Source organism: Pseudomonas sp. PDM13 (genome assembly GCF_025685765.1).
Lineage (GTDB): Bacteria > Pseudomonadota > Gammaproteobacteria > Pseudomonadales > Pseudomonadaceae > Metapseudomonas > Metapseudomonas solani.
The window spans coordinates 1-114122 of record NZ_JAOTQU010000015.1 but is presented as its reverse complement, the minus strand read 5'-3'; the positions used below and the strand labels follow the sequence as shown (position 1 = coordinate 114122).

Annotated in this window: 98 protein-coding genes, 1 tRNA gene and 1 pseudogene (1 of these 100 running past the window's edge); 76 read left to right on the top strand and 24 right to left on the bottom strand. The window is 66.4% G+C overall.

The features are described from left to right. The 13 genes from OEJ36_RS16960 to OEJ36_RS16900 form a co-directional block, all read left to right on the top strand. On the top strand, positions 1-338 hold the final stretch of the coding sequence (locus tag OEJ36_RS16960; RefSeq protein ID WP_263402502.1) for a hypothetical protein. Its footprint begins 7045 nt before the window's first position; only the last 338 of its 7383 coding nucleotides appear in the window; the start codon falls outside the window, past its left edge; its stop codon occupies positions 336-338. A gap of 24 nt (positions 339-362) precedes the next feature. Continuing rightward, complete coding sequence (locus OEJ36_RS16955) at positions 363-6590, top strand: hypothetical protein (protein WP_263402501.1); 6228 nt, start codon at positions 363-365, stop codon at positions 6588-6590. Further along, positions 6587-7987 (top strand): hypothetical protein, encoded by a 1401-nt coding sequence (locus tag OEJ36_RS16950; RefSeq protein ID WP_263402500.1) that lies wholly within the window; start codon positions 6587-6589, stop codon positions 7985-7987. Before OEJ36_RS16955 ends, OEJ36_RS16950 begins: the two co-directional genes overlap by 4 nt. Positions 7988-8273: 286 nt before the next feature. Next, positions 8274-9791, top strand: coding sequence for a type II secretion system ATPase GspE (gene gspE, locus OEJ36_RS16945; RefSeq protein WP_263402499.1), 1518 nt, complete (start codon positions 8274-8276; stop codon positions 9789-9791). Then, a complete protein-coding gene (gene xcpS / locus OEJ36_RS16940; protein ID WP_263402498.1) occupies positions 9792-11006 on the top strand; it encodes a GspF family T2SS innner membrane protein variant XcpS in 1215 nt (404 codons plus the stop codon). A gap of 49 nt (positions 11007-11055) precedes the next feature. Beyond that, the gene (gene gspG / locus OEJ36_RS16935; protein WP_021220442.1) at positions 11056-11442 is read left to right on the top strand and encodes a type II secretion system major pseudopilin GspG; all 387 of its coding nucleotides are present in this window, start codon (positions 11056-11058) and stop codon (positions 11440-11442) included. Continuing rightward, a complete protein-coding gene (gene gspH, locus OEJ36_RS16930) occupies positions 11439-12005 on the top strand; it encodes a type II secretion system minor pseudopilin GspH (RefSeq protein WP_037021909.1) in 567 nt (188 codons plus the stop codon). The genes gspG and gspH overlap by 4 nt, the downstream gene beginning before the upstream one ends. 2 nt (positions 12006-12007) lie before the next feature. After that, positions 12008-12397: a type II secretion system minor pseudopilin GspI gene (gene gspI, locus OEJ36_RS16925; RefSeq protein ID WP_169708432.1), complete on the top strand. Its 390-nt coding sequence runs from the start codon at positions 12008-12010 to the stop codon at positions 12395-12397. Beyond that, positions 12394-13122, top strand: a complete 729-nt coding sequence (gene gspJ / locus OEJ36_RS16920) for a type II secretion system minor pseudopilin GspJ (RefSeq protein WP_263402497.1) — start codon at positions 12394-12396, stop codon at positions 13120-13122. The genes gspI and gspJ overlap by 4 nt, the downstream gene beginning before the upstream one ends. Further along, entirely contained in the window at positions 13119-14096 is a 978-nt protein-coding gene (gspK, locus tag OEJ36_RS16915) for a type II secretion system minor pseudopilin GspK (protein WP_263402496.1), read from the top strand. Before gspJ ends, gspK begins: the two co-directional genes overlap by 4 nt. Positions 14097-14098: 2 nt before the next feature. Then, positions 14099-15205, top strand: coding sequence for a type II secretion system protein GspL (gspL, locus tag OEJ36_RS16910; RefSeq protein ID WP_263402495.1), 1107 nt, complete (start codon positions 14099-14101; stop codon positions 15203-15205). Then, positions 15202-15735 (top strand): type II secretion system protein M, encoded by a 534-nt coding sequence (locus tag OEJ36_RS16905; protein WP_021220448.1) that lies wholly within the window; start codon positions 15202-15204, stop codon positions 15733-15735. The genes gspL and OEJ36_RS16905 overlap by 4 nt, the downstream gene beginning before the upstream one ends. Positions 15736-15847: 112 nt before the next feature. Next, on the top strand, positions 15848-16750 hold the full coding sequence (locus tag OEJ36_RS16900) for an alpha/beta hydrolase fold domain-containing protein (protein ID WP_263402494.1): 903 nt from the start codon (positions 15848-15850) through the stop codon (positions 16748-16750). Between the two features lie 6 nt (positions 16751-16756). Here OEJ36_RS16900 and OEJ36_RS16895 read toward each other — a convergent pair whose 3' ends face one another. Next, on the bottom strand, positions 16757-17512 hold the full coding sequence (locus OEJ36_RS16895; protein ID WP_263402493.1) for an SDR family NAD(P)-dependent oxidoreductase: 756 nt from the start codon (positions 17510-17512) through the stop codon (positions 16757-16759). A 32-nt stretch (positions 17513-17544) separates the two neighbouring features. Then, complete coding sequence (locus tag OEJ36_RS16890) at positions 17545-18321, bottom strand: SDR family NAD(P)-dependent oxidoreductase (protein ID WP_263402492.1); 777 nt, start codon at positions 18319-18321, stop codon at positions 17545-17547. Between the two features lie 91 nt (positions 18322-18412). Between OEJ36_RS16890 and OEJ36_RS16885 the strand changes: the two genes are divergently transcribed. After that, positions 18413-19303 carry a LysR family transcriptional regulator gene (locus OEJ36_RS16885; protein ID WP_263402491.1) on the top strand — a complete coding sequence of 297 codons (891 nt, stop codon included), beginning with the start codon at positions 18413-18415 and terminating at the stop codon, positions 19301-19303. Positions 19304-19407: 104 nt separating this feature from the next. Here OEJ36_RS16885 and OEJ36_RS16880 read toward each other — a convergent pair. Further along, positions 19408-19484 (bottom strand) — tRNA-Arg (locus OEJ36_RS16880). A 320-nt stretch (positions 19485-19804) separates the two neighbouring features. Here OEJ36_RS16880 and gabD point away from each other — a divergent pair. The 3 genes from gabD to OEJ36_RS16865 all read left to right on the top strand — a co-directional run bounded on the left by gabD (position 19805) and on the right by OEJ36_RS16865 (position 24140). Then, the gene (gabD, locus tag OEJ36_RS16875) at positions 19805-21256 is read left to right on the top strand and encodes an NADP-dependent succinate-semialdehyde dehydrogenase (RefSeq protein WP_263402490.1); all 1452 of its coding nucleotides are present in this window, start codon (positions 19805-19807) and stop codon (positions 21254-21256) included. 177 nt (positions 21257-21433) lie between these two features. Continuing rightward, positions 21434-22714 (top strand): 4-aminobutyrate--2-oxoglutarate transaminase, encoded by a 1281-nt coding sequence (gene gabT / locus OEJ36_RS16870; protein WP_263402489.1) that lies wholly within the window; start codon positions 21434-21436, stop codon positions 22712-22714. A 214-nt stretch (positions 22715-22928) separates the two neighbouring features. Next, entirely contained in the window at positions 22929-24140 is a 1212-nt protein-coding gene (locus OEJ36_RS16865) for a response regulator (protein WP_263402488.1), read from the top strand. A 3-nt stretch (positions 24141-24143) separates the two neighbouring features. Here the strand turns inward: OEJ36_RS16865 and OEJ36_RS16860 are convergent, their stop codons facing one another. Both OEJ36_RS16860 and OEJ36_RS16855 read right to left on the bottom strand, forming a co-directional pair. Then, positions 24144-24734 carry a 2-hydroxychromene-2-carboxylate isomerase gene (locus OEJ36_RS16860; protein WP_263402487.1) on the bottom strand — a complete coding sequence of 197 codons (591 nt, stop codon included), beginning with the start codon at positions 24732-24734 and terminating at the stop codon, positions 24144-24146. 155 nt (positions 24735-24889) lie between these two features. After that, positions 24890-25630: an SDR family oxidoreductase gene (locus tag OEJ36_RS16855; protein ID WP_263402486.1), complete on the bottom strand. Its 741-nt coding sequence runs from the start codon at positions 25628-25630 to the stop codon at positions 24890-24892. Positions 25631-25720: 90 nt separating this feature from the next. On the opposite strand from OEJ36_RS16855, the gene OEJ36_RS16850 reads away from it, so the two are divergent. Both OEJ36_RS16850 and OEJ36_RS16845 read left to right on the top strand, forming a co-directional pair. Further along, positions 25721-26287, top strand: coding sequence for a TetR/AcrR family transcriptional regulator (locus tag OEJ36_RS16850; RefSeq protein ID WP_021220458.1), 567 nt, complete (start codon positions 25721-25723; stop codon positions 26285-26287). 33 nt (positions 26288-26320) lie between these two features. Then, complete coding sequence (locus OEJ36_RS16845) at positions 26321-27229, top strand: autotransporter domain-containing protein (RefSeq protein WP_263402485.1); 909 nt, start codon at positions 26321-26323, stop codon at positions 27227-27229. 9 nt (positions 27230-27238) lie between these two features. Here OEJ36_RS16845 and OEJ36_RS16840 read toward each other — a convergent pair whose 3' ends face one another. Continuing rightward, a complete protein-coding gene (locus tag OEJ36_RS16840) occupies positions 27239-27403 on the bottom strand; it encodes a rubredoxin (protein ID WP_021220460.1) in 165 nt (54 codons plus the stop codon). 176 nt (positions 27404-27579) lie between these two features. Continuing rightward, a complete protein-coding gene (locus tag OEJ36_RS16835; RefSeq protein ID WP_263402484.1) occupies positions 27580-28647 on the bottom strand; it encodes a fatty acid desaturase in 1068 nt (355 codons plus the stop codon). Between the two features lie 99 nt (positions 28648-28746). Here OEJ36_RS16835 and OEJ36_RS16830 point away from each other — a divergent pair, with 99 nt between their 5' ends. Both OEJ36_RS16830 and OEJ36_RS30670 read left to right on the top strand, forming a co-directional pair. Beyond that, positions 28747-29757, top strand: a complete 1011-nt coding sequence (locus tag OEJ36_RS16830; protein ID WP_263402483.1) for an AraC family transcriptional regulator — start codon at positions 28747-28749, stop codon at positions 29755-29757. Between the two features lie 601 nt (positions 29758-30358). Beyond that, a pseudogene (locus tag OEJ36_RS30670) lies at positions 30359-30808 on the top strand (methyl-accepting chemotaxis protein); the annotation flags it as partial. Between the two features lie 4 nt (positions 30809-30812). Here the strand turns inward: OEJ36_RS30670 and OEJ36_RS16820 are convergent. Continuing rightward, a complete protein-coding gene (locus tag OEJ36_RS16820; protein ID WP_263402482.1) occupies positions 30813-31502 on the bottom strand; it encodes a Crp/Fnr family transcriptional regulator in 690 nt (229 codons plus the stop codon). Between the two features lie 91 nt (positions 31503-31593). Here OEJ36_RS16820 and OEJ36_RS16815 point away from each other — a divergent pair, with 91 nt between their 5' ends. Beyond that, positions 31594-32118 (top strand): DUF962 domain-containing protein, encoded by a 525-nt coding sequence (locus OEJ36_RS16815; RefSeq protein WP_263402481.1) that lies wholly within the window; start codon positions 31594-31596, stop codon positions 32116-32118. Between the two features lie 553 nt (positions 32119-32671). On the opposite strand, the gene OEJ36_RS16810 is transcribed toward OEJ36_RS16815, so the two are convergent. Beyond that, entirely contained in the window at positions 32672-33412 is a 741-nt protein-coding gene (locus tag OEJ36_RS16810; protein ID WP_263402480.1) for a hypothetical protein, read from the bottom strand. 141 nt (positions 33413-33553) lie between these two features. Continuing rightward, a complete protein-coding gene (locus OEJ36_RS16805; protein WP_263402479.1) occupies positions 33554-34342 on the bottom strand; it encodes a helix-turn-helix domain-containing protein in 789 nt (262 codons plus the stop codon). Positions 34343-34474: 132 nt separating this feature from the next. Here OEJ36_RS16805 and OEJ36_RS16800 point away from each other — a divergent pair, with 132 nt between their 5' ends. Further along, positions 34475-34879 carry a hypothetical protein gene (locus tag OEJ36_RS16800; RefSeq protein WP_263402478.1) on the top strand — a complete coding sequence of 135 codons (405 nt, stop codon included), beginning with the start codon at positions 34475-34477 and terminating at the stop codon, positions 34877-34879. 194 nt (positions 34880-35073) lie between these two features. Here the strand turns inward: OEJ36_RS16800 and OEJ36_RS16795 are convergent, their stop codons facing one another. From OEJ36_RS16795 to dibA, 6 genes are all read right to left on the bottom strand, one after another. Then, positions 35074-36063 carry a sulfate/molybdate ABC transporter ATP-binding protein gene (locus tag OEJ36_RS16795; protein WP_043245278.1) on the bottom strand — a complete coding sequence of 330 codons (990 nt, stop codon included), beginning with the start codon at positions 36061-36063 and terminating at the stop codon, positions 35074-35076. Between the two features lie 3 nt (positions 36064-36066). Further along, positions 36067-36939, bottom strand: a complete 873-nt coding sequence (gene cysW, locus OEJ36_RS16790) for a sulfate ABC transporter permease subunit CysW (RefSeq protein WP_263402477.1) — start codon at positions 36937-36939, stop codon at positions 36067-36069. A gap of 13 nt (positions 36940-36952) precedes the next feature. Beyond that, a complete protein-coding gene (gene cysT / locus OEJ36_RS16785; protein ID WP_263402476.1) occupies positions 36953-37771 on the bottom strand; it encodes a sulfate ABC transporter permease subunit CysT in 819 nt (272 codons plus the stop codon). 157 nt (positions 37772-37928) lie between these two features. Further along, complete coding sequence (locus tag OEJ36_RS16780; protein ID WP_184491841.1) at positions 37929-38939, bottom strand: sulfate ABC transporter substrate-binding protein; 1011 nt, start codon at positions 38937-38939, stop codon at positions 37929-37931. A gap of 141 nt (positions 38940-39080) precedes the next feature. Next, positions 39081-39263 (bottom strand): sulfur starvation response protein OscA, encoded by a 183-nt coding sequence (oscA, locus tag OEJ36_RS16775; protein ID WP_021217924.1) that lies wholly within the window; start codon positions 39261-39263, stop codon positions 39081-39083. 225 nt (positions 39264-39488) lie between these two features. Continuing rightward, the gene (gene dibA / locus OEJ36_RS16770) at positions 39489-41429 is read right to left on the bottom strand and encodes a phosphodiesterase DibA (protein ID WP_263402475.1); all 1941 of its coding nucleotides are present in this window, start codon (positions 41427-41429) and stop codon (positions 39489-39491) included. Between the two features lie 166 nt (positions 41430-41595). Between dibA and desA the strand changes: the two genes are divergently transcribed. After that, positions 41596-42783 (top strand): delta-9 fatty acid desaturase DesA, encoded by a 1188-nt coding sequence (gene desA / locus OEJ36_RS16765; RefSeq protein ID WP_263402474.1) that lies wholly within the window; start codon positions 41596-41598, stop codon positions 42781-42783. A 549-nt stretch (positions 42784-43332) separates the two neighbouring features. Here desA and OEJ36_RS16760 read toward each other — a convergent pair. Together OEJ36_RS16760 and OEJ36_RS16755 are read right to left on the bottom strand one after the other, a co-directional pair. Next, positions 43333-43530 carry a hypothetical protein gene (locus OEJ36_RS16760; protein ID WP_263402473.1) on the bottom strand — a complete coding sequence of 66 codons (198 nt, stop codon included), beginning with the start codon at positions 43528-43530 and terminating at the stop codon, positions 43333-43335. A gap of 96 nt (positions 43531-43626) precedes the next feature. Next, positions 43627-44583 carry a LysR family transcriptional regulator gene (locus tag OEJ36_RS16755; protein ID WP_263402472.1) on the bottom strand — a complete coding sequence of 319 codons (957 nt, stop codon included), beginning with the start codon at positions 44581-44583 and terminating at the stop codon, positions 43627-43629. Positions 44584-44751: 168 nt separating this feature from the next. Between OEJ36_RS16755 and OEJ36_RS16750 the strand changes: the two genes are divergently transcribed. The 3 genes from OEJ36_RS16750 (at position 44752) to OEJ36_RS16740 (ending at position 47882) form a co-directional block, all read left to right on the top strand. After that, positions 44752-45813: an HlyD family secretion protein gene (locus OEJ36_RS16750; RefSeq protein WP_263402471.1), complete on the top strand. Its 1062-nt coding sequence runs from the start codon at positions 44752-44754 to the stop codon at positions 45811-45813. Beyond that, positions 45813-46838, top strand: coding sequence for a DUF2955 domain-containing protein (locus OEJ36_RS16745; RefSeq protein WP_411861021.1), 1026 nt, complete (start codon positions 45813-45815; stop codon positions 46836-46838). The genes OEJ36_RS16750 and OEJ36_RS16745 overlap by 1 nt, the downstream gene beginning before the upstream one ends. Positions 46839-46913: 75 nt before the next feature. Next, entirely contained in the window at positions 46914-47882 is a 969-nt protein-coding gene (locus tag OEJ36_RS16740) for a GGDEF domain-containing protein (protein ID WP_263402509.1), read from the top strand. Between the two features lie 691 nt (positions 47883-48573). Here the strand turns inward: OEJ36_RS16740 and OEJ36_RS16735 are convergent. Genes OEJ36_RS16735 through OEJ36_RS16725 form a run of 3 tightly spaced genes read right to left on the bottom strand, consistent with a single transcriptional unit; the run spans position 48574 to position 52659 of the window. Next, entirely contained in the window at positions 48574-50181 is a 1608-nt protein-coding gene (locus tag OEJ36_RS16735; RefSeq protein WP_263402470.1) for an arylsulfatase, read from the bottom strand. 19 nt (positions 50182-50200) lie between these two features. Continuing rightward, positions 50201-51064, bottom strand: a complete 864-nt coding sequence (locus tag OEJ36_RS16730; RefSeq protein WP_263402469.1) for an ABC transporter ATP-binding protein — start codon at positions 51062-51064, stop codon at positions 50201-50203. Then, a complete protein-coding gene (locus OEJ36_RS16725; RefSeq protein ID WP_263402468.1) occupies positions 51061-52659 on the bottom strand; it encodes an ABC transporter permease in 1599 nt (532 codons plus the stop codon). Before OEJ36_RS16725 ends, OEJ36_RS16730 begins: the two co-directional genes overlap by 4 nt. A 284-nt stretch (positions 52660-52943) precedes the next feature. On the opposite strand from OEJ36_RS16725, the gene OEJ36_RS16720 reads away from it, so the two are divergent. Next, positions 52944-53993: an ABC transporter substrate-binding protein gene (locus tag OEJ36_RS16720; RefSeq protein WP_263402467.1), complete on the top strand. Its 1050-nt coding sequence runs from the start codon at positions 52944-52946 to the stop codon at positions 53991-53993. 246 nt (positions 53994-54239) lie between these two features. On the opposite strand, the gene OEJ36_RS16715 is transcribed toward OEJ36_RS16720, so the two are convergent. Next, positions 54240-55169: a LysR family transcriptional regulator gene (locus OEJ36_RS16715; protein ID WP_043245269.1), complete on the bottom strand. Its 930-nt coding sequence runs from the start codon at positions 55167-55169 to the stop codon at positions 54240-54242. Positions 55170-55536: 367 nt separating this feature from the next. On the opposite strand from OEJ36_RS16715, the gene OEJ36_RS16710 reads away from it, so the two are divergent. The 32 genes from OEJ36_RS16710 to OEJ36_RS16555 all read left to right on the top strand — a co-directional run bounded on the left by OEJ36_RS16710 (position 55537) and on the right by OEJ36_RS16555 (position 94865). Continuing rightward, on the top strand, positions 55537-57897 hold the full coding sequence (locus tag OEJ36_RS16710; protein ID WP_263402466.1) for a TonB-dependent receptor: 2361 nt from the start codon (positions 55537-55539) through the stop codon (positions 57895-57897). A 37-nt stretch (positions 57898-57934) separates the two neighbouring features. After that, a complete protein-coding gene (locus OEJ36_RS16705) occupies positions 57935-58840 on the top strand; it encodes a TauD/TfdA dioxygenase family protein (RefSeq protein ID WP_263402465.1) in 906 nt (301 codons plus the stop codon). 78 nt (positions 58841-58918) lie between these two features. Then, positions 58919-59824 (top strand): TauD/TfdA dioxygenase family protein, encoded by a 906-nt coding sequence (locus OEJ36_RS16700; protein ID WP_263402464.1) that lies wholly within the window; start codon positions 58919-58921, stop codon positions 59822-59824. A gap of 253 nt (positions 59825-60077) precedes the next feature. Further along, positions 60078-60251 carry a hypothetical protein gene (locus tag OEJ36_RS16695; RefSeq protein ID WP_263402463.1) on the top strand — a complete coding sequence of 58 codons (174 nt, stop codon included), beginning with the start codon at positions 60078-60080 and terminating at the stop codon, positions 60249-60251. A 163-nt stretch (positions 60252-60414) separates the two neighbouring features. Then, positions 60415-61224 carry an energy transducer TonB gene (locus OEJ36_RS16690; RefSeq protein WP_021217908.1) on the top strand — a complete coding sequence of 270 codons (810 nt, stop codon included), beginning with the start codon at positions 60415-60417 and terminating at the stop codon, positions 61222-61224. Between the two features lie 44 nt (positions 61225-61268). Then, entirely contained in the window at positions 61269-61985 is a 717-nt protein-coding gene (locus OEJ36_RS16685) for a MotA/TolQ/ExbB proton channel family protein (RefSeq protein WP_021217907.1), read from the top strand. 1 nt (position 61986) lies between these two features. Next, positions 61987-62388, top strand: coding sequence for an ExbD/TolR family protein (locus tag OEJ36_RS16680; protein ID WP_263402462.1), 402 nt, complete (start codon positions 61987-61989; stop codon positions 62386-62388). A gap of 496 nt (positions 62389-62884) precedes the next feature. Beyond that, positions 62885-63388 (top strand): type VI secretion system contractile sheath small subunit, encoded by a 504-nt coding sequence (gene tssB, locus OEJ36_RS16675; protein WP_263402461.1) that lies wholly within the window; start codon positions 62885-62887, stop codon positions 63386-63388. 29 nt (positions 63389-63417) lie between these two features. Beyond that, on the top strand, positions 63418-64953 hold the full coding sequence (gene tssC / locus OEJ36_RS16670) for a type VI secretion system contractile sheath large subunit (protein ID WP_263402460.1): 1536 nt from the start codon (positions 63418-63420) through the stop codon (positions 64951-64953). A gap of 23 nt (positions 64954-64976) precedes the next feature. Next, positions 64977-66320 carry a type VI secretion system baseplate subunit TssK gene (tssK, locus tag OEJ36_RS16665; RefSeq protein ID WP_263402459.1) on the top strand — a complete coding sequence of 448 codons (1344 nt, stop codon included), beginning with the start codon at positions 64977-64979 and terminating at the stop codon, positions 66318-66320. Further along, a complete protein-coding gene (tssL, locus tag OEJ36_RS16660; RefSeq protein WP_263402458.1) occupies positions 66317-66997 on the top strand; it encodes a type VI secretion system protein TssL, short form in 681 nt (226 codons plus the stop codon). Before tssK ends, tssL begins: the two co-directional genes overlap by 4 nt. Positions 66998-67007: 10 nt before the next feature. Continuing rightward, positions 67008-68729 (top strand): OmpA family protein, encoded by a 1722-nt coding sequence (locus OEJ36_RS16655; protein WP_263402457.1) that lies wholly within the window; start codon positions 67008-67010, stop codon positions 68727-68729. Positions 68730-68742: 13 nt separating this feature from the next. Continuing rightward, positions 68743-69234 carry an Hcp family type VI secretion system effector gene (locus OEJ36_RS16650; protein WP_263402456.1) on the top strand — a complete coding sequence of 164 codons (492 nt, stop codon included), beginning with the start codon at positions 68743-68745 and terminating at the stop codon, positions 69232-69234. A gap of 103 nt (positions 69235-69337) precedes the next feature. Next, positions 69338-72010: a type VI secretion system ATPase TssH gene (tssH, locus tag OEJ36_RS16645; protein WP_263402455.1), complete on the top strand. Its 2673-nt coding sequence runs from the start codon at positions 69338-69340 to the stop codon at positions 72008-72010. Positions 72011-72012: 2 nt separating this feature from the next. Beyond that, positions 72013-74409: a type VI secretion system Vgr family protein gene (locus OEJ36_RS16640; RefSeq protein ID WP_263402454.1), complete on the top strand. Its 2397-nt coding sequence runs from the start codon at positions 72013-72015 to the stop codon at positions 74407-74409. 10 nt (positions 74410-74419) lie between these two features. Next, positions 74420-75181 carry a DUF4123 domain-containing protein gene (locus OEJ36_RS16635; protein ID WP_263402453.1) on the top strand — a complete coding sequence of 254 codons (762 nt, stop codon included), beginning with the start codon at positions 74420-74422 and terminating at the stop codon, positions 75179-75181. A gap of 59 nt (positions 75182-75240) precedes the next feature. Continuing rightward, a complete protein-coding gene (locus OEJ36_RS16630) occupies positions 75241-75768 on the top strand; it encodes a DUF3304 domain-containing protein (protein WP_263402452.1) in 528 nt (175 codons plus the stop codon). Between the two features lie 94 nt (positions 75769-75862). Beyond that, the gene (locus OEJ36_RS16625) at positions 75863-76384 is read left to right on the top strand and encodes a DUF3304 domain-containing protein (protein WP_263402451.1); all 522 of its coding nucleotides are present in this window, start codon (positions 75863-75865) and stop codon (positions 76382-76384) included. A 94-nt stretch (positions 76385-76478) separates the two neighbouring features. Next, on the top strand, positions 76479-77006 hold the full coding sequence (locus tag OEJ36_RS16620; RefSeq protein ID WP_263402450.1) for a DUF3304 domain-containing protein: 528 nt from the start codon (positions 76479-76481) through the stop codon (positions 77004-77006). Beyond that, positions 76994-79315 (top strand): T6SS phospholipase effector Tle1-like catalytic domain-containing protein, encoded by a 2322-nt coding sequence (locus OEJ36_RS16615; RefSeq protein WP_263402449.1) that lies wholly within the window; start codon positions 76994-76996, stop codon positions 79313-79315. Before OEJ36_RS16620 ends, OEJ36_RS16615 begins: the two co-directional genes overlap by 13 nt. Next, positions 79312-79575, top strand: coding sequence for a PAAR domain-containing protein (locus OEJ36_RS16610; RefSeq protein WP_263402448.1), 264 nt, complete (start codon positions 79312-79314; stop codon positions 79573-79575). The genes OEJ36_RS16615 and OEJ36_RS16610 overlap by 4 nt, the downstream gene beginning before the upstream one ends. Further along, entirely contained in the window at positions 79512-80699 is a 1188-nt protein-coding gene (locus OEJ36_RS16605; protein ID WP_317891583.1) for a hypothetical protein, read from the top strand. Before OEJ36_RS16610 ends, OEJ36_RS16605 begins: the two co-directional genes overlap by 64 nt. A gap of 49 nt (positions 80700-80748) precedes the next feature. Continuing rightward, positions 80749-84057: an ImcF-related family protein gene (locus tag OEJ36_RS16600; protein ID WP_411861022.1), complete on the top strand. Its 3309-nt coding sequence runs from the start codon at positions 80749-80751 to the stop codon at positions 84055-84057. Beyond that, positions 84054-85634 carry a type VI secretion system protein TssA gene (tssA, locus tag OEJ36_RS16595; RefSeq protein WP_263402446.1) on the top strand — a complete coding sequence of 527 codons (1581 nt, stop codon included), beginning with the start codon at positions 84054-84056 and terminating at the stop codon, positions 85632-85634. The genes OEJ36_RS16600 and tssA overlap by 4 nt, the downstream gene beginning before the upstream one ends. A 27-nt stretch (positions 85635-85661) precedes the next feature. Next, complete coding sequence (tssF, locus tag OEJ36_RS16590; RefSeq protein WP_263402445.1) at positions 85662-87431, top strand: type VI secretion system baseplate subunit TssF; 1770 nt, start codon at positions 85662-85664, stop codon at positions 87429-87431. Then, a complete protein-coding gene (gene tssG / locus OEJ36_RS16585) occupies positions 87395-88486 on the top strand; it encodes a type VI secretion system baseplate subunit TssG (protein WP_263402444.1) in 1092 nt (363 codons plus the stop codon). The genes tssF and tssG overlap by 37 nt, the downstream gene beginning before the upstream one ends. Further along, positions 88467-89003 carry a type VI secretion system lipoprotein TssJ gene (gene tssJ, locus OEJ36_RS16580; protein WP_263402443.1) on the top strand — a complete coding sequence of 179 codons (537 nt, stop codon included), beginning with the start codon at positions 88467-88469 and terminating at the stop codon, positions 89001-89003. The genes tssG and tssJ overlap by 20 nt, the downstream gene beginning before the upstream one ends. Positions 89004-89006: 3 nt before the next feature. Continuing rightward, the gene (gene tssE, locus OEJ36_RS16575; protein ID WP_263402442.1) at positions 89007-89438 is read left to right on the top strand and encodes a type VI secretion system baseplate subunit TssE; all 432 of its coding nucleotides are present in this window, start codon (positions 89007-89009) and stop codon (positions 89436-89438) included. Positions 89439-89465: 27 nt separating this feature from the next. Further along, entirely contained in the window at positions 89466-90593 is a 1128-nt protein-coding gene (locus OEJ36_RS16570) for a type VI secretion system ImpA family N-terminal domain-containing protein (protein ID WP_263402441.1), read from the top strand. A 118-nt stretch (positions 90594-90711) separates the two neighbouring features. Beyond that, positions 90712-91293, top strand: coding sequence for an RNA polymerase sigma factor (locus tag OEJ36_RS16565; RefSeq protein ID WP_263402440.1), 582 nt, complete (start codon positions 90712-90714; stop codon positions 91291-91293). Beyond that, the gene (locus OEJ36_RS16560) at positions 91290-92288 is read left to right on the top strand and encodes a FecR family protein (protein WP_263402439.1); all 999 of its coding nucleotides are present in this window, start codon (positions 91290-91292) and stop codon (positions 92286-92288) included. Before OEJ36_RS16565 ends, OEJ36_RS16560 begins: the two co-directional genes overlap by 4 nt. A gap of 135 nt (positions 92289-92423) precedes the next feature. Next, positions 92424-94865, top strand: coding sequence for a TonB-dependent siderophore receptor (locus tag OEJ36_RS16555; RefSeq protein ID WP_263402438.1), 2442 nt, complete (start codon positions 92424-92426; stop codon positions 94863-94865). A gap of 200 nt (positions 94866-95065) precedes the next feature. Here OEJ36_RS16555 and OEJ36_RS16550 read toward each other — a convergent pair whose 3' ends face one another. Beyond that, the gene (locus OEJ36_RS16550) at positions 95066-96019 is read right to left on the bottom strand and encodes a LysR family transcriptional regulator (RefSeq protein ID WP_263402437.1); all 954 of its coding nucleotides are present in this window, start codon (positions 96017-96019) and stop codon (positions 95066-95068) included. A gap of 192 nt (positions 96020-96211) precedes the next feature. Between OEJ36_RS16550 and OEJ36_RS16545 the strand changes: the two genes are divergently transcribed. From OEJ36_RS16545 to OEJ36_RS16485, 13 genes are all read left to right on the top strand, one after another. Then, on the top strand, positions 96212-98581 hold the full coding sequence (locus tag OEJ36_RS16545; protein ID WP_263402436.1) for a TonB-dependent receptor: 2370 nt from the start codon (positions 96212-96214) through the stop codon (positions 98579-98581). A gap of 140 nt (positions 98582-98721) precedes the next feature. Beyond that, positions 98722-100056: an aryl-sulfate sulfotransferase gene (locus tag OEJ36_RS16540; RefSeq protein ID WP_263402435.1), complete on the top strand. Its 1335-nt coding sequence runs from the start codon at positions 98722-98724 to the stop codon at positions 100054-100056. Between the two features lie 69 nt (positions 100057-100125). Next, entirely contained in the window at positions 100126-101841 is a 1716-nt protein-coding gene (locus OEJ36_RS16535) for an aryl-sulfate sulfotransferase (RefSeq protein WP_263402434.1), read from the top strand. A gap of 300 nt (positions 101842-102141) precedes the next feature. After that, positions 102142-103806: a malonate decarboxylase subunit alpha gene (gene mdcA / locus OEJ36_RS16530; RefSeq protein WP_263402433.1), complete on the top strand. Its 1665-nt coding sequence runs from the start codon at positions 102142-102144 to the stop codon at positions 103804-103806. Beyond that, entirely contained in the window at positions 103806-104654 is an 849-nt protein-coding gene (locus tag OEJ36_RS16525; RefSeq protein ID WP_263402432.1) for a triphosphoribosyl-dephospho-CoA synthase, read from the top strand. The genes mdcA and OEJ36_RS16525 overlap by 1 nt, the downstream gene beginning before the upstream one ends. 2 nt (positions 104655-104656) lie before the next feature. Continuing rightward, entirely contained in the window at positions 104657-104956 is a 300-nt protein-coding gene (locus tag OEJ36_RS16520; protein WP_263402431.1) for a malonate decarboxylase subunit delta, read from the top strand. Beyond that, the gene (locus tag OEJ36_RS16515; protein ID WP_263402430.1) at positions 104949-105803 is read left to right on the top strand and encodes a biotin-independent malonate decarboxylase subunit beta; all 855 of its coding nucleotides are present in this window, start codon (positions 104949-104951) and stop codon (positions 105801-105803) included. The genes OEJ36_RS16520 and OEJ36_RS16515 overlap by 8 nt, the downstream gene beginning before the upstream one ends. Continuing rightward, positions 105800-106591: a biotin-independent malonate decarboxylase subunit gamma gene (gene mdcE, locus OEJ36_RS16510; RefSeq protein ID WP_263402429.1), complete on the top strand. Its 792-nt coding sequence runs from the start codon at positions 105800-105802 to the stop codon at positions 106589-106591. The genes OEJ36_RS16515 and mdcE overlap by 4 nt, the downstream gene beginning before the upstream one ends. Before the next feature lie 61 nt (positions 106592-106652). Then, positions 106653-107267 (top strand): malonate decarboxylase holo-ACP synthase, encoded by a 615-nt coding sequence (locus tag OEJ36_RS16505; protein WP_263402428.1) that lies wholly within the window; start codon positions 106653-106655, stop codon positions 107265-107267. Next, positions 107264-108184: a malonate decarboxylase subunit epsilon gene (gene mdcH / locus OEJ36_RS16500; protein ID WP_263402427.1), complete on the top strand. Its 921-nt coding sequence runs from the start codon at positions 107264-107266 to the stop codon at positions 108182-108184. Before OEJ36_RS16505 ends, mdcH begins: the two co-directional genes overlap by 4 nt. A 59-nt stretch (positions 108185-108243) precedes the next feature. Beyond that, positions 108244-108645, top strand: coding sequence for a malonate transporter subunit MadL (gene madL / locus OEJ36_RS16495; protein ID WP_263402426.1), 402 nt, complete (start codon positions 108244-108246; stop codon positions 108643-108645). A gap of 5 nt (positions 108646-108650) precedes the next feature. Next, positions 108651-109415, top strand: coding sequence for a malonate transporter subunit MadM (madM, locus tag OEJ36_RS16490; protein ID WP_263402425.1), 765 nt, complete (start codon positions 108651-108653; stop codon positions 109413-109415). Between the two features lie 110 nt (positions 109416-109525). Then, complete coding sequence (locus tag OEJ36_RS16485) at positions 109526-110929, top strand: sodium:proton antiporter (RefSeq protein WP_263402424.1); 1404 nt, start codon at positions 109526-109528, stop codon at positions 110927-110929. A 54-nt stretch (positions 110930-110983) separates the two neighbouring features. On the opposite strand, the gene OEJ36_RS16480 is transcribed toward OEJ36_RS16485, so the two are convergent. After that, on the bottom strand, positions 110984-111901 hold the full coding sequence (locus OEJ36_RS16480) for a LysR substrate-binding domain-containing protein (protein WP_263402423.1): 918 nt from the start codon (positions 111899-111901) through the stop codon (positions 110984-110986). Positions 111902-112086: 185 nt separating this feature from the next. Between OEJ36_RS16480 and OEJ36_RS16475 the strand changes: the two genes are divergently transcribed. The 3 genes from OEJ36_RS16475 to OEJ36_RS16465 are packed head-to-tail and all read left to right on the top strand — an operon-like array spanning position 112087 to position 113787. Next, the gene (locus OEJ36_RS16475) at positions 112087-112668 is read left to right on the top strand and encodes an RBBP9/YdeN family alpha/beta hydrolase (protein WP_263402422.1); all 582 of its coding nucleotides are present in this window, start codon (positions 112087-112089) and stop codon (positions 112666-112668) included. A 20-nt stretch (positions 112669-112688) separates the two neighbouring features. Further along, positions 112689-112823, top strand: coding sequence for a hypothetical protein (locus OEJ36_RS16470; protein ID WP_263402421.1), 135 nt, complete (start codon positions 112689-112691; stop codon positions 112821-112823). Between the two features lie 49 nt (positions 112824-112872). Beyond that, positions 112873-113787 (top strand): sigma-54-dependent transcriptional regulator, encoded by a 915-nt coding sequence (locus OEJ36_RS16465; protein WP_263402420.1) that lies wholly within the window; start codon positions 112873-112875, stop codon positions 113785-113787. Positions 113788-114122 lie beyond the last annotated feature (335 nt).

The window sequence follows — 114122 nt, the reverse complement described above, 5'->3', positions numbered from 1 at the left end:
CGCTGCAACCCGCCGGGGTCAGCGTCCAGGGCTCCATCGGCGTCGACCTCGCCGCCCTGCGCCTGGGCAATACCCTCGACTACCTGCCGCCGGACGGCTCCTACGTGGTGATGGTGGGCCTGGATCGCCAGGCCGCGAGCATCGTTCCGGTGGGCGTCGGCCTGATCGGCAATGGCCGCATCCGCAGCCAGGGTGTCCTGGCTCAGGACAACCTCGATCTCTTCGGCTTCGCCCTGGCCGGCCTCGAAGCGCAACCCGCGCTCAAGGCATACGCCAACGGCGAGCTCAACCTGCGTCAGCTGCAGGCCGAACTCTATCGCTTGAATAAAGGCCGCTGAGGCGGCCAAGGGAATCTCTGACAGATGGATATGTTGGTCATGCCTTCCGTATCGAAACGCCGCAGTCGCGCATGGCTGGGCCTGGCCCTGGGTGCACTGCTGGCCGGCTGGACCGCCACGGCCCAGGCGTTCTTCGGCTTCGGGCTGATCCCCGGTATCTACATCCCGCAGACCTACTACAAGTTCGGCGCCGTCTACACCCGTGCCGTCGTGCTCAGCCCCAACGGCAAGCCCATCTGGGTGGAGTACGGCAGCGACGGCAAGGAGGCCCGTGAGATAGGCGAGGCCACCGGGCCGCTGGAGCAGGCCCAGGTGATGTCCGGCGATATCTATCGCGCCTACCTGCAGCGCCTCAAGGATGCCCGCGAGCGTTATCCACAGAGCGAAGTGATGACGGCAGCCACCTATCGGGGCACGGCCTTCAAGACGATGGATGGCAAGACCATCGACAAGCCTACCCTGAGCCCCAGCAGCCTCACCGTGCTGGTGCGTGGCGAGAAAGAGCGGTTCAGCACCAAGGGCGATGAGTTATTGCTGCTGCAGATGCCCATCGACAGCAACGTCACCCCATCCACCAGCAGCAAGGCACTGCTGCTGTCCAAGGAAGGGCAAATCCTCCACCAGGGCACCAACAGCATCGGTTTCCGCGCGGGCTTCTTCGGCAAGGACGGTAAGGTCGACGACAAGAACACCCGTGACCGCGACGCGAAGATCTACGGCCCGCTACCGGGCGTGGGCGTCACCCTGGGCAGCCATGTTACCGGCGGCTATGCCCTGACGGACGACGACGGCAAGTACAGGATGAACTACTTCCTGCCGCCTTGCCCCGGGTTCTTCTTCGAATACACCACCTCGGCCTACCTGGAGCTCTACTACAAGCGCTTCAACCCCCGGGGCAGCTCCAACATGCCTTACTACCTGACCCGGCCGGACTACGACACCTGCAACGGCATGGGTTTGTGGAGCCTGGAGGCGGCGATGATCGTGCTGACCGCCGCGACGCCCATGAAACAGGCCATGGACTTCCCCATCGACCTGATGGTGCTGGATGGCTCGGCGCAGTTCGGTGGTGGTGTGAAACTCGGCGACAAGACCGCCTACAGCGACAAGACCGGAAAGCGTGACCACTACCTGCAAGAGAAGTACGACTTCGACGGCGATGGGAAGCCAGACTGGGTAGTCCCCGGTAAAAAGGTGACCAAGGAGATCGAGGGCAAGCCGAAGGAAGTTTTTGTCAGGGCTTCTCTGGAAGAGGCGCAACTTCAGGGTATCTACCTCTCCAGCCACTACGATGAAGTGCCTGCCAACACCGAAGCTGACGGGCCGGACTTCACTCGGCTTATCGATACATCTCCGGACTTCGTTGATCGTGGCTTGCTGGAAAGCATCAGCAAGGACGACCTGAAGGACACGGACATCTACGTGTTCCGCGAGTCCAACGGCCAGCTCGTTGCCGAGCGACGCGGCCTGCATGAGGATGAGCTGTACAAGAACTATTCCGGTGTTGATGAGAAGGCCGGCAGCTTCCGCTACACCATCCAGCTGCGCGGCTCGAAGGAAAACTACCTCGCCATGTCCGGCCGTACCGGCGAGGCGGCCTTCAGCAAATGGCAGAGCGCCGGCGGCTTCAAGGAAGAGTTCCAGAAGCGCGCGGCCAACCACCTCAAGGCCGGCGAGACGGTGCGCATCATCGCCATCAACCGTCCGACCGGCTACATGGGCAGCACCAAGGTTCAACTGCAATCGGCTATAGCCAGTGGCAACCTGCTGAATTTTGCCGGTCAACGTATCGAACTGGCTCCGCCAAACCTGAAGGTCTGGGCTGAGCGCAAGAACAAGATCGAACAGGGCATGACCCGCGGTGAGGTCAGGAAACAACTCATCAGCAACGAAGGTTCAGGGCTTGGCAGCGACATCAGTATCGCGATCTATACCGATTGGCGAGATACCGACGGCAGCGCCTTGCCTGAGGAGCTTTCCGATTATGGCTACACCGGTCGCCTGGCAAAGATCGTTGCAGCCAATCAACTGGCTCCGGTCGGGGCGAATAATCTTTCTCAGTTCAAAGTAAAACCGGGTCAGCAGGTTCAGGTCATTCAGTTACCCGAAAAGGTGCTGGCCAAGCAGCACCTCTATCTTCAAGTCACCGGTCAACCTGAAAACAGAAACCCGGATTTCTCATCGGGTGGTGAGGCAGCGGGGATCCTCAAATACAGGCCCAAACACTATGTGCCGGTTCGGGTGCCGCTGTTCGATGAGGAAAATAGCGAGCTGGCCCGCCAGGCTTATGTGAAGGCAAGTGCAGGGAAGAATGGCTCCAGCCTGAAGAAGCCCGACCCTATCTACAACTGGAACTACAGGCCCGAGCTGCAGTTCAGCCTGTATGACCTCACCATCAACTCCATAAAGAAGATTGAGTATGGCCGGACGGTTGCCAAGACCATCGACTTGAAGAAAAACGTCGTGGCGTCGAGTGACCGGCTTATAGAACTCGCCTACACACTTCTGCAAAGTGAAATAGCCCCACTGGAGGGCTATGAGGTCAATGGCAAGAAAGAAATGGTACTTGCCTTTGGCCAGGACGAAGCCCTGGTCACCATTGGCAAGGACAAGTCGATATCGTTCAACAATATCTCTCATCTTGCGGCCTTGACGGCTGAAGACTACCTGTCGCTGCGGCTCTACTCGAACAATGACGCCGGCAACGTACTGTGGGAGTGGGCCTTCGATCATATTCTGCTCCTGCCCGCGGTCACCAAGTCCAACGAAACCATCAAGGTGACTGCGGATCGGGCGTTTGAAACCCCTGAGTTGATCGAGGCGTTTGTTGTAAAGCCCGAGAAGAGCAAGACGCAGGACAAATACGCGCTGGATTGGCTGGTTCAGGGGAGCGCGACGCTTTCCAAGTCCTCCGACTCGAACACGACGGGCTACTTCCAGAACTCCTTGAAGATCGCGTCGGTGGCTGGCCAGAAGGTAACGGTCGTTGCCAATTTCAAAGAGCCATACTCGGTCCTGGCGTACTCCGCGACGTATGAAGTTGTGCCGGGAATACCTCGTTATGTGAGCTTCCACACCATCGGCAAAACCGTGGTCGGGGGGCTGGGCGGCATAACGCTTGAAGCCACGTTCCGTGATCGATTCGGGAATCTCGTGGCTGATGGAACCGTGATCGACATCAGCGCTGAAGACATGGTCGTGCGGGGTGAGCCGATAACGAAGGGCGGCAGTATCAACGTCACCCTGGTAGGCGAAAGTATCCCGGGTACCAAGGTCGTGAAGTTCGAATCCGGCCTGGCCAAGGACCAGACGACCGTTCTTGTTCATGACGTTGACCTGTCTGTCGAGGTCGATCCGATAGTCCGTATCGGCTCCTCAAGCGATGTAAAGGTCACGGCCAACTCCGGTTACGGGAATCTTTCCGGCCTCAAGGTGCAGGTCAACACGTTGCGCGGTGCCCTTAGCCAGCGCGATGTCGTAATCGGCTCGAACAACATCGCCAACACGCGACTCGATGCAGGGAATTTCCCCGGTGAAGGACAAGTTGTAGCCCGTTACAACGACAAGCTGGCAAGAGCTGACTTCCAGGTCGTCAGTGTGAATAACGGCCTCAGGGTCTCCAACCCGCTGATGGTGAGCAGTCGCCTCGGAGGTCCGGACCCCTCCCAGGCAGGGGCCAGTGCCAACACCGAGATCCAGGTGCCGGGAACGGTTGGAGAGATGGTCAGCCTGGATCTGCTCGATTACCTCAAGCCCAATCTTCTACCGGTAGCCTCCTGGGGGCTGCGCCAGCCGGAGATAAATGGGGTATTCCTGGATGAGGAATTTGGGGCGGCGCTTACGTCGAAGCGCGTTCAGGTCGAGAGTATCGGCTCGCTGCCTCAGGATAGCTTTGCCGTTCTCGAAGAGGACAGCAGTCTTACGCTTGCGTCCAAGGATCAGTTCGACTTCGAGTCCAACTTCGGTGTGGTGTTCTCGTTCTGGGCCGAGGCCACTTCAACCGGGAAGAAGATCTTCGATTTCCCCAATAGCGGAATAACAGGACGCCTATCTTCTGGAGGGCGGCTGGAGGTCGTGGCCAGTCTCTCCGATGGCTCCGAGGTGAAGCTGACAACCGGGACGGTGGCAAAAGAGACATGGCACAAGCTCGGTGTTCATATCGTCGGTGGGAAGCTGATCGTCCAACTCGATGATGAAATCCTCGAGGGGCAACTGGATGTCCCCTTGGCAACCGGCGGAAGCCAGACTGCGTTCGTCATGGGTAAAGGCTTCCAGGGGCGTGTGAATGGCCTTGCCCTTTATGACTGGACCCAGCCATTTGTCCTGAAGTTGGGCAATGGCCTGCAGAAAGCCGATGCGCAAGTGGAAAGCGATGGTTATGCCAGGTTCCACCTGGTTTCTAACTATGGCGATGTCATGGCGCTGCGTGAGAACGAAAACAGGGGGTTGCTGGCCAGCGTCAGCGCGATACTGATCGCCCATGCCGTGGCTGCCGATGGCAACGATCCATCCTGCAAGCCCGTCATGACGAGCGATCTGATCGGTAGCGCCGAGGCATTCCTCAAGTTCATCGTGGACTGCCAGTTGCAGAAGAAGATCCGGCAAGCCGAGATCAAGGTGAAAACCGCGAGTGGCTTCAAGCAGACCACGCTGGCCTACATGGAATACGGTGCCTATGTGGCACTGCAGACTCAGATCAATATCGCGGGTCACCAGATCATCTACCTGGCTCAGTGCCTGAAGGGCGTCGTTGCCGGGAGTACGGACAGCGGCATGGCGATGCTGTGCGACTTCGTGGCAAGCCTGCTTCTGGTCGGTGATATCAGGGACTTCGTCATCCATGGTTATTACTTGTTCACCGGACAGCTGGACAAGTTCGACCAGGCGACCTACGTGTTCGCCACGCTGGGGATACTGGGTACTTTTGCCGAGCTCACCGGTGTTGGTGTGACGCTGGACGCTGCCCTTGCGGGTGGCAAGACGGCTGCCAAGGTCATGAAAGGCAGCAAGGTACTGGCGAACCTGGTGGGATACCTCGACAAGAATGTGATCAAGGCAACCTCCGGCAAGCGGACCGAGGCATTGCTCAAGGTCCTTCCATTCATGGAAATCGTAGCCGTCATCGCCTATGAAGGCGGCAACATCAAAGACTTCATGGTTGCTGCCATCGACAGTGTCGATGATTTCGAGAACTGGGTTGAGTACAGCAAAAGGCTTATCGAGACCAAGTTTGCCAGTCCTGACAAGACGACGGCGCTGGAAAGAAAATTCGACTACGTCGTCGGTATCTTTGTTCCGGTCGCTAATGCAGCGGGAATTGATGTTGCAAGGAAGCCTGTTCGTGAGTTCGTAAACCTTCTGGAGGAGGTGCAGAAAGGAGCTGTAGGGTTCAAGGCGCGCGGCGATATAGCAAAACTATATACGAAGGTTATCAAGGACCTGCAGCATGGGACGGGTAATGGAAGTGATATGTCCAAGCTTTTGGGCGATGTCATACATAAAGACAAAGCTGTACTGGGGCTGATTGCAATTGTGTCACGTGCCGATGTCAACGGTTTGGCATTCTTCCGAAAAAGCCCCTGCACACCATCAGTCTGCAAAGGAATGGGCAAGAGTGTCGAAGAGTTCCTGGAGAAATTGCAGAAACTGGAAGCGCACTTTCCCGACAATGCGGCGGACCTGAAAAATTACGATGTTTTCATAAAGAATTTCGGCTCTAGCAGTGTGAATATGGCTCGCTCTGTCGCAGGCTCTGTTGACATGATTCTGCGCAGAGCGACCGAAATGGCGGCGAGCGGAAAGAAAATCGAGGTGCGTGGGTTCGAAGTACCGCATGGCAAGTACGGCAACCGAGAATATGACTTTGTCATTCGGGTTGACGGTGTAGACCATCCGTTCGAGGGCAAGACATGGGAGGATGTGGCCAAGGCAAAAGAATACCTGGCTGGCCAAGTCGCTACCGTAAGGGAGTCGAAGAGAACACCTGGCACACTCACGGAGCCAGGCCAGATTGTGGACGATATAATCAACAGCATTCTGGATGTTCAAAACAAACTACCGGGGCCGAAATGGGACTTCTCCGATAAGACCGTCCGGGACTCGCGAATGGATTTCGTGGGGCATGTCATGGAGGAATTGGAGAAGAACGCCTTGGCACAAAGGGTGATCATGCAACGGACTGGGATGACGGGTGGCTATAATGGGCAGATGGTAGAACAGGCTCTAATACGAATTTTCAAAGGTGAAATATGATATTTCCAACTCTTCTGTTCATATATCAGGCCGGTATTGAAAGAAGTGTATTTCTCTATGGGGAGGGGCTGGTAAACCGTTTCCATGAGGGCAAGTTGTCGATCGTTTCTGCCACGAATACATCTGTTGGATTGATTCATCGTGAAGGGGCCTCTCTCCAGGTCTCGCTTGCAGATACAGGGTACGGGGAGATGGAGCTTCAGCTGTCGTATGGCAGCGAGGCACTTGTATTTGAAAGCTGTGTCCTTGATCACTTCGGAGATGGCTGGTTAATCGTCAAGCGCATAGCCGGTGGTATTGCTGATGGCTTCACCGCCTATGACTATGTCAATGGACGGCACCTGGATTTCTCTCGTACGGAAGCCACCAAGCTTTATTGGGTGGGTGGTTTTTTCTTTGCCAGGACTCGCCGCGCATGGAGGGTCTTGGACGTCTCAGGGACTGAGATAGGCGCATTCGATATTGTCCCCGACGGTGATGGCCCCCTGTTTTCGCCGGACATTTACAGACTTGGCCAGCACGTCTTCATGAGTTCGGGTGGTGAGGCGGGAAACAGTTATTACGATGTGTTTTCCTTGCAGCAGGCTGCTGGTCAGGAGCGACGAACCCTGGCCGGGTATATATATGATTCGGCCGTGCTCAATGGGGATCACTATCTTCTTAAACAGGACGGCATCTATCGCGTTGCCTCGGATGACATTGCCTCAAGTAATCCAGTGGTTCATATCGACCCTTCCACTATCGGTGGGGGGGTGTGGCTCTGGAGCGATGGTACCCGTCTGTATCTGGCCTCCTCGGCGGAGCGCACTATTCGGGCCTATCTGCCAAGTGGAGAACTCGGTGGGGAGGTAAGGCTCCCGGATGATTGGCGTGTCGCCCACGTGAGACGGAGCGCGGTAGAGGAAACCGGGCACAACCTTGTTTTCCTGGGGCCGGCCGATTCCACGTACTGGGGATACAGCGGTGTTCTGACCTGGGCGGCTGATGAGGCGTTCGATTCCCATATCGTGGATAGGGAAAAATTAAGCTTCGAGTCTGTTGAGCAGCAGCCGGTTGGCGAGTTGCACGGTTATTCGATTTCCGTTGAGTCCGATGAGTTGGATGTACTCGCCAGGCAGGCTGCCTATCACCTGGCTCGTACGGTTAACCGTGTCGCACCTGGAACCATGAATCGGGGCCTGGAAACAAGCCAGGATTTCAATGGTGATATTGACGTTCACCTGATAACCCCGGGCCCGCTCGATAGCCAGTCAGCCAGTGTTCTTTATCTACTGGAGCTTTTCAGGCAAATGACCACGATTCCCCAGAGCTACAGGGCTGGCAACGGAAAAGACCCTCTTGTCTTGAAGATCTACTGGGGGGCGGATAGGAATGGGGCCCGTACGCTCATTGCCTAGTTGCCCGTGAGTCCAGAGTCAGGACTTGATCTGGAAAGGTACTGACTCTGTTTTGAAGGCTTGCCGGGTAGTCTCTATCCACGGACGGCCGAACCAGCTTGCCACTCGTCGTGGCCCACCGGAACCACCCCACATTCCTCGCTTTCCCGCCCATTCCCGGGCACTTCATCTGTGATTTAATTGCACCGTGCCATCGCTCCCCGCCCGGGTTGCGATGGCGCTCAAGGCTTTAGCAGGCCGGGACTCCGCCTGCTGTCCGTCGGCCTCCAACGCAATGGATTCTGCGATGCCCAGCGCCAGCCCTCTCGATTCCGTCGACTCCCCTGCCGAGGCCGTCAGCCTGCGTCGGTTGCCGTTCGCCTATGCCAAGCGCCACGGCGTGCTGGTCCAGGTCGGGGCGGATGGGGCGCGGCTGGTGTATCGGCCGGGCACGGCCCTGGCGGCGGTGGGGGAAGCGTTGCGTTTCGTGGGGCGGTCCCTGGCGTTCCAGGAGCTGGACGCGGCGACCTTCGATGCTGCGCTGAGCCTGGCCTACCAGCATGATTCCTCGGCCGCCATGCAGATGGTGGAGGGCCTGGGCGATGAGCTCGACCTCGCCAGCCTCGCCGAACGGGTGCCGGAGACCGAGGACCTGATGGAGCAGGAGGACGATGCGCCGATCATCCGCCTGATCAACGCCATCCTCGGTGAGGCCATCAAGGAGAACGCTTCCGACATCCATGTCGAGACCTTCGAGAAGCGCCTCGTGGTGCGCTTCCGCATCGACGGCATCCTCCGCGAGATGGTGCAGCCCCGGCGTGAACTGGCGGCGCTGCTGGTGTCGCGGATCAAGGTCATGGCCAAGCTGGATATCGCTGAAAAGCGCGTGCCCCAGGACGGCCGTATTTCCCTGCGTGTGGCCGGGCGTGAAGTGGACATCCGCGTCTCCACGCTGCCGTCGGCCAACGGCGAGCGCGTGGTGCTGCGTCTGCTGGACAAACAGGCCGGCCGCCTGACCCTGCAGCACCTGGGCATGAGCGCGCGCGACCGCTCGCAGATGGAGGAGACCGTGCGCAAGCCCCACGGCATCCTGCTGGTCACCGGCCCCACCGGCTCGGGCAAGACCACCACCCTCTACGCCAGCCTGGTGACGCTGAACAACGGCACCCGCAACATCCTCACGGTGGAAGACCCCATCGAGTACAACCTCGAAGGCATCGGTCAGACCCAGGTCAACGCCAAGGTCGACATGACCTTTGCCCGCGGCCTGCGTGCCATCCTCCGCCAGGACCCGGACGTGGTGATGGTCGGCGAGATCCGCGACCGCGAGACCGCCGAGATCGCCGTGCAGGCCTCGCTCACCGGCCACCTGGTGCTTTCCACCCTGCACACCAACAGTGCCATCGGCGCCATCACCCGCCTGGTGGACATGGGCGTCGAGCCCTTCCTGCTGTCGTCCTCCTTGCTCGGCGTGCTCGCCCAGCGCCTGGTGCGCGTGCTCTGTTCCCACTGCAAGGAGCCCTACCAGGCGGACGCCGCCGAGTGCGACGTGCTGGGGCTCGACCCGGCGCAGCCGCCGACGCTCCACTGCGCGCGGGGCTGCGCCGAATGCAACCAGTCCGGCTACCGCAGCCGCACCGGCATCTACGAACTGGTGGTCTTCGACGACCACATGCGCACCCTGGTCCACAACGGCGCCTCCGAACAGGAGATGACCCGCCACGCCCGCACCAGCGGCCCCAGCATCCGCGATGACGGCCGGCGCAAGATCCTCGAAGGCGTGACCACGGTGGAAGAAGTGCTGCGCGTGACCCGGGAAGAATAAATGGCCGCCTTCGAATACATCGCCCTGGACAGCCGGGGCCAGCAGAAGAAGGGCGTGATGGAGGGCGACAGCGCCCGCCAGGTGCGCCAGTTGCTGCGTGACCGCCAGCTCGCGCCGCTGGACGTGAAACCCACCCGCACCCGCCAGGAATCGGTGGGCAGCCGCTGGAGTTTCCAGCGCGGGCTCTCGGCCATGGAGCTGGCCCTGCTCACCCGGCAGATGGCCACCCTGGTGCAGGCCGCCATGCCCATCGAGGAGGCGCTCGGCGCCGTCGCTGCGCAAAGCGAGAGTGGCCGGGTCAAGGCCATGATGCTGGCGGTGCGCTCCAAGGTGCTCGAAGGCCACAGCTTGGCGGGCGCCCTCAAGGAATTCCCCAGTGCCTTCCCCGACCTGTACCGCGCCACAGTCGCCGCCGGTGAGCACGCCGGCCACCTCGGCCCGGTGCTGGAGCAGTTGGCCGACTACACCGAGCAGCGCCAGCAATCGCGGCAGAAGGTCCAGCTCGCGCTGCTCTACCCGGTGATCCTGATGTGCGCCTCCCTCGGCATCGTCGGCTTCCTGCTGGGCTACGTGGTGCCCGACGTGGTCAAGGTCTTCGTCAACACCGGGCAGGAGCTGCCGGCCCTGACCCGTGGCCTGATCGCCACCAGCGAGGTGGTCAAGCACTGGGGCTGGCTGATCCTGCTGCTGGCGGTGGCCGGCATCAGCGCGCTCAAGGCATCACTGCGTCGGGACGGCGCGCGCCTGCGCTTCCACATCATCCTGCTGCGCATCCCGCTGGTGGGGCGCCTGGTGCGCGCCACCGACACCGCGCGCTTCGCCTCCACCCTGGCGATTCTCGCCCGCAGCGGCGTACCGCTGGTGGAGGCACTGGGTATCGCCGCCCAGGTGGTGGCCAATCGGGCCATCCGTGCCAAGGTGGAAGTGGCGGCGCAGAAGGTGCGCGAAGGCAGCAGCCTGACCCGCGCCCTGGAGCAGAGCGGCGAGTTCCCCGCGATGATGCTGCACATGATCGCCAGCGGTGAAAAATCCGGTGAACTGGACCAGATGATGGCCCGCACCGCGCGCAACCAGGAGAACGACCTGGCCGCCCGCATCGCCATGCTGGTCGGGCTGTTCGAGCCCTTCATGCTGGTGTTCATGGGCGCGGTGGTGCTGGTCATCGTCCTCGCCATCCTCCTGCCCATCCTTTCCCTCAACCAGCTCGTGGGGTAACCGCGTGAAATCAGGCCGTACACAAGCAGGCTTCACCCTGATCGAAATCATGGTCGTGGTGGTCATCCTCGGCATCCTCGCCGCGCTGGTTGTACCCCAGGTGATGAACCGTCCGGACCAGGCCAAGGTCACGGTCGCCAAGGGCGACATCAAGGCCATCGGCGCCGCGCTGGACATGTACAAGCTCGACAACTTCGCCTACCCCAGCACCCAGCAGGGCCTGGAAGCGCTGGTGAAGAAGCCCAGCGGCAACCCGCAGCCGAAGAACTGGAACAAGGACGGCTATCTCAAGCGCCTGCCGGTCGATGCCTGGGGCAACCCCTACCAGTACCTGGCCCCCGGCACCAAGGGCGCCTACGACCTGTACTCCTTCGGCGCCGACGGCAAGGAAGGCGGCACCGACGCCGATGCCGACATCGGTAACTGGGAAAACTGATGGAGCGCGGGCGCGGCTTCACCCTGATCGAGTTGCTGGTGGTCCTGGTGATCATCGGCTGCCTGGTCAGCGTGGCCGTGCTCGCCAACGGCAATGCCAGCAGCGGCCGCGAGCTGCGCGACGAGGCCGAGCGCCTGGCCGCGACCATTGCCATCCTCGCCGACGAAGCGGTGCTGGACGGCCGCGAGTACGGCCTGCTGGTGACGGCCGAAAGCTACCGGGTGCTGGCCTACGACAACGCCTCCGGCACCTGGGCCGATGACGCCACCCGCCCGGAACGCCGCCCCGCCGCCTGGATGCGCCTGAGCCTGGAGCTGGAAGGCGAGGCCCTCAAGCTGCCCGAGCCCAAGGTGAAGGAAGAAAGCCGCCCCGGCCTGGCCAAGGACGAGCCGGAGAAGGACAAGCGCAAGGAAAAGCCCGTGCCCCAGGTGCTGATCCTCTCCAGCGGCGAGCTCACGCCCTTCAGCCTGCGCCTGGAAGAACGCCGCGCCGATGGCAACGCCTACGCCCTGGCCAGCGATGGCTACCAGTTGCCCAGCGCCGAGCAGGCCAAGGAGCGATGAGCATGCGCCGTGCCCGTGGCTTCACCTTGCTGGAGGTGCTGGTCGCCCTGGCCATCTTCGCCACGGTCGCCGCCTCGGTGCTGACCGCCGCCAGCCGCAGCCTGATCGTCGCCGGGCAACTGGAAGACAAGACCCTGGCCGGCTGGATCGCCGACAACCGCGTCACCGAACTGCAGATCAAGCAGCCCACCCCGGCGGAAGGCCGCGAGGACAAGGTGCTGGAGTACGGCGGCCGCCAGTGGGAGACCCACAGCGAGATCGAAGCCACCAGCGACAAGGGCCTGCGCCGCGTCACCGTCTGGGTGGCGCCCAAGCCCGAGCGCGGCGCCAGTGCGCCGATCAAGGAGCGCTCGGTGTTCAGCCTCACCGGCTTCCTGGCGGTGCGTGGATGAGCCGGCAGCGCGGCTTCACCCTGCTGGAAGTGATGATCGCCATCGGCATCTTCGCCCTGCTCGGCCTCGGCACCTACCGCATGCTGGAAACGGTGATGAAGGCCGACGAGGTGACCCGCGAGCATGAGAAATCCCTGCGCGAACTGGGCCGTGCCTTCGCCTCCATCGACCGTGACCTGGGCCAGGCACTGCCGCGCGTGGTGCGCGACGCCTACGGCGACGAACGCGGTGCCCTGGTCGGCGAGCTGGGTGCCACCGACGGCACCGCCGCCCTCGAATTCAGCCGCGCCGGCTGGCGCAACCCCCTGGGCAGCACCCGCTCCCAGTTGCAGCGGGTGCGCTGGCGCCTGGCCGGCTCGACCCTGGAGCGCGTGTACTGGTCCGTGCTCGACCAGGCGGTGGACAGCCCGCCCCGGGTGCAGAAGGTGCTCGAAGGCGTCAGCTCGGTGGAGCTGCGCTACCTCGACGACAAGGGCCAGTGGCAGGAACAGTGGCCGCCGAGCCTGGGCGACTCCGACTCAGCCAAGGCCCGTGGGCGCCTGCCGGTGGCGGTCGAGCTCAAGCTGGAGCACCGCCACTACGGCGGGCTGACCCGGCTCTACCGGCTGCCGGAGATGGGCATCGAAGAACAGCCCAGCGAAGGCGGCACCACGCCCGACGACGACAAGAAGCCGACCCCCGAGCCCGAACCCAAGCCCGACGATGGCAAGGAGAAGGGCGCATGACCCGCCAGCGGGGCGTCGCCCTGGTCACCGTGCTGCTGGTGGTCTCCATCGTCACTGTCATCTGCGCGGGGCTCATCCTCCGCCAGCAGCTGTCGATCCGTGGCGCCGCCAACCGCATCGCCATCCAGCAGGCCTGGCACTACGCCCTGGGCGGCGAGGCCCTGGGCCAGTCGGTGCTGCTGCGCGACCTGAAGAAACCGGGCAGCGACCCGCGCGCACCCATCGACCACCCCCTGGAGGACTGGGCCCGCCCGCTGCCGGTATTCCCCATCGACCAGGGCGAGATCGGCGTGCACATCGAAGACCTGGCCGGGCGCTTCAACCTCAACAGCCTGGTGCAGGGCGACAAGGTGGACAAGCTCTCCGTCGAGCGCTTCAACCGCCTGCTGCTGCGCCTGAAGATCGAGAAGCCCTACGCCGACCGCCTGGTGGACTGGCTGGACAAGGACCAGGAGCCCAGCGGCGAATACGGCGCCGAAGACAACCAGTACCTGCTGGCCCAACCCCCTTACCGCACCGCCGGCCGCGAGCTGCAGGACGTCTCCGAACTGCGCCTGCTGCTGGACATGAGCGAGGAGGATTACCGCCTGCTCGCGCCCTGGGTCTCTACGCTGCCGGCCAAGGTGCCGCTCAACGTCAACACCGCCAGCCCCATGGTGCTCTCCTGCCTCGCCGACAACCTCGACCCGGGCGCCGCCCAATCGCTGGTCAGCGGGCGCGGGCGTGAAGGCTACCCGGACATCCGCGCCTTCCTCGACCAACCGGCCATGGCCGGCACCGGCGTGCGCGCGGCGGGGCTGGGGGTGGGCAGCGCCTATTTCCAGGTGCGCAGCGAAGTGCGCCTGGGGGAGCGCAAGGTGGTATTGCTCAGCACCCTGCAACGCGACCCGAAAGGCGTGGTCCGCGTGCTCAAGCGTGATCTCGGGCAGCCGGGCTACCTGGCCCAGGCGCCCCTCGACCCACAGGAAGAATGACCATGGATTGCCTATTCATCCCGCCCGTCGGCGGGGCGGTCCTCGGCCCCGCCTGCCAGGTGCACTGGCAGGAAGCGACCGGCGAGGGCCGCAGCCTGCCGCTGGCCGAATGCGCTGCGCTGCTCCAGGGGCGGCCGGTGGCGCTGGTGCTGCCCATGGAAATGGCCAGTGCCTTCGTGGTTGGCCTGCCGACGCAGAAGGCGCGGCTGATGCACCAGGCGCTGCCCTATGCGGTGGAGGAAATGCTCGCCGAGGACGTCGAGCTGTTCCACCTGGCCCTGGGTGCCCAGTTGGCCGATGGCCGCTACCCGGTGCTGGTGCTGCGCCGCGCTCAATTGACCGGGTGGCTGGAAGAGCTGGAAGACTTCGGCATCAAGGTTGCCGCCATCCATGTGGACGCCGACCTGCTGCCCCGTGATGGCGAGCAGTTGCTGGTGATCGGCGAGCGGGCGCTGCTGGGCGGTGCCTGCGACACCCGCCTGGCCTTTCCCCTGGCCCACTGGCCATCCCTCGGTGCCCTGTGCGCCCCCGAGACCCAGCCACGGGAAGAGGCCGAGCCCTATCGCCTGCTGGCCGCCGGCCGTGCGGGCGCCATCGACCTGGCCCAGGGCGAGTTCGCCCCGCGCACCGAGAGCCGTGCTTGGGCGGCCTGGCGCCCCCTCGCCGCCCTCGCTGGCGTCAGCGTGGTGCTGTTCCTGGCCTTCAACCTGGTGCAGGCCTGGCTGCTAGAGCGCAGTGGCGATGCCTATGTCGAATCCAGCCACGCGCTCTATCGCCAGCTGTTCCCCGAGGACAAACGCATCGTCAACCTCAAGGCCCAGTTCGCCGAGCACCTCAGCCAGGGCACCCGCGCGCAGGGGGGCTTCATCAGCCTGCTGGACCAGGCCTCCAGTGCCATAGCCGAAGCCCAGGCGGCGCTGACGGTGACCAACGTCGACTACAGCCAGACCCGTGGCGACCTGGCGTTGCAGGTCCGTGCCAAGGATTTCGCCGACCTGGAGAAGCTGCGCAAGCGCCTGGTCAAGGCCGGCCTCAGCGTGCAGCTGGGTTCGGCCAGCCGTGAAGAAGGGGGCGTGACTGCCCGCGTGGTACTGGGAGGTGGCGCATGAACGCCCTGACGGACATCCGCACGCGCCTGCGCGAAGGGCTGGAGCAATCCCCCCTGTGGCAGCGCTGGCAGCACCTGCCACCGCGTGATCGCCTGGCCCTGCAACTGCTGGGCGGTTTCCTCGCCCTGGCGCTGTTCTACCTGGCGGTCTGGTCGCCGGTGGCCGCCCGGGTCGAGCGCGCCCGGGCCTACCAGCAACAGCAGCAGGCGCTGTTCACCTACATCCAGGCCAACGCCGGCCAGGCCCGCCGTCAGGCTGCCAGCGCCCAGGTGGAGCTGGCCCCCGAGCAACTCCAGGGCCTGGTCACCAGCACCGCGCAGAAGCAGGGGCTGACCCTGGAGCGCTTCGACAACGAAGGCAACGGCGGCCTGCTGGTCACCCTGACCCAGGCCTCGTTCGAGTCGATGCTGAAGTGGTTGGCCGAGCTGGATAAACGCGGCGTGACCCTCACCGAAGCCAGCCTCGACAAGGTGGCCACCGGCAAGGTCGACGCGCGGCTCACGCTGATGGTGGCGGGGCAGGGCGGCTGACGGTGGTCGTCAGGGAAGCGAGCGCGGCAGCGATTGTCGCGTAGCCGACAGCCGGCTCGGGCCAGGCGGCTTTAGGATGGATTTCCACACCAACCGGGAGTGCCGATCAGCCATGCCCAGCCTGCAAAGCCGTGCCCTCGTCGCGTTCCTGCGGCTCACCCGGCGCAAACGGATCTACAGCTCAGCCCAGGCCGTTGCCGAAGGCATCGCCCGGGTTCGCCAGCAGGGGCCGGCCAGGCCTTCGGCGGGGATGACGCGGCGCATCGGCGTCGAGCACCGGATGCTGGATGGCCTCGACGTCTATCGGCTGTCGCCCCGCATTCCCCAGGCCAGCGAACGGCACGTGCTCTATCTGCACGGCGGGGCCTATATCCGGCCCATCACCACCCATCACTGGCGCTTCCTCCAGGCGCTTGTCGAGCAGGCGGGCTGCACGATTACGGTGCCGCTGTACCCGCTGGCCCCGGAAGCGACCTGCGCGCAAACGGTCGAGGCGATGCTCGGGCTGTACGAACAAACCTGCGCCGAAGCCGGTACGGCCTCGCTCACCCTCCTCGGCGACTCGGCCGGTGGCGGCCTGGCCCTCGCCCTTTGCCATGCCCTGCGCGAACGCCATGCGCCAGCACCACGCAGCCTGGTGCTGATCTGTCCCTGGCTCGATGTGGCCATGACCCACCCGGCCATCGCGGCGCACGAGGAACACGATCCGATGCTGGCAAGCGTGGGGCTGCAAGAGGCCGGGCGCCTCTATGCGGGCGAGCTCGGCGTCGGGCATTGCCATGTCAGCCCGATCCACGGTGATCACGCGGGGCTGCCGCCCACCCTGTTGTTCGCCGGCACGCGGGATATCGCCCATTACGACGAGCTGCTGTTCGCCGACAAGGCCATCGAGGTCGGGGTGGAGCTTGAGCTGTGCGTGGGGCGGGAGATGGTCCACGTCTGGCCGATTCTGCCCATCCCCGAAGGCCGGGAAGCATTGGCCAGGATCGTCGCTCATCTGCGCGCCACGTCCTGAGGCGCGTCAGTTCCCGGCCGACACCCCACGGTCGATGGCCATGTCGGCGCCCGTTATCGAGGCGGCGGCCGGCTGGCAGAGGAAGTAGGCCAGCTCGGCCACTTCGGCGGGTTGCACGAAGCGCGCGCCGGCGCCTTGTGGGTACTTCGCCAGCAGCTCGCGGTAGTAGTCCTGTGGGTCGCCGTTGCCGTAGCGCTCCGCCTGGAACTTCAGCATCGGCGTTTCTATGTCGCCCGGTGAAATCGCGTTGCAGCGCACGCCATCGGGCGCGAGGTCCAGCGCCAGCGTCTTGGTCAGCAGCGTGACGCCGCCCTTGCTCGCGCAGTAGGCGGCCGCGTTGCGGTTGCCCTGGCGGCCGGCGTCGCTGGAGATGTTGACGATGCTGCCTTGGCGCTGGCGCAGCGGTGGGATGGCGGCTGCGCACATGAAGAAGGTGCCTTTCAGGTTGACGTCCAGGACGAGGTCGAAATCCTCTTCAGAACAGGATTCGACCGGCCCCTCTCGCCACACGCCTGCTGCATTTATCAGTGCGTCCAGCTGGCCGGTCGCCGCGATGACGGTCTCGACGGCCTCGCGGCAGGCGCCGGGCTGGCGGATGTCCACGGCCAGGTGGCCGGCCAGGGGCTGTTCGCTGGCCAGGGCCTGGAGTGAGGGCGCGTTCTGGTCGGTGGCGAACACGCGCCAGCCGCCCTGGATGAAGCGCTCCACCAGCGCGCGGCCGACGCCGCCCGCGGCACCGGTGATCAGGACTACAGGATTCATGGGCTGTTCTCTCGCATGGCTAAGGGCTGCGCTCAGGGCGCCTTGTTTTCCACGAGGCAGTTGCCGCCGTCGACCACCAGCACTTCGCCTGTGATGTAGCTGGCCTCGGGTGAGGCGAGGAAGGCCACGGCAGCGGCGATCTCCTCGGGGCGGCCGGCCCGGCCGATGGGGACGAACTGCGCCGCGTGCTGCTCCTCGGGCGTGCTTGAACCGGTCGCGATCCAGCCCGGGGCCACCGAGTTGACGGTGATGCCCTCCCGGGCGACCTCCAGCGCCAGCCCCATGTTCATCCCCAGCATCCCGGCCTTGGCCGCGCTGTAGGCGGCCTCACCCGGGTTGCTGCCCCGGGTTCCGGTGGTGGAGCTGATGTTGACGATGCGGCCGTAGCGACGGGCGCGCATGCCCGGCAGCACGCCCCGGGTCAGCAGGAAGGCGGTGGTGAGGTTGCGCGCAAGCGACAGGTTCCACATCTCCAGGCTCATGCCCGCGACCTCGGCGAAGGGTTCCGGGCTGCCCTGCATCGCCATGCCGGCGTTGTTCACCAGGATGTCGATGCGCCCCCATTGCGCCTGCGCCCAGGTGAGGAGCTCGTGCACGGCGGCTTCGTCGGTGAGGTCCGCTGCCTGCCCCTGTGCGTCGAACCCTTCCGCTCGCAGCTCGGCCACCCGGTCGGCGATTCGCGCGCTGCTCGCGGTGACGATCAGCTTCGCGCCGGCACGCCCCAGGCGGCGTGCGATGGCCATGCCGATCCCCGATTCGCTGCCGGCGCCGCTGACCAGGGCAACCTGGCCCATCATTGCTGGTTCCATGATTGTTTCCTCCGGGGCTGTATTGCGCTGGAGGCTAGAAGTGTTTTGCTGATAGAAAAAGACAACCGTTATCAGCAGAACTGACAACCCGATGGCCTTTAGCAGCGAAACTCTGAAAGTCTTCCTCGCCGTGCTGGATGCCGGTTCGTTCTCGGCCGCCGCCAGGACCCTCGGGCGCGTGCCGTCGGCGGTCAACATGGCGATTTCGCAACTGGAAGCAGAGCTGGACCTGGAGCTGTTCGACCGCTCCTCCCGCCGCGCGCTGCCGACCGCCGCAGCCAAGGCGCTGGAGCCACAGGCACGGCAGGTGGCGGGCCAGCTCAACCTGCTGGACGCGCACGCCCTCCAGCTGCATGCCGGGCTCGAGCCGCGCCTGGTGCTGGCCATGGCGCCGGAGCTGCAGAGCGGTGCCTGGAGCCAGCCGCTGTCGACGCTGGCGCGCGAATTCCCGACGCTGGAGATCGAAGTCCGCTCCGCCGCGCAGGCCGATGCCACGCGCATGCTGCATGAAGGCAGCGTGCAGCTGGCCCTGGTGTTCGAGCGCCCGGGGATCGACGAGCGGGAGGCCTTCATCGAGGCGGGAAGCCAGTTGCTGGCGGCCGTCGCCGCGCCTGGATACAGCCAGGTCGCGCTGAGCGACACCGGCCTGGCCGAGCGTCGGCAGATCATCGTCGCCCGTGGCGACCCCAAGGCGTCGGACCCGCAGATCGTGTTGTCCCACAGGGTCTGGCTGACCGACAGCTACCTGGCCACGCTGGGCCTGGTGCAGGCGGGCGTCGGCTGGGCCTACCTGCCGCAGCCGCTGGTGCAGCCGCTGATTGCCTCCGGCGCGCTGGAGCACGTCGCCTTCGCCGACATGGCCAACCAGATGCGGCTGTGGGTCGATGTCGTCTGGCTGAAGAACCGCCCGCTCGGGTTGGCGGCCAGGCGCTACCTCGAACTGCTGCGCGAGCAGACCCGGGCCGAACCGGCGCGGGCGTGAGCCTTCGGACCGTGGCGGGTGCGGAAGGGCGGAAACGAAAAAGCCCGCACGAGGCGGGCTTTTCCGGGAGCCGCGACCGTCATGGGACGGTCGGGACATTAATCTGGCGCATCCGGCGGGATTCGAACCCACGACCCCTGCCTTCGGAGGGCAGTACTCTATCCAGCTGAGCTACGGATGCTTGAAGAGGCGCGCAATGATACCTGTATGGGCTGCCAGCGTCCACGCTGGCACGAATGTTCGTGATTTCGAACGAAAATGACGCTCGTGCTCGATTCTGCACAGTAAAACACGCAAATATTTCCAGTTTTCGTCTGTTTTATCGAACAGCCTATTGCCCTTTGACCCCTCTCGCCCTAGGATTCGTTTGAGATTTCAAACGCCCCTTGCAAACGCCAAGTCAGGCCGTTCCAATCGAATCCCCCTCCTGGCCAATCCTGTGTTGGCTGAACAAAAACAACGTGCCCCCGGCTCCTTGTAACCGGTGTGAAGGAGACAGCGATGCAATTGAAAGATGCCACCCTGTTCCGCCAGAAAGCCTATATCGACGGTGCCTGGCTGGACGCTGACAGCGGCCAGACCATCAAGGTCAACAACCCGGCCACTGGGGAGATTCTCGGTACCGTGCCGAAGATGGGCGCCGCCGAGACCCGCCGTGCCATCGAGGCGGCCGACAAGGCCCTGCCGGCCTGGCGTGCGCTGACCGCCAAGGAACGCGCCAACAAGCTGCGCCGCTGGTACGAGCTGATGATCGAGAACCAGGACGACCTCGGTCGCCTGATGACCCTCGAACAAGGCAAGCCGCTGGCCGAAGCCAAGGGCGAGATCGCCTACGCCGCCTCCTTCATCGAATGGTTCGCCGAAGAAGCCAAGCGCATCTACGGCGACGTCATTCCCGGCCACCAGCCGGACAAGCGCCTGATCGTCATCAAGCAGCCCATCGGCGTTACCGCGGCCATCACCCCGTGGAACTTCCCCGCTGCGATGATCACCCGCAAGGCCGGCCCGGCCCTGGCCGCCGGCTGCACCATGGTGCTCAAGCCTGCCTCGCAGACCCCGTATTCCGCCCTGGCCCTGGCCGAGCTGGCCGAGCGCGCCGGCATCCCGAAAGGCGTGTTCAGCGTGGTGACCGGCAGCGCCGGCGAAGTGGGCAGCGAGCTGACCAGCAACCCCATCGTGCGCAAGCTGTCCTTCACCGGCTCCACCGAGATCGGCCGCCAGCTAATGGCCGAATGCGCCAAGGACATCAAGAAGGTGTCCCTGGAGCTGGGCGGCAACGCCCCCTTCATCGTCTTCGATGACGCGGACCTCGACGCCGCCGTCGACGGCGCGCTGATCTCCAAGTACCGCAACAACGGCCAGACCTGCGTCTGCGCCAACCGCCTGTATGTGCAGGACGGTGTGTACGACGCCTTCGTCGAGAAGCTGAAAGTGGCCGTGGCCAAGCTGAAGATCGGCAACGGCCTGGAAGACGGCATCACCACCGGCCCGCTGATCGACGAGAAGGCTGTAGCCAAGGTCCAGGAGCACATCCAGGACGCGGTCAGCAAAGGCGCCAAGGTCGTGTCCGGCGGCAAGCCCCACGCCCTGGGCGGCACCTTCTTCGAGCCGACCATCCTGGTCGACGTACCGAAGACCGCCGCCGTGGCCAAGGAAGAAACCTTCGGCCCGCTGGCCCCGCTGTTCCGTTTCAAGGACGAGGCCGAAGTCATCGCCATGTCCAACGACACCGAGTTCGGCCTGGCTTCCTACTTCTACGCCCGTGACCTGGGCCGCGTGTTCCGCGTGGCCGAGGCCCTGGAGTACGGCATGGTGGGTATCAACACCGGCCTGATCTCCAACGAAGTGGCGCCTTTCGGCGGTATCAAGGCTTCGGGCCTGGGCCGCGAAGGCTCGAAATACGGCATCGAGGACTACCTGGAGATCAAGTATCTCTGCCTCGGCGGTATCTGAATCTGATGTAAAGACGGGGCAAGGCGCGAAAGAGCGCGCGGCGCCCCAGCGGTACCACATGAACCACGTCGAGCCTCCGACAGGCCTGCGCAGTCGATCATCGAATGCTGCGCTGCAACCTGCCGGGGGCATTCATCCTTGAAGCTGCGCCGCCCGATGAGCGGCCGTGAGGAAACCATGAGCAAGACCAACGAATCCATCCTGCAACGCCGTGCCGCCGCTGTTCCCCGTGGCGTGGGCCAGATCCACCCGGTCGTCGCCGAGCGCGCCGAGAACGCCACCGTCTGGGACGTGGAAGGCCGCGAGTACATCGACTTCGCCGGCGGCATCGCCGTGCTGAACACCGGCCACCTGCACCCGAAAGTGGTCGCCGCCGTTCAGGAGCAGCTGACCAAGCTGTCCCACACCTGCTTCCAGGTGCTGGCCTACGAGCCCTACATCGAGCTCTGCGAAGAAATCGCCAAGCGCGTACCGGGTGACTTCGCCAAGAAAACCCTGCTGGTCACCTCCGGCTCCGAAGCCGTCGAGAACGCCGTGAAGATCGCCCGTGCCGCCACCGGCCGCGCCGGCGTGATCGCCTTCACCGGCGCCTACCACGGCCGCACCATGATGACCCTGTCGCTGACCGGCAAGGTGGTCCCGTACTCCGCCGGCATGGGCCTGATGCCCGGTGGCGTGTTCCGTGCCCTGGCCCCGTGCGAGCTGCACGGCGTGAGCGAAGACGACTCCATCGCCAGCATCGAGCGCATCTTCAAGAACGACGCCCAGCCCCAGGACATCGCCGCGATCATCATCGAGCCGGTGCAGGGTGAAGGCGGCTTCTACGTCAACTCCAAGCCCTTCATGCAGCGCCTGCGCGCCCTGTGCGACCAGCACGGCATCCTGCTGATCGCTGACGAAGTGCAGACCGGCGCTGGCCGTACCGGCACCTTCTTCGCCACCGAGCAGCTGGGCGTGATCCCGGACCTGACCACCTTCGCCAAATCCGTTGGCGGCGGCTTCCCCATCTCCGGCGTCAGCGGCAAGGCCGAGATCATGGACGCCATCGCTCCCGGCGGCCTGGGCGGCACCTATGCCGGCAGCCCGATCGCCTGCGCCGCGGCCCTGGCCGTGCTCAAGGTCTTCGACGAAGAGAAACTGCTGGAGCGCAGCCAGGCCGTGGGCGAACGCCTGAAGGCCGGCCTGCGTGACATCGCCGCCAAGCACAAGGTCATCGGCGACGTCCGTGGCCTGGGCTCCATGGTCGCCATCGAGCTGTTCGAAGGCGGCGACGAGAGCAAGCCGGCCGCCGAGCTGGTCGGCAAGATCGTTGCCAAGGCGCGCGACAAGGGCCTGATCCTGCTGTCCTGCGGCACCTACTACAACGTCATCCGCTTCCTGATGCCGGTCACCATTCCCGATGCACAGCTCGACAAAGGCCTGGCCATTGTCGCCGAGTGCTTCGACGAACTCGCCTGAGGCTCACCAGCCAGGCGTATTTGAGGCCCGCTTCGGCGGGCCTTTTTTTGCCTTGGGTCAAGCCGTTCCTATCCAAGTGGTCAATACCCCCAAAAGGCCACTATCCAGCCCCCGGGGCGCGGTTTAGACTGCGCGCTTCCGTTTTTTTGCCAACCCCATCGCATTCCCGAATCCCAGGCGCCGCGCCTGGTTCGTACCGCCCCTCGAGGTCTTCATGCCCGCCCACGCCAAGGTTCCGGAAATCCTGATTGCCGAGGCCGACCCCTGGACGGCGGACCTGCTCGCGCAGCTGGTGCTGGATGTGCGCGGTGATGCCAACGTGGTGCGCGTGCCCGATACCCAGGCGGCCCTGGCCCGCTGCAAGCGGCGCCTGCCCGACCTGGTGATCGCCGACGGCGAGTTGCAGGGCGGCGGCGGCCTGGAACTGCTGCGCCAACTCAGGCGCCACCCGCGTACGCCGGTGCTGCCCTTCATCCTCATCAGCGAGAAGGTCGACGCCAGCAGCGTGCGCGCGGCACTGCCCCTGGCGCCCACGGCCTACCTGGGCAAGCCCTTCAATGCCGAAGGCCTGCGCCAGCGCCTGGGCAGCCTGCTGCCGGGGGCGGACAAGGCCCACAGCGCGGTCGCTTCACTGCTGGTCAGCACCCTCAAGGAATACCTCGACAGCGTGCGTGAGGAAGGGCAGGGCGCGCCCTTGCTCAGCGATGTGCGCGACGCCGTCAGCCAGTGCCTGCAGGCCAGCGATGTCGACCTGCGCGACCTCGACGACGTCTTCTCCCGCGACCCGCAGATCACCGCCAAGCTGATCGCCGCCGCCAACAGCGCCGCCCATCACCTCGGCGTGCCTTGCCAGACCCTCGGCCAGGCCCTGCACCGCCTGGGGGTCACCCGGGTGCTCAACCTAGTGCTGGGCATGGCCCTGGAGCGCAACGCCCACCTGCATGACCCGCGCCTGGCGGAGCTGGCCGAGGCGGCGTGGAAGTCGTCCCAGCGCAGCGCCGAGCTGGGCTACTGGATGGCCAGCGAACTCGATCTCGATGCCGAGCTCTGCTACACCGCCGGCCTGCTGCACAACATGGGTGAACTGGCCCTGCTGCGCAGCCTGCAGGACTGGCAGGACGCCGGTGGCGGGCTGAGCGACGAGGAACTGCTGGAAACCCTGCGCAAGCGCGCCGCCAGCTTCGGCTCCGCGCTGCGCATCCGCTGGCGTCTGCCCTTCGGCCTGCGCGAGCTGGTGGCGGCCTTCTACGGCCTGGGTACCGGGGTCTTCTCCCGTGAGGCGCTGGCGATGAACCTCTGCGCCAGCCTGCTGCGCCTGCCCGTGGGGCAGGACGTGGGCGAACTGCTGGAAGAGCGCGCCGCACGCCTGCTGCGCCTCGACCCCGACCTGCTGCGGCGCCTGCCGGCGCGACTGCTGCAGGCCTGAGGCTCAGCCCAGGGCTTCTTCGATGAAGTCCAGGCGGTCCTGGCCGAAGAACATATCGCTGCCGACGAAGCAGGTCGGCGCCCCGAACACGCCACGTTTAACCGCCTCCTCGGTGGCTGCCTTCAGCGCGTCCTTCACCGCCGGGTCACCCACCAGCGCCAGCAGCGCCTGGGGATCGAAGCCGGCTTCCACCAGGGTCGCCCCGAGGATCGCCGGGTCGCCCAGGTTGCGCCGCTCCTGCCACATCGCTTTGAACATCGCCTCCAGGTAGGCCTCGAAGCGCTCCGGCTGGTGCAGCTGCACACCGATGGCGCCGCGCATCAGCGTCAGGGTGTTGATGGGGAAGTGCGGGTTGAACACCAGCGGCACGCCATAGCGCTTCGCATGGCGGTCCAGGTCGATCATCGAGTAGCGGCCCTTCACCGGCACCGCATTGGGCGAGGCATTGCCCGTGGCCTGGAACACCCCGCCCAGCAGCATCGGCCGGTACACCAGGGTCGCGCCTTTGCGGGCACAGAGGGCAGGTAGCTGGGTCCAGGCCAGGTAACTGGCCGGGCTGCCCAGATCGAAGAAGAATTCGACGTTCTTGCTCATGTTTTTCTCTTTTTATTCGCGGACTTTAACGGCCGAGCGAGCGGCACTCAGGCTAGGCGGCGGGGCGTCGGGAAAGCGGAGTTGGCGTCTGCCAATGAGCATTTCACGGTGCCACGCCAACAACGCCTGAGCGTCGCGCAGCCGGCCGTCAGTAATCACCAGCGTTCCATCCAGGGGCGTAGGTCGAGTTCAAACGTCCAGGCGTCTCGCGGCTGGCTATGCAGGAACCAGTAGTTCTCGGCGATGTGCTCCGGGTCGAGAATGCCGTCCTGCTCCTTGCGGGCGTAGATGTCGGGGAAGGTGTCGCGGATGAAGTCGGTGTCGATGGCGCCGTCCACCACCACGTGGGCGACGTGGATGTTCCGTGGTCCCAGCTCGCGCGCCATGCTCTGCGCCAGGGCGCGGATGCCGTGCTTGGCGCCGGCGAAGGCGGCGAAGTTGGCCGCGCCGCGCAGGCCTGCCGTGGCACCGGTGAAGAGGATGGTGCCGCGCCCGCGGGTGACCATGCGCCGCGCCACCGCCTGGCCGGTGAGGAAGCCAGAGAAGCAGGCCATCTCCCAGATCTTGAAGTACTTGCGCGCGGTCTCGTCGAGGATGCTGCAGGGCACGTTGGCGCCGATGTTGAAGACGAAGGCTTCGATGGGGCCGATCTCGCTCTCGATCTGCTCCACCAGCGCGGTCACGTCCTCTTCCTTGCGCGCGTCGGAGGCGAAGCCGTGGGCCTGGCCGCCTTCCGCGCGGATGCTGTCCACCAGCGGTTGCAGTTTGTCCGCGCTGCGCCGGGTCACGCAGGCGATATAGCCCTCGCGGGCGAAACGCCGGGCGATGGCGCCGCCGGTGGCATCACCGGCGCCGATCACGAGCACCACCTTGTTGTTGTTCGATTCGGTATTCATGGCAGTCACCTTTAACTAAACGGTCGTTAGCTGAACGGACGTTATGCTACAGTCCAACCCGCGTCAAGCAGTGTGTTTATGGAGGTCGACATGCGCTATTCCCCCACTCACAAGGAAGAAACCCGGCAGAAACTGCTGGAGAGCAGCGGCTCGATCGCCAAGGCCGGCGGCTTCTCCAGCACCGGAGTGGACGCCCTGATGAAAGCCATCGGCCTCACCGGTGGCGCCTTCTACAGCCACTTCCCGTCGAAGGACGACCTGTTCACCGCCATCGTCGAGCGCGAGCTGTCGCGCAGCCTGATCGGCCAGGTCGCCCAGGGCGAAGGCTTCGACCAGGCACGCCTGCAGCGTTGCCTCGAGCACTACCTGAGCATGGCCCATGTTCACAACGCCGAAGGCGGCTGCGCGATTCCCGCCCTGGGCGCGGAGATCGCCCGCGCCGACCTGCCGGTGCGCGAGACCGCCGAGCACTGGATGCTGCAACTGCAGCAGGCCTGGGCCGAGATACTCGAAGACGGCGAGCTGGCCTGGGCGGTGATCTCCCAGTGCGTCGGCGCCCTGGTGATCGCGCGCATGCTCGCCAGCGAATCGCGCCAGGAAGAGGTGCTCAGCGCCGGTCGCACCTTGTTGATGCAAGCGCTGGAGCGGCGCGGCTAGAGTTATCCACAGCCGCCCTTCCTCGGAGAACCCATGCGCGCGTCCCTGTTCACCTGCCTGCTGTTGGCCCCTTCGGTATTCGCCGGCGACCTGCACCAGGCCACCCGCGCCACGCTGCTGGAGGACGCGCGCTTCACCCGTGAGGCGGTGCTCGACCGCATCCAGCAGCTGCGTTTCTCCTTCCGCGAGGGTGAACCCGAAGACGGGCAGCAGCCTTACTGGGTGCGCACCTATGCCAGCCACGGCTCGGCCGATGGGCCGGGTGCGGCGCCGAGCCGCGAGCGGACTGTCGCCGGCCTCACCCTGGGCAGTGAACGCTGGGTGGGCGACTGGGTGCTGGGCGCCACGGCCGGGTTGTCCCGCACGGAACTGGAGGCCGGCAGCGACGATGCGCGCCTCGATGGCTATCAGCTCGGCGCGTACCTCGGCACCAAGTTCTACAACCAGATCGGCTTCAAGACCGGCCTGCTGCTGGACAGCCACCGGGTGGACGGCCACGCGCCCGCCGCCGATGCCCGGGGCGGGCAGCTGTTCAGCGAACTGAGCTATTCGCTGGATTACCGCGATTTCAGCCTCGAAGGCTTCAGCGAACTCGCCTGGCTGCGCCAGGACAGTGAGCGCCAGGCTGATGTGGGGTCACAACGGGACGAGCTGCTGCAGGCCACCTTCGGCCTGCGCGGCACCACCGCCTGGACCCTCGGCCCCGACCAGCGCCTGGTGGCGCGGGTGATCCCGGCCTGGCGGCGCAACAGCGGTGATCGCCAGCTCGGGGATGAAGACGGCGCCGGCGAGGCGCAGCTCGCCCGCGACGTCATCCACCTCGGCCTGATGCTCGACTGGCAGCTGGACCAGGCCCTGAGCCTGGGCATGGCCTACGAGGGCGACTGGGCCACCGAGTCGCGGGACAACGGTCTGGCCCTGCGCATGAGCCTGAAGTACTGAGGCCGCGCCTCAGATTTCCTGCATCTCGAAATCCATCTTGCCCACGCCACAGTCGGGGCAGATCCAGTCCTCGGGCACATCGGCCCAGGGGGTGCCGGCGGCGATGCCCTCGTCGGGCCAGCCCTTGGCTTCGTCGTAGATCAGGCCACAGACCACACAGATCCAGGTTTTCATGCCGGTACCTCTTGTTCTTCACGGTTGAGCGGATTTTCCGCGGCGCAACGCCCGCCGGGCCGTGGGGGCCTCGGGGCGCTGTCGTGGGCGGAATGGCGGCGATAGTAGGCGCAGAAGGGCCGCGAGGCGGCCCATCTTAGGTTTGGGGCGTGGGGTTCGGGGACGCGCGGCAGGTGTCAGGCGGTCTGCGCGCGCTCGGCCACCGGTTGCGGCTGCGCCTGCCAGCGGTTGGCGCGGGCGAAGGTGCCGATGTCGTTGAAGCGCACGCCCATCTCGCGCATCACCTTGTGCGCCACCGGGGCGGTCATCTGGCGGATGTAGAAGGGCTCCTTGACCACGAAGTGGTGGATCGCATGGGTGCTGCCGAAGTTGAAGCAGAACGCCTGCAGCGGCCAAAGCCACCAGGGGTTGAGCACCTGGGTCTGCTGGATCACGTTGCCCAGCTCCACGTCGCCGTAGTAGTGCATGTTGGAGCTGACGAAGTGCAGGCAGAAGGTGCGCAGCACGTTGGGGCCCACCAGCACCACCACCGCGATGTCCACGCCCTGCATCACCGCCAGGGTGGTCTCCGACCAGGCCACCGGCGCACCCAGCAGCGCGCTCACGCCATTGATGGCGTGGAAGCCGAGGAAGACGTACCAGGCGCTCCAGTTCATCAGCGCCAGCGGTGCATAGACCTTCAGCGTGCGCACCAGGATGAACTTCTTGTGCTCCCAGCTCTTGGCTCGGAGCATGCGGATCAGCGAGGACATCACGTTGTCGCCCACCATCAGCAGCCGCGCGAGGCCCCAGGGCTCGCCGTTGGTGATGGCGCGCTCCTCCATGTCGGTCTCGGTGCCGGAGACCTTGTGGTGGTTCAGGTGCAGGTGGCGGCGCACCCAGGGGTTGATGGTGCTCGGCCGCGCCAGCCACACCAGCGCCATCATCAGGTTGTGCGCCACCTTCTGCTTGCGGAAGTACATGCTGTGGATAAGGTCGTGCTCCAGCTCGTGGGTCAGCGACGCGAGGAAGGCGTTGACCAGCAGGCACGCCCACCAGGCGATCGTGCCGTTCAGGTAGAGCGCCGCCGAGCCGACCATGCCGGCCAGGGCGAAGGCGAGGATGCTGGCGCCGAGCAGGTCCTGGCGGTTGAGGATCGGGTAGCGCTGGCGCAGCTCCACGCCATGGGCCATCACCACTTCACGAATATGGGCTGATCGCTGTTGATCATTCAGCTTTACGGGGCTTGCGGTCGTCGGGGACATGCTTACATCCTCTTGTTCGTCGTGTACCCACTCTGCCGAGGCGGTGCACGCCACGCCTGACCTTGAACGCCAACCTGTTGACCGGATACGCCAACCTGCATGAGCGACGAGCCCTCCACCCTCGCCAGCTGGACCCGAGCCCTGCGCAAGCAGCTGGACGCGCTCGGCCTCGACAGCGACGGCCTCTGCCGCCAGGCCGGCCTCGACCCGGCGTTGATGGACGACCCCAACGCGCGCTACCCGCTCTCCGCCACCACGCGCCTGTGGCAGTTGGCGGTCACGGCCAGCGGTGACCCGGCGCTGGGCCTGAAGATTTCCGGCTACCTCAGCCCCACCACCTTCCACGCCCTGGGCTACGCGCTGGTGGCCAGCGCCACACTGCGGGAGATCTTCGAACGCATCGAGCGCTACCACCAGGTGGTCAGCGATGCCCTGGCCCTGCAGCTGACCCTGCACGGCGAGCGCTATGAGTTCCGTCTGCGCGTCCCCGAGGAGGGCCCCGCACCGGCCCCCGAGGCCGTAGACGCCTTCGCCGCCATCTACGTGCGCACCTGCCGCAACCGCCTGGGCCGCGACTACGCGCCCCTGGCCGTGCACCTGCGCCGCCCGCAGCCGGCCGACCCCGCGCCCTGGCACCAGGTGTTCCGCTGCCCGCTGTATTTCGGCGCCCCGGAAGACCTGATCGAATTCGCCCGCGAGGATTTCGAACGCCGCCTGGAAGACGCCAACCCCGAGCTGGCCGAGCACAACGAAACGGTGCTCAAGCGCACCCTGGAACAGCTGCAGGTGCCCACCTGGGCGCGCAAGGTGCGCGCCTGCCTGGAGGCCCAGCTGCCCAATGGCGAACCTTCGGCTGAGCGCATCGCCCAGTCCCTGCACCTGAGCCTGCGCAGCCTGCAACGACACCTGGCGGAGGAGGGCAGCAGCTACGAGCAACTGCTCAGCGACACCCGCCAGGCCCTGGCGCTGGTGCACATGCGCGACCCGCGCTGCTCCATCAGCGAAATCGCCTACCTGCTCGGTTTCGCCGACACCAGCAGCTTCAGCCGTGCCTTCAAGCGTTGGACCGGCCAGGCACCGAGTCAGTACCGCGAAAGCTTGGTGCGCTAGAACTGGCCAGTCGCCAGTCGAGCCGCCAGAATTGCCCCATTACAAGAACCACCCCGAGAAGCCCATGCGTCCTGCCTACGCCCGCCATCCCTATGCCGTCGCGTTCCACACCCTGGGCCTGGCCCTGCTGATGCTGGTCTATACGCGCTGGCAGGTGCCGCTCGCCTGGAGCATCCCCGCCTACCTGGTGCTGGCGCTGTGGCCCTGGCTGGGCCCCTGGAAGGTACCGGAAGAGCCCCGCGACGACCCCCTGGAAGACCAGGCCCCGCGCCTGGCGGAGCTGGCGGTGCAGGCTGATCGCAACGCTGCCGAGCGTTTGCGTCTGCAAGGCGTCGCCAGCCAGCTCGACACCCTGCTGCGCCAGCGCCTGGACGAGGGCGCCATCTGGCTGCAGCGCCATGACGCGGGCGTCGTACCGCCCGATCTCGATCGCCTCGAACAGCTGGCCGCACAGTTGCAGCAGGCCGGTGCCGAAGGCCGCGCCGACCTGGGCAAGGCCCGCCAGGCCTTCGCCGCGCTGCTCGCCGAGAGCGGCACCGGCCGCGAGCGCGTGCAGGCCCTGGCCGAGCGCAGCGGCGAGATCCAGAAGGTCGCCCAGAGCATCCAGTCCATCGCCAGCCAGACCAACCTGCTGGCCCTCAACGCCGCCATCGAAGCGGCCCGCGCCGGTGATGCCGGGCGTGGTTTCGCCGTGGTCGCCGACGAGGTGCGCAACCTTGCTGCGCGCACCGCCGGTGCCACCGAGGAAGTGGGGCGCATGGCCGAAGACATCCAGCAGCAGACCGCCGCCGCCGTGGCCCACCTGGCCGGGCAGGACGCCGGGCTGGCCGCAGGCGTGGCCGCGCTGGAGCCCCTTGGTGGGCTGATGGCCGGGCTGGACGAGCAGGGCGCGCAGTTGCGCGACGCGCTGGCGCCCTTGCCGGATCACTGGGCGCTGCAGCACGAAAGCCAGCAGGCCTGGCGGCAGGAGATGGTGCGCCTGGAAGCGCAGCTGGAAGAGGCGGTGACGGTGGGCCGTCAGCTCGCCGAGGCCCTGCGCGGGCCGGCCTGAACCGCTACAGCCGCGCCGCCTTGCGCAGGCCGGTGAGGTCGAGGATCTCGATCTCGCCATAGTTCAGGTGCACCACGCCCTGGGCTTCCAGTTCCTTGAGAATCTGGTTGGTGGTCTGCCGCGACACCGCCAGCATCAGCGCCAGCTGTTCCTGGGCCAGGTGGATGACCCGGCGCTGGCCGCTGGTCTCGCCGTAGCCCTCGGCGATCATCAACAGCCGTCGTGCCAGGCGTTGCGGTGCCGGCAGCAGGCTCATCTCCTCCAGCGCGATAAAGGCCAGGCGCAGCTTCTGGCTCATCAGCAGGGCGAACTCGCGCCACCAGGCCGGCTCCGCCTCCAGCATCTTCTGCAAGGCCGGCTGGGGCACGTTGAGCAGCTGCGTCGGGCCTTCGGCGAAGGCGTCGTGGGTGCGTGGCTGGCCATCGAACAGGCAGATCTCGCCGAACCAGTGCGGCGGTTCCACCAGGATCAGCAGCGCCTCCTTGCCGTTCTCCGCACTTACCCCCACGCGCACCGCGCCCTCGATCACCGCATAGAGCCCGCAGGGCGGGTCACCCCGGCGGAACAGGCACTCGCCGGGGGCCAGGCTCAGCGGGCGCGCTTGCTCCACCAGCGCATCCTGCAGGGGCGCGGGCAGGCCGGCGAACCAGTGGCCGGTGAGCAATTGGGTACGGCAGTCGGAAAGTTCGGGCATCGGACGATGGGCTTTGTCGGCTAGCTGACAGAGGATAGGTCAGTACAGGCGCCATTATCGGCGCAACTGCCTGCAACCTGAGGACATAACAATGAAAACCCTCGTCGACCATCTTTCCCAGTACGCCGAATACCACCGTGACCGGCGCAATATCTTCAGCCACTTCATCGGCATCCCGCTGATCGTGGTCGCCGTGGCCGTGCTGCTGTCGCGCCCGGGCCTGGTCGTCGCCGGCCTGTGGATATCTCCTGCAGCCCTGGTGGCGCTGGCCTCTGCCGTCTTCTACTTCCGCCTCGACCTGCGCTTCGGCCTGGTGATGACCGCGCTGCTCTGGCTCAGCCTCTGGGTCGGCACCGCGCTGGCCGTGCAATCCACCGCCCTGTGGCTCAGCGCCGGCCTCGGCCTGTTCGTGGTGGGCTGGGTGATCCAGTTCGTCGGCCACTACTACGAAGGCCGCAAGCCCGCCTTCGTCGACGACCTCATGGGCCTGGTGGTCGGCCCCCTGTTCGTCGTCGCCGAACTGGCCTTCATGCTCGGCATGCGCAAGGAAGTGGAGCAGGCCATCGAACACCGCGCCGGCCCGACCTGCATCCGCGAGAAGAAAGCCACCGCTTGAGGTGATGCGCGGTTGGGCCGCCCCCCTGTGGGAGCGGCCTCAGCCGCGAAAGGCTCACCGGCTCTCGGCTCCGAGTGGCCGGCAGCTCCATCGCCGAATGAATTCGCTCCCACGAGAGAGGGGCGAGACCTTGGTGCTCGGGGCGAGTCCGCTTGGTGGATAAAAGAGCGTTATCCACCCTACCCAGCGGGGTAGCTCGTGCCGGCACGATACGCCAGGCGCTGTAGGGTGGACCCCGCTTCACCGGTCCACCGCTGCGGTGTTGGGCCGGGCACCTGTGGGAGCGGCTTCAGCCGCGAAAGACTCACCGCCGGCTCTCGGCTCCGAGTGGCTGGAAACTCCATCGCGAATGAATTCGCTCCCACGAGAGAGGGACGAGGCCTTGGTGCTCGGGGTGGGTCCGCCTGGTGGATAAAAGAGCGTTATCCACCCAGCGGGGTAGCCCGTGCGGGCACGATGCGCCAGGCGCTGTAGGGTGGTCCCCGCTTCACCGGTCCACCGTTACGGTGTTGAGCCTGGCCGCCCTGTGGATAACCCGCGCTATCCCTTTCCCTCAGCCACCCTTGGTCAGCAATTGCGCACTCATCGAGCGTGCGTGGCGGTCGACCATCATTGGCGCATAGGGCCGGCCGGAGGCGCTGACCAGGGTGTTGCTCTGGCTGTTCATGTCGCTGAGGGCGGTCTTGAGGAAGCTCCAGCGGGTCTTCAGCTTGCCCACCGCCGGGTCGTTCTTGTCCATCGGCTGCAGCTGGGCATCGATGGCCGGCAGCAGGGTGCGTTCGTCCTGGCCGATATAGGTGTCGTTGCTTTCCCGGGCGATCTCGAAGGTGCCGATGTAGGCGCGGCTGAGGTACTGCACCGCCAGGTATTCCACCTTGGCCGGCAGCTCGCCATCGGCGGTGTTGCCGGGGGTGGAGCGGGCGGCGATGAGCAATTCACGCAGGGATTTGGCCAGTTCCTGGGGGAAACGCCAGGGCACGTCGTCCTCGTTGTGGCCGTAGGAAACACCCTGCTGCAACTGGGTAACAAGGGCGCGGTACTTCTGCCGGAACCCGTCGCTGGGCTGCGGCACGCTCTGGAACGCGGCCTCCAGCGCCTTGATGTCGGCGTCGAAGCGGGTCTTGTGGGTTTCCTGGAAACCTTCGCCGCGATACAGCAACAGGCTGCTGGTGGCGCGGCAGGCGTGAATCTGTACCTGGTCGATGGGCGCGAGCTCGGCGGCGAGGGCCATCCCGGCCCCGACCAGGCTGAGCAGCAATCCGATAAAAGCGCGTGCTAGAGCGTCTGAAAGCATCCCGGCGTGCTCCTTTTGTTGTTGTTGTGAGCAGACAAAGCGATGAGGTGTGTGGGCACCAATCGGTGCGCGCCCAGCCTACTGCGCCGGGGGCTGGAGGGTATTACCCGAAAGAGTGATTTATGACCACCGGGCGACAAATCATCCCATCCGGAGGATCTGCCGCAGCCGCTCGGCGCTTTCCGGGTCGGCGGGGAACAGGGTCTCCAGGGCCAGCTCGGACAGGGTCACGTCCACCGGGGTGCCGAACACCGTGATGGTGCTGATGAAGCTGATCACCCCCAGGGGCGTATCCAGCTGCAGGGGCACCAGCACGCCGTCGGTGGGCAGGGGGTCGGTCACGGGCGGTGCCGGGTAGGCGGCGAGCTCGTCGTACAGGGCCTGCAGTTCCCCATCGCCGCTCACCTCGATGTCGTGCAGCAGCCGCTCCAGCAGGTGGGCGCGCCACTGGCCGAAGTTGACGATGCGCGGTGCCAGGCCCTCCGGGTGCAGGGTCAGGCGCAGCACGTTGAGCGGCGGGGCGAGCAGGGCAGGGGATGCGCCGGCGATCAGCGCCATCACCGCGCCGTTGGCCGCCAGCAGGTTCCACTGGCGGTCGATGGCCAGCGCCGGGTTCGGCTCGTGGGCCTTGAGCAGCTGCTCGATGGCCTGGCGCGCGCCGGCCAGGGCCGGGTCGTCCAGGGTGCGCTGGGGGAACAGCGGCGCATAGCCGGCGGCGGCCAGCAGGCGGTTGCGCTCGCGCAGGGGAATGTCCAGCTGCTCGGCCAGGTGCAGGAGCATCTCGCGGCTGGGCTGGGCGCGCCCGGTTTCGACGAAGCTCAGGTGGCGCGTGGAAATCTCCGCGTCGCAGGCGAGGTCGAGCTGGCTGAGGCGGCGCCGCTGGCGCCATTGGCGCAACAGGGCGCCGACGGGATGGGTGTGTGCGTTCATGGCAGCGACGATAGTCGAGCGGGGGAATCCCGGCCATTACCTGGCAGGTAATCGACGCACTTCCCCGATCGGCGAATCCTGGCGACCAAGGCAACGGCAACCGCCGGGCCGCCCCCACCGAGGAGATTCGCCATGACCACCGTGCAACCGTCCCCCCTGCTGCGCCGCGTCCTGCAACTCGATGCCCTGCTCAGCGGTGCCGCCGGCCTGCTGATGACCCTGGGCGCCGGCCCGCTGTCGTCCCTGCTGGCGCTGCCCGTCGCGCTGCTCACCGGCGCCGGCCTGTTGATGCTGCCCTGGTGCGCCGTGCTGCTGTGGCTGGCCCGCCGCGAAACCCTGGACCGCCGCGCAGTGTGGGCGGTGATCGCGGTCAACGCCGTCTGGGTGGTGGACAGCCTCTTGCTGCTGGTCAGCGGCTGGGTGCAGCCGACCCTGCTGGGCCAGGCCTTCGTGATCGCCCAGGCGCTGGCGGTGGTGCTGTTCGCCGAGCTGCAGTTCTTCGGGCTCAAGCGCTCGGCCGAAGCGGTCTGTGGATAACTCGGGCACCCTGCCTTTTCGCGAATGGATTCGCTCCCACCAGAGGGCGGGGCCGTAGGTTGGCGCCGAGCTTGCGAGGCCCAACGGTGCCGGGGTCGGGTCCGTTGCGTTGGGCCTCATGCTTCGGCCCAACCTACATCTGCGCCCATGAAAAAGCCCCTCGGATGAGGGGCTTTGTCGTTGCGTCGCGGCGATCAGCCGTGGGCGACGGGCTGCCAGGCCTTGGGCTTGAAGTACAGGGTCTCGCCACGGGCGAGGCCGACCAGGCTGTCGTGGTCCTTGACCACTTCGGCTTCGATCAGCTCGTCCTGGCCGTCCACCTTCAGGGTCACCCGGGTGATGGCGCCGAGGGGGCGGATGTCGCGCACTTCGGCGGCCTGGTGCTCTTCCTCGGCCTCCTTGGACAGCGAGACCTCGTGGGGGCGGAACAGCACGTGGCGGTCATCGCCCAGCTGCAGGCGGTTGGAGTCGCCGAGGAAGTGGTAGACGAAGGGGCTCGCCGGCTTCTCGTAGACCTCGCCCGGGGAGCCGATCTGTTCGATCACGCCCTTGTTCATGACCACGATGCGGTCGGCCACTTCCATGGCTTCTTCCTGGTCGTGGGTGACGAACACGGAGGTCAGGTTGATCTCCTCGTGCAGGCGCGCCAGCCAGCGGCGCAGCTCCTTGCGCACCTTGGCGTCGAGGGCGCCGAAGGGTTCGTCCAGCAGCAGGATCTTCGGCTTCACCGCCAGGGCGCGGGCCAGGGCGATGCGCTGGCGCTGGCCGCCGGAGAGCTGCTCCGGGTAGCGGTCGGAGAGCCAGTCCAGCTGCACCATGTTGAGCAGCTCATGGACCTTCTCGGCGATCTCCGGCTCGCTGGGGCGCTCGCCCTTGGGCTTCATGCGCAGGCCGAAGGCGACGTTGTCGAACACGCTCATGTGGCGGAACAGGGCGTAGTGCTGGAACACGAAGCCGACGTTGCGATCGCGCACGTCGTGCTGCGAGACGTCCTCGCCGTGGAACACGATATTGCCGGCGTCCGGGGTCTCCAGGCCGGCGATGATGCGCAGCAGGGTGGTCTTGCCGCAGCCGGACGGGCCGAGCAGGGCCACCAGCTCGCCGCTGTGGATATCCAGGTTGATGTCGTTGAGCGCCTTGAAGGCGTTGAAGTTCTTGCTGACGTTACGGATTTCGATGCTCATGACTCACTCCTCATCAGCGCTGGATTTAAGACGGGACAAACGGGCCTCGCTCCACTGCTTGAGCAGCAGGATGACCAGCGCGAGGATCAGCAACAGGCTGGCGACGCTGAAGGCAGCGACGTGGTTGTACTCGTTGTAGAGAATCTCGACGTGCAGCGGCAGGGTGTTGGTCACGCCACGGATGTGGCCGGAAACCACCGACACCGCGCCGAACTCGCCCATGGCGCGGGCGGTGCACAGCACCACGCCGTAGATCAGGCCCCATTTGATGTTGGGCAGGGTCACGTGCCAGAACATCTGCCAGCCGTTGGCGCCGAGCAGGCGCGCGGCTTCTTCTTCCTGGGTGCCCTGTTCCTGCATCAGCGGGATCAGCTCACGGGCGACGAAGGGCACGGTGACGAAGATGGTGGCCAGGACGATGCCGGGAATGGCGAAGACGATCTGGATATCGCGGTCCGACAGCCACTCGCCGAAGTAGCCCTGGGCGCCGAACAGCAGCACGTAGATCAGGCCGGCGATCACCGGCGAGACCGAGAAGGGCAGGTCGATCAGGGTGACCAGGATGCTCTTGCCACGGAACTCGAACTTGCTCACGCACCAGGCGGCGGCGACACCGAACACCAGGTTCAGCGGCACCGAGATGGCCACGGCTATCACCGTCAGCTTCAGTGCGGCGAGGGCGTCGGGCTCGAAGATGGCGGCGAAGAAGGTGCCGAAGCCCTGCTTCAGCGCCTCGCTCAGCACGATGTACAGCGGCAGCAGCAGGAAGATGCCGAACACCAGCCAGGCGCCGGCGATCAGCGCGCGCCGGCCCCACACGTTGCCACGGCGGGCAGCGTTGGCGGAGGTGACGGCGGTCAGGGTTGCACTACTCATGACGTTGGCCTCCTCAAGGGGTTTCGATGCGGCGCTGCAGCAGGTTGATCAGCAGCAGCAGGATGAAGGAGACCACCAGCATCAGCACGCCGATGGCAGTGGCGCCGGTGTAGTCGTACTGGTCCAGCTTGACCATGATCAGCAGCGGCAGGATCTCGGTCTTCATCGGCATGTTGCCGGCGATGAAGATCACCGAGCCGTACTCGCCCACGCCACGAGCGAAGGCCAGGGCGAAGCCGGTCAGCCAGGCGGGCAGCAGCGCCGGCAGGAGGATGTGGCGGAACACCTGCAGCGGCTTGGCGCCCAGGCAGGCGGCGGCCTCTTCCACCTCGCGGGGGATATCGGCCAGCACCGGCTGCACCGTGCGCACCACGAAGGGCAGGGTGACGAAGGTCAGCGCCAGGGTGATGCCCAGCGGGGTGTAGGCGATCTTGAAGCCCAGGTCGGTGGCGAACTGGCCCACCAGGCCGGCCGGCGCGTACAGCGCGGTGAGCGCGATACCGGCCACGGCGGTGGGCAGGGCGAAGGGCAGGTCGATCATCGCGTCGATGATCTTGCGGCCGGGGAAGTCGTAGCGCACCAGGACCCACGCCAGCAGCGTGCCGATCAGGCCGTTGAGCACGGCGGCGGCGAGCGCGGTGCCGAAGCTGAGCTTGAGTGCGGCAATTACGCGGGGTGCGCTGATGATGTTCCAGAACTGCACCCAGGTGAGGTCGAAGGTCTTGAGGAACATGGCGCCCAGGGGAATCAGCACCAACAGGCTGAGATACACCAGGGTGTACCCCAGAGTCAGCCCGAAGCCGGGTATGACCGGGGAGATACGTCGAGACATCATCTGTCCTTTTTCTGCGTTGGAACGCTCAAGCCCGCCACCGGAATATCACCGGCCCGGGCACGGCAAAGGGAAGCTCGCGCTTCCCCTTGTCCGGGCGGGGCCTGCGCCCCACCCATTTTCTTGCAGCTTGCAGCTTGCAGCTTGCAGCTTCGGCTTATTGCGCCTGATAGATCTGATCGAAGATGCCGCCGTCGTTGAAGAACTTCGGTTGCGCTTCCTTCCAGCCGTTGAAGTCCTTGTCGACGGTCACCAGGTCCAGTTTCGGGAACTGCTTGGCGAACTCGGCGGCGACCTTCTCGTCACGGGGACGGTAGAAGTTCTTCGCGGCGATGCGTTGGCCTTCCTCGCTGTACAGGTACTGCAGGTAGGCTTCGGCGACCTTGCGGGTGCCCTTCTTGTCGACGTTCTTGTCGACCACCGAAACCGGCGGCTCGGCGAGGATCGACAGGCTCGGTGCAACGATTTCGAAGTTCTCGCCGCCCTGTTCCTTGAGTGCCAGGAAGGCCTCATTTTCCCAGGCCAGCAGCACGTCGCCAATGTTGTTGTTGACGAAGGTGATGGTCGAACCGCGGGCGCCAGTGTCGAGAACCGGAACCTGCTTGTACAGCGCCTGTACGTATTCCTGTGCCTTGGCGTCGCTGCCGTACTGCTTCTTGGCCCAGGCCCAGGCGGCCAGGAAGTTCCAGCGGGCGCCGCCGGAGGTCTTCGGGTTCGGGGTGATGACTTCCACGCCGGCCTTGGTCAGGTCGCCCCAGTCCTTGATGCCCTTGGGGTTGCCCTTGCGCACCAGGAACACGATGGTCGAGGTGTAGGGGGTGCTGTTCTGCGGCAGGCGGGTCTGCCAGTTTTCGGGGATCAGCTTGCCGAGCTTCTGCAGCTCGTCGATGTCACCGGCCAGGGCCAGGGTCACCACGTCGGCCTTGAGGCCGTCGATCACTGCGCGGGCCTGCTTGCCGGAGCCGCCGTGGGATTGCTGGACCTTGAGGTCTTCACCGCCCTGGGCCTTCCAGTGCTTGATGAAGGCGGCGTTGTACTCCTGGTACAGCTCGCGGGTCGGGTCGTAGGAGACGTTGAGCAGTTCGGTGGCGGCGGCGACCGGGCCGGCGACCAGGGTGGTGAGCAGGGCGCTGGCCAGGGTGGCCAGGGCGAAGCGGCGAATCGACATGGATGAAGCTCCTGAATTCTGAGTTTTTATGCTGTTGGCTAGGTTGTCTTTCAGGCGCGGCGGGCGTTCACGGCGCACGTCGCAGTCGACTCGGTTCGCGTCGCGGGTTGACCCCTCCGGCGACCCGGTCGGGTGTTCGGGTCAGCTGTTCTTGCCGGCGGGCGGTTGCAGGCGGAATTTTTCCTTGCGCTCGATCTGCACCACCTGGCCGTTGTGCACGGTGATCTCGACGGCACCGAAACGCAGGCCGTGCAGGGCACTCTGGATTTCACGCAGGATGCTGGCTTCGTCCTGGCCTTCGAGGCTGCGGAGTGTTGCGCTCATGGTCATGCTCCTTGGATGGGATGCCCGCGTCGGTGAACAGGGGGTTTCGCGTGGCTTGGGCGCATCTTAATCAGGGCATGAATATTCTTAAAAATACTGTTTAAGAATTTTTATATAACCAATGGTTAGATTTGGCCGAATCGCTCGGCGCCATGCTGGCCAGAGGCCCGCCCGCTGCGGGCGGAGGGACGCGCGGTGGGCGTTGGCCCACCGGGAGGGAAGGGGTCAGAGCAGGCTGATCTGTTGCGGGGTGGCGCCGCTCGAAGGGGAAAGCTGCCAGGCTTCCTCGAGCTGCTGGGCCGGCTGCGGGCGGCTGAACAGGTAGCCCTGGCCATGGTCGCAACCCAGGCCACGGAGGAAGTCGGCCTGGCGCTGGTGCTCGATGCCTTCGGCCAGCACCTCCAGGCCCAGGCTATGGCCCAGGGCGGTAACGGCCTTGGCGATGGCGATGTCGTCGCGGTCGTCGGGCAGGTTCTGCACGAAGCTCTGGTCGATCTTCAGCTTGTGCACCGGCAGGCGCTTGAGGCGTTGCAGGGACGAGTAGCCCGTGCCGAAATCGTCGATGGCCAGGCGCACGCCGAGCTTGCACAGGCGGTCGAGCAGCTCCAGGGCGGTGTCCGGGTCCTCCATCACCGCGCTCTCGGTGATCTCCAGCTCCAGGCGCCCCGGTTCCAGGCCGGTGTCGGCGAGCACGCGGGCGACGCGGGTGTCCAGTTCGCCACGGCTGAACAGGCGGCAGGACACGTTCACCGCGATGAACGACAGCTGCATGCCGCGCTCGGTCCAGTCGCGCATCTGCCGGCAGGCACGCTCCAGCACCCAGGCGTCGATGGCGCCGATCAGGCCGCTTTCCTCGGCCACCGGCAGGAACTCCGCCGGCGGCACCAGGCCGCGCTGCGGGTGCTGCCAGCGCACCAGGGTCTCGACGCCGATCAGGCGGCCATCGGCCAGGTCGTGGATGGGCTGGAACACCAGGCGCAGCTCGTCCTGCTCCAGGCCCTGGCGCAGTGCGGTGACCAGCTCGACGCGCTGGCGCGCCTGCTCGGTCAGCTCCTGGCTATAGAAGGCAAAGGTCTCGCGGCCCACGCTCTTGGCCTTGAACAGCGCCGAGTCGGTGTTGCGCAGCACCTGCTCGACGTTCTCGGCATCCCCCGGGAACAGGCTGATGCCCAGGCTGGCGCTGATGAACAGGTTCTGCTCGGCCAGGTGGAAGGGCGCGGCCAGGCACTGCTGGATGCGGCCGGCGAGGTCCGCCGCCTGTTCGGGGCCGGAGTCCTCGCAGAGCAGGCCGAACTCGTCGCCGCCCAGGCGCGCCAGGGTCATGCCGCCGGCCATCAGGGTGGCGAGGCGCTCGCCCACCGCCTTGAGCAACTGGTCGCCATGGTTGTGGCCGAGGCTTTCGTTGATGTGCTTGAAGTGGTCGAGGTCCAGCAGGATCACCGTGCCCTCGCTGCCTTCCCGGCGGGCGCGCTCCAGGGCGTGCTCGACGCGCTCGGTGAACAGCAGGCGGTTGGGCAGGTTGGTCAGCGGGTCGTGGTGGGCCAGGTAGTCCAGCTCGTTCTGCGAACGCTTGATTGCGCTGACGTCGGAGAACACCGCCACGTAATGGGTCAGCAGGCCGTCCTCGTCATGGATGGCGCGGATGTTCTGCCACAGCGGGTACACCTCGCCGTTGCGCCGGCGGTTCCACACCTCGCCGCTCCAGGCGTGGCGGTTCTTCAGGGCGTTCCACATCGACTGGTAGAAGGCCGTGTCGTGGCGGCCGGACTTGAACAGCACCGGGGTCTGCCCCAGCACCTCGCTCTCCTCGAAGCCGGTGATGCGGGCGAAGGCACGGTTGACGTGGACGATGCGCTGCTCGGCATCGGTGACCAGCACCCCTTCCTGGGTGGCGTCGAACACCGCGGCGGCCTGGCGCAGGCTGCTCTCCTGCTCGCGGCGGGCCTGCAGGTAGGCGCGCAGGCGACGCATGTGCAGGCACACCAGCAGGTACAGCAGGCCGCTGGTGACCGCCACGAAAAGCAGCCCCTTGGCCGACTGCAGCAGCTCCAGGCGGCTGCCGTCGGGGCTCAGCAGGGGCAGCAGATGGTCGCTGAAGAGTATCCAGGCGCTGGCGAGGAGGAAGTAGGGCAGCACCAGTTTCACGGCGCTGAGCTTGGGTTTCATAGGTGAGTCGAGGCCATGCCAGATGTGATCGGTTTCGCATTATAGATGAATGGAGATTCATCTCTTTCTTATCTAAAGAACAGGATGGTTTTCTCACAATTCATGGGGATAATGCCGGTGTTTGTCCGACAACCTCGCCCTTCCTTCCCCCGAGGCTACGCACTCCATGTGGTACAACGGTTTTCTCGATCTGTCGCTGTGGCAACTGGTGGCAGCCACCCTGGTGATGACGCATATCACCATCGTCGGCGTCACGGTCTACCTGCACCGCTATTCCGCCCATCGCTCCCTGGAACTGCACCCGGCGCTGAAGCACTTCTTCCGCTTCTGGCTGTGGCTGACCACCGCGATGAACACCCGCGAATGGACCGCGATCCACCGTAAGCACCACGCCAAGTGCGAAACCGTCGACGACCCGCACAGCCCGGTGATCAAGGGCCTGGGCACCGTCCTGCGCCGCGGCGCCGAGCTGTACCGCGAAGAGGCGGAGAACGAAGAGACCCTGCGCATCTACGGCAAGAACTGCCCGGATGACTGGCTCGAACGCAACGTCTACTCGCGCTACCCCCTGGGTGGCGTGTTCCTGATGGCGGCCATCGACCTCGCCCTGTTCGGCGTCGCCGGCATCACCATCTGGGCGGTGCAGATGATGTGGATCCCGGTCTGGGCCGCAGGCGTCATCAACGGCCTCGGCCACGCCGTCGGCTACCGCAACTTCGAATGCCGCGACGCCGCCACCAACCTGGTGCCCTGGGGCATCCTCATCGGTGGCGAAGAGCTGCACAACAACCACCACACCTACCCGAACTCGGCCAAGCTGTCGGTGAAGAAGTGGGAATTCGACCTGGGCTGGGCCTGGATCAAGCTGTTCAGCTTCCTGCGCCTGGCCAAGGTGCAGCGCGTGGCGCCCATCGCCCACCGCGTGGAAGGCAAGGGCAGCCTGGACATGGACACCGCCATGGCCATCCTCAACAACCGGTTCCAGATCATGGCGCAGTACCGCAAGCTGGTGATCGCGCCCCTGGTGAAGCAGGAACTGGCCAAGGCCGACGAGTCGGTGCGCCACCTGTTCCGTCGCGCCAAGCGCCTGCTGTCCCGCGAGACCAGCCTGCTGGACGAACGCCACCATGCGCGCATCGCCGCCATGCTGGAGCAGAGCCAGGCGCTGAAGGTGATCTACGAGAAGCGCCTCGCCCTGCAGCACATCTGGGTCAAGACCAGCTCCAACGGTCACGACATGCTCGAAGCCATGAAGCAATGGGTGCACGAGGCCGAGGCCAGCGGCATCCAGTCGCTGCGCGACTTCGCCGAGCAGCTCAAGACCTACTCGCTGCGCCCGGCCGCCACGGCCTGATCGCAACGACCCCGAAAAAGGCCGGCCATTGCCGGCCTTTTTTTTATTGGCGTGTCCGTAGGTTGGCGCCGAGCTCGCAAGGCCCAACGCAGCGGTGCTCGCTGGTGCCTCTTCGCGAATGAATTCGCTCCTACGGGAGAGGGGCGAGGCGTCAGTGTGTGGGGCGAGTCCGCTTGGTGGATAGAAGAGCGCTATCCACCCTACCCAGCGGGGAAGTCCGTGCGGGCACGAGCTGTCAGGCGATGTAGGGTGGACCCCGCTTCACCGGTCCACCGCTGCGGGGTTGGGCCGTGCTCCGCGCCGTGCCATCTGTAGGAGCGGCTTCAGCCGCGAAAGACTCACCGCCGTCTCCCTGCTGCGTGTGGCTGGATACTCCATCGCGAATGAATTCGCTCCTACCCTCCCACTCCCACCTGCACCGCCCACACACGCCTGTCCCTGAAACGCGGCCAAAAAAAACCGCCCGGGGGGAGGGCGGCTGGAACAAGACGTCGACAAAGGAGCAATCACATCGACGTCAGGAGGTCAGGAGGAGGTGGAGCGGGTCGATCAGCTGTCCTGGTCGGCGTCGGCCTTGCGCTCGGTGCCTTGCTTGGCGATGGCCTGCTGCTGGGCGGCGTCCTGGGCGCGCTGCTCATACTGGGCATTTCGCGCAACAAAGGCGGACGACTCTTCGGCGAAGGAGAACTGGGTGAAGGACAGGGCGAAAGCGGTGAAAGCGGCAGTAACAAAGAGATTGCGTTGCATAGCGTGATCCTCGGCGGGATGCATCTGGAAACCGAGGCCATCTTAGGCGGGGGGCCGGCGGCGAAAAACCACGGCCCAGGTGAAGCACAATTGCCTCTAGCGCAACAATTGCGTGCGCACGGCCCAGTGGCGCGGGTCGTCCAGCACCGCGTCGTCCTGGGCGAACAGCGGCGGCAGCTCGGCCTTGAGGAAGTCCACCCAGGTCCTGATCTTGGCGTCGAGGAAGCGCCGTGACGGGTAGATCGCATAGATGTTGCGCTCGCGCAGTCGGTGCTCCGGCAGCAGGCGCAACAGCGTGCCGTCGCGCAGCGGCTGGCAGGCGACGAAGGAGGGCAGCAGGCAGAAGCCCATGCCCGCCTGGGCGGCGCGGGCCAGGGATTCGGCGACGTTGACCTGGAAGGCCTCCGCCGGCAGCACGTCGAACTCGCCATCCGTGCCCTGCAGCACCCAGTTGTCCTGGTAGAGCGGGTCCAGCAGGCGCAGGTAGCGGTGATGGCGCAGGTCCGCCGGGCCCTTGGGCACGCCGTGCTTCTCCAGGTAGCCCGGGGACGCACAGACCACGCTGTACATCTGCCCCAGGGACTGCGCCACCATCTGCGAATCCGGCAGTTCGCGGGCGAAGGTCAGCACCACGTCCTGGCCGTCCTCCAGCGGGTCGGGGTTGCGCTGCGACAGGGTCAGGTCGATCACCACCTCCGGGTACAGCTCGGTGTAGCGCGCCACCAGGCCGGTGAGGTGCTGCAGGCCGAGCCCGGTCATGGTGTGCACCCGCAGCCGGCCGCTGGGCTTGAGGTGCGCGCCGCGCGCCTCGGCGGCGGCCTGGTCCACTTCGTTGAGGATCGAGCGGCTGCGCTGCAGGTAGCGCTCGCCCACCTCGGTCAGCGCCAGGCGCCGGGTGGTGCGGTGCAGCAGGCGTGCCTGCAGCTGCTGCTCCAGTTCGGAAACCAGCCGCGAGACCTGCGCGGTGGAGAGGTCCAGCGCCTGCGCCGCCGCGGTGAAGCTGCCGGTCTCAATGACGCGAACGAACACACGCATGCTGTTCAGGGTGTCCATTGTTACTCCTCGCGCAAGGCTGATTCTCGAAGGGCGCTGATTATCCAGGAAACGCCGGTAAATATACTGCCAGCCCTGAGCTGTTTGCCGTTTTACCGGATCACCGCCCATCGCCCCGTTCGCGGGCATCGCGGCAACACCGGTCCGCCCTGTATTTCCGAGGTATCCATGACCCCCGATCAAAGGTTCGCCCGCCGGGTGCGGAGCGCCATTGCGGCCTTCGTGCTGCTGTTCGTCTATTTCCTCGCGGCCGACCTGTGGATGCCCATCACCCCCCAAGCCCAGCTGACACGCCCGGTGCTGCGCCTGGCGCCCCGGGTCAGCGGCCAGGTGCTGGACATCGTCGTCAGCAACAACGCCCATGTGCAGGCCGGGCAGCTGCTGTTCCGCCTCGACCCCGAGCCCTTCCGCCTTGCCGTCAACGCCGCCGAGCTGGCGCTGGAGCAGGCCGCCCAGGACAACGCCGAGCTGGATGCCAGCCTCGCCGCCGCCCGTGCCGACAAGCTCGCCGCCGACGCCTCGGCCCAGGAGCTGGCGCGCGAGACCGAGCGCCTCGGCAAGCTGGTGGCCAGCCAGCACGTCTCCCGCCAGCTGTTCGAGCAGACCCAATCCCAGCGTGCCGCCGCCAGCGCCAAGGTGGCCGCCGCCAGTGCGCGCATCCACCAGCTGGCCGCCGAGCGCGGTGCGGCGGGCGACGACAACCTGCGCCTGCGCCAGGCCCGCAACGCCCTCGACCAGGCCCGCCTGCAACTGCAGTACAGCGAAGTCCGCGCCGAGCGCGCCGGCACCCTGAGCAACCTGCAGCTGTCCCCGGGTGCCTTCGTCGCCGCCGGCAGCCCGGTGGCCGCGCTGGTGGCCGATGAGGCCGATGTCAGTGCCGACTTCCGCGAGAAGGCCCTGCGCTACGTGGGCCTGGGCGATGGCGCCAGCGTGGTGTTCGACGCCCTGCCCGGGCGCATTTTCGCGGCGCGGGTCAGCGCCATCGACGCCGGCGTCAAGGAAGGCCAGCTGGACGCCAACGGCGACCTCGCGGCCCCCGCCACCTCCGACCGCTGGGTGCGCGACGCCCAGCGCCAGCGCCTGCACGTGCTGCTGGAGGCGCCCCCGGAAGCGCCCCTGCCCAGCGGCGCCAAGGCCACGGTGCAGCTCTACCCCCACGAGTCGCCCCTGGCCGCCTTCTTCGGCCGGGTGCAGATCCGCCTCATCAGCCTGCTGCACTACATCTACTGATGACGCGCCCGGCCCTCAGCGAGAACGGCCTGCGCCAGTGCCTGCGCCTGGCCTGCGGCGGCACCCTCGGCCTGTTCGTGTGCAAGCTGATGGGCTGGGACAACGGCTCGTTCTTCTGCGTCTACCCCATGCTGCTGCTGGGCCTGGTGCCCACCATCAATGCCCATGTGATCCGCCAGTTCCTCGCCCAGGCGGTGCTGGTGAGCCTGGAGACGCTGGTCATCTACGGCCTGTTCGGCGACCGCCCGATGCTCATCGTGCCCCTGGTCTTCGCCGCCTTCCTCTGGCGCTTCAGCCTCATGGCGCGCGGCCCGCTGTTCATGTTCGGCGCCCTGGGCTGCGTGTTCCTTTCCATGCAACTGCACTTCGCCAGCTACCCCGAAACCCACCTCTACGACCTGGTGGCCAGCAACCTGGTGGCCGCCGGTCTCACGGTGCTGATCGCCTGGCTGATGTTCTTCCTCTTTCCCGATGCCGAGCCCCGCGAGCCGCGCACCCCGCCGCCCAAGGACCTGCCCAGCCAGCGCCACGAAGCGCTGCTCGGCGCCTGCATCGCCACCCTGTCGTTCATCCTCTTCCAGACGTTCGACCTGAAGGATTCGCTGTCCGCGCAGATCGCCTCGATCCTGGTGCTCTTCCCCATGCACTGGAACGGCATCCGCTTCGCCGGACGCATCCGCGCCCTCGGCACCATGCTCGGTTGCCTGATCGGGCTGGTGCTGCAACTGCTGCTCTACGACCACTACGACGTGCTACCGCTCGTCGCCTCGCTGTACTGGATAGCCGCCTTTTTCTGTGCCCGAGTGCACGTATTGGAGGGTGCGCAGGGAATCGGCTTCGGCGCGCTGACAACTTTGGCCATCGTTTTCGGTCAATACCTGACGCCGAGTCACGACATGATGTTCAGCCTGGCCTATCGGCTCAGTTCGGTTTGCGTTGCGGTATTCATCACCCTGCTTGCGGTGTTCGTCCTGCACCGCCTGTTCAACCGTTTTGCAGCCATTCGTCACCAGAGTCATGCCTGACGCCGGCCACTCATGCCCGCCGCTTCGTCGTGGGCGTAACGTGACCCGAATACGCGAAGGCAGGCTATGGGCCGGATGGAAAACTTCGAGGAAACACCCAGCGAGCTGGAAAAGCTGACCCTGGCACTGCTGCACAGCCGTGGCGAGGTGGAACGCCTGCGCGAACGCGAACTGCTGTTCAACAGCCTGCTGGGCAGCGTCAACGCCGTGCTCTGGGCCTTCGACTGGGACGCGCAGAAAATCATCTACGTCAGCCCGCACTACGAGCGCATGTTCGGCCGCCCGGCCGAGCTGCTGATGGTGGACTTCAACGAGTGGCGCAACTGCATCTACCCCGACGACGTCGAGTACGCCGCGCGCAGCCTTGCCGAGGTGCTCACCAAGGGCGCGGTGGAGGTGCGCGAGTACCGCATCATCCGCGGTGACGGCCAGGTGCGCTGGCTCAGCGACAAGTGCTTCGTCAGCCGCCAGGGCCAGGCCGGGCAGAGCACCCTGGTGGTGGGCATCGCCGAGGACATCACCGAGAAGAAGACCCTGGAGGCCGAGCTGCAACGCCTGGCCACCACCGACGTGCTGACCGGCACCAGCAACCGCCGGCACTTCTTCGAATGCGCCCAGCGCGAATTCGATGTGGCCGAGCGCTACGAACGGCCCCTGGCCTTCCTGCTGCTGGATATCGATGACTTCAAGAAGATCAACGACACCTACGGCCACCAGGTGGGTGACCTGGTGCTGCAGCGCATCGCCCAATGCGGCGCCGGCGCCCTGCGCCGGGTCGACCATTTCGGGCGCATCGGCGGCGAGGAATTCGCCGCCGTATTCCCCGGCTGCGACCCGGCCCAGGCCCTGCAGGTGGCCGAGCGCCTGGAGCGCGAAGTGCAGCGGCTGTCGTTCAGTGCCAGCGGCCAGGTATTCAGCGTCACCCTCAGCCAGGGCCTCACCACCCTGCGCCCCGGCGACACCCTGGAACACCTCTACGCCCGCGCCGACGAAGCCATGTACACCGCCAAGCGCAGCGGCAAGAACCGCATCGTCCCGGTCTAGCCGCCCCGGTCGCACGCTGCACCGTAGGTTGGTGCCGAGCGTAGCGAGGCCCAACGCAGCGGCCTTCAACCTCGCCGTGTTGGGCTGCCTTCCGTAGGGTGGGCTTCAGCCCACCGCAGGTGGTTCACCGGAGCCTTGGGGCAAGGGCGAGCCGAGGTGCAACGGCGCTCCCCTTTCGCGAATGAATTGGCTCTGTCTGCGTTAAGTGTTGCTAGAAGATTTGGACCCAGCTGATTGCCGAGTTTTGTTGGTGCTTCTGGTTTCGCCCACCCGGGCGAGTCCCTTTTCCAGTCGTTGAAAAGGAACCAAAAAACTCGCCCCATCATCCGGCCCCGGCTTCGCCAGGGTTCCCTCACTCCATCGCCGCTCTGGGGGCCGGCGCGATGGGCCATCCATGGCCTGGCGCGCCTCTCGCGGCATCCATGCCGCTCGTCCCCCGGCGCAACGACTGCGTTCGGCCTCCTGGAGGGGCGTTGGCGGCTGCTCCAACTTTCTTCGTCCAGCGCATCGCCACGTGGTGCGCACGGGCTTTCGTAGGATGGTGTAGAGCGAAGCGAAACCCATGCGGTGGAGGTGGAAGAAATCCATAAGTGCCCGGAAAGCACCGTGCTTGAGGGCTTGCATTAAAACCACAACAGCTAACGCCGACAGAGCCAATGAATTCGCCCACAAGCACGCTCTGCTGTTGCCCCTACGGCTGGAACGGCGATTCGCTGAGGATCACCCCGGTCTCGTCCACGTAGCGCTGCCAGGCCTCGATCAGCCCGGCCAGGGCTTCCGGCCGTTCCTGGGCCAGGTCGTGGATCTCCCCCGGGTCCTTTTCCAGGTCGTAGAGCTGCCAGGTTTCCGGGCCCACCGGCGCGGGCAGGTACACCGCCTTGAGGTGGCCCTGGCGGATGGCGCGCATGCCGAACAGCTCCCAGCCGGTGACCGTTTTCTCGTCATGCACCCGGGGCGTCTCGCCCGAGAGGTAGCCCAGCCAGGAGCGCCCACGCACCGGCGCCACCTCGCGGCCACGCCAGCGGGTGCCCGGGTGGCGCACGCCGGCCAGGTCCAGCACCGTGGGGGTGATGTCCATCACCGTGGAAAACACCGGGCTGATCTGCTTCTGCCGCTGCAGCTGTGGATAACGCACCAGGGCCGGCACGCGGATGCCGCCCTCGGTGGTGAAGGCCTTGTACAGGCGCGACGGCGCAGTGGCCGCCTGGGCCCAGCGCGGGCCGTACCAGACATAGGAGTTGGCGCGGCCGATGTTCTCCAGGCTGTTGTCGTAGTGCTGGTCGAGGAAGCTCTTCAGGTTCGGGCCGAACTTGGGGAAGGCCTCCAGCAGCGCGCCCTCGGCACCGTTGTCGGACATGAAAAGGATGAAGGTGTCGTCCTCCAGCCCCTGCTGGCGCAGGTAGTCCAGCACCCGGCCGATGTTCCAGTCCATGCGCTCCACCATGGCCGCGTAGACCTCCATGGTTCGCGCCGACACCTGGCGTTCCGCCTCGCTCAGCGCGTCCCACTCGGCGCTGATGGCCCGCACCGGGTGTGCTTCGACGTCCGCCGCCACCAGGCCCAGCGCCTTGAGCTTTTCCAAGCGCTCCAGGCGCAGCGCCTCGGGGCCGGCGTCGTAGCGGCCGCGGTAGTTATCCACAACCTCGGCGGGCGCCTGCAGCGGCCAGTGCGGGGCGGAGAAGGGCAGGTAAGCGAAGAAGGGGCGGCTCTGGTCGCGTTCCTTGAGGTACTGGATCAGCTTGTCGCCAAAGGCATCGGAGGAATAGAAGCCCTCCGGCAGCTGGTCGATGAAGCGGTCGTCCTCGACGTACAGCGCCGGCGTCGCCTTGAGGATGCCCGGCGTGCTGGCATCGTAGGGCGGCTCGTAGCCGTAGTGGTTGGCCGCGCCCGGCAGCAGCGAAAAGGAGCGCTCGAAGCCCCGCGCATGGGGCGCGCGCTCGGCGGTCAGGCCCAGGTGCCACTTGCCGGACATCAGCGTCTGGTAGCCGGCCTCGCGCAGCAACTCGGGCAGCGCCACCACGCGGTCGTTGAGGTAACCCTCGTAGCCCGGCTTGCCGATCAGCTCCGGGGTCAGCGCCTCGGCCATGGTGCCGATGCCGGCGATATGGTGGTCGGTGCCGGTGAGCAGCATCGAGCGGGTCGGCGAGCAGGTGGGCGCGGTGTGGAAGTCGGTCAGGCGCAGGCCGTCGAAGGCCAGGCGATCCAGGTTCGGCGTGGCGATCTCGCCGCCGAAGGCACCGAGGTCGGAGAAACCCAGGTCGTCGGCGACTATCACCAGGAAGTTGGGGCGTTTGCTCATCCAGCGTTCTCCAAAGGGTCTACAGGGCGATGAATTCGAGAGGCAGGTCGGCGACGCGCGGCGGCACCGGCGGCTGGTAGTCACCCTCGCCGGTCAGTTGGTGCAGCAGGGCTTCGCGCACCCGGTGGAAGTCGTGGCCGGTACGCTGGCGCGGGCGCGGCAGGTCGATGTCCACCACCTGCTTGATGCGCCCCGGGCGCGGCGCCATCACCACCACGCGGTCGGCCAGGTAGATGGCTTCCTCGGCGTCGTGGGTGACCAGGATGGTGGTGATGCGCTGGCGCTTGCGGATGGCCAGCAGCTCGTCCTGCATCTGCTGGCGGGTGAGGGCGTCGAGGGCGCCGAAGGGCTCGTCCAGCAGCAGGATGCGCGGGCTCGCCACCAGCCCCCGGGCGATGGCCACGCGCTGGGCCATGCCGCCGGACAGTTGGTGCGGGTAGGCGCTCTCGAAGCCGCTCAACCCCACCAGCTGCACGAACTGGTGGATGCGCCGGGCGCGCTCGCCCTGCTCGATGGGTTCGTTGACCAGGCCCAGGCCGATGTTCTGGGTGACCGTCAGCCAGGGAAACAGGCGGTGCTCCTGGAACACGATGCCGCGTTCGCCGCCGATGCCGCGCACCGGCTTGCCGTCCACCTCGATGCGGCCGCTGAAGTCGGTATCCAGCCCCACCAGCAGGCGCAGCAGGGTGGACTTGCCGCAGCCGCTGGAGCCGACGATGGCGATGAACTCGCCTTCCTCGACATCCAGGCTGAAGTCCTCGATGGCCTGGAAGGGCTGGCCGTCCACCTGGAACACCTTGCCGACCCCGGCAAAGCTCAGGGTGGGCGGCGCGGAAACGGGCTGGTTGGCCGCTTCGGCGGCACTGCGGTTGAAGGCGTTCATGCGGTTCTCCAGCGCGTGGCGCGGGTTTCGATGCGTTGTCCGAGGGTGCCCAGCAGGGCGCCGACCAGGCCCACCAGCAGCATGGCCGCCATCACCTGGTCCATGCGGAACAGCTGCTGCGCGCCGAGCATGTAGCTGGCGATGCCGCCGTCCGAGGGCATGAAGTATTCGGCGCCGATGGTGCCCAGCCAGGCGTAGATCAGCGACAGGCGCAGGCCGGCGAAGATGGCCGGCGCGGCGCCCGGCAGCACCAGCAGGCGCAGGCGCTTGCCCAGGCCCAGGCGCAGCACCTGCGCGGCCTCGCCCAGTTGCGGCGAAAGCCCGGCGACGCCGCGCTGGGTGGCGATGAACAGGGGGAAGAAGGCCGCCAGGCTGACGAAGGCCAGCTTGGCCGCCTCGCCCAGGCCGAACCAGGCGGTGAGCAGCGGCACCCAGGCGAAGATCGCCACCTGGCGCAGGGCCGAAAGGCTCGGCCCGGCCAGGCGCTCGGCCAGGGTGGAAAGCCCCAGCAGCAAGCCCAGCAGCAGGCCGGAGGCACCGCCGATCAGCAGCCCGAGCAGGGCCCGTTTCAGGCTGGCGCCCATGGCCGTGGGCAGGCTGCCGTCGGCCAGGCCCTGCTGCAGGCTGCGCAGCACGTCCAGCGGCGAGGCGAGGATATTGGCGTCGACCCAGCCGAAGCCGGCGGTGGCCTGCCACAGGGCGACGATGGCCAGGGGCAGCAGCCCGGCCTGCAAACGTTGCCAGCCCTGCAGGCGCGGGCCCCGGGGTTGCTGGCCGGTGGCCGGGTGGGGCCAGAACAGCAGCAGGGCGTCGAGGCGGTTGATGCCGCGATCCATCAGCGCGCCCACCAGGCCGATCACCAGGATGCAGACGAACACCAGGTCGAGCATGAACAGCTGGCGGCCCCAGACCATCAGGTAGCCGATGCCCTCGCTGGAGGCCAGCAGCTCCACCGCCAGCAGCGAGGTCCAGCCGGTGGCCAGGGCCAGGCGCAGCCCGGCCATGAAGGCGGGCAGGGCGCCGGGCAGCACCAGGCGCCAGAACAGCAGGTGCGGCGGCAGGCGCAGCACCGCGGCGGCTTCGCGCAGGCGCGGTTGGGCATCACGCACGCCCACCAGCACGTGCAGGGTTACCGGCACCACCACCGCCTTGATCAGCACCACCAGCTTGAGGGTCTCGCCGATGCCGAAGAACAGCATGAACAGCGGGATCCAGGCCAGGGTGGGAATCTGCGCCAGGGCCACGAAGGTCGGGTAGACCAGCGCCTCGGCCCGCCGCGAAAGCCCCAGCCAGCTGCCCAGCAGCACGCCACCGGCGACACCGGCGAGCAGCCCCCAGAGCAGGCGCTGCAGACTTATCCACAGGTGGCCCCAGAGCTCGCCGGAGCCGAACTCCAGGGCGCTCTGCCAGACCACCGCCGGTGCCGGGAGGATCTGCTCGGACATCCACAGCCGCTCCGCGGCCACCCACCAGAGCAGGAACAGGCCGAGGGGCAGCAGCCAGGGCAGGGCCCAGGCGAAGCCGTGCAGGCTCGGGGTCGGCAACGTGAAGCGGGGGGCCGGCTGGAGGGCGGGCAGCGTCTGGATCTTGCTCATCGGGTCTCCCGGCGCTTGGGCTCTAATGTTATTTCCGTGTGGAATATAAAATTCGAATATCCATTTATTTTTGGATAAGAGCGTCATTTGTGGGGGAGGGCCGGGGCAGCGGCAAATGCCTTTGTTGAATATTTTTTATGCATTCCCTGCATAGCGGCCCACAGGGCGCGGCTCGCCTTACTTATGCATTCGGGTTATCAAAAAATGAATTTTTATTATTTTATTGCCGGGAGCCCCTGTGCCTATCTAGCCGCCACATGACCCCCAGCGCAGGAGCGCCTCCCATGAAAACCCTGATCAACAGCGTCCTCGGGCTGTTCGCCCCCACCGTGCTGGCGGGCGTGCTCGGTGCCGCCCCGCTGCTGGCCCAGGCCGCCGAGGCGCCGAAGGAAATCCGCATCGCCGTGCCCGACCTCAGTGCCGGCAGCCAGCACAGCGGCGGTGGCGTGGTGGACGTGCTGCGCAGCCGGAACATCCTCGAACAGGAGTTCGCCAAGGACGGCATCAAGGTCCAGTGGCTGTTCTTCAAGGGCGCGGGCCCGGTGGTCAACGAAGCCCTCGCCAACGGCCAGGTGGACTTCGCCTACCTGGGCGACCTGGCCGCCATCATCGGCAAGGCCAGCGGTCTGGATACCCGCCTGCTCAGCGCCACCGCGCGCGGGGTGAAAAGCTACCTGGGCGTGGTGCCCGGCTCCGGCATCAAGACCCTGGAAGACCTCAAGGGCAGGCGCGTCGCGGTGTTCCGCGGCACCGCCAACCAGCTGTCCTTCGCCAACGCCCTGGCCAGCCGCGGCCTCTCCGAACGCGACTTCAAGGTGATCAACCTCGACTTCAACGCCGCCAACGCGGCCCTGGCGGCCAAGCAGGTGGATGCCTCCTGGGGCCTGGCCGGGCTGATCGCCCTGCGCGACAAGGGTCTCGCCGAACTGCCTCTGAGCACCCGCGACCTGGGCGGCGCCGGCAGTACCCAGGCGGTGCTGGTGGGCACCGGCGCCTTCGTCCGCGACTACCCGGAAGTGACGGCACGGCTGATCAAGGCCCAGCAGCAGGCGGTGCAATGGCTGCGCGACGATGAGAACAAGCAGGCCTATGTCGAACTGGTGTCCAGCCTGGCCAGCTACCCGGTGGGCATCCTCGGCACCGACCTCAAGGATGAAAGCTTCAACACCATCTTCGACCCGCAACTGGATGCCGACTTCCTCGCCCGTCTGCAGAAAGGCGTCGACTTCGCCGCCGAACAACGGCTGATCCGCAAACCGTTCAAGGTGGCCGACTGGAACGAACCGCGCTTCCTCGACGCCGCCTTGAAGGAACCGGTGCAGGCATCGCGTTAAGGCCGCCCAACAACCTCGACCGCTGCGGTGGACGTCGCTCTTTACGTCCACCGACGGAGTCTCCGGCAACCCTATGCCTCGTAGGTTGGCGCCGAGCGCAGCGAGGCCCAACGCAACTGCGCCGAACCCTTTCGCGAATGAATTCGCTCCCACGAAAACCTCGACCGCTGGTGGACGTCGCTCTTTACGTCCACCAGCGGAGTCCCCGGCAACCCTTGTTGATGGACCGATCCCCCGGTTGCCGACTCAGGCGCTGCGTCGCGCTTCTTCCGCTTCGATTCCGTCCAGCTCGACGATGAGCTCGATCAGCGCCCGGGCGGCGGGGGAGAGGCGGTAGCCGGTGCGGGTGACGATGCCGCAGCGGGCGGAGAGGCTTTCCAGGTTCTCCGGCAGGTTGCGGAAGCTCAGCAGCGCCAGCTCACCGCTTTCCAGCAGCGGTGCCAGGGTCTCCAGCATGCCCACGCCCACGGCGTCGGTCTGGCGCACCACCTGCACCAGCGCCGGCACGTGCTCGCATTCCAGGTTGAGGTCGAAATCCGCCTTGCCGCTGAAGCCCGCCAGCAGCTTGCGGATGCCTGCCGGCAGCCGGGTGGCGGCCAGCGGGTAGTCGAACATGTCGTTGGTGGAGAGGCTTTCCTTGGCCAGCAGCGGGTGCCCCCGGCGGCAGAAGAAGCGGCCGTTGCGCGGGGTCAGTTCGCGGGTCTGGAAGTTCGGGTCGATCTCGAACTGGCGGATGTCGGCGATGAAGAACTCGATCTCGTCCCGAGCCAGCAGGCGACCCAGGGCTTCCCAGTTGTTCACCTCGAAGCGGGTGGTGATGCGCGGGTGGCGGCTGATGAAGGCGGCCAGGGCATCGGGCACCAGCTTGGCCGCCGGTGCCGGCCCGCAGCCGAAGTGCAGCTCGCCGGCATCGAGCTTGGTCATCTGGTTGATTTCGCGGGTCAGGTTGCTCGCGCCCTGCACCAGGCGCAGGGCGTGCTGCAGCACCACCTGGCCTTCCGGCGTGGGGCGCAGGTCCTTGTTGCCACGGTCCACCAGCTGGCAGCCGAAGGCCTGCTCCAGGCCCTGGATGCTGCGGCTGAACGCCGGCTGGGTGATGCCCATGGCATCGGCCGCACGGACGAAACTGCGGTGTTCCACCAGGGCGATGAAGTAACGGAGTTGGCGCAGATCCATCATGCTTTACCGGCATCGAAAATATAGGTCGAAGGCATTTGCCCGCGTATGGGTGCTGGTTTTAAATGCAGGCTCTTATTCCGTCAACGAAGCTTTTTTAGATAAATAAGATTAAAAAGGAATAAGTATATGGCCCAGCCCGAAGGGGGACACCCGATGACCACGCCAGCCCGACTTCCCGTCTCCGCCAGGACCCGGCTTCTCGCGCCGCTCATGCGCCGCTGTCGCTGACAGCCGAACCCTGAGCCCGGTGGCCCTGCGCGCCACCTGACGCTCCCCCGAACCCACGCCGCCCCGACCGTCGCCCTGCGTGCGATGCGGGCCCGCTCTGCCCGGAAAAAGCCGGGCCCCGAACAAGGACCGCCCCATGAGCCACCGCCGTACCGCTTTCCCCTCGTCCCTCGCCCGGCCGCTCGCCCCGCAGCGCCTGGCCGCCGTGGACTATGCACTGACCCTGCTGCTGGCCCTGGGCGCGGGGAGCGCCTGGGCCGCCGACAGCGGCACCGAGCAGCAAGTGGACAAGGATGTCGCCCTGCAGAAGGTCACCGTCACCGCCCGGCGCCGCGAGGAAGACGTGCAGGACGTGCCCACGCCCATCACCACCCTCAGCGGCGCCACCCTGGAAACCCAGCGCGTGTACAAGGTGCAGGACCTGCAGCAGGTGCTGCCCAGCGTCAACGTCGCCTTCATCCATGCGCGCCAGTCCAGCGTCGCGGTGCGCGGCATCGGCAACAACCCGGCCAGCGATGGCCTCGAAGGCAGCGCCGGGGTCTACCTGGACAACGTCTACCTCGGCCGCCCGGGCATGGCGGTGTTCGACCTGCTGGACATCGAACAGCTGGAACTGCTGCGTGGCCCCCAGGGCACCCTGTTCGGCAAGAACACCACCGCCGGCGTGCTCAACATCAGCACCCGCGCACCCACCTTCAGCCCCGAGCGCACGGTGGAGGTCTCCGGTGGCCAGGATGGCTACTTCCAGGCCAAGGGCACGGTCAACGGCGCCCTCACCGAAACCCTCGCCGCGCGCCTGTCGGCCTACCGCACCCGCGACGACGGCTTCATCAAGAACATCCACAACGGCGACGACCTCAACGGCGGCGAGCGCCAGGGCGTGCGCGGGCAGTTCCTCTTCGAGCCCAACGAGGACTTCAGCCTGCGCTGGATCAACGACTACAACGAGGAGGATTCCAGCACCGGTACCATGGTCGTCTACGGCGCGCCGGCGCGTTACTGGCAGCGCGCGGCCCTGGTGGGCGCATCACCGGTGCGCGACCCGGACGACAAGAAGGTCAACATCGACGGCCGCCAGAGCGTCAGCGTGCACCAGGGCGGCAGCTCGGTGGAGGCCAACTGGAACCTCGCCGGCGGCTACACCCTCACCTCCATCAGCGCCTACCGCTACTGGCACTTCACCCCGGCCAACGACGAGAGCCTCAACGTGCCGGCGCTGCTCAACACCGGCGTGGAGGTGCACGACCGCCAGTTCTCCCAGGAGATCCGCCTGGCCTCGCCCACCGGTGGCGCCTTCGACTACGTGCTCGGCGCCTACGTGTTCAACCAGAACCTGGGCAACAAGACCTTCACCGACTACGGCTCCCAGGCCGACCTGTTCCTGCTCGGCGCCAACCTCGACGCCATCAACAACCTCAGCACCAAGGCCAACGGCAAGATCGAGACCGACAGCTACGCGCTGTTCGCCCAGGGCACCTGGCACCTCACCGACCGCCTCGACTTCACCGCCGGCCTGCGCGGCACCTACGAGGAGAAGGACGCCAACATCAAGCGCTTCGCCCCCGTGGGCGGTGCTGCCGTCACCGGCCAGGCCGCCGCCATCCGCGCGGCGCAACTGGGCGCCTATGACTCGGGCGACCTCAGCCTGCACAACGCCGCGCCATCCTTCCTGCTGAGCCTGGCCTACAAGTTCGACGAGGATTTGCTGGGCTACGCCTCCCTGGCCCATGGCGAGAAATCCGGCGGGGTGAACCTGGCGGTGGGCTCGGCACCGGTGGCCGGCGCCGACTCGCTGCTGGTCGGGCCGGAGCGCGCCAACGACGCCGAGCTGGGCTTCAAGAGCACGCTGCTCGACCGTCGCCTGCTGCTCAACGCCAACCTGTTCTGGACCGGCATCCACGGCTACCAGGCCACCACCCTGTACCAGGCGCCGGGCTCCACCAACGTCGTGCAGGTGCTGGCCAACGCCGGCAGCGTGCGCTCGCGCGGCCTGGAGTTCGAAGCCACCGCACTGCCCGTGCGCGGCCTCACCCTGAACTTCAACGGCTCCTACAACGACGTCACCTACCTCAGCTTCAAGGACGCCCCGTGCCCCGGCGAGGTGAGCACCGCCCCCGGCGCCCCGGCCACCTGCGACCTCACCGGCGAGCGCGTGGTCGGCGCCTCGAAATGGATCGCCAACCTCAGCGGCGAATACAAATGGCAGCTGGAGAACCGCATCGAGCCCTACCTCACCGCCAGCTATTCGTACCGCTCCGAGGCCGAAGGCACCCTGGACAACTCCGACCTCTCGAAGATCGACGGCTACGGCCTGGTCAACCTCTCGGCCGTCGTGCGCCGTGACCTGGGCGACGGCCAGGTGGACGCCTCCATCTGGGTGCGCAACGCCACCGACACCGACTACTACCTCAGCGCCTTCGCCTACCTGAACGGCGCCTACACGGCCTCGGTGGGCGCCCCGCGCACCGCCGGCGTCTCCCTGCGCTACGACTTCTGACCCCCAGCAGCACCCACCCCAACGCGAGGACCGCACCATGAGCAACGCAGCACTGGCCACCCAGCAGACCGAGCTCCAGCTGGACATCCACCCCATCGCCGGGCGCATCGGCGCCGAAATCCGCGGCGTGACCCTCTCCGGCGACCTGGACGCCGCCACGGTCGAGGCTATCCAGGCCGCCCTGGTCCAGCACAAGGTCGTGTTCTTCCGCGGCCAGGCCCACCTCGACGACCAGGGCCAGGAAGCCTTCGCCAAGCTTCTCGGCGACCCCATCGCCCACCCCACCGTGCCGGTGCGCGAAGGCACCCGCTACCTGCTCCAGCTCGACGGCGCCGAAGGCCAGCGGGCCAACTCCTGGCACACCGACGTGACCTTCGTCGACGCCTACCCCAAGGCCTCGATCCTGCGCAGCGTGGTGGCCCCGGCCGCCGGCGGCGACACCGTCTGGGCCAACACCGCCAGCGCCTACACCGACCTGCCCGAGCCGTTGCGCGCGCTGGCCGACACGCTCTGGGCCGTGCACAGCAACGAGTACGACTACGCCGGCGTACGCCCCAGCGTGTCCGTGGAGAAGCTCGAGGAATACCGCAAGGTGTTCGCCTCCACCGTCTACGAGACCGAGCACCCGGTGGTGCGCGTGCACCCCATCAGCGGCGAGCGCAGCCTGCTGCTGGGGCACTTCGTCAAACGCATCAAGGGCCTCTCCCAGGCCGATTCGGCGCACATCTTCGCCGTGCTGCAGAGCCACGTGACGCGCCTGGAAAACACCGTGCGCTGGCGCTGGCAGCAGGGCGACGTGGCCATCTGGGACAACCGCTCCACCCAGCACTACGCCGTGGACGACTACGACACCCAGCCGCGCATCGTGCGCCGCGTGACCCTGGCCGGCGAAGTGCCGGTGGGCATCGACGGCCAGCTCAGCCGCACCACGAGGAAGGGCTGAAGGCCAACTTCCGAATGCCCGGGGCGCGGCCACCCGCCGCGCCCCGTTGACCGAACACCCCGAATCAGGAGAGCCACCATGACCCTGGCCGCCCAGCGCCACGACGAGCCCGCCCCATCGATCCACCCCGAGCAGCCCTTCACCATCACCCCGCTGGCCGCGCCCCTGGGTGCGGTGGTCAGCGGCTTCGACGCCACCCGCATCACCCCCGAGCAGGTGCTGGCCCTCAAGCAGGCTCAGCGTGAGCACCACATCCTGGTGTTCCGCGACCAGCACCTGGACGACGCCCAGTACCTGGCCTTCGCCACCCACTTCGGCGCGGTGTTCCAGCCGCCGGCGGACATCCCGGTGCTGTCCTCCGGTGCCGACGGCAAGGCGCCGGAGATCGTCAAGGTGGCCAACACCGAGGATGGCGAGCTGGGCAACACCGCCATTCCCGCCCACGTCGACCACCACTGGACGCCGACGCCGTCCTCCGGCTCCTTCCTCTACGCGCTGGAAGTGCCCTCCAAGGGCGGCGAGACCCGCTTCACCAACCTGGCCCTGGCCTACAGCGCGCTGGATGAGGCCACCCGCCGCGAAATCGACCCGCTGCGGCTGATCAACTACAACCCCTTCATCCGCCTCAAGAGCGGCGGCTACAACGGCGGCTTCGTCACCTACCGCACCCCGGACATCCCCGCCATCCAGGGCACCGAGCACCCGCTGGTGCGCACCCACCCGGAAAGCGGCAAGCGTCTGCTGTTCCTCGGCGTGCACACCGAGGTGGAAATCCCCGGCGCCGACCCGGAATACGGCAAGGCGCTGATCGGCCGGTTGCGCGAGCACCTGGAGAACCCGCGCTTCCACTACGCCCATGCCTGGCAGCCGGGTGACATCGTCTGGTGGGACAACCAGGCCGTCCTCCACGCCCGCAACGGCTTCCCCGCCACCGAAAAGCGCCGCATGAAGCGCATCAGCCTCAGCGGCAGCCGCCCCTTCTGATCCCCCGCCCCGATGGCCCGCCATCGGGGCTCACCCTCCCGCCACGCCAGCCCCCGTGGGTGCGCCTTCATCTGAACGTGGGAAGCCACGTCCTCAGGGCGTGGTCATGAGTCATCGGCTCTGCCTGTGGCGATTTGAATTGAGAACCCAGCAGGATGAACGCGTGCCGGAGTGAGTGGTGGCTGCATGTTCCGAGGTCTGATTGCGCGCCCTTCCAGGGAGCCAAAAGCAAAGCCATGTTCTAAGAACCTGGATGTTTACTCGCGAAAAAAACGACGCCGCCCTGTCGGGCCTCGCTGCGCTCGGCGCCAACACCCCCCTCCATCCCGCCGCTTTCAATGCCTTGCAGGCATATTTTCAATGCCTTCCAAGCATCACGATTTATAAATCCTTATTTTTCAATCAGTTAGAAATTTATATTCCTTAAAGTAATTAATGAATCGTTAAAAATTACTTTAAGAGATAAGCCCAAAAACCAATCATCTCTCCGTGGCCGACCGCTCTGGGACGGCCCTCATGCAGCCCCGGAGGCTGCAACCCGTTCAATGTCCGGTGCACAGGCCGGACTTTTTTATCCAGGAGTCTTGCCGATGGGCAATGTCCTCAAAGCCGACAGCGCAGGCAACGTGCTGTGGCGTGAAGTACGCAGCCCCGGTGAGGTGCTCGACCTCGGTGTGCCGTTGCGGCATGCCCTGGGGCTCGGGCGCTTCCAGCGACCGGGCTCGCGTGTACTGGGGCGCCGCGAAGCGGTGCTGCTCGGCGTGTTCGCCCTGGTGCTGCACACCGGCGTTCTCTACTGGGCGAGCCAGAAGTCCACGCCGCCGCTGCCGGAAGTGCCACCGCAGATTCCGCCCATGACCATCGAATTCACCACCCCGGCACCGCCCGTGGTGGAACCACCACCGCCGGAGCCGCCGCCGCCCGTGATCGAGCCGCCACCGCCGGTGGTGGAGGAGCTGGCCGTCAAGCCGCCGCCGCCCAAACCGGTGCCCAAGCCGAAGCCGCAACCCCCGAAGCCGGTGCCCAAGCCCGCGCCGAAACCGGTCGAGCCGCCGCCGCCCGCACCGCCCAAGGCCGAAGCCCCGCCCGCGCCCCCGGCTCCGCCCGCGCCGGCACCGGTCACGCCGCCGTCGGCCAACGCCGGCTACCTGCGCAACCCGGCGCCGGAATACCCCTCCTTCGCCCAGCGGCGCGGTTGGGAAGGCACGGTGCTGCTGCGGGTGCATGTACTGGCCAGCGGCTTGCCCAGCGAGATCCAGATCCAGAAAACCAGTGGGCGCGACCTGCTGGACGAAGCGGCGGTCAAGGCCGTCAAGCGTTGGACCTTCGTGCCCTCCAAGCGCGGCGACCAGGCGCTGGATGGCTGGGTCAGCGTCCCGATCGACTTCAAATTGAACTGAAACAGACCGAATTCACGCGTTAGCGCAACACAGAGGATTGCCCCATGGACTTGCTTACCAACCCCTTCGCATCGGTCGAACACGTGGTCATCTGGCTGCTGATCGGCTTCTCGGTCATCACCTGGGGCCTGGCCCTGGTCAAGGCCATCCAGTTCGCCCGCCTCAAGCACCAGGACCGCAAGTTCCAGAAGCTGTTCTGGAGCGCCACCAGCCTCGACAGCGCCGCTGACCTGGTCCAGGGCAACAACGGCGCCGCCGCCCACGTGGCCCAGGCCGGCTTCGCCGCGATCCAGGTGATCGACGGCAGCCAGCCGGGCGACCTGAGCCAGGCGATCAACCACCAGGACCGCCTCGAGCGCGCCCTGCGCCAGCAGATCCAACGTGAGCGCCGCTCTCTGGAATCCGGCCTGGCGGTGGTCGCCTCCATCGGCTCCACCTCGCCCTTCATCGGCCTGTTCGGCACCGTGTGGGGGATCATGGAAGCGCTCAAGGGCATCAGCCTGGCCGGCTCCGCCAGCCTGGAAACCGTGGCCGGCCCCATCGGCGCGGCCCTGGTCGCCACCGGCGTCGGCATCGCCGTCGCAGTGCCCGCGGTGCTGGTTTACAACTACTTCCTGCGCAGCCTCAAGCTCACCGCTGCGGACCTCGACGACTTCGCCCACGACTTCTACAGCCTGGCCCAGAAGAGCGCCTTCAAGGTCATCGTCTCCCCGAGCGCCGGCAAGCACGGCGCCGCACAGAAAGTGAAGGAGGCGTCCTGACATGGCCTTCTCCACACAAGACAGCGACGAGGTTCTTTCCGAGATCAACGTCACCCCGCTGGTGGACGTGATGCTGGTGCTGCTGGTGGTGTTCATCGTCACCGCGCCCCTGCTCACCAACGCCATCCCGATCAACCTGCCGAAGACCGAAGCGGTCGCCCCGCCGGACCAGAAGGACCCGCTGGTGGTGAGCATCGACGGTGAAGGCAAGCTGTTCATCAACAAGGACGAGATCCAGCCCGACCTGCTGCAAAGCAACCTGGAGGCCGCCAAGGCCAAGGACCCGGAGCTGCGCGTGCAGCTGCAGGCGGACGACAAGGTCGACTACGGCGCGGTGGCCAAGGCCATGGCCTCCATCGAGCGCGCCGGGATCACCAAGCTGGCGGTGATCACCGCCCGCTGACAGGCTTTGGCCGCCTCCCTTCAGGCAGGGGGGAGGTGGCCTTTTTATCCCACGGCCTTCGTACCCGCGAAAGCCTGCAACGCCCGCCAGGGCCGACCCGGACTGCATGCAGCAGCTCCGGGTTTTTTTGTGCTTATGGGGGCAGCGAGCCCTCTGCGGTCGCCATCTGCCCAATCGATAACGGTTGAGTTCCTACAGCTCTCCTCGCTGGCTTCAGACCGTTCACGGCTCCTCTCGGATTTTTCCTATTTCGTCGCCTTGTCGTTATCGGCCTAGATAACTGCCGGCCCGCCAGCATGGCGAGCGCCCTCGAAACAACCGGCCTCCGAAGCAGCCGCTTCTGCCGTTGTTCCCCCTGCAAGCAAGCAAAGAGTACGAAATGGAATTCACCCCCTTCGGTCGAACCGACGGCCCGCAAAACCGCCTGGCCGTGCTCACGAATTCCTGCTCGACAGCTTTCATCTGAACTCCCCCCGGGGAAACACCTGGAGTAGTCATGGCATCGAACAGTTTCCAAAACGAGGTACCCAAGGCGCGGGTCAACATCAAGCTCGACCTGCATACCGGTGGCGCCCAGAAGAAGGTTGAGCTCCCCCTGAAGCTGATGCTGCTGGGTGACTACAGCAACGGCCGGGAAGCGCGGCCCCTGTCCGAGCGGGGCAAGGTCAACATCAACCGGAACAACTTCGACAGCGTGCTCGCCGACTTCGCCCCCCGCCTGAAGCTGGCGGTGGAAAACACCCTGGCCGATGACGATTCGGAAACCTCGGTCGAGCTGGCCTTCCAGCGCATGAAGGACTTCGAGCCCGAGCAGGTGGCTCGCCAGATCCCCCAACTGCGCGCGCTGCTCGCCATGCGCAATCTGCTGCGCGACCTCAAGTCGAACCTGCTCGACAACGCCACGTTCCGCCAGGAGCTGGAACGCATCCTCAAGGACGACGCCCTCAGCGACGAATTGCGCACGGAGCTCGCCGCGCTCGCTCCGCAAGACGCCTCTTAACGCATCCGCATAACCACAGGAAGGTCCCCATGTCCGTAGAACATACCTCCACGGCCCCTCGAGGTGCTGCTGCATTCGAGGAAAATCAGGGCGTCTATGCGGCGCTGTTCAGCAAGATCAACCTCAGCCCCATCAGCGAGCTGAGTGGCCTGGACGCATTCCAGAACAACGAGGCGCTATCCGAGGCCTCGGCTGACGAGCGCGTCACGGCGGCGGTCAGTGTCTTTCTCGATCTGCTCAAGCAGTCCTCGCAGAAGGTCGAGCGCCTGGACAAGACGCTGCTCGACGAACACATCGCCTCCCTCGATGCGCAGATCAGCCGCCAGCTCGATGCGGTCATGCATCACGAGGATTTCCAGCGCGTCGAATCCACCTGGCGCGGCGTCAAATCGCTGATCGATCAGACCGACTTCCGCCAGAACGTCCGCATCGAACTGCTCGATATCAGCAAGGACCACCTGGTGCAGGACTTCGAGGACGCCCCGGAAATCGCCCAGAGCGGCCTCTACATCCACACCTACACCCAGGAATACGACACCCCCGGCGGTGAGCCGATCGCGGCGGCCATCTCCAACTACGAGTTCGACTCCAGCCCGCAGGACATTGCCCTGCTGCGCAACCTGTCCAAGGTCGCTGCGGCGGCGCACATGCCCTTCATCGGTGCCGTCGGGCCGGCCTTCTTCGGCAAGGACTCGATGGAAGAAGTCGCCGCCATCAAGGACATCGGCAACTACTTCGACCGGGCCGAGTACATCAAGTGGAAGTCCTTCCGCGACAGCGACGACTCCCGCTACATCGGCCTTACCCTGCCGCGCGTCCTCGGGCGCCTGCCCTACGGGCCGGACACCATCCCCGTGCGCAACTTCAACTACGTGGAAAAGGTGAAGGGTCCGGATCACAACCGGTACCTGTGGACCAACGCCTCGTTCGCCTTCGCCGCCAACATGGTCAAGAGCTTCATCAGCAACGGCTGGTGCGTGCAGATCCGTGGCCCGCAATCGGGTGGTGCGGTGACCGACCTGCCGATCCACCTTTATGACCTGGGCACCGGCAACCAGGTGAAGATCCCGTCGGAGGTGATGATTCCGGAGACGCGTGAGTTCGAGTTCGCCAACCTTGGTTTCATCCCCCTGTCGTACTACAAGAACCGTGACTACGCCTGCTTCTTCTCTGCCAACTCGGCGCAGAAGCCGGCGCTGTATGAAACCGCCGACGCCACCGCCAACAGTCGCATCAACGCGCGCCTGCCGTACATCTTCCTGCTGTCGCGTATCGCCCATTACCTGAAGCTGATCCAGCGGGAAAACATCGGCACCACCAAGGACCGCCGCGTACTGGAGCTGGAGCTCAACAAGTGGATCGGCGGCCTGGTTACCGAGATGACCGACCCGAGCGATGACCTGCAGGCTTCGCACCCGCTGCGCGAGGGGAAGGTGATAGTCGAGGACATCGACGACAACCCCGGCTTCTTCCGCGTCAAGTTGTACGCCGTGCCGCACTTCCAGGTGGAAGGCATGGACGTCAACCTGTCCCTGGTCTCGCAGATGCCCAAGGCCAAGGCCTGAAGCGTCCATAGGGAAACGACGTCATGAACATCGACCGCCCCCTGTGGGCTGCGGGGACGCTCTTGTCGCCGCAGCAGTTCCAGCAGCAGGCGCGCTGGGAGTCACGGACCAACGAATGCATCGCCCGGCTCGCTCTGGTTCACCCCTGGGGCGTGCTCGCGGTTGCCTTCGATCTGGATGCGCTGAAGCTCGGGAAGCTCAAGGCCACCCGGCTGCACCTGCGCATGCCGGATGGCACGCTGATCGACACGGACCGCTCCGACCCCTTGCCGCAGGCGCTGGAGCTGCCCGCCGACCAGCAGAGCGCGACCCTGCTGCTGGCGCTGCCCCTGGAGCAGGGCAACGGCAACAATTGCGTGCTCGATGACCATCGCGAGGACCGACCCACCCGTTACCGCCAGGTTTGGCGAGCGGTGCAGGACCTCTATGGCGACGAAAGCCAATCCATCAGCGTGATGGAACACCAGCTCAGCCTGCGCCTGGTCGGTGATGACAACGGCGATTACCTCACCTGTCCGGTCGTGCGGCTGGTGCGCGATGCCCAGGGCGTCTGGGCCGTCGATCCAGGCTATGTGCCGCCCCTGCTGAGCTTCGGTGCCCATGCCGGCCTGCTGGCGCAACTGGATAACCTGTTCACCCAGTTGTCCGCCAAGCGCCAGCGGCTGATGGGCATGCGCCGTGAAAGCAACCAGCGCATGGCCGACTTCGCGGTGGCCGACGTCTCGTTGTTCTGGTTGCTCAATGCGCTCAACACCTGGCAGCCGATCCTGGCGGATCTCAGGGCGCACCCCGCGCGCCACCCCGAGCAGGTCTACCTGGAACTGGCGAAGCTCGCTGGCAGCCTGTCGACCTTCTCGCTGGAGCTCGACATCGAGCGCGTCCCGGCCTACCGGCATGAGCAACTGGAGGCGGTCCTGCCGCCCCTCATGGGCATGATTTCCTCATTGCTCGAAGCCAGCCTGCCCTCCCGCATCATCGCCCTGGAACTGGAAGAAAGCGGGGCCAACCGCTGGAAGGTTTCGCTCAACGACCCACGCCTGCGTGAGCCGGACGGTGTCGACTTCTACCTGTCGGTGCGCGCACGGTTGCCAGCGACGCAGTTGCAGAACCAGTTCCCGCAGCTGTGCAAGGTCGGAGCGCCGGATGACGTCGACCACCTGGTCAACGCAGCGCTCGACGGCATTCCGCTGCAATCGCTCAACCACGTTCCGGCCGCCATCCCGCTGCGCCTGGAAAACCAGTACTTCGCCCTGGACCTTGGGCATCCCAAGGGGCGGGCGATGCTCGCTGCCGGGGTCTGCGCCTTCTACGTTCCCGCAGCGCTGATCGATGCGCGGCTCGAACTCTTCGCGGTGCTGCGCTCATGAGCCCGAACCTTGGAAGGAAAAAGCCCGCGTCGCGCAGCATCGACGCCCTTCTTCAGGACAGCTACCTGCTGGTGGTGGCACTGCGCGAAGGGAGTACGCCGCAAAGCAGCCGAACCTTATGGAAGCACTGCTCCGACCTCGTCGAGACGCTGCGCCAGAGGCTGAAGGATGACGGCATGAGCCAGCGGAACATCGACTACATCAGCTACGCCCAATGCGCGCTGCTGGATGAAACGGTGCTCGGTTACGCCAGGGATGACGATCACGCCGATTGGGCCAGCCAGCCACTGCAGGTGAAGTTCTTCAACCGTCACCAGGCGGGTCACTTCCTCTATGAGGATATGCGCGAGGTGCTTCGTGACCCCGCCTCGGCTCCCGAGGTGCTGACGGTTTTCCACCGGGTCCTGTTGCTGGGCTTCAAGGGGCGTTACAGCGATCAGCGGGACCCGGAGCGGGAAGAGCTGATCAGGTCACTGGAGGCGCGGACCGAACCGCTGGTCATGCACGATGCCCTGGTTTCCGGCTCGGCTCGTACACCTGGGTTTGCACTGTTGCGCGGGTTGCGCAACCCGGCCGTACAGGTGCTCGTGGCCGCTCTGCTGGTCGGCGGAACCTGGTGGGCGCTGGATCATCTGCTCGGCAGGCTGGTCGCATCGTTGCTTCCCGGGGCGGTATGAGGAGCCGCCGATGAGCACGACGCTGACACTCGGCCTCCACGCGTGGGTTGCCACCCTCGCACTGGCGCTGCTGTTCGCCTTTCCCCTGGAGGGATGGCTGCGTGCTGCTGCCATTCTTGTCGGCGCAATCCTGTTGTTCCTGCTCTGGCTCCGGTCGCGGCGATCGGGTGTGATCGATGCGGAAGTGCCGCTGCTCGCGGCCAGCTTCCAGCAACCCGTCATGCTGGTTTGTGGTGATGGCCTGCCGGGGCTGTTCGACATGGCGGATGCCGACAGGCCAATGCCGCGAATGACGCAGCAGGCCTGCTACCTGCCTGTGGATAACCTGGAGCGGTTGCCCCTGATGGTCCGCAGCATCCTGGCTCGCCGACCCCATTGGCACGGGCAGCTCGGCATCCTTCTCGCCATCACTCCGGGAAAACACCGCGACCCCGAGCAACTGGACGGGCACCTTCGAACCTTCCGCCATCAGTTGATGCTGGCGCGTCGGCATGGGGCCGCCTTGCCCGTGATCCAGGCCACCTACCTGCAGAGTGGCCTGTGTGAAGACTCCTGGTTCTCCTGGGAGGCGGGTGCGCGGCAGCCGGAAGTCATGGAGGCGGGAGCTTGCAGCCGTCTGGTCGACTGGCAGGCGGGGGGCGGCGACCTTTCCCTCGCGGAGCTGCGCCTGGGAACCCGCGTGGTACTGGAAAGCGCAACCGGCTGGTTGCGCCGGCACGTGCTGCCCCCTCTCGCTGGCCGTGGCTCCAATGACCAGGCGGTGGAGCCCGTGGCCTGTGGGGTCACGCTGGTCCCGGAGCTGCATGGCCGCGTCGCCGGGAATCTTTGGCAGCAATGGGTGCACGACCACACCGCCTTGATTGAGGCGGACAAGCCGGATCCAGGCTTGAAGAGGTTGCTTCCGCTGCCCGAGGCGCTCTTGCCGCTGTTGTCGTTGAAGGTGCGAAGCACGCCGCTTTGGCGGGCAGCCAGTGTGGCGCTCTGGGTATTCACGGCTGCAGCGCTGTTGGCCCTGATGGGCTCTGCCTGGCACAACCAGCGGTTGGCGCATCAGGTCGGCGACGACCTGCATCGCTACCTGGCCATTCCCCTTGCCCAGGACCGTAACCAGCCCGAGTTCGCGTTGCGTGAAGAGGCCATGGCGGTACTGCGTGCCGATGCGGCTCGCCTGGATGGCTATTACCGACGTGGTGAGCCGATCTGGCTCGGCTTCGGCCTGTACCAGGGCGAGCGCCTGAGGCGTGAGCTGCATGCCGTGATCCGCGGTTACCGGCTGCCGCAACAGTTGCCCGTGGCGGAGTTCAAGGTACCCGAGCCCGTGAGGCTGGATAGCCTGTCGCTGTTCTCCGTGGGCAGTTCCACGCTCAAGCCCGAGTCGACCAAGTTCCTGATCAACGCGCTGGTCGACGTCAAGGCCCAACCCGGCTGGCTGATCGTCATCGCCGGCCACACCGACGCTACCGGCAACGTCGAGCACAACCTCCAGCTGTCCCGCGCCCGTGCCGCTGCGGTACGCGACTGGATGCAACGCATGGGCGATATCCCCGATAGCTGCTTCGCCGTGCAGGGCTTCGGCTCCGATCAGCCGATCGCCAGCAATGACACTGAAATCGGGCGTGCCGTGAACCGGCGCGTCGATATCCGCCTGGTGCCGGAGGCGGGGGCCTGTGCGCCATCCGCCGCCACACCGGGTGGCAAGGGCCAGCCGCACTCTGCGGCTGTCAACCTCTGAGAAGGAGCTTCACATGGCAATTCCCGTATACCTCTGGCTGCAGGACGATGGCGGTGCGGACATCAAGGGCTCGGTGGACGTGCAAAAGCGCGAAGGCAGCATCGAGGTGGTCGCCCAGGACCACAGCCTCTACATCCCCACCGACAACAGCACCGGCAAGCTGACCGGAACCCGCGTCCACACCCCGTTCCTGTTCACCAAGGAAATCGATGCCTCCAGTCCGTACCTGTACAAGGCGGTGACCACCGGGCAGACCCTCAAGAGCGCCGAGTTCAAGTGGTACCGCATCGACGACGCCGGCCAGGAAGTCGAGTACTTCATCACCAAGCTGGAGAACGTCAAGGTGGTGAAGGTCGCGCCGAAGATGCACGACATCAAGGACCCCTCCAAGGAGAAGCACAACCACGTCGAGCAGGTTGAGCTGCGCTACGAAAAGATCACCTGGACCTACAAGGACGGCAACATCATCCATGCCGACTCCTGGAACGAACGTCAGAGCGCCTGACGTCGGGTAGGGCCGGGTCGGGCATCCGTTCGCGGGTGCCCGACCCGGCACGACCCAAACCGGGCGCGCAAGCGCCACGACTTTCGTACAAGGACGCACCTCCATGGCCCAGAACTCCGCCAGCCTGCTTCGTCGCCTCAACCCCTACTGCGCCCGTGCACTCGGCGCCGCCGCCTCGCTGTGCCAGAGCCGCGGCCACGGGCAGATCACTCCCGAGCACTGGCTGCTCAAGTTGCTGGAGCAAGGGGAGGGCGACCTCACGCTGATCGCGCGGCGCTATGAGTGGGACCTCGATGCGCTCTGGCAGGGGCTGATCGACCACCTCGACGGCCTGCCCCGCAGCGTTCGCGACAAGCCGCAGCTCAGCGAAGAACTTCGACGGTTGATCAGGGATGCCTGGTTGCGGGCATCCCTGGGCGATGACAACGATCGGCTGCGCTCGCTGCATCTGCTCGGTGCGCTGCAGGAAACCCCCCGCTTGCTCGGCTGCGAGGCAGCCTGGCCATTGCTCAGCCTCGGTGAAGCGCAGTTGCAGCGCTTGCTGCCGTTGCTCGACCAGCACTCCGAGGAACGCCCGGACGTGCAGCCTGAAGGCGACCTCGACGAGGTCGTGCCGGTGGCCGCAGCCGCCAGGCTCGCTGGGCCGCACGCAACCCGCGGTGGCAGCGACGCCCGGCAGGCCTTGCTCGACAGGTTCACCCAGGACCTGACCGCCCAGGCTCGGCAGGGGCATATCGACCCTGTGTTCGGCCGCGACGATGAGATCCGCCAGGTCGTCGACATCCTCAGTCGGCGGCGCAAGAACAACCCGATCCTCGTGGGCGAGCCCGGCGTCGGCAAGACCGCACTGGTCGAAGGCCTGGCCCTGCGCATCGCCAACGGCAAAGTGCCCGACAGCCTCAAGCCGGTCAGCGTGCGCACCCTCGACCTCGGCCTGTTGCAGGCCGGTGCGGGGGTCAAGGGCGAGTTCGAGCAGCGCCTCAAGCAGATCATCGATGCGGTCCAGCATGCGGAGCATCCGATCCTGCTGTTCATCGACGAAGCCCATACCCTCATCGGCGCTGGCAACCAGGCCGGCGGTGCCGACGCCGCCAACCTGCTCAAGCCCGCACTCGCCCGTGGCGAGCTGCGCACCATCGCCGCCACCACCTGGAGTGAGTACAAGCAGTATTTCGAGCGGGATGCCGCACTGGAACGGCGCTTCCAGATGGTCAAGGTCGACGAGCCGGACGACACCAGTGCCTGTCTCATGCTGCGTGGCCTCAAAGCCCGCTACGCCAGCCACCACGGCGTGCACATCGAAGACGCCGCGGTGCAGGCCGCCGTCAGCCTGTCACGCCGCTACCTCACGGGCCGGCAGTTGCCCGACAAGGCCGTCGACCTGCTGGATACCGCCAGTGCCCGGGTCAGGATGAGCCTCGACTGCGAGCCCCAGGCACTGGTGCGCCTCGAAGCCCGGCAGGCGGCGCTGGAGTTGGAGTGCCAGGCGCTGGAGGCCGATGGCCGGCTCGGTGCCCAGGCACCCATCGAGCGGCTCGACGCCCTCGCCGAACAGCGCACGGATCTGCTGCTGCAACATCGCGAGCTGGAGCAGCAGTACCGCCGTGAACTCGAACTCAGCCGGCTGCTTCTGGATGCCCGGCAGGAAGAACCGTTGCAGGTAGGGCGCTGTGCTGCACTGCAACAGCAGCTGGAAGAGGCCCAGGGCGAGCGCCCTCTGCTGTCCCTCGATGTCACCGCGCGCAATGTCGCCGAGGTCGTCGCCGACTGGACGGGCGTGCCCCTCGGCAGCTTGCTCAAGGACGAACAGGCCAGCCTGCTGGATCTCGAACGGAATCTCGGCCATCGGGTCATCGGCCAGCCGCATGCCCTTGGCGCCCTGGCCCAGCGCTTGCGGGCGGCCCGCACCGGGCTCACCCGCGACCAGGCTCCTCAGGGCGTGTTCCTGCTGGTCGGCAGCAGTGGCGTAGGCAAGACCGAAACCGCACTGGCACTGGCCGACAGCCTGTTCGGCGGCGAGAAATCGCTGATTACCCTCAACCTCTCCGAGTACCAGGAGGCCCACACCGTCAGCCAGCTCAAGGGCTCGCCGCCGGGCTATGTCGGCTACGGCCAGGGGGGTGTGCTCACCGAAGCGGTGCGCCAGCGCCCCTACAGCGTGGTGCTGCTGGACGAGGTGGAAAAGGCCCATCGCGACGTGCTCAACCTGTTCTACCAGGTCTTCGACCGTGGCTTCATGCGCGATGGCGAAGGGCGCGAAATCGATTTTCGTAACACCGTCATCCTCATGACCTCCAACCTGGGTGGCGACCTGTTGCAGGCCTGTCTGCAGGAGCAGCCGGAAGCCACTGACGGCATGCTCCAGGAACTGCTGCGTCCGACCCTGTGTGAGCACTTCCAGCCGGCATTGCTGGCGCGCTTCCAGACCCTGATCTATCGCCCGCTGCTGGTCGAATCGCTCAAGCGCATCGTCGGTCTCAAGCTCGCCCAGGTGGCCCGCCGCCTGCAACGCCACTACGGGCTGGACTGCCGCATCGACGATGCCTTGAGCGATGCCCTGGCTGCCGCCTGCCTGCTACCGGACACCGGTGCCCGCAACATCGACAGCCTCCTCGATCAGCAGATCCTGCCGGTACTCAGCCAGCAGCTCCTGCAGCGACAGGCCACCCGGCAGCACAGCCACGGCGTCACCCTCGGCTACAGCGAGGAGCAGGGCATCACCCTGCATTTCACCGACCCGCATGAACACCCGCACCCGTCACCTGAGGAGGCTTGAGCATGCTCGCTGAAATCCGCCCCTTCTTCGATCACAGCCGCCACAGGATCCAGGTTCGCGACCTCGATGCCTTGCTCGACGTTCTCGCCTTCCGGGGCGAGGAAGCACTCAGCGAGCCCTTCGCCTATCAGGTGGAATTCACCTCTACCCAACGTGACCTGCCCGCCGAGCAACTCCTGGGGCGGGGCGCCAGCTTCAGCCTCCTGCCGCCGCCCGTGGCGGTACCCTTCGCGGGTATGAGCATCCCGCCGACCCAGCCGCTGCGCACCCTGCACGGCGTGGTCACGGGGTTCCGAAGGCTTTCCGGCTCCAATGACGAAGCCCGCTACGAACTCACCCTGCAACCGCGCCTGGCACTGCTCGGGCGCGGCCGGCAGTACCGCATCTACCAGCACCTCTCGGTGCCCGAGATCGTCGAGCAGATACTGCGCAGTGACCGCCACCGCTGGGCCGGGCAGGACTTCTTCTTCGACCTCAAGCGCGAATACCCCAAGCGCGAACAAGTCATGCAATACGGCGAAAGCGACCTGGCCTTCATCGGTCGCCTGCTGGCCGAAGTGGGCATCTGGTACCGCTTCACCGCCGACGAGCGACTGAATATCGACGTCGTCGAATTCCACGACGACCAGCGCAACTACCAGTTCGGTGCGCAACTGCCCTATCGCCCCCAATCCGGCACCAACAGCACCGGCCAGGACGCCGTCTGGGACCTGCAATCGAGCCACGGCGTGGTGGAAAGCAGCCTGCGCATCCGTGCCTACACCCCGCGTGATGCGGCCGCCTACCTCGATGGCGAGCTCGACCAGACCCGCGGCGACCCGACCACCTATGGCGAGGCCTATCACTACGCCGAGCCCTACATTGCGCTGGACGACCCTCACGCCCAGGACGAAGACCTGCAGAGCGAAAGCGGCTACTTCTATGCGCGCCTCGCCCACGAGCGCTACCTCAACGGCCAGACCCGTCTCGCCGGTACCACCAGTAGCGCCGCCCTGGCGGCAGGTCAGGTGCTCAAGGTCGAGGGCGGTGCTCCCGCCGCTTTCGCGCCCGGGGCCGTGATCACCCGCCTGGTCACCACCGCCGCCCGTGACCGCAGCTTCGAGGCCCGCTTCGACGCCATCCCCTACAGCGACAGCGTCTGCTTCCGTTCGCCGCTGCTGCCCAGGCCCGTGATCGCCGGCACCATCCCGGCCCGCGTTACCAGCCCGCAACCCGACGACCTCTACGGGCACATCGACCTGGAAGGTCGCTACAAGGTCAACTTCCTCTTCGACCAGGACACCTGGCCCGCCGGCCAGGAGAGCATGTGGCTGCGCCTGGCGCGGCCCTACGCCGGGGATACCTACGGCCTGCACCTGCCGCTGGTCCAGGGCACCGAGGTCGGCATCGCCTTCGAGCACGGCGACCCGGACCGTGGCTTTATCGCCTTCGCCCTGCACGACAGCCGGCACCCCGACCTCGTCACCCTGCAGAACTACAAGCGCAACGTCCTGCGCACCCCCGCCAACAACAAGCTGCGCCTGGACGACACCCGCGGCCAGGAGCACATCAAGCTCAGCACCGAGCACAGCGGCAAGAGCCAGCTCAACCTCGGCCATCTGGTGGACGGCCAGCGGCAGAAACGCGGCGAAGGCTTCGAGCTGCGCACCGATGGCAGGGGCGCGCTGCGTTCCGGCAAGGGCATGTTCATCAGTGCCGATGAACAGCCGCGCGCACAGGGGCAGGTATTGGCCATGGAACCGGCCACCGGCCTGGTGGAGAGCGCCTTGCAACAGATGACCGGTTGGCGGGATATCGCCGATACCCATCGCAGCCAGCCGCCGGCCATCGACGGCCTGGCGCAGCTGCATGCCGATGCAAGAGGCCTGGCCGCGCCGGCCATTCTGCTCAGCGCCCCCCGGGGCATCGGCGCTGTCACCTCCGCCGGGCTGCTGCTGAAAAGCGGTCATTCGCTCTATGTGCAGAGCCAGGAGGCGATCAATCTCGCCGCCGCACAGCGGCTCCTCGCCCACGCCAGCCAGGGCATCTCCCTGCTTGCCCAGCAGGAGGGCATGCGCCTGGTTTCCGGCAAGGGGCCTCTTGAGATCGAGTCCCACGGCGATCGGCTCGACCTCATTGCCCAGCAGGACATCACCGTGCAATCCGCGCAGGGCCACCTGCAGCTCACCGCCAAAAATGGCATCACCCTGGCCTGCGGCGGTGGCTATATCCGTATCACCCCCGGCGGTGCCATCGATATCCACAGCCCCGGCAAGCTCAACCTCAAGGGCCAGCACGTATGGGAGGGCCCGGCTGGGCAGGGTTTCCCGTTGCCGGAGCTGCCGACTTCGGTCTGCGAGGACTGCCTGAAGAAGGCCCAGGCACAAGCTGCCGGCGCCGTCATGCGCATGGCCGGTTGAGGTGCATGGAATGAGTCGACCTCTTGTTTCCTGGCTCGAGCAGATTGCCCACATGGCCTCGGCGTCGGAGCTCGGCCATGTCGACCTATTGGTCGATCAGGCCAACTGCGAGCACGCCGTCCTGCCAGCCCTGAAGCTGATCGAGCCGGACATGCCCTGGTTCTCCCTGTTCAGTGGCCTGCCCGAGGAGGCGCTGCTGGACCAGGCTCCCTTGCTCATGCGCTTGAGCCTCGACGAGTGGCGCCATAGGAGCTGGTTGGAGGAGTTGGTGGAGCACCTGGCTCCGCAGTCGCGACTCGTCCTGCTCATGTCTCCGCTGCCGTTCGAGTCGCTGGCCAGGACGCTTCAAGGCCTTTCGCAACTGGAGTGGGGCGGCCAGAGCGGGTTGCTGCGCTTCTACGACCCACGCGTGTTACCGCATCTGCTGAAGGACGTGCTGAGCCCCGAGCAGCGGGAGCACTTCCTGGGCATGGCGTTGTTCTGGGGCTGGCTGGATCGCGACCAGCAACCCGTCTGGCAGCCCGGTACCTACCGTTCAAGTGCTGCCGCAACTGAGCCCCTGCCAGCCATCGTCCTGACCGATCAGCAGTACTTCAGCCTGGGCCGTCTCAGCGATGCCCAGCAACTGTTGGGGCTCGCCAGTGAGCGGCTGCCGAACGACACGAACGAAAAACGGTTCGAGGCCTGTTGTCGCTTGGTACTTAAAGCAGAGCAAGAGGGGAACTTCGGCGATATCCATGCCTATGCGATAGGTAACTTCGAATATATCTAATGGGAGATGTTGGCTGGGTATTTCCGAGAGGCTTCGGTGGTAAAGGATATGAGGGGCGGATGACTAGGAAGTTAGGCTTAAAGTTATTGTCGGGATTGTTGTTGGTTTTGGCTGGGTGTTCGTTGGGGGAGTCTGAATACTTGGGAGGAGATTTATGGGCGGTTAACCACGCGTCGGCTGCTATTAATAATTTCTCTGTCAATGGTTATGGCGGCGGTAATGCAAACCCTCATGGCTATGGTGGTGGGGCTTGCTGCGTGATGCTGCCGCGTGAGTGGCGGCCGGGAATATTGATGAAGGTGGAGTGGGAGACCGACCCAAATACTGTTGAAAACGGGAAGACCTTCCCAGGGTTTGTAAACCGAGAAAAGTTTTTGGCTTGGAAAAATAATGCTGAATCTAACTTCCAACGGCACTCTGCCATCGTTCCACTGCCGCCATATGATCAAGGTCTATGTGCTCTGGAAGTTCATTTCCTACCCTGCCACCAGGTCAAGGTTACAACGGCCTGTTGGGGTTATGGCTCGCCCAATAATCCAATCAAGGAGCCTCTGGAAATGAAGGAGCCGCCGGTATGTCCGAAGTGAGCCATAACGCAGTTGTTGTATCGGTAATAAACGAAAGCTTTTTGTATCAGCTGGCTTTCATTTGTAACCGGAATATCGCTGCGAGGGATTAGTGATGAGAGTGAGTTTTAAACTCAGGTGGTTATTGGGATTGATGCTCTTGGGTTTGTCGGGGTGTTCGCTGGGAGAGTCTGAATACTTGGGGGGAGATTTATGGGCGGTTAACCACACGTCGGCTGCTATTAATCATTTCTCAGTCAATGGCTATGGCGGTGGTAATGCAAACCCTCATGGCTATGGAGGCGGTGCTTGCTGCGTGATGCTGCTGCGTGAATGGCAGCCGGGGATATTGATGAGGGTGGAATGGGAAACCGACTCTGATCCTTATGCCAAGTCTCCGCCATTAGGTACTGATGAGTTTCGGGCGTTTATGGTCAAGCATAAGGCTAACTACGGACATCACACCGCCATCGTTCCACTACCGCCCTATGAAGAGGAGGGCCTATGTGCATTGGAAGTGCATTTTCTTCCCTGCCATCAGGTCAAGGTCACAACTTCATGCTGGCGTTATCCCTCGCCCAATAGCCCGATCACGGAACCCTTGGAAATGAAGGAGCCGCCGGTATGTCCGAAGTGAGCCATAACGCAGTTGTTGCATCGGTAATAAACGAAAGCTTTTTGTGTCAGCTGGCTTTCATTTGTAACCGGAATATCGCTGTGAGGGATTAGTGATGAGAGTGGGTTTTGAACTCAGGTGGTTATTGGGATTGCTGCTCTTGGGTTTGGCAGGGTGTTCGTTGGGAGAGTCTGAATACTTGGGGGGAGATCTATGGGCGGTTAACCACACGTCGGCTGCTATTAATCATTTCTCCGTCAATGGTTATGGCGGCGGTAATGCAAACCCTCATGGCTATGGTGGTGGGGCTTGCTGCGTGATGCTGCCGCGTGAGTGGCGGCCGGGAATATTAATGAAGGTGGAGTGGGAAACTGACCCTGATCCTTACGCAAGGATTAAGCGAAAAACATCTGGCTATGGATTTGATGAAGAAGCTTACGCTCAGCACAGAGCAAACTACGGGAATCACACTGCCATGGTTCCACTTCCGCCCTATGAAGAGGAGGGGTTATGTGCATTGGAAGTTCACTTCTTTCCCTGCCATCAAGTAAAGGTGACGACATCATGTTGGCGTTATCCCTCGCCCAATAGCCCGATCAAGGAACCCTTGGAAATGAAGGAGCCGGCGGCATGTCCGAAGTGAAAACTAATGCTTGGGTACATGTGCCGGCAGCCTTCCCCCTGGCCGGGCGTTTGCCCGCTGATACCGGTGCGGTACGCGCCAACCACCACAAGCAGATGGTCGAGGAGCTGGCCCATCGGCAGCGGCTGAATGCCGCTCAGGGTGGGCCGGGAGCTTCCACCTGCGCCCACAGCCTGCATATAAGCCTGTTCTTCGATGGCACCAACAACAACGAGGAACATGACACCCGTACGGCTGAGCCACCCCACCCCACCAATATCGCGCGGCTCTACCATGCCTCGTTGCTGGAGCAGGCTTGTGGCTATTTCCGCTATTACATCCCTGGTGTGGGGACGCCTTTCCCGGAAATTGGGGAGTTGGAGTTCTCCAAGCGAGGAATGGCGACCGGCTATCGCGGGGAGGACCGCATCAACTGGGGCCTGCTACGGCTGGCCGATGCCTTGATGTTTGCACTGAATGACAAGAAGGGACTCAAGCTGCCGCAAGCCCAGGCACAACTGAAGAAGATGGCCACCTCCTGGCCATTGACCGACCTGGGGCGCGCCAGCCGCCGCGCGGCGATGCTGGAGTTGCTCGAACCCTTGCGCCAGCGGGTGGGCAAGGCGCAGCCGACGGTGGTGGCGATCAAGCTGTTCGTCTACGGCTTTTCCCGGGGGGCGGCGGAGGCACGTACCTTCATCACCTGGCTCAGCGAGCTGTTCGATACCCCCGAGGGAGCGGACAAGCCGGAGCAGAGCTTGCTGGGCATACCGCTGCGTATCGAGTTCCTCGGCCTGATGGATACGGTGGCGTCGGTGGGCAGCGCTCATGTGGCACCCTTCGCCTCCGGGCATATGGACTGGGCCGACGGCACCTTGCCGCTGCCCAGTGCCGAGCGCTTTCCGGGGTGGATCAAGGACTGCCGGCATTTCGTTGCCGCCCACGAGCAACGCCTGTGCTTCCCCCTCGACTCGATCCGTGACGAAGCGGGGCACTATCCCCCTTATGCCCGGGAAGTGGTTTACCCCGGCGTGCACACGGACCTGGGAGGCGGCTACCCGCCGGGCGATCAGGGCAAGGCACGGGGCGGCCAGGGAGAGCTGTTATCGCAGATCGCCCTGCATGATCTCTACGCAGCGGCCTTCGCTGCGGGGGCACCGTTGATGGTGCCGGAGGTGATGGTTCCGGAAGAGTTGCGACAGATAAAGCCGCTTCGTCAGATGTCTCTCGACATTAAAGAGGAGTTCGATATCACTCCAAGCCTGATCCGTCGCTTCAACGCCTGGCGCAGCTCCACTTTGGGCTTATCGGAAACGGCACCGGCGGAATCATCGAGCCATGAGCCGCAACAGGCAGGCCATGACCTTGAAACCCTTATGGCTACCCAGCTGGCCTGGCTCACCGGATGGCGGATCGAGCGTTTCGCCCGGGGCAGCTACTCCAGCCAGCCTTTCTATGGGCAGGCGAAGCAAACCAATGCGACGCAGCAGAAGGTGGAGGAGGAGGCCCTCAAGGCGCGGCGGCAGGCGCTCAAGCAGAAGCGACTGGAGGCGCGTGGCAACCCCGATGTAAGGCTCGTGGGCGAGCCGGATTACGAGGCGGTGCTGGACCAGCAGCAGATACGCGAGGCTGCCGTCGAGTTCGAGCATGACTACATGGAGCGCTGGCGCCAGCAGACCGGAGTCGGCGGGTTCGTGCTGGATGTGCTGGTGGGCGATACGGTGCTGCTGCTCAATGACGACGACGAGCTTGCCGAATTCCGGCGGCTCAAGGCCGAGGGCGAGGCGCGGGCGCGGGAGCTGTTCGTGGAGACCCGCAAGGGGCGCTACGAGGTCAGCGAGCAGCCCGACCGGGCGGCGCTGGTGGCGCTGTTCGACGATCAGGTGCACGACTCGCGAGCCTGGTTCCTGCACAGTTTTCTCGGCTCACGCGAGATGTGGGGGGACTACTTCCGCTATCGCATGGTGTATTTCGGCACGGAGTCCAACAAGCGTGCCACGCCAGTGGTGATAGCCGGGCGCGTTGTCGGGGTCGCGGTATTGCTGGGAGGCGTCTACGCCATTCGCAAGCATGGCTGGAAGGGGCTGGCGGGCACCCTGGCGGCTGGGAGCATCGGCTACCAGGTGATCAATGCTGCCAGTGGCCAACCGGTGCCCTTCCTGCCGGGTATGGAGGAGGCTCTCCAGCCCACCCATGCCATCGGCGAGGTGGTGGCTGAGCAGCGGCAAGCGTTGTTCGCCGCCGAAGAAGAACAGCGCATGCAGACCATGCTGGGCTACCTGCGCAAGACCGGCGGGCTGGTTGAGCAGGCCAGGGCGGTGTTGCCATGAAACCCCTGGTACGCATGGGCGACCCGTTGCTTCCCTTTGGCGGCGAGGTGCTGGAGGGGCATTTCCTGGCCTTCGGCAAGCCGGTGGCGTTCGTCGGCGCCAGCGCTCGCTGCAACAAGCACGGCATGACGCAGATAATCCAGGGCGCCTCGCTCTCCAGTGTGCAGGGGCAGGCGGTGGCCCTGGATGGCCATCCGTGCGCCTGTGGTTGCCGGGTGGTGAGCACGCTGCCCGGTTCCTCGATGAGCGTATTGCCATGAAGCGGCCTCCACGGTTTCCCGGCTACATGGAGCCCGGTGTGCCGCAGTGGCGGCGCTGGTGGCTGGCTCTGCTGTTGCTCTGGGGCGCCCAACTGGGGCTGACCCTGGCCCTGTGGCCCGAAGGGCGGCCCCGCCAGGAGCTGTGGCTGTTGTGTGTGACGGTCCCGTTGGCCTGGTCGTTGGCCTTGGCGTTGCGCTCGCTGGTATGGCAGGTGGGCCTGATCAACCACGACGCCCATAGCGCCACTGTCGAGGCCGCACTGCGTGATTGGTGGCATCGGCGGGGCGCGACCTTGCCGGTGGAGCAGGTGCTGCTGCTGGGGCCGGCCGGCGATGCGCACCGGCACTATCAGGGGCTGATGGCGGCGACGCCGGTACCCGAGCCGGTCCTGCTGGCCGACGGAGAGCCTGTGCTGCGTTGCCAGGTTTCTCTACGTCGAGCCGAGGAGCGGCATGCAGCATTGGGCCAGCACCTTGCGCGACAGCTGCTGGCGTTGCCTGAGCAGAACATCCGCTGGCCTGGTGTCCGAGGCCTGGCCTGGGTTGGAGAAGCCGAGGGGAGGGCTGCTTTTGTCGAGGCCCTGGCGACCGCTGGAGTGCTTCTGCCTGAACACCGCTGGTCGCTGCATAGCCTGGATGATCTGGACGTCTTGATCGATTGCTTTCCCCGAGCCTGTCCCGAGGACGTGGACGTGCTGCTCTGTGCCGGCGTGGTGTCCTTGGCCGGGGCGGAAGAGGGAGTAATGCCTGGCGAGGCGGGTTTCGCCTGGGTGATTGGCCATCGGGGTGCGGTGCAGCTGCACCGTGGCGAATACCTGTTGGCTGGCAAGGAGTCCGCCAGTGAAGCGTGCACGCAGATGCAGCGTTACGCCGGGCTGAACGAGGCGCCGGCGCACTGCCTAGCGTTGGATGCCGCCAGTCACCTGGCCTTCGTTGAAAGCGGCTGGCAGGCCGGTGCGCATCAATTGGTCGCTCATTGGGGGGCGCTGGGGCTGCTGGCGCCATTCGTGGGTATGTCCCTGGCGTCGTTGCAGGTACAGGAGAGTAGCCAGCCTTGTGGCTGGCTGTGCGCTCAGGGAGAGCGAGGCATGGCAATGGGTGTGGTGGTGCATGGCAACGGATAAGAAAGAACGCCCGAGCTCTCTGGGGCGCGCGGCGTTGGTCTACCTGTTGATGGTGAGCATCCTGGTGCCATTGGGCGCCCTGCTCTATGGCCTGTGGGGAGAGGGGCTGGGCCTGCCCGCAATCGCTTTTGCGGAACTGGCGTTGCGTAGTCTGGTGGTCTGGCTGGCGCTGTGCCTGTTCTGTCCGGTGTTTCTGCTGGCCTGGAAGCACCTGGCGATCACTCAGGCCCGATCCATGATCGGGGGTGGCGAGGGGGAGGGCATCCCTTCCGCGGGGCGGCGGCCCGAGCCTCAAGGCTTGCCCATGTTACGTACGTACCTGCGCCAGAACCTCGGCCTCTTCTGGCGCCGCAAGGCCCGTCTCCTGCTGGTGATCGGCGAGCCGGACGACGTTACTGCAATCGCCCCGGGCCTGGCTGATGCCCAATGGCTGGAAGGCGAGGGCGTGGTGCTGTTGTCGGGGGGCGCTGCCCAGGAGGCCGTCAGCGATGCGTGTCTCGAACAATGGCGCAGGCTTCGTCCGCATCGGCCCCTGGACGGTATCGTCTGGGCGCTCAGCGAGCAGCAGGGTGCCGATCCTGAGTACCTGGCCCGCTATCAGCGTCAGTTGCGCGATATCGCGCGACGGTTGCGCTGGCAGGCGCCGCTGCATCTCTGGGAGGTCCGTCGGAGCGAGTGGCAGCAGCCGGCCGCCGACGTGGCCGTGGGCTGCACGCTGCCGTCGGGTGCCGGGCCGGTGCAGCTGGAGAGCCGCCTGAGTCAGCTGTTGCCGCTCTTGCGCGAGCAGGGCCTTGCTCGGATGCGGGGCGACAATCGCCATGACTTTCTCCTGCGCTTAGCCCAGGGTCTGCAAGACGATGGCATTGCCCGCTGGCGGCAGGCCTGGGCGAACCTGCAGCGCGGTTCCGGGCTGATGTTGCGTGGCTTGTGGTTCAGCCTCGTGCTGCCCGGTACTGCGAGCACTGTGTCGCATCAGTGGCTGCCGCACCCGACCTGGCGCGGCATCCTGGCTGATGGAGATACGGGTGGCCGGCCGCAGGGGTGGAGCTGGGCACGTGCAGCCAGTACCGCCCTTCTCAGCCTGGCCGCAATCTGGGGAGTGGGGATGCTGGTGTCCTTCGCCGGCAACCGCGCGCAGATCGCCGAAGTTCAGGTGGCCCTGGCCGCTCTCGAACAACCCCGCGAGGGCGACGAGCAACTGCTCGCCCTCGACGCCCTGGTCCATGAACTCGATCGCCTCGACCATCGCGCGCAGCATGGCGTGCCCTGGCACCAGCGTTTCGGCCTGAGCCGGAACGATGGCCTGCTCGCGGCCCTCTGGCCACGTTACGAGGCAGCCAACAACCGGCTGGTCCGTGACCCGGCTGCGGCGGGCTTCGAGCGCCAGCTGCGCACGCTGCTCAGCCTGGCGCCGGGCAGCCCGGAGCGCGCCGCCCGTGCCCGCGATGCCTACGAGCCGCTCAAGGCCTACCTGATGATGGCGCGACCGGAGAATGTCGATGCGGCATTCCTCGGCAAGGCGCTGGCCGCCGCTGGGTCGACGGGGGCCGAGATCGATGCGGGCACCTGGCAGGACGTCGCCCCCAACCTCCGGCGCTTCTATGCCGAGCACCTGGGTGCGCATCCCGGCTGGCGCATCATCCCCGACCCTGGGCTGGTCGCCCGGGCCCGTCAGCTCCTGGTCAGCCAGCTCGGCCAACGCAATGGTGAGTCGACCCTCTATCAGCAGGTGCTCGACGCCGTGGCCAACCAGTACCCGGCCCTGGGTCTACAGCAGATGGTGGGTGATACCGATGCGCAGCTGTTGTTCTCCACTGCCGCTGAAGTGCCCGGTGTCTTCACCCGCCAGGCCTGGGAGGGTGGGGTGCGCAAGGCCATCGAGGAGATCGCCGCGGCGCGTCGGGAGAAGATCGACTGGGTGCTCAGCGATGACCGCAGCCAGATCGCTGCCGAGCTGACCCCCGAGGTCCTGCGCGAGCGCCTCGTCGGGCGTTACTTCCAGGATTACAGCCGGGCTTGGCTGGACGTTCTCAATAGCCTGCGCTGGCACGAAGCCGGCAGCCTTGCCGATGCCGTCGACCAGCTCACGTTGATGACCGACGTGCGCCAGTCGCCACTCATCGCCCTGGTCAACACCCTGTCCTACCAGGGCCAGGCCGGTACCCGTACCAAGGCCCTGGGTGACTCGTTGCTGCAGTCAGCGCAGAACCTCATCGGCCAGGACCAGACGCCGGTCATCGACCAGTTGGCCGGGCAGCCGAAAAGCCCGCTGGACGACAGCTTCGGCCCACTGCTGGCCTTGCTCGGCAAGGCGGCCGAGCAGCAGGGCAGCGACGACAGCCTCAGCCTGCACGCCTTCCTCACCCGGGTGACCCGGGTACGCCTTACGCTGCAGCAGGTCAGTGCCGCCCCGGACCCTCAAGCCATGGTCCAGGCCCTGGCGCAGACCGTATTCCAGGGCCGCAGCATCGACCTCACCGACACCCGCTCCTATGGCAGCCTGATCGCCGCCAGCCTCGGCAGCGAGTGGAGCGGCTTTGGCCGCGCGTTGTTCGTCCAGCCGCTGGAACAGGCGTGGCAGCGCATCCTGCAGCCTTCTGCCGCCGGGCTCAACGGCCAGTGGCAGCGAGCCATAGTCGGCCCCTGGAACGGCGCCTTTGCCGGCCGCTACCCATTCGCCGCGAGCGCAGCCGATGCCTCGCTGCCCATGCTCGGGCAGATGATCCGCTCCGACACCGGGCGCATCGACCAGTTTCTCAGCCGGCAACTGGGCGGCGTGCTGCGCAAGGAGGGTAACCGCTGGGTGCCCGAAAGCGCCCACAGCCAGGGGCTGCGCTTCAATCCCGACTTCCTGGAGGCGATCAACCAGCTCACGGCCCTGGCCGATGTGCTCTACACCGACGGCGGCATGGGCATCGGTTTCGAGTTGCGGGCCAAGCCGGTGCGCGACCTGGTGCAGACCACCCTGACCCTCGACGGCATTCGCCTGGCGTACTTCAACCAGCGGGAGCGCTGGCAGCGTTTCGACTGGCCCGGCATGGCCGACCACCCCGGCGCCCGGCTGAGCTGGACCCACGCCAGGAGCGGGGAACGGTTGCTGGGTGACTACCCCGGTACCTGGGGGCTGATCCGCCTGCTGGAGCAGGCCCGGGTCACCCCGCTGGACGACAGCGAAACCCGCTATCGGCTGCTGCTCGAAACCCCCGATGGACTGGGGCTGACCTGGCACCTGCGCACCGACCTGGGTGCGGGGCCCCTGGCGCTCCTGCAGCTGCGTGGTTTCCAGCTGCCAGCGCAGATTTTCCTCGACGGCGGTGGCGCCGCGTTACCGCTGGCGCATTACGGAGACCTGCCATGAGCCTGTCCGCACTCATCGCCAATTGCCTGGGGCAGCGCGATGCTCTGCTCCTGGCGCGCCGTCAGGCGCCGGAGTGGGAGCCCTGGCTGCAGCCCCTCGGCAAGGACGCGGCGGTCGGCAAGGACCCCGGCTATGACGATGACTTCCAACGCATGCGCGATGAGGTCAACAAACTCTCGGGGGCCGACACCGAACTAGTCGTACAACTGGCTGAGGTGCTGCCCAAGCGGCGCTGCAAGGACCTGCGCGTAGCGACCTACTACCTCTGGGCACGCATGCAGAGGGACGGCGAAGCGGGTCTTGCCGATGGGCTCAACCTGCTGGCCGCGCTGCTGGAGCGTTTCGCCGACGACATCTTGCCAAGCCGCGCCAACAGCCGGCGCATGGCCCTGGAGTGGCTGGCCAGCGCCAAGGTGCTGGACGGCCTCTCGCTCTATCCCGAAGTGGTGAAGGTCGAAGCGGAGCGCACCGTTGCCGCGCTGGCCTGGCTGGACCATGGGCTCGGTGCCTGGCCGGAGGAGCAGCGGCCGGCACTGGGCGCGCTCTATGCCGCGCTGTCGAGCCGCCTGGCGCAGTCCGGCGGGGTGGACGCGCTGGTGCCGCAGAACAGCTCGGCTCACGAGGCGGTTCGGCAAGGTGCCGCGCCGATGGCCACCATCAGGTCCGGACGCGACCTGCTCGACAGCGGTCGCAGCCTGGCCGGTTATCTGCGCGAGCAACCCCAGGGCTGGCTGGCGGCGCACCGGCTGATGAAAAGCCTGCGCTGGGACACGGTGCACCAGCTGCCCCCGGCGGAGGGCAGCGGCAACACCCGGCTCGCGCCCCCGCGCAGCGAATACCGGGCGCAGCTGAAGCGGCTGCACCTGCAGCAGAGCTGGAGCGAACTGCTCGACCAGGTCGAGCGCATCTACGCCGAAGGGGTGAACCACTTCTGGCTCGACCTGCAGTGGTACCTCTGCCAGGCGCTGAGCCGGCAGGCGGCGCCCGAGGACGGCTGGGCCGATATCGTCAAGCGCGACCTGGGCATGCTCCTCGACCGCTTGCCGGGCCTCGAGTCCCTGCGCTGGAGCGACGGCTCGCCGTTCGCCGACGAGGGCACCCGCAACTGGATCGCCCAGCATGTCAGCGGCAACCAGTCGCCCCAATGGCTGCCCGCACCCGCTGCTCCGGCCTCGATGGACGCCGACATCCTCGAGCTGGAAGGCAAGGCGCTGGCCCAGGCCGACAGCGAAGGCGTCGAAGCCGCGATCACCTGGCTCGGTGCGCGGCCAGGCCCTCACAGCGGACGCCAGCGCTGGTTGCTGCGCTTGCTGATGGCGCGGGTCGCCGAGCAGTGCGGCAAGACCGACCTGGCCATTCACCTGCTGGCAGAGCTGGCAGCCACGGCGCAACGCCAGGCCCTGGCCGAGTGGGAGCCCGACCTCGCCTTCGAGGTGCAGGCGCGCCTGCTCAAGCTGCTGCGCCTGAAATCCCAGCGCACCGACGTGGACAAACCCGCCCTCGGGCGCCGCAAGGAGGCGTTGCTGGCCGAGCTGGTCAGCATTGACCCGGTCCGCGCGGCGGTGTTGTGCAACTGAGCCTTGATCGAGACAGGAAACATGCTTGTGGATATGGACAACCGGACGCTGCGTTACTTCGACGCGGAAATGCGCTACCTGCGCGAAGCCGGGCAGGAGTTCGCCGAAGCCTTCCCCGACCGGGCGGCGCACCTCAACCTGAACCGGCCGGGGGCCCGCGACCCCTACGTCGAGCGCCTGTTCGAGGGCTTCGCCTTCCTCATGGGGCGCCTGCGCGAGAAGCTCGACGATGACCTGCCGGAGTTGACCGAGGGCCTGGTCAGCCTGCTCTGGCCCCACTACCTGCGGACCATTCCGTCGTTGTCGATTCTCGAGCTCACTCCCGACCTGCAGCAGATGAAGCGCAGCGAACGCGTCGAGCGCGGCTTCGAAGTGCTGTCGCAACCGGTGGGGCCGCAGCGTACCCGCTGTCGCTACACCACCACCCAGGACCTGACCCTGCAGCCGTTGGCGGTGGACTCGTTGCGCCTGGCCCATGAGCCGGATGGGCGCCCTGTGCTGCGCCTGCGCTTTGCCTGTGGCGCGCTGACCGAATGGCCGCAGGTGGACCTGAGCCGGCTGCCGCTGTACCTCAACGCAGAAGCGCCGGTGGCCAGCGCGCTGCACCTCGCACTGACCCGCCAGGTGCATGCCCTCTATGTGCGCTTGCCTGGCACACCGGAACGCATGCCCGTGCACGGGCATTTCTCCGCCAGTGGTTTTAGCGAGGCCGATCGGCTCTGGCCCAAGGGCGACAGCGCCTTCAGCGGCTACCAGTTGTTGCTGGAGTACTTCAGCTTCCGCGAGAAATTCATGTTCGTGACCTTGCATGGCCTGGAGCGGCTCGAGGTGCCGGAGGGCGCGCCCTGGTTCGAACTGGAGGTGGTGCTGGCCGAGGGTTGGTCCCATGACTTCCAGCCGCGCACCGAGCATATCCGCCTGCACGCGGTGCCGGTGATCAACCTGTTCGCGCTGGAAGCCGATCCGCTGCGCCTGGACCCGTTGCAGAGCGACTACCTGCTGCGCCCCATGCGCCTGCAGGACGGGCACACGGAAATCTATTCGGTGGACCAGGTCACCGCTTCGAAGAATGCCGAGCGCGAGGACTATGTCCCCTTCACCAGCTTCCGCCACAAGGGCGGGATGCTGCGGGACGACGCCCCGGAGCGCTACTTCCATACCCGCCTCAAGCGCGGCGCGAATGGGCTGCACGACACCTGGCTGATCCTCGGTGGCGAGGGCTTCGACGTCGATCGGCTGGTCGCCGACGAGAGCCTGTCGCTGCGCCTCACCGGCACCAATGGCCAACTGCCGCGCAAGGCATTGCAGAGCACCCTGCTCGACACCCTGGTGCAGTCCACCCAGGCCGGCTTGCGGGTGCGCAACCTGTGCGCGCCGACCTTGCCTTGCTACCCGCCCAGCCGCGACCGCTTCCACTGGCGCGTGCTTAGCCACCTGGGGTCGAACTTCCTGCCCATGCTGGGCAACGCCGAAGTGTTGCGCGGCACCCTTGCCCTTTACGACTGGACCGCGAGCGAGCTGAACCGTCGCCGCCTGGAAGCCATAGTCGATGTGCGCCACCACCTGATCCAGCGCTTCGAGAAGGGCTTCCTGCTGCGCGGGGTCGATATCGAAATCACGCTGGATGCCAACGGCTTTTCCGGGGAAGGGGACATCAGCCTGTTCGGCGAGATGCTCAGCCGCTTCTTCGCCCTCTATGCCGATGTGCACCTGTTCAACCAGCTCACGCTGATCCTGCAACCCACCGGAAAATGCCTGCGATGGAACGAGAATCACAGCCAGCGTATTCCCGGCTGAACGCCAGCGGCCTGCTGCAGGCCCTGGAGGGGCGCGTCGCCGAAGCGAATCTCTACCGCTTCTGCCAACTGCTGGAGCAGGCCCTCCCGGGGCAGCCTCCCCTGGGGGCTACCGAACGCCCGTCGGACGACCCGGTGCGCTTCCGCCCCGACCCCGGCATGGGCTTCCCCGCCGCTGAGCTGAAGGCCATCGAGATCGACGAGGAACAGCCCGGGCCGGCCACGGTACGCACCCGCCTGCTGGGGCTGTACGGTGTCGACTCGCCCCTGCCCACCGCCTACCTGGACGACATCGCCCAGCGCCGCGAAGGGCATGAGGCCCTGGCAGCCTTCCTCGACATCTTCAATCACCGGGTCTTCACCCAGCTCTATCGCATCTGGCGCAAGTACTCCTACCCGGCGACCTTCGAACCCGGTGGGGCCGACGCCACGTCCCAGTGCCTGCTCGGGCTCATCGGCCTGGGCATTCCCGGCACCGCCGGGCACGTCGCGACCCCGATCTCGCGCTTTCTCGCCCTGCTCAGCGTCATGCACCTGCCCACCCGCAATGCCGAGGGTGTAGCGGCGCTGGTCAAGCTGCTGGCACCCAACACCCGCGTCACCGTCACGCCGCACTGGCCGCAGCAGGTGGTGCTGGAGCGGCCCGCACGGCTGTCGGCGCGCTTCCCGGTGAGCCTTTCCCAAGGCACGCCGCTGGGGCCACTGGGGCGTGATGCCAATAGCCAGTTGCACCTCGCGCTGTTCACCGACGACCCGGACGAGGCTCGGGGCTGGTTACCGGGTGCACGCCTGCACAGCGACCTGCTGGTGCTCCTGCGGGTCTACCTCGGCTGGCGCTGCACGGCGCGGCTGCAGCTGTCCTTGCCGATCCGCTGCCTGCCACGACCGGCGCTGGGCCAGGCCGGGCTGCTGCTCGGCATGACGGGCCTGCTGGGGCTGGGCAGCAGCGGGCGGGTGGGCGAGCAGGGCACGGTCAGCCTTCCGCTGGGGCGCTATCGAGGCCTGCGGAACAATCCCGAACACAGAGAGGCACAGCATGTTGCGTACCGTTTCTAGGCCCCTGCTGCCCGCCATGATGGCCGCGATGCTTGGGGGATGTGGCCTGTATCAGAGCATCGGCGACGGTTCGACGGAGTTCGCCAGGTCGATCTTCTACAAGCAGGTGAAAACCCTGCATCTGGACTTCAGCGCCCGAGCCGCGATCAACACCGACCCGAACGACATGTTCGGACTTTCCGTGCCGACGCTGGTGCGCGTTTACGCGCTGCGCGATGGCCAGGCCTTGCAGCGCGCGTCCTATGACCGCCTGCTGGATGACAGTCGCAACGCGCTCGGCGCCGACCTGCTGGATGAACGCAGCCTGGTGATCAACCCCGACGAGGGGGCGCAGCTCAGCGTGCCGTTGGACGAGGCCGCCCAGGTCGTCGCGGTGGTCGCCCTGTTCCGCCAGCCGGACGCCGCCGTCGACAATTGGCGCCTGCTGCTCACCCGCGACGAACTGGACCCGGACCAGCCGCGGGTGATCGAACTGGGCTACAACCGCCTGACTCTGCGCCCGCTGCCCGAGGACTGACGGATGACCGAGCACGCCCCATCGCTCTACGAAACCTTGCTGCAGAACTTCACCGGCGAGCTGGAGCTGCACCAGGTGCGCGAGGAAGACCAGATCGTCCTCTCGGTGCTGGACAACCTCCAGCGCATCCTCGCCAGCCGTGCCGGCTCGCTCAGCCACCTGCCGGACTACGGCCTGCCGGACATGGGGCAGGTGCTTCAGGGGCTCCCGGCCGCCGCGCACGGGCTGATCGGCGCACTTACCCACACCCTGCTCAAGTACGAACCGCGGCTGGCGGACCTGCAAGTCCGCCTGTTGCCCCAGACGCAGCCGGGGCACCTGGAATACAGCCTCGATGTACGGCTCGGGAGCGGCGAGCAGGCCACCTTCGGCACCACGCTGGCGCCGACAGGCAAGGTGCTGGTTCGCCACCTCAGGCGGCAGAACTATCTCTAGACAGGACCCGATGCAGGAGTGAACACCATGAACGGACTCGTTGGCCGTGTGGGGGAGCATCCCCGCGAGCACGGCGACCTTGCGGCGCTCTACGAGGAGCTGGCCAAGCTGCACCACCCCGCCTGCCCGGATATCGACTGGCGCAGTGTCGAGCAATGGTGCCGGGAGTTGCTCCGTGACAACGGCAGCGACCTGCAGATCGCCGCCTTCCTCGCCCTGGCGCTGGCCCAGCGCTACGGGTTGCCGGGAGCGGCCGAAGGCATGGCCTTGCTGAGCCAGCTGCTGGCCGGTGCCTGGGATCGCTTGTGGCCACGAAATGCGACGGAGCGGATGGACATCCTCGCCTGGCTGTTCACCCAGTTGCAGCCGCTGTTGCGCGGGCTGGACATCGGCGGGAAGGACGCCCCGCTGATCCGTGGCCTTGAGGCCGACCTGGCCCTGTTGCAGGACGTTCTGGGGCGACAGCGCCTCCCCGCGATGACGGCGATGCGGGCACTGAACCAGCAGGTCGCCACACTCGCCGGGCGTTTGCAGGATGATGCGCCTCAACCGCCCCGCACTACCCGTGAGCGCAAGGGCGCATCACCCGAAATGCCCATGCGCCTGTTCATCTCCATGCCGGAGCAAGGACAGGCGGCACCGATCGTCTACCTGGATCGGCGACCGACCGGGCGAGGGCTGCGTATCGCCCTCGTGCTGCTCGGCCTCGTCGCGTCTGCGTTGGCGGGTGTGTTGGGCTGGCACCACTGGCAGCGGCTGCAGGAAGAGGCCCGTGCCGCCACGGAGCCGATTCGGCTGGACAGCCTCCAGCTGTTCGCTTCCGGCAGCGCGGAGCTGAAGCCCGACTCGACCAAGGTGCTGATCAACGCCCTGGCCAACGTCAGGGCACAACCGGGCTGGCTGATCGTCATCACCGGGCATACCGACGCCACCGGCGACGAGCTGCGCAACCTCGCCCTGGCACAGGCCCGGGCCGCAGCGGTCCGTGACTGGATGAAGAACATGGGGGATGTGGCAGACGACTGCTTCGCCGTGCGCGGCCATGGCTCGGGGCAACCCATCGCGGACAACGCTACCGAGGCCGGACGCGCGGCCAACCGCCGTGTCGATATCAGCCTGGTACCGGAGCCGGGTGCCTGCCAGGCTCCTCGTTGAGGTCGTTGCCAGCGCTCCCGGCCCGGGGGCCGGAGGCGTACGGTCGTCGCCTCGCTGTTAATTGTTATTTGATAAGCATTATCATCCGCGCTCTCTTCCTCGAAGCCTGCGCCGTTCCATGTCCGATACCTCCTCACCGGCCGACCTGCCGCCGGATGCGCCCGCATCCGGCGATCCGTCGCGGCGCGAGGATCTGTTGCGCGTGTTCCTCGCCCAGCGGGAGCGGATGGAGGCGCTGGTCAGTCGTCGCGTAGGCTGCCGCGCCACGGCGGCGGACCTGGTCCAGGATCTGTTCCTGCGCTTCTGGCGCCGCCCGGCGGCGCCGGTGGAGGACCTGGCCACCTACCTGTTGCGCAGCGCCCACAACCTGGCCATCGACCACATGCGCAGCGAAGGCGCGCGCACCCGCAACGAGGCCGGCCTGCTGCTCGAACAGGATGAGGCGCCGCCCCCGGAAGCGGCGCTGGAGGCCGGTAACGACCTACGTCACGTTGAAGCGGCCTTGCGCTCGCTGCCCGAGCGCACACGCCACATTTTCCTGCTCAACCGCATCCACGGCAGCACCTATGGCGACATCGCGCGCGCCATGGGGCTTTCCCAGTCCGCCGTGGAAAAACATATGATGCGTGCCTTGGAAGCCTGCAAGGCCAGCCTGCAGGACAGGCCGGCCACCATCTCGCCGGGGAGCGCGAAACCATGAGTCTCGATCAGCAGCGGCCCGTCGCCGCCACCAGCAGCCAGCATGCCGTCGAGCAGGCGGCCTGGCTGTGGATCGGGCGCATGCAGGGGCGGCCTTCGCCGGCCCAGCGCGAGGCCTTCGAGCGCTGGCTCTATGCCGATGTCACCCATATCGAGGCCTACGCCCAGGCCCAGGAGCTGTGGCGCCGCACCTGGCCGGCGGCCCATGCCATCGCCGCCGAGGAAGACGCGCGCCTGCGCCAGTACCTGGAGCGCATGGCCGTGCCGCCTGCTCGTTGGCGGCGCTGGGGCGCCCTGCTGGCGATGGTCGCGAGCCTGGCCCTGGTGGTCTGGGGCGGCGGCTGGAAACCCGTCGACTGGCTGCAGGACCTGGGCGCCGACTATGTGTCTGCGCCCGGTGAGGTGCGCACGGTGGAACTGGCCGACGGCTCGGTGATCACCCTGGACGCCGACAGCGCGGTGAGCGTCGAGCTGCGCGCGGACGAGCGCCATGTCGAGCTGCGCCGGGGTGCTGCCTTCTTCCAGGTCAGCCATGGCGAGGTGCCGTTCGTGGTCTACGCCGCTGGTGGCGAAGCCCGGGTGCTCGGCACCCGCTTTGGCGTGCGGCTGCGCCACGGCGGCGCGCGGGTCACGGTGGAGCAGGGCAGGGTGGGCGTCACCGCCGCGCCCGGCCAGCCCCAGGACGTGCTCGCCGCCAACCAGCAACTGGTCTATGGCGAAGGCAAGGCCGGTGAAACCTGGACGGTGGACGCCCAGGCGCAGCTGTCCTGGCGGGAAGGGCGGCTGACCTTCTACAAGACGCCCCTGGCCGATGTGCTGGCCGAGCTGGCGCGTTACTACCCGGGGCGCATCGTCCTGCTGGATGACGAACTGGCCGCGCGGCGCATCAGCGGCAGCTTCCCCAGCAACGACCCCCACGCCATCCTCGACTCCCTGCGCGCCGTGGTCGGTTTCCGCCAGCACGAGGTGCTGGGCCGGTTGATCGTGTTGCGCTAGCTGTTTGGTGCCTGTTCTATTTTTTTGAAAAATATTTTCAATTTCAGGTGAGGTATCCGCTCGCGGGCTCCGTGTAGGAGGTGGAATGCGATTTATTCGCAAAGAAACCCATCAGCCAGGGGGCAGGTCATACCCATGAAGTACAGGACATCGCGGTTGCAGGGCGGCGCATTCAAGCGCCTCGGTCTGGTTTCGGCATTGCTCGCCCTCGGCCACGTGGGCGTGCTGCCGCTGGCCCATGCCGCCGATGCCGAGGCGCCCGCCGCCGCGCTGGCCAGCGTGCATGAGTTCGCCATCGCCGCGCAGCCGCTGCCCCAGGCCCTGGCCGCCTTCACCCGTGTCACCGGGCTGGCGCTGGTCTACACCGAGGATGCCGCCTACCAGGTCCAGGCACCGGCGGTGAACGGCCGCATGAGCGCCGAGCAGGCCCTGGCGCAGATGCTGGCCGGCAGCGGGCTGGGTTATGCACAGGTCAACCCCGGCACCCTCACCCTGGTGCCCCGCGCCAACGACGGTGCGCTGAACCTCGATGCGGTGAACATCAACTCCCACCAGCTGGCCGCCACCAGCTACCAGCCGCCGCCCACTACGCGCCTGATGCGCTCGGAAACACCGCTGCTGGAGATCCCCCAGGCGGTGGCCGTGGTGCCCCAGCAGGCGCTGCTCGACCAGCAGCCGCAGAACCTCGACGACGCCCTGGCCAACGTCAGCGGCATCACCCAGGCCAACACCCTCGGCAGCACCCTGGATGCGGTGATGAAGCGCGGCTTCGGCGACAACCGCGACGGCTCGATCCTGCGCGACGGCATGCGCACCATCCAGGGCCGCAACTTCACCGCCACCGCCGAGCGCGTGGAAGTGCTCAAGGGCCCGTCGTCGATGCTCTACGGCATCCTCGACCCGGGCGGCGTGATCAATGTGGTCAGCAAGAAGCCCTTGCTGGAGGACTACCGCGCCATCACCGGCCGCGCCTCCACCTATGGCGACGGCAAGAACGGCAGCGGCGGTACCCTCGACGTCACCGGCCCCCTGGGGGATTCCGGCCTGGCCTACCGGGTGATCGCCGACTACGACGACGCCGACTACTGGCGCAACTTCGGCCACAACCGCGACAAGACCTTCGCCCCCTCCTTCGCCTGGTACGGCGAGGACACCACGGTGAACCTCAGCTTCGAGCACCGCGAGTACTCGGTGCCCTTCGACCGCGGCACCATCTTCCTCGGCGGCAAGCCGCTGAACATCCCGGCCGAGCGCCGCCTGGACGAGCCCTACAACATCACCGAAGGCCGCTCGGACCTGACCATCTTCGACCTCTCGCATCAGCTCAGCGAGGACTGGAAGGCCCACTTCGCCTACAGCTACAACCGCGACACCTATGACGACTATCAGGCGCGGGTGACCGGTGTGAATACCACGACCGGAACGGTCGGGCGCCGCCTCGACGGCACCCGTGGGGCGGTGAGCACCGAACATTTCGCCACCTTCGACCTGGACGGCAAGGTGCAGTTGGGCGGCATGCAGCACGACCTGCTGATGGGTGTGGACCATGAGTACCGCAAGTTCTACCGCGAGGACCTGATCCGCCAGACCACCACGCGCCGAGTCAGCTACACCAACCCGGTCTATGGCCTCGATCCGATTCCTACCACTGTGTCTGCAGATGACAGCGACCAGACCGATCGCGTGGTCACCCAGTCCGCCTTCTTCCAGGATTCGGTGCACCTCAACGACCAGTGGATCTTCATCGCCGGCGCCCGCTACCAGCTCTACGACCAGCTTGCAGGCCGTGGTCGGCCGTTCAAGAAGAACACCGATATCGATGGCCAGGTGTGGGTGCCCCGTGTCGGGCTGGTCTACAAGATGACCGACGAGCTGTCCCTCTATGGCGGCTACACCGAGTCGTTCAAGCCCAACTCCACTATCGCGCCGCTGACCGGGACCGCCTCAATCAACACGGTGGAGCCGGAAGAGGGCAAGTCCTGGGAGATCGGCGCCAAGCTGGATATGCCGGGCCGCATCACCGGCACCCTGGCGCTGTTCGATATCGTCAAGGAAAACGTCCTGGTCACCCAGAACGTGACAGTCAATGGTCGGACCGACACCATCGCCAGCGCCGCTGGCGAAGTGCGCTCCCGTGGCGTGGAGCTGGACCTCACCGGCCAGGTCACCGACAACCTCAGCCTGATCGGCACCTTCGCCCTGCTCGACGCCGAAGTGACCAAGGACCCGAAACTCAAGGGCAACGAACTGCAGAACGTCGCCAAACACACCGGGTCGCTCTCCGCCGTCTACGACTTCGGGCCGCTGTTCGATGGCGATCGCCTGCGCATGGGGGCCGGTGGTCGCTATGTCGGCTCCCGCGAGGGTGATGCGGAGAACACCTTCAACCTGCCGCACTACGTGGTTGCCGATGCCTTCGCCAGCTACGAAACCCCGCTGGGTGACAACCGCCTGAAGCTGCAGCTGAACGTGAAGAACATCTTCGACAAGACCTACTACAGCTCCTCGGTGAACCAGCTCAACGTCTCGGTCGGCGACCCGCGCCTGGTGCAGCTCTCCAGCACCCTGGAGTTCTAAGCCCCGATCAGCCCCGCACGGTGGACCGGTGAAGCGTGGTCCACCCTACTGGCATCACACCGAGCACGGTGCATGACCGTAGGTGGGTGCCGAGCGCAGCGAGGCCCAACACAGCGGTGCCGATCCCTTCGCGAATGAATTCGCTCCCACGGAAAAGCCGGAGCCGTGCGTAGGGTGGCGGCCTCGGGAAGCGATAGCGATCAGACCCCGAATCGGTCTGTCTCCAGGCCCGCGAGCCCGGAGGGGATCGCCTGGTCGGCGTCGGTGATGTGGCGGACCATGGCCTCGGCCAGGGGCGAGAGGCTGTAGCCCACGCGGCTGACCACGCCGTAGCGGGTGTAGCACTCCTCGAGGTCGGCGGGCAGGTCCACCGGTTGCAGCGCCACCAGGGCGCCGTCGCCGAGGAAGGGCGCGAGGTTGCCCTGGCCGGCGATGCCGATGGCGTCGGAATTGAGCACCACGTTGAGCAGCGCGTAGCCGTGCTCGCATTCGACGTTGGGGGCGAAATCCTGGCGGCCGCTGTAGTCCACCAGCACCTTGCGGATGTTCGGTGGGCGGAAGGTGGTGGCCAGGGGGTAGGCGAAGATATCCGCCGTATGCACCGCGTCCCGTTGCGCCAGCGGGTGGCCGGCGCGGCAGCAGAAATGCCACTTCTGCGGTTTGAGCTTGTGCACCCGGTAGTCGGGGTCCGCCTCGAAGCTGCGGGTGTCGGCGACGAAGAACTCGATCTCCTCGCTCACCAGGCGCCGGTTCAACTCCTGCCAGGCGTCCACCTGGAACTGCACCCGCACCTGCGGGAATTCGCTGATGAAGCGCCCCACCGCACGGGGGATCAGCTGCGCCGCCGGCGCCGGGCCGCTGCCGAAGCGCACCACGCCGGATTGCAGGCCGTTGAACTGGCCGATCTCGTTGGCCAGGTTGTGCGCGCCGTGCACCAGGCGCCGCGCATGCTCCAGCACCAGCAGGCCCTGCCGGGTGGGATGCAACTCCTTGCTCGCACGGTCCACCAGGCGGCAGCCGGCGCTGTGCTCCAGGGCCTGGATGCTGCGGCTGAAGGCCGATTGCGAAAGGTTCACCGCCGCCGCCGCGGCGACGAAGCTGCGGTGTTCGGCGAGGGCCACGAAGTGGCGGAGCTGGCGCAGGTCGATATGCATTTTCTACATGAAAAGATTCGGTGAATTGCAATTGCCGCAGGCGGCCCCTGCTCCTTATAAAGGCAATCTCTTATTCCTCAAAAAACGAAATAAAACTATTGATATGCAATTGATGAATAAGTGATTCGCCACCGCGATTCGGTTCCGCCATACGGAAGTGCTCGCCCGGCTGACCCCCACAGGAGCATCTGCATGAATCGCGTCATCCCGCGCCGCCTCGCCACCGCGAGCGGCCCTTCACTGTTTCTCAAGCCCCTGGCCCTCGCCGTGCTGCTGGGCGCCGGCGGCCTGGCCCAGGCTGAAACCACCCAGGGCACCGACGCCTCGGCGGCCCCCCAGAAGCCCGCCGCCAGCGAGGAAAAACGCCTCGGTACCGTCACCGTCAATGCCCGCCGCCGCGAAGAGAGCGCCCAGAGCGTGCCCACGCCCATCAGCGTGCTCGGCGCCGAAACCCTGGAGACCCAGCGCATCTACCGCGTCCAGGACCTGCAGCAACTGGTGCCCAGCACCAACGTCGCCTACGTCCATGCGCGCCAGTCGAGCATCTCCATCCGTGGCCTGGGCAACAACCCGGCCAGCGACGGCCTCGAAGGCAGCGTCGGCGTCTACCTGGACAACGTCTACCTGGGCCGCCCGGGGATGGCCGTGTTCGACCTGCTGGACGTGGAGCAGCTGGAAGTCCTGCGCGGGCCCCAGGGCACCCTGTTCGGCAAGAACACCACCGCCGGCGTGCTCAACATCACCTCGCGCAAACCCACCTTCACCACGGAACGCAGCATCCAGAGTTCGGTGGGCGAAGACGGCTACTGGCAGACCCAGGGCAGCGTCTCCGGCGGCCTCACCGAGACCCTCGCCGGGCGCCTGTCGGCCTACCGCACCGAAGACAACGGCTACGTGAAGAACCTCTACAACGGCGACGACCTCAACGGCGGCAAGCGCCAGGGCTTCCGGGGCCAGCTGCTGTTCGAGCCGAGCGAAACCTTCAACCTGCGCTGGATCGGCGAATACAACGAGGAAGATTCCAACAACGGCATCCTCAGCCTCTACAGCACCGGCCCCACCATCAACGGCGTCAACCGCTACGAGCAGCGCGCCGCCGCAGCCGGCGCCACCCTGGTTTCGGGCAAGGAGCGCAAGGTCAACTTCGACTCCGACCAGCAGGTGACGGTGTTCCAGGGCGGCACCTCGGTGGAGGCCAACTGGACCCTGCCCAACGACTTCACCCTCACCTCCATCAGCGCCTACCGCTGGTGGGACTTCACCCCGCGCAACGACGACGGCCTCAACGTCTCGGCCGCCATCAACGCCGGCGTCTCGGTGCGCGACAAGCAGTACTCCCAGGAAATCCGCCTGGCCTCGCCCAAGGGCGACGCCTTCGACTATGTGCTGGGCGCCTACTACTTCAAGCAGGACCTGGATAACCACGCCTTCACCTACTACGGGCCCCAGGCCGATATCTGGAACGGCACGCCCACCGGCGCCCTGGCCAATGTCACCACCCAGGGCTACGGCCATATCGACACCGACAGCTACGCGCTCTTCGCCCAGGCCACCTGGCACCTCACCGAGCGCCTGGACTTCACCGCCGGCCTGCGCGGCACCTACGAGGAGAAGGACGCCTGGATCGAACGCTTCGCCCCCACCGGCGGCGCAGCGGTCAGCGGTGCGGCGGCCACTGCGCGCCAGGGCCGGGTCGGTGCCTACGACTCGGGCGATCTCAGCCAGCACAGCTTCAGCCCCTCCGGCCTGCTCGCCCTGAGCTACCAGGTCAACCCCGACCTGCTCGGCTACGCCTCGCTGTCCCACGGCGAGAAATCCGGCGGCATCAACCTCACCGTGGCCAGCGCCCCCACCGCCGGCGCCGACTCCCTGCTGGTGGGCACCGAGCGCGCCAACAACGCCGAGATCGGTTTCAAGAGCACCCTGCTGGACCGCACCCTGCTGCTCAACGCCAACCTGTTCTGGACCGAGGTCCACGGCTACCAGGCCAACGCCTACGACGAAGGCACGCGCACCTCCTACCTGACCAACGCCGGCTCGGTGCGCTCCCGTGGCCTGGAACTGGAGACCACCTGGCAGCCCGTGCGCGGCCTGACGCTCAACGCCAACGGCTCGTGGAACGACGTGCGCTACCTCTCCTACAAGGACGCCCCCTGCCCGCCGGAAGTGGGCTTCGCCCCGGGCGCGCCGGCCTCCTGCGACCTCTCCGGGCACCAGGTGGTCGGCGCCTCCAAGTACATCGCCAACCTCAATGGCGAGTACCGCTGGCAGCTGCAGGAGCGCATCGAACCCTATGTCACCGCCAGCTACGCCTTCCGTTCCCGCGCGGTGGGCACCATCGACGACTCCGAGTACGGGCAGATCCCCAGCTACGCGGTGGTCAACCTCTCCGGCGGCGTGCGCCTGGACCAGGGCGACAGCGTGCTCGACCTCTCTCTGTGGCTGAAGAACGCCGGCGACAAGACCTACTTCACCAGCCTGTGGAACTCCGCCAACGGCGGTTATGCCGGCGTCCTGGGGACCCCGCGAACTCTCGGTGCCACCGCTCGATACGACTTCTAACCAAAGGGCTGCTGCGCGTCGGCCAGGCGGCGTTGGAAACCGCGTCGAATGCTCATTCAGACCACTGAACTGCGCGTCCTCCCCCGTTTCCGCCTTGCCTGGCTCTAGCTCGCGAGCCCCTTACCCAAAAGGAAAGAGACATGAAATTCAAAGCACTCGGCCTCGCCGCCGCCCTGGTCGCCGGCCATGCCGCCGCGGCCCCCAGCGTCTACCCCACCGGGGTGACCCTCTACGACCCGGCCAAGGCCTGGAACGGCTATGTGATCTTCAGCGCGCCGGACAAGCAGACCCGCCTCATCGACATGAACGGCAACGAGGTGCGGCGCTGGGAGGGCACCGGCTTCCCCGCCGCGCTGATCGACCCCCGGCTCAACGGCGGCAAGCGCGGCCACCTCTTCGTGCAGCTGGAGGAAGTGAAGGAGCCGAGCAAGCTCGCCTCCGCCGGCAACGGCCTGCGCAACAAGGTGGTGGGCGAGCTGGACTGGGACGGCAAGGTGGTCTGGCAGTGGGGGGAAAAGGCCCCCGGCGGTGCCGCCCAGCAACACCATGACCAGCGGCGCCTGGCCAACGGCAACACCCTGGTGCTGGCCAACCGGCTGCACCCGGTGAAGGGCTTCGAGGTGCCCCAGGTGATCGACGACGTGATCTACGAGGTCACCCCTGCCGGCAAGGTGGCCTGGAGCTGGACCGCCTCCGAGCACCTGGAGGAATTCGGCTTCACCGCCGAGCAGCTCAAGCTGGTGCGCGCCAGCAAGAACCCCGACGTGCTGCACATCAACAACCTCGGCCCGGTGGGCCCGAACAAATGGTTCGACGGCGGCGACAAGCGCTTCCACCCGGACAACCTGCTGTTCGACTCCCGCGAGGCCAACTTCATCGCCATCATCGACCGCCAGACCGGCAAGGTCGCCTGGCGCCTCGGGCCCAACCTGCCCACGCTCAACCCCTACGCGCCGCCCCAGGTGCCGCGCCCGGTGGACCAGTTCTCCGGCCAGCATGACGCCCACATCATCCCCGCCGGCCTGCCCGGCGCCGGCAACCTGCTGGTGTTCGACAACCAGGGCGAGGCCGGTTACCCGCGCGTGCCGCTGAGCCTGCTGGGTGGCTCGCGGGTGCTAGAGATCGACCCGGTGAAGGGCGAGATCGTCTGGCAGTACAGCGCCGCCGACAGCGGCCAGCCGGGCTGGGCCTTCTTCAGCGCCTTCATCAGCAGCGCGCGGCGCCTGCCCAACGGCAACACCCTGATCGACGAAGGCAAGTTCGGCCGGGTGTTCCAGGTCACCGCCAAGGGCGAGATCGTCTGGGAATACATCAGCCCCTACTTCGGCAAGGCGCCCCTGGGCAACGCCCGCAGCAACTGGCTCTACCGCGCGCTGCCGGTGCCCTACGACTGGGTCCCGGAAGGCACGCCGCGCTCCGAACAGGCGGTCACCCCGCCGGCCCTGGAACAGTTCCGCGTATCCACCAACCCCTGATCACCCCGCCCCCGTGGGAGCGAATTCATTCGCGACTCGCTCCTCGGGGCTTCTAGAAGGACACAGGCCATGAACGCCAAGACCGAAACCCCCAGCCTTCCCGAAGGTGCCTGCATCACCGCCCGCGTACCGGGCCCCGACAACCGCCTGCTCGGCGACGTGGTGGTCAACCCCTATCGCCTGGCGCCGCTCACCGCCGTGATCCGCGACGGCGGCCGCGCCATCAGCGACGCCCATGTGCGCGTGCTGGGCCGTGGCGAGCGCGGCGTGACCCTCGCCTACGAGGTGTCCGACAGCGCCCTCTGGACCCACGGCGGCATCCCCGTGTTCGGCCTCTACCCCGACCACGTCAACCAGGTGGAAGTGAGCTACCGGCTCGACGGCGAGCGCATCCAGGAGCGCTTCGCCATCTACGCCCCAGCGGTGCGCCTGCCGGTGGTGGCCAGCCAGACCGCCGCGCTGCCGGAAGTGGAGCCGGTAAAGGTGGCCCCCGGCTTCGAGCAGCGCCTGTACCTGTTCAACCACCTGCTGGGCGAGATCCCCGGCGGCCGCGCCTTCAAGTGGAACGCCCTGGGCGGTGCCGCCGAGTGGGACCAGGTGGGCAACAACTGGATCGCCGACAGCAACGGCGACGTGCGCTGGTACCTCGACATCGAGCAGATCCACGACTCCAACCGCCGCGACGGCCTGGGCGGCACCATGGGCTTCCAGCAGACCCGCGACGGCAAGCTGATCTGGGGCCAGGGCCAGACCTATTCCAAGTACGACCTGCTCGGCCGGCGCGTCTGGCAACGCAACCTGCCGGACAAGTTCGCCGACTTCTCCCACGAGATCCGCGAGACGCCCCACGGCACCTACCTGCTGCGGGTCGGCACCAGCGACTACCGCCGCCCCGACGGCAAGCGCGTGCGCTCCATCCGCGATCACATCATCGAGGTCAGCGAGGCCGGAGACGTGCTGGAGTTCTGGGACCTCAACCAGATCCTCGACCCCTATCGCGGCGAGCTGCTGGAAACCCTCGGCAAGGCCGCCCTCCAGCTGCCCGCCGGGGTGGAGAAGCAGGACAGCACCGCCGCCAACGAACTGCTCGAAGGCGAGCTTCCCTTCGGTGATACGCCCGGCGTCGGCACCGGGCGCAACTGGGCCCACGTCAATGCCATCGACTACGACGCCAGCGACGACAGCATCATCATCTCGGCCCGCCACCAGGGCGTGGTGAAGATCGGCCGCGACAAGCAGGTGAAGTGGATTCTCGCCGCGCCCCAGGGCTGGCCCGAGCGCCTGCGTGACAAGGTGCTGACCCCGGTGAACGCCCAGGGCCAGGCGCTGGCGCAACAGGATGGCACCTACGCCGAAGGCTTCGACTGGTCCTGGACCCAGCACACCGCCTGGCTCACCGGGCGCGGCACGCTGACCGTATTCGACAACGGCTGGGGCCGCGACTTCGCCCCCACCCAGCTCAGCGGCAACTACAGCCGCGCGGTGGAGTACCGCATCGATGAGGCCAGGGGCACCGTCGAGCAGGTCTGGGAATACGGCAAGGAACGCGGGGACGAGTGGTACAGCCCCATCACCTCGGTGGTGGAATACCGCGCCGACCGCGACACCCAGTTCATCTACTCCGCCTCGGTGGGCTACCTCACGCCCGAGAAGCTCACCACCAGCGTGCTCAACGAAGTGAAGTACGGCAGCCAGGAGGTGCAAGTGGAGCTCAAGGTCCACAGCCGCCAACCCGGCAGCGTCGGCTACCGCGCCCTGGTGATCGACCTGGCCAAGGCCTTCTGACCGCCGAGCACGGTGCATGACCGCAGGTCGGCGCCGAGCGCAGCGAGGCCCAACACCGCGATCCCGCACCCTCTGCACAAGCAGTTGAAGGCCTGCGTAGGGTGGACGTCGCTCTTTACGTCCACCAGCGGAGCCCCGGTCGACCCCGCGTGGTGGACCGGTGAAGCGTGGTCCACCCCGGCATCGTGCCGCAGCGGATCGTTAACCTCGCCGTAACGATCCGTCCCCGGGCTTGATTGATGACCCACCGGTCGCGCTCCTAAGGTTCGCTCCACGACAGCGGAACCCGTGGAGCATCCAATGACAACGACAATCTCCCCACCGCCGCAATGGTCGCGTCGGCGTGCGGAAAAGCAGCGTCGCCTCGACCAGGTGCGAGCCCTCGCCGACGGCGTGGTGCTGCCCAGCGAGCGCATCGTCGCCGCCCTGGAGGCGCTGATCGCCCCCGGCGACCGGGTGGTGCTCGAAGGCAACAACCAGAAGCAGGCGGACTTCCTCTCCCGCTCCCTGGCCAAGGCCGACCCCGGGCGCCTGCACGACCTGCACATGATCATGCCCAGCGTCAGCCGCGCCGAGCACCTGGACCTGTTCGAGCGCGGCATCGCCCGCAAGCTCGACTTCTCCTTCGCCGGCCCGCAGAGCCTGCGCATCAGCCAGCTGCTGGAAGACGGCCTGCTGGAAGTCGGCGCCATCCACACCTACATCGAGCTGTACTCGCGCCTGCTGGTGGACCTGATCCCCAACGTCGCGCTGGTGGCCGGCTTCATGGCCGACCGCCACGGCAACATCTACACCGGCCCCAGCACCGAGGACACCCCGGCCCTGGTAGAGCCCACGGCCTTCTCCGACGGCATCGTCATCGTCCAGGTCAACGAGCTGGTGGACGACGTCGGCGACCTGCCGCGCGTGGACATCCCCGCCTCCTGGGTCGATTTCGTGGTCGTAGCCGACAAGCCCTTCTACATCGAGCCGCTGTTCACCCGCGACCCGCGCCACATCAAGCCGGTGCACGTGCTGATGGCGATGATGGCGATCCGCGGCATCTACGAGAAGCACAAGGTCCAGTCGCTCAACCACGGTATCGGCTTCAACACCGCCGCCATCGAGCTGATCCTGCCCACCTACGGCGAATCCCTGGGCCTGAAAGGCAAGATCTGCCGCAACTGGACGCTCAACCCGCACCCGACGCTGATCCCCGCCATCGAGACCGGCTGGGTGGAAAGCGTGCACTGCTTCGGCACCGAGCTGGGCATGGAGGGCTACATCGCCCAGCGCCCGGACGTGTTCTTCACCGGCCGCGACGGCTCCATGCGCTCCAACCGCATGATGTGCCAGCTGGCCGGGCAGTACGCGGTGGACCTGTTCATCGGCGCTACCCTGCAGGTGGATGGCGACGGCCATTCCTCCACCGTCACCCGGGGCCGCCTGGCGGGCTTCGGTGGCGCGCCGAACATGGGCCACGACCCGCGCGGACGCCGTCATTCCACCCCGGCCTGGCTGGACATGCGCCCCGAACCCGAGGCCCTGCTGGCGCGGGGCAAGAAGCTGGTGGTGCAGATGGTCGAGACCTTCCAGGAGGGCGGCAAACCCACCTTCGTCGAGACCCTGGACGCGGTCGATGTGGCGAAGAAGAGCGGCATGCCCCTGGCGCCGATCATGATCTACGGCGACGACGTCACCCACCTGCTCACCGAGGAAGGCATCGCCTACCTGTACAAGGCGCGCACGGTGGAAGAGCGCCGCGCCATGATCGCCGCCGTCGCCGGGGTCACCGCCATCGGCCTGCGCCACGACCCCAAGGACACCGAGCGCATGCGCCGCGAAGGGCTGATCGCCCTGCCCGAGGACCTTGGTATCCGCCGCACCGACGCGACCCGCGAACTGCTCGCCGCCAAGAGCATCGCCGAGCTGGTGGACTGGTCCGGCGGCCTCTACAACCCCCCGGCCAAGTTCAGGAGCTGGTGATGAGCGCAGTGATCGCGAAAAGCACCGGGCTGCCTCTGGCCGAGTGGCTGGCGGACCAGGCCGTCGACGCCCTGATCGACGAAGCCGACCTCTCGCCCAAGCCCGCGCTGGTGGACCGTCGCGGCAGCGGTGCCCACAGCGACCTGCACCTGGGCCTGATGCACGCCTCGGCGCTGTCGCTGTGGCCGGCCTTCAAGGCCATGGCCGAGGCGGCGGTGGAGTTCGGCGAAGTCGGCCAGCCGCTGCGCGAGGCCCTGGGCCGCATCGGCCGTGAAGGCGAGGCCGCCATGCTCGCCGTCACCGGCGGGGTCAACACCCATCGCGGCGCCATCTGGGCCCTCGGCCTGCTGGTGGCCGCCGCCGCGCTGGAACCGGGCCAGGCCGCCGCCGCCGCCATCACCACCCGCGCCGCGCGCATCGCCCTGATCGATGACCGCGCCGCGCCGCAGCAGGACAGCCACGGCAGTCGTGTCGCCCAGCGCTACGGCGCCCGCGGCGCGCGGGAGGAGGCCCAGCTGGGCTTCCCCGCCGTGCGCCTGCACGGCCTGCCGCAGCTGCAGCGCAGCCGTGCCCAGGGCAGTGGCGAGCAGAACGCCCGGCTCGATGCGCTGCTGGCGATCATGGCCGAGCTGGCCGACACCTGCGTGCTCTGGCGCGCCGGCCCGGAAGGGCTCGAGGCCATGCAGCGGGGCGCCCGCGCGGTGCTCGACGCCGGGGGCTGCGCCAGCCTCGACGGGCGTCGCCGGCTGCGCGAACTGGAAACCCGTTTGCTGGGGCTCAATGCCTCGCCGGGCGGCGCAGCCGATCTGCTCGCCGCCTGTTTGTTCATCGACCGAGTCGGGAGCTGACCATGGAAACCCTGTCTTTCGAATTCCCCGCCGGGCAACCCGCCCGGGGCCGCGCGCTGGTGGGCTGCGTCGGTTCCGGCGACCTGGAAGTGCTGCTGGAGCCAGGCCGCGCCGGCGCCCTGTCGATCCAGGTGGTGACCTCGGTGAACGGCAGCGAAACCCGCTGGCGGCACCTGTTCGAGCGCATGTTCGCCGGCCAGTCGCTGCCGGCCCTGTGCATCGACATCCACGATTTCGGCGCCACCCCCGGCGTGGTGCGCCTGCGCCTGGAGCAGGCCCTGGAGGAGGTGACCCATGACTGACAACGCACGCCTGCTGGCCACCCGCAGCTTCGTCGAACTGGGCGCCCGCCAGCGCGCCCGGGAATTGCTCGACCCGGGCTCGTTCCGCGAGCTGGTGGGGCCCTTCGAGCGGCTCGTCTCCCCCTGGCTGCCGCGCCAGGGCATCGTCCCCCAGGCCGACGACGGCGTGGTGGTGGCCAAGGGCAGCATCAATGGCCTGCCGGCGGTGATCGCCGCCATCGAGGGCGCCTTCCAGGGCGGGAGCATGGGCGAGGTGGGCGGCGCCAAGATCGCCGGCCTGCTGGAGCTGGCCGCCGAGGAAAACCGCAAGGGCATTCCCACCTGCGCCGTGCTGTTGCTGGAAACCGGTGGCGTGCGCCTGCAGGAGGCCAACCTGGGCCTGGCGGCCATCGCCGAGATCCAGGCCGCCATCGTCGAGCTGCGCCAGTACCAGCCGGTGGTCGGCCTGGTGGCAGGGCCGGTGGGCTGCTTCGGCGGCATGTCCATCGCCGCCGGGCTGTGCAGCCACCTGCTGGTCACCCGCGAAGCGCGCCTGGGCCTCAACGGCCCGCAGGTGATCGAGCAGGAAGCCGGCATCGAGGAATACGACTCCCGCGACCGGCCCTTCATCTGGAGCCTCACCGGCGGCGAGCAACGCATGGCCAGCCAACTGGTGGATGGCTATGTCGCCGACGATATCGACGCCATCCGCGAGGCCCTCGGCGGCCTGCTGGCCAGGGACGAGCAGGCGCTGCCCCGCAGCCGCCGGCATGCCTGGTTCCTCGAACGCCTGGCGCGCCTGGGCGATGACTGCGCACAACTGGACGCCGCCGCCGTGCGCGCCCTCTACACGGGAGAACCGCAATGAGCCGTGGAATGCAGTGGCTGCACGCCCTGGCAGGCGACAGCGAACAAGCCGGCTATCCGGCTTCGGTGAAGGTCATCGACGGCGAGGTGGGCAGCCGCGCCGCGCGCTTCATCGCCGTGGTGGCGGATGCCGCCAACCCCTTCCCCCGCGCCCGCAACGGCGAGGTGGGCCTGCTGGAAGGCTGGGGCCTGGCCAAGGCGGTGGATGACGCCATCGAGGCCGACGCTGGGCGCGGCACCAAGCGCGTGCTGGTGGCGGTGGTGGACGTACCCAGCCAGGCCTACGGCCGCCGCGAGGAGGCCCTGGGCATCCACCAGGCCCTGGCCGGTGCGGTGGACGCCTATGCCCGCGCCCGCCTCGCCGGGCACCCGGTGATCGGCCTGCTGGTGGGCAAGGCCATGTCCGGCGCCTTCCTCGCCCATGGCTACCAGGCCCAGCGCCTGATCGCCCTGGATGACGCCGGGGTGATGGTCCACGCCATGGGCAAGGCCGCCGCCGCACGCATCACCCTGCGCAGCGTCGACGACCTCGAAGCCCTCGCCGCCACCATCCCGCCCATGGCCTACGACCTCGACAACTACGCCTCCCTCGGCCTGCTCTGGGAGCGCCTGGCTGTGGATAACGTCGAGCAGCCCGCTGCCGCCGATGTCGCCCGGGTGAGCGATTGCCTGGTGCGGGCGGTGGCGGACATCGGCACCACCACCGACCTGCGCGGGCGCCTCGGCGCCGAGAACCGCGCGGCCTCGGCGAAGGTGCGGGCGATGCTGCGGGCGCAGTGGCAAGGCTGAGCCGTGAACCGCTGGGCCGCGCTGCGCGTGGCGCCCAACTACCTGTGATCGGGAGTCGCTGATGACCCTTCCACGCCCACACGATCTGCTCTGGGGCCTTGCCCCCGAGCAGCTGCCCGCCGAGGCCCCGGCCTGGGCGCGGCAGGTACTCGCCGCCGGCCAGCCGGTGGTGGTGCGCCGCGCGCTGTGCGAGCCGGGTCGGGTCGCCGTGGGCCTGCGTGGCGCCAGCCGCGAACAGCGCTTCGCCACGCTGATGCCCCTTGCCGCCATCCAGCGTTGCGTCAGCCCGGAGCAACTGCGCCCGCGCACGTCCGGGCACTGGCCGGCGCTGCGCGCACTGGTGGACCTCATGCCGCAGCTGGAAGCCACCGGCCTCGCCTGGGGCCCCACCGGCGGCGTCGGTTTCGAGCTGGCCACCGGCGTGCCAGTGCTGCATGCCGAAAGCGATCTCGACCTGGTGCTGCGCACCCCCGAACCCTTCGTGCGCCAGCGTGCCCGTGAGCTGCTGGCGCTCCTCGAACGCGCCCGCTGCCGCATCGACCTGCAACTGGAAACCCCGTTCGGCGCCGTCGCCCTCCGCGAATGGGCCGGCGATTCACGCCGCGTACTGCTCAAGTGCGCAGAGGGCGCGCGCCTTGTGGATAACCCCTGGCAGGCCCTGGAGTGCGTGGCGTGAGCAGCCTCTTCGCCTTCCCCGGCCAGGGTGCGCAGCAGGTGGGCATGCTCCACCAGTTGCCCCCCGAAGCACGCGCCTGCCTGGACGAGGCCAGCGTGGCGCTGGGCGAAGACGTGCTGGCGCTGGACTCGGCCGAGGCGCTACAAGGCACCCGCGCCGTGCAGCTGTGCCTGCTGATCACCGGCGTTGCCTGCGCCCGCCTGCTGCTGAGGGAGAGCCCGGCGCCGGATTACGTGGCCGGCCTGTCCATCGGCGCCTACGGGGCGGCGGTGGTCGCCGGTGCCCTGGAATTCGCCGATGCGCTGCGCCTGGTGGCCCTGCGCGGCGAGCTGATGCAACAGGCTTATCCACAGGGCTTCGGCATGACCGCCATCGGCGGGCTCGACCTGGGCACCCTGGAACGCCTGATCGCGGAGGCCGAAGGCACGGTGTTCCTGGCCAATATCAACGCCGACAACCAGCAGGTGATCGCCGGCAGCGACGCCGCCATGGCCGCCGTCGCCGCCCGCGCCCGCAGCCTGGGTGCCGGCCTGGCGAAGCGCCTGGCGGTCAGCGTGCCGTCCCACTGCGCGTTGCTGGAGGCACCGGCCCGCGAGCTGGCTGCGGCCTTCGCCGGGGTCCAGGTGCATCGCCCGCAACTCGGCTACCTCAGCGGCACCACCGCGCGGCCGATCCACGACCCCGAGCGCCTGCGCGACGACCTCGCCTTCAACATGTGCCGCGTCGTCGACTGGCACGGCACCCTGCGCAACGCCTATGAACGCGGCGTGCGCCTGCACATCGAACTGCCCCCCGGCGCCGTGCTCAGCGGCCTGGCGCGGCGCGTATTCGACCAAGGTACGGTGATCGCTTTCCAGGGCACCCGCCGCGATACGCTGGACGCCCTGCTGCGTCGGGAGGTAGGTCGAACGCCCTGAACCCCCGCGCGATTCGAAGCACAAGAACAACAACTTCGACAGAACCGAGGACAACAACAATGATCATCTACGGTGTCGCCTTTCTCGCCCTGTGCACCCTGGCAGGCCTCTTCATCGGAGAGCTGCTGGGCAAACTGCTCGGTGTCCCCGCCAACGTCGGCGGCGTGGGCATCGCCATGCTGCTGCTGATCTTCATCGGCAGCTACCTCAACAAACGCGGCCTGATGAGCGCCAAGTCCGAACAGGGCGTGGAGTTCTGGAGCGCGGTCTACATCCCCATCGTGGTCGCCATGGCCGCCCAGCAGAACGTGCTCGGCGCGCTCTCCGGCGGGCCGATGGCGATCCTCGCCGGCGTCGCTGCGGTGGTGCTGGGCTTCGCCATGGTTCCGGTGCTGGACAGGCTCGGGCAAAAGAAGCCCTCGGCGGCCCCCGCTGAGCCCCTGACCCACGCGCAACGGTGACCGCCATGTACGAATCCATGTTGAAAGTGATCAACGGCTACGGGCTGATCAGCGGCTTCGCTGTGATCGGCGTGACCATGTGGCTGTCCTACTGGCTTTCCGACAAGCTCACCCGTGGGCGCCTGCACGGCTCGGCCATCGCCATCTTCCTCGGCCTGGTGCTGTCCTATGTGGGTGGCGTGGTCACCGGCGGGCAGAAGGGCCTGGTGGACATCTCCCTGCTGTCGGGCATCGGCCTGCTGGGGGGCGCCATGCTGCGCGATTTCGCCATCGTCGCCACGGCCTTCGGGGTGAACATCGAGGAGCTCAAGCGCGCCGGGGTTTCCGGGGTGATCTCGCTGTTCGTCGGCATCGGCTCCTCCTTCGTCGCCGGTGTCGGCGTGGCCCTGGCCTTCGGCTACACGGACGTGGTCAGCCTCACCACCATCGGCGCCGGGGCGGTCACCTACATAGTCGGGCCGGTCACCGGCGCGGCCATCGGTGCCAGCTCCGAGGTGATGGCGCTGTCCATCGCCGCTGGCCTGGTGAAAGCCATCCTGGTGATGGTGGCAACGCCCTTCGTGGCGCCGCTGATCGGCCTCAACAACCCGCGCACGGCAGTGATCTTCGGCGGCCTGATGGGCACTTCCAGCGGCGTGGCCGGCGGCCTCGCGGCCACCGATCCGAAGCTGGTGCCCTATGGTTGCCTGACCGCTGCGTTCTACACCGCGCTGGGCTGCTTGATGGGCCCGTCGGTGCTGTTCTTTGCCATGCGCGGGCTGATGGGCTGAGCGGCGCTAGGTGGGGGAGGCGCTTTGGTTTAGCATCCCCCGTCTTTCGGGGTGCGGCGGCCCGCTGGGGCGCCGCACCGTTTTCCTCTCGCCCAGCCTGGTTGCCTCCGATGCCTTCATTGCGTGCCTGCCTGCTCATCCCCTTTCTGCTTCTACCCGCCGTCGCCCAGGCCGCCGAGGTCGATGGCGCCAGCCTCAGCCTGCTCTGGGCGCTGCCGTTCGCCGGCATCCTGCTGAGCATCGCGCTGCTGCCGATCTTCGCCGGTGACCTCTGGCACCACCATTTCGGCAAGATCACCGCCGCCTGGACGGCGCTGTTCCTGGTGCCCTTCGTCCTCGACTTCGGCGCCCATGCGACGCTGGCCATGGGCGTGCACGTGCTGTTCGGCGAGTACCTGCCCTTCATCGTGCTGCTGCTGGCGCTGTTCACCATCTCCGGCGGCATCCTGGTGCAGGGCAACCTGCACGGCTCGGCCGGGCTCAATACCCGGCTGCTGGCCCTGGGCACGCTGCTGGCCTCGGTGATGGGCACCACGGGCGCGGCCATGCTGCTGATCCGCCCGCTGCTGCGTGCCAACGACAACCGCCGGCACAACGCCCACGTGGTGGTGTTCTTCATCTTCCTGGTGGCCAACGTCGGGGGTGGCCTCACGCCCCTGGGCGACCCGCCGCTGTTCCTCGGCTTCCTCAAGGGCGTGGACTTCTTCTGGACCCTCAAGCACATGGCCCTGCCGGTGCTGGCCCTGGCCGTGCCGCTGCTGGCGATCTTCTATGTGATCGACCGCTACCTGTTCAGCCGCGAGAACGAGCTGACCCCCGTCGACCCCACCCCCGATGCGCCGCTGTACGTGCACGGGCAGTTCAACTTCCTGCTGCTGGCCGGCGTGGTCGGCGCGGTGCTGCTCTCCGGGGTGTGGAAGCCGGGCATCGGTTTCGACCTGCTGGGCACCCGCGTGGAACTGCAGAACCTGGTACGCGACGGCCTGCTGCTGGCCCTGGCGGGGCTGTCGCTGTGGCTGACGCCGGGTTGGGCACGCAAGGGCAACGAATTCAATTGGGGGCCGATCGTCGAGGTGGCCAAGCTGTTCGCCGGCATCTTCATCACCCTCACCCCGGTGATCGCCATCCTCCGTGCCGGCAGCGAAGGTCACCTGGCGGCGGTGGTTGCCGCCGTCACCGGCGCCGATGGCCAGCCGCTGGACACCATGTACTTCTGGATGAGCGGGGTGCTCTCCAGCTTCCTCGACAACGCGCCCACCTACCTGGTGTTCTTCAACCTCGCCGCCGGCGACGCCCAGGTGATGATGGAAAAGCTGCCGCAGACGCTGCTGGCCATCTCAATGGGCTCGGTGTTCATGGGCGCCATGACCTACATCGGCAACGCACCGAACTTCATGGTCAAGGCCATCGCCGAGCAGCGCGGGGTGAAGATGCCGAGCTTCTTCGGCTACATGCTCTGGTCCTGCGCCGTGCTGTTGCCGCTGCTGGCGGTGCTGCAGTGGGTGATGCTCTAAGGGGGCGCTCGGCGCTCCCGGGCTGAAGCCCGGGCTACGTCTCTGGCGCCGCCTTCAACCCCCGCGCGCCAGGCTGTACATCCGGCATTCGGCGAGCAGCGCCAGCAGGTTCGGGTCGCGCTCCTTGGCCTTGAGGAAGACCACGCCTATGTGCTGCTGCAGGCGGTAGCGCGCCTGCAGCGGGATCAGCTTCACGCGGTTCTCGTACACCGCCGCGATGCGCCCCGGCAGCAGGGCGTAACCCACCCCGGAACTGACCATGCTGAGCAGGGTGAAGATGTCGTTCACCTGCATCGCCACCTTCGGCTCGAAGCCCGCCTGCTGGAACACCCGGCTGCCGTCGCGGTGGGTGGCGAAGCCCTGGGTCAGGGTGATGAAGGTGGAGTCGGCGAGGTCCGCCAGGTCCACGTCGGGCTGATCGGCGAAGGGCGAGTCGGTGGGCACGGCGAGGAAGATATCGTCGGAGAACAGCGGCAGCTGCTCGCAATCGGCGTCGCTCACGCCCTCGTCGAGGGACACCAGGATGGCGTCCAGCTCCATGTTCTTCAGCTTGTAGAAAAGGTCGACGTTGGAGCCGAGGATCAGGTCGATGTTCAGCTCGCTGCGCCGCAGCTTCAGGCCCATGATCAGCTGCGGCACCGTCTTCACCGTCAGCGAATAGAGCGAGCCGAGCTTGAAGCGCTCGGCCGAGAAGCCCGCCGCCTCGCGGGTCAGGCGCACGGTCTCGAGCACCTCCTGCACCAGCTTCTGCGCACGTTCCTCCAGCACGAAGGCACTTTCCAGCGGCGTCAGGTTGCGCCCCTCGTGCTTGAACAGCGGGCAGCGCAGGGCGCTCTCCAGGGAGTGGATGGCGCGGTGCACGCTGACGTTGCTGGTGTTCAGCTCGGCCGCCGCGCGGGAGAGGTTGCCCGTGCGCATGAAGGCGAGGAAGGTCTGCAGCTTCTTCAGGGTGAGTTCGTCGTCGATCTGCATGGCGCCGCGTCCCGGTCCGGGTGATTGGAGCGAAGCCCACATCCTACAAGTTCGCGCCCGCGAACCCGATGGGACCTTTTGTGAATAAGCTAATAATGCATAAGTAAATAAATTCTTATTCCTTAACAGATATATGGGCAGCCCCTAGACTCCTCCTCGTCGAAACATTGCACGGAGGGCTCGCCATGCGCAGCCAGGCCATTCGTTACCTGATCCTGCCGGGATGGCAGGGCTCGCCAGACGAGCATTGGCAGAGCCATTGGCAACGCACCCTGCCCAACGCCAGCCGCGTCGAGCAGGCCGATTGGGACCTCCCCGAGCGGGACGCCTGGGTCGCGGCGCTGGAGCGCGCCATCGATGCCGAGCGCACGCCGGTGATCCTAATCGCCCACAGCCTGGGCTGCGTCACCGTCGCCCACTGGGCCCGGCAGGCCGACCCGGATGTGCTGCGCCGGGTACGCGGCGCACTGCTGGTAGCGCCGGCCGACGTCGAACGCCCCGGCTGCCCCGAACCGCTGCAGGGCTTTGCCCCGATTCCCCGGGCCTCGCTGCCGTTCCCCACGCTGCTGGTGGGCTCGGACAACGACCACGCCGCCAGCACCCCGCGTGCGCTGGAGCTGGCGCGCCACTGGGGCGCCGAGCCGGCCATCCTCGCCGGTGCCGGGCATATCAACGTGAAGTCCGGTCACCATCTCTGGGAGCAGGGGTTCGCCTACCTCTACCGGCTGCAGGGTCGCATCGAGCAACTGACCCGCAAGCGCGCCTGAGCACCTGCCCAGGATCGGTTGTGCGTCGGAACAACGGCGTTGAAAACGGCTTCGGGCTTGCTCATTTGCAGCTCGTGAAGTCTGCGCCTTCAGCTGTTTTCGCCTTGTTCTTCTCTGGCCCGCTCGATCCCGAACAGGTTCATTTTTCAATGTGACGCCAGGGCCCGCTGCTTCGCAGCCAGGGTCCGGCGGGAGATTTCGTTCATGACCCAGGACCATACCGGCCAGCCCCTGCTGAGCTTCGCCGATGCCGACCGCAGCCCCCTGAGCATCCGCGCCCGCGCGCTGGTGTTCGTCGATGCCCGCTCGCGGCGCCTGCGCGAGGAGGTGGAGCAACTGGCGCCGGCCGCCGTGCCGGTGCTGATCCAGGGCGAGACCGGCACTGGCAAGGAGTTGCTGGCGCGGCAGATCCACAAGGGCAGTGAACGCCCGGGGCTGTTCGTGGCGGTGAGCTGCAGCGCCATCAGCAAGGTCTACGCCGAGGCCGAACTCTTCGGCCACGCCCCGGGTGCCCATGCGGGCTCGGCCAGCAGCCGTGCCGGCTGGTTCGGCTCGGCCAACGGCGGCACCCTCTACCTCGACGAGATCGGCGACCTGCCGCTGCCCTTGCAGGCCAAGCTGCTGGCGGCCCTGGAAAGCCGCGAGGTGACCCGCGTCGGCGCCGCCCAACCGACCCCGGTGGACGCCCGCCTGGTGGCCGCCACCAGCATCGACCTGGCCAAGGCGGTGGCCGCCGGCAAGTTCAACGAGCGCCTGTACCAGTACCTGGATGAAGGCCGCGTCGAGCTGCCGCCGCTGCGCGAGCGCCCGGACGACATCCTGCCCCTGGCCGAATACTTCCTCGGCATCTACGCCCAGCGCCTGGACCTGCCGCTGCCCTTGATCAGCACCGCCGCCCAGGCCGCGCTGGAGAGCTACCCCTGGCCGGGCAACACCCGCGAGCTGGAGAACAGCGTGCACTTCGCGCTGCTGGTCAGCGATGGCGACGAGGTGCTGCCGCAACACCTCAACCTGCCGCCCGCGCCGAGTTATGCACAGCTCGCGCTGCAGCTGCGCCAGCTGGCCGCCAACGATGTGGATAACCTGCGGCAGCTGTTCGCCGAGGTGCTGGCGGGCTAGTCCTCCCAGACGTCGAGCGAGGTGGGGGACAGCACCGTAGGGTGGGCTTCAGCCCACCGCTCTTGTTCGGTTAGAAAATTTCGAGCTCAGCCCGTAGGGCCCACCAATACCCTGCGGGCCTTTCGCGAGTAGAACTCGCTCCTACCAACGCCACGCCCTGCATAGGGTCGAGGTCGCTTTCTTCCTCCGTCGAGTGAGGTGGGGGGCAGGAAGACACCGTAGGAGCGAGCTCTGCTCGCGAAGCTCTTCGGCTGGTTCGGTACCAAGCCCGTAGGGCGGGTGAAACCCGCGGGCGCCGTGCAGGGTAAATGTCGGGTTGCACCCGACCTACACGC

Excerpts from the sequence above, each read along its gene's own strand:
- OEJ36_RS16840 (WP_021220460.1), bottom strand. The coding sequence starts at position 27,403 with ATGAAAACCTGGATCTGTGTGGTCTGTGGCCTGATCTACGACGAAGCC.
- OEJ36_RS16860 (WP_263402487.1), bottom strand. The coding sequence starts at position 24,734 with ATGAGCAAGAACGTCGAATTCTTCTTCGATCTGGGCAGCCCGGCCAGT.
- tssL (WP_263402458.1), top strand. The coding sequence starts at position 66,317 with ATGAGCCCGAACCTTGGAAGGAAAAAGCCCGCGTCGCGCAGCATCGAC.
- OEJ36_RS16705 (WP_263402465.1), top strand. The coding sequence starts at position 57,935 with ATGAGCAACGCAGCACTGGCCACCCAGCAGACCGAGCTCCAGCTGGAC.
- tssJ (WP_263402443.1), top strand. The coding sequence starts at position 88,467 with ATGTTGCGTACCGTTTCTAGGCCCCTGCTGCCCGCCATGATGGCCGCG.
- OEJ36_RS16760 (WP_263402473.1), bottom strand. The coding sequence starts at position 43,530 with ATGCAACGCAATCTCTTTGTTACTGCCGCTTTCACCGCTTTCGCCCTG.
- desA (WP_263402474.1), top strand. The coding sequence starts at position 41,596 with ATGTGGTACAACGGTTTTCTCGATCTGTCGCTGTGGCAACTGGTGGCA.
- OEJ36_RS16610 (WP_263402448.1), top strand. The coding sequence starts at position 79,312 with ATGAAACCCCTGGTACGCATGGGCGACCCGTTGCTTCCCTTTGGCGGC.
- tssH (WP_263402455.1), top strand. The coding sequence starts at position 69,338 with ATGGCCCAGAACTCCGCCAGCCTGCTTCGTCGCCTCAACCCCTACTGC.
- OEJ36_RS16565 (WP_263402440.1), top strand. The coding sequence starts at position 90,712 with ATGTCCGATACCTCCTCACCGGCCGACCTGCCGCCGGATGCGCCCGCA.
- gabT (WP_263402489.1), top strand. The coding sequence starts at position 21,434 with ATGAGCAAGACCAACGAATCCATCCTGCAACGCCGTGCCGCCGCTGTT.
- OEJ36_RS16525 (WP_263402432.1), top strand. The coding sequence starts at position 103,806 with ATGAGCGCAGTGATCGCGAAAAGCACCGGGCTGCCTCTGGCCGAGTGG.
- OEJ36_RS16850 (WP_021220458.1), top strand. The coding sequence starts at position 25,721 with ATGCGCTATTCCCCCACTCACAAGGAAGAAACCCGGCAGAAACTGCTG.
- OEJ36_RS16830 (WP_263402483.1), top strand. The coding sequence starts at position 28,747 with ATGAGCGACGAGCCCTCCACCCTCGCCAGCTGGACCCGAGCCCTGCGC.
- tssE (WP_263402442.1), top strand. The coding sequence starts at position 89,007 with ATGACCGAGCACGCCCCATCGCTCTACGAAACCTTGCTGCAGAACTTC.
- OEJ36_RS16820 (WP_263402482.1), bottom strand. The coding sequence starts at position 31,502 with ATGCCCGAACTTTCCGACTGCCGTACCCAATTGCTCACCGGCCACTGG.
- OEJ36_RS16800 (WP_263402478.1), top strand. The coding sequence starts at position 34,475 with ATGACCACCGTGCAACCGTCCCCCCTGCTGCGCCGCGTCCTGCAACTC.
- madL (WP_263402426.1), top strand. The coding sequence starts at position 108,244 with ATGATCATCTACGGTGTCGCCTTTCTCGCCCTGTGCACCCTGGCAGGC.
- OEJ36_RS16905 (WP_021220448.1), top strand. The coding sequence starts at position 15,202 with ATGAACGCCCTGACGGACATCCGCACGCGCCTGCGCGAAGGGCTGGAG.
- tssK (WP_263402459.1), top strand. The coding sequence starts at position 64,977 with ATGAACATCGACCGCCCCCTGTGGGCTGCGGGGACGCTCTTGTCGCCG.
- OEJ36_RS16855 (WP_263402486.1), bottom strand. The coding sequence starts at position 25,630 with ATGAATACCGAATCGAACAACAACAAGGTGGTGCTCGTGATCGGCGCC.
- OEJ36_RS16795 (WP_043245278.1), bottom strand. The coding sequence starts at position 36,063 with ATGAGCATCGAAATCCGTAACGTCAGCAAGAACTTCAACGCCTTCAAG.
- mdcA (WP_263402433.1), top strand. The coding sequence starts at position 102,142 with ATGACAACGACAATCTCCCCACCGCCGCAATGGTCGCGTCGGCGTGCG.
- OEJ36_RS16465 (WP_263402420.1), top strand. The coding sequence starts at position 112,873 with ATGACCCAGGACCATACCGGCCAGCCCCTGCTGAGCTTCGCCGATGCC.
- gspK (WP_263402496.1), top strand. The coding sequence starts at position 13,119 with ATGACCCGCCAGCGGGGCGTCGCCCTGGTCACCGTGCTGCTGGTGGTC.
- dibA (WP_263402475.1), bottom strand. The coding sequence starts at position 41,429 with ATGAAACCCAAGCTCAGCGCCGTGAAACTGGTGCTGCCCTACTTCCTC.
- OEJ36_RS16885 (WP_263402491.1), top strand. The coding sequence starts at position 18,413 with ATGGCCTTTAGCAGCGAAACTCTGAAAGTCTTCCTCGCCGTGCTGGAT.
- tssC (WP_263402460.1), top strand. The coding sequence starts at position 63,418 with ATGTCCGTAGAACATACCTCCACGGCCCCTCGAGGTGCTGCTGCATTC.
- OEJ36_RS16515 (WP_263402430.1), top strand. The coding sequence starts at position 104,949 with ATGACTGACAACGCACGCCTGCTGGCCACCCGCAGCTTCGTCGAACTG.
- OEJ36_RS16600 (WP_411861022.1), top strand. The coding sequence starts at position 80,749 with ATGGTGAGCATCCTGGTGCCATTGGGCGCCCTGCTCTATGGCCTGTGG.
- OEJ36_RS16890 (WP_263402492.1), bottom strand. The coding sequence starts at position 18,321 with ATGGAACCAGCAATGATGGGCCAGGTTGCCCTGGTCAGCGGCGCCGGC.
- OEJ36_RS16650 (WP_263402456.1), top strand. The coding sequence starts at position 68,743 with ATGGCAATTCCCGTATACCTCTGGCTGCAGGACGATGGCGGTGCGGAC.
- OEJ36_RS16555 (WP_263402438.1), top strand. The coding sequence starts at position 92,424 with ATGAAGTACAGGACATCGCGGTTGCAGGGCGGCGCATTCAAGCGCCTC.
- OEJ36_RS16755 (WP_263402472.1), bottom strand. The coding sequence starts at position 44,583 with ATGGACACCCTGAACAGCATGCGTGTGTTCGTTCGCGTCATTGAGACC.
- gspI (WP_169708432.1), top strand. The coding sequence starts at position 12,008 with ATGCGCCGTGCCCGTGGCTTCACCTTGCTGGAGGTGCTGGTCGCCCTG.
- cysW (WP_263402477.1), bottom strand. The coding sequence starts at position 36,939 with ATGAGTAGTGCAACCCTGACCGCCGTCACCTCCGCCAACGCTGCCCGC.
- OEJ36_RS16690 (WP_021217908.1), top strand. The coding sequence starts at position 60,415 with ATGGGCAATGTCCTCAAAGCCGACAGCGCAGGCAACGTGCTGTGGCGT.
- OEJ36_RS16845 (WP_263402485.1), top strand. The coding sequence starts at position 26,321 with ATGCGCGCGTCCCTGTTCACCTGCCTGCTGTTGGCCCCTTCGGTATTC.
- OEJ36_RS16640 (WP_263402454.1), top strand. The coding sequence starts at position 72,013 with ATGCTCGCTGAAATCCGCCCCTTCTTCGATCACAGCCGCCACAGGATC.
- OEJ36_RS16560 (WP_263402439.1), top strand. The coding sequence starts at position 91,290 with ATGAGTCTCGATCAGCAGCGGCCCGTCGCCGCCACCAGCAGCCAGCAT.
- OEJ36_RS16570 (WP_263402441.1), top strand. The coding sequence starts at position 89,466 with ATGAACGGACTCGTTGGCCGTGTGGGGGAGCATCCCCGCGAGCACGGC.
- gspE (WP_263402499.1), top strand. The coding sequence starts at position 8,274 with ATGCCCAGCGCCAGCCCTCTCGATTCCGTCGACTCCCCTGCCGAGGCC.
- OEJ36_RS16550 (WP_263402437.1), bottom strand. The coding sequence starts at position 96,019 with ATGCATATCGACCTGCGCCAGCTCCGCCACTTCGTGGCCCTCGCCGAA.
- OEJ36_RS16745 (WP_411861021.1), top strand. The coding sequence starts at position 45,813 with ATGACGCGCCCGGCCCTCAGCGAGAACGGCCTGCGCCAGTGCCTGCGC.
- OEJ36_RS16475 (WP_263402422.1), top strand. The coding sequence starts at position 112,087 with ATGCGCAGCCAGGCCATTCGTTACCTGATCCTGCCGGGATGGCAGGGC.
- OEJ36_RS16780 (WP_184491841.1), bottom strand. The coding sequence starts at position 38,939 with ATGTCGATTCGCCGCTTCGCCCTGGCCACCCTGGCCAGCGCCCTGCTC.
- OEJ36_RS16730 (WP_263402469.1), bottom strand. The coding sequence starts at position 51,064 with ATGAACGCCTTCAACCGCAGTGCCGCCGAAGCGGCCAACCAGCCCGTT.
- gspJ (WP_263402497.1), top strand. The coding sequence starts at position 12,394 with ATGAGCCGGCAGCGCGGCTTCACCCTGCTGGAAGTGATGATCGCCATC.
- OEJ36_RS16835 (WP_263402484.1), bottom strand. The coding sequence starts at position 28,647 with ATGTCCCCGACGACCGCAAGCCCCGTAAAGCTGAATGATCAACAGCGA.
- OEJ36_RS16485 (WP_263402424.1), top strand. The coding sequence starts at position 109,526 with ATGCCTTCATTGCGTGCCTGCCTGCTCATCCCCTTTCTGCTTCTACCC.
- OEJ36_RS16685 (WP_021217907.1), top strand. The coding sequence starts at position 61,269 with ATGGACTTGCTTACCAACCCCTTCGCATCGGTCGAACACGTGGTCATC.
- OEJ36_RS16750 (WP_263402471.1), top strand. The coding sequence starts at position 44,752 with ATGACCCCCGATCAAAGGTTCGCCCGCCGGGTGCGGAGCGCCATTGCG.
- OEJ36_RS16715 (WP_043245269.1), bottom strand. The coding sequence starts at position 55,169 with ATGGATCTGCGCCAACTCCGTTACTTCATCGCCCTGGTGGAACACCGC.
- madM (WP_263402425.1), top strand. The coding sequence starts at position 108,651 with ATGTACGAATCCATGTTGAAAGTGATCAACGGCTACGGGCTGATCAGC.
- oscA (WP_021217924.1), bottom strand. The coding sequence starts at position 39,263 with ATGAGCGCAACACTCCGCAGCCTCGAAGGCCAGGACGAAGCCAGCATC.
- OEJ36_RS16545 (WP_263402436.1), top strand. The coding sequence starts at position 96,212 with ATGAATCGCGTCATCCCGCGCCGCCTCGCCACCGCGAGCGGCCCTTCA.
- OEJ36_RS16805 (WP_263402479.1), bottom strand. The coding sequence starts at position 34,342 with ATGAACGCACACACCCATCCCGTCGGCGCCCTGTTGCGCCAATGGCGC.
- OEJ36_RS16700 (WP_263402464.1), top strand. The coding sequence starts at position 58,919 with ATGACCCTGGCCGCCCAGCGCCACGACGAGCCCGCCCCATCGATCCAC.
- mdcE (WP_263402429.1), top strand. The coding sequence starts at position 105,800 with ATGAGCCGTGGAATGCAGTGGCTGCACGCCCTGGCAGGCGACAGCGAA.
- tssG (WP_263402444.1), top strand. The coding sequence starts at position 87,395 with ATGGAACGAGAATCACAGCCAGCGTATTCCCGGCTGAACGCCAGCGGC.
- OEJ36_RS16505 (WP_263402428.1), top strand. The coding sequence starts at position 106,653 with ATGACCCTTCCACGCCCACACGATCTGCTCTGGGGCCTTGCCCCCGAG.
- tssB (WP_263402461.1), top strand. The coding sequence starts at position 62,885 with ATGGCATCGAACAGTTTCCAAAACGAGGTACCCAAGGCGCGGGTCAAC.
- OEJ36_RS16615 (WP_263402449.1), top strand. The coding sequence starts at position 76,994 with ATGTCCGAAGTGAAAACTAATGCTTGGGTACATGTGCCGGCAGCCTTC.
- OEJ36_RS16535 (WP_263402434.1), top strand. The coding sequence starts at position 100,126 with ATGAACGCCAAGACCGAAACCCCCAGCCTTCCCGAAGGTGCCTGCATC.
- gspG (WP_021220442.1), top strand. The coding sequence starts at position 11,056 with ATGGTCGTGGTGGTCATCCTCGGCATCCTCGCCGCGCTGGTTGTACCC.
- OEJ36_RS16695 (WP_263402463.1), top strand. The coding sequence starts at position 60,078 with ATGTTTACTCGCGAAAAAAACGACGCCGCCCTGTCGGGCCTCGCTGCG.
- gspL (WP_263402495.1), top strand. The coding sequence starts at position 14,099 with ATGGATTGCCTATTCATCCCGCCCGTCGGCGGGGCGGTCCTCGGCCCC.
- OEJ36_RS16735 (WP_263402470.1), bottom strand. The coding sequence starts at position 50,181 with ATGAGCAAACGCCCCAACTTCCTGGTGATAGTCGCCGACGACCTGGGT.
- OEJ36_RS16480 (WP_263402423.1), bottom strand. The coding sequence starts at position 111,901 with ATGCAGATCGACGACGAACTCACCCTGAAGAAGCTGCAGACCTTCCTC.
- OEJ36_RS16520 (WP_263402431.1), top strand. The coding sequence starts at position 104,657 with ATGGAAACCCTGTCTTTCGAATTCCCCGCCGGGCAACCCGCCCGGGGC.
- OEJ36_RS16540 (WP_263402435.1), top strand. The coding sequence starts at position 98,722 with ATGAAATTCAAAGCACTCGGCCTCGCCGCCGCCCTGGTCGCCGGCCAT.
- OEJ36_RS16655 (WP_263402457.1), top strand. The coding sequence starts at position 67,008 with ATGAGCACGACGCTGACACTCGGCCTCCACGCGTGGGTTGCCACCCTC.
- OEJ36_RS16865 (WP_263402488.1), top strand. The coding sequence starts at position 22,929 with ATGCCCGCCCACGCCAAGGTTCCGGAAATCCTGATTGCCGAGGCCGAC.
- gabD (WP_263402490.1), top strand. The coding sequence starts at position 19,805 with ATGCAATTGAAAGATGCCACCCTGTTCCGCCAGAAAGCCTATATCGAC.
- OEJ36_RS16740 (WP_263402509.1), top strand. The coding sequence starts at position 46,914 with ATGGAAAACTTCGAGGAAACACCCAGCGAGCTGGAAAAGCTGACCCTG.
- OEJ36_RS16710 (WP_263402466.1), top strand. The coding sequence starts at position 55,537 with ATGAGCCACCGCCGTACCGCTTTCCCCTCGTCCCTCGCCCGGCCGCTC.
- OEJ36_RS16620 (WP_263402450.1), top strand. The coding sequence starts at position 76,479 with ATGAGAGTGGGTTTTGAACTCAGGTGGTTATTGGGATTGCTGCTCTTG.
- OEJ36_RS16900 (WP_263402494.1), top strand. The coding sequence starts at position 15,848 with ATGCCCAGCCTGCAAAGCCGTGCCCTCGTCGCGTTCCTGCGGCTCACC.
- OEJ36_RS16625 (WP_263402451.1), top strand. The coding sequence starts at position 75,863 with ATGAGAGTGAGTTTTAAACTCAGGTGGTTATTGGGATTGATGCTCTTG.
- OEJ36_RS16895 (WP_263402493.1), bottom strand. The coding sequence starts at position 17,512 with ATGAATCCTGTAGTCCTGATCACCGGTGCCGCGGGCGGCGTCGGCCGC.
- OEJ36_RS16630 (WP_263402452.1), top strand. The coding sequence starts at position 75,241 with ATGACTAGGAAGTTAGGCTTAAAGTTATTGTCGGGATTGTTGTTGGTT.
- OEJ36_RS16725 (WP_263402468.1), bottom strand. The coding sequence starts at position 52,659 with ATGAGCAAGATCCAGACGCTGCCCGCCCTCCAGCCGGCCCCCCGCTTC.
- OEJ36_RS16720 (WP_263402467.1), top strand. The coding sequence starts at position 52,944 with ATGAAAACCCTGATCAACAGCGTCCTCGGGCTGTTCGCCCCCACCGTG.
- cysT (WP_263402476.1), bottom strand. The coding sequence starts at position 37,771 with ATGTCTCGACGTATCTCCCCGGTCATACCCGGCTTCGGGCTGACTCTG.
- OEJ36_RS16635 (WP_263402453.1), top strand. The coding sequence starts at position 74,420 with ATGAGTCGACCTCTTGTTTCCTGGCTCGAGCAGATTGCCCACATGGCC.
- OEJ36_RS16810 (WP_263402480.1), bottom strand. The coding sequence starts at position 33,412 with ATGCTTTCAGACGCTCTAGCACGCGCTTTTATCGGATTGCTGCTCAGC.
- tssA (WP_263402446.1), top strand. The coding sequence starts at position 84,054 with ATGAGCCTGTCCGCACTCATCGCCAATTGCCTGGGGCAGCGCGATGCT.
- xcpS (WP_263402498.1), top strand. The coding sequence starts at position 9,792 with ATGGCCGCCTTCGAATACATCGCCCTGGACAGCCGGGGCCAGCAGAAG.
- OEJ36_RS16680 (WP_263402462.1), top strand. The coding sequence starts at position 61,987 with ATGGCCTTCTCCACACAAGACAGCGACGAGGTTCTTTCCGAGATCAAC.
- OEJ36_RS16950 (WP_263402500.1), top strand. The coding sequence starts at position 6,587 with ATGATATTTCCAACTCTTCTGTTCATATATCAGGCCGGTATTGAAAGA.
- OEJ36_RS16815 (WP_263402481.1), top strand. The coding sequence starts at position 31,594 with ATGAAAACCCTCGTCGACCATCTTTCCCAGTACGCCGAATACCACCGT.
- OEJ36_RS16955 (WP_263402501.1), top strand. The coding sequence starts at position 363 with ATGGATATGTTGGTCATGCCTTCCGTATCGAAACGCCGCAGTCGCGCA.